A 113,085-nucleotide genomic window follows, 5' to 3' on the forward strand; every position below is an offset into this window, starting at 1 on the left:
CCATCACCGAGACGCTGCCGCGCCACGAGTTCCTGGGCGAGATGATCTCGAACCAGCTGGTCTACTACCCGACCGTGACCCGCGAGCCGTTCCGCAACCGCGGCCGGATCACCGACCTGATGGTCTCGGGCAAGCTGTTCGAGGATATCGGCCTGCCGCCGATGGCGATCGAGAACGACCGCTTCATGCTCTGCGGCAGCCCCGACATGATCCGCGACACCCGCGAGCTCCTGACGTCCCGCGGCTACGAGGAGGGCAACCACGGCGAGGCCGCCCACTACGTCATCGAGAAGGCCTTCGTCGAGAAATAGCGCGCCCGCGCAGGCCGGTTCGGCCTCAGCCCGGTGCGGTCCGGGATTCAGGCCGCGCGGACCCAGACCGCGGTGTCGTGGAAGGCCGCGCCGTCGTTGGGCGCGGCCGGCGCGGACCCGATCAGCGCGTTGATCCCGCTGCCCCCGCCGATGAAGGCCGTGCTCGGCCACAGGCTCTCGACCACGACGACGCCCGGCTGCTGCCCCTCGGCCAGCCGCGCGTGCAGCCGGACCCGGCCGCGGGCGTTGCCGACCTCGACGGCGTCGCCCGTGCCGATCCCGAGCCGGTCGCCGTCAGCGGGGTGGATCAGGCAGGTCGGCCGCCCCTCGCGGCGGAGCGACTCGGGCACGTTGGTGAAGGTCGCATTCAGGAACTGGCGGGCCGGCGGGGCGATCATGCGGAACGGGTGCTCCGCGTCGGCGGGCTCGGCCTCCGGCCAGTGATCCGGCAGGGACGGCATCCCGGCCGCGCGCGGGCCCAGTGACGCCCAGTCGGGCGCGAAGCGGAAGCGCCCGTCGGGATGGCCGAACCCGTTCAGGAAGTGGCTCTCGGCAAAGTCCGGCTGCGCGTCGATCCAGCCCTCCGCCTCCAGCCTGTCGAGGCCGCCCCAGCCGGAGCGCGCCAGGGTCGCGTCGGCGAGGTCCCGGGCGCTCAGGTGGAAGCCCGCGTGGTCCGCGCCGAGCCGGGCGGCGAGCGCCGAAAGGAGCGCGTGGTTCGAGCGGCACGCGCCGGGCGGCTCCAGGATCGTGCGGCCGGCCTGGATGTGGCTGTGGCCGCCGGCCCCGTAGATGTCGTCGTGCTCCAGGAAGGTGGTGGCCGGCAGCACGAGGTCGGCGAGCGCGGCCGTCTCGGTCAGGAACTGCTCGTGCACGGCCACGAACACGTCCGGCCGCGCGAGCCCGGCGCGCACCCGGGCGCTGTCGGGCGCGGAGACCGCGGGATTGGCCGACTGGATCAGCATGGCGCGGACCGGGGGCCCGCCCTGCAGGGCGTCGGGATCGTCGGCGAGCACGGCGCCGATCCGGCTCATGTCGAGCTCGCGCACGCCCGGCGCCCGGGCGTCGAGACCCTCCGTCAGGGTCTTGTCCCAGTTGAAGATCGCGGCGTGCTGCCAGAGGGCGCCGCCGCCCGGGTGCTGCCACGCGCCGGTGACGGTCGGCAGGCAGGTCACCGCGTGCAGGTTCACCGCGCCGTTGCGGCTCCGGGTGAAGCCGAAACCGCAGCGGATGTAGCTGCGCGGCGTGTTGCCGTAGAGGGCCGCGAAGGCCTCGATCGCGGCGGGCTCCAGGCCGGTGATCGCCGCCGCCCATTCGGGCGTGCGCGACGCCAGATGCGCCTCCAGCGCGGCCGTATCCTGCGCGTGCGCGGCGAGATAGGCCCGGTCCGCGTGGCCGTCGCGGAACAGGACGTGGAGCACCGCGCAGGCCAGCGCCCCGTCGGTCCCGGGCCGGGGCGCGAGGTGGAGGTCGGCCGCCGCCGCGGTCCCGGTGCGGTACGGATCGATCACCACCAGCTTGGCGCCGCGCGTCTTGCGGGCGCGGCTGATGTGGGTCATCGCGTTGACCTGCGTGCTGACCGGGTTGCCGCCCCAGACCACGATCAGGTCGGCCAGCGCCATCTCGCGGGGATCCGGCCCGGCGATCCGGCCAACCCCGGCGCTCCAGCCCGCGATCGCCACCGCCGTGCAGATGGTGCGCTTGCGCCGCGAGTAGCCCATCACGTGGGTCAGCCGGTGGATGCCGTCGCGCTGGACGAGGCCCATGGTGCCGCCCGAGTTGTACGGCCAGACCGCCTCCGGCCCCCAACGGTCCGCCGTCTCGGAGAAGGCCGCGGCCAGCCGGTCGAGCGCCGCGTCCCAGGAGATCCGGCGCCACGCCCCGCTGCCTTTCGGGCCGACGCGCTCCATGGGGTGGAGGATCCGGTCCGGATGGTGGACGCGCTCGCCGTAGCGGCTGACCTTCGCGCAGATCACCCCGGCCGTGTAGGGGTTGTCGCCGCCCCGGACCGAGACGACGCGCCCGTCCGCGACTTCCACGTCGAGGCTGCAGGCGGAGGGGCAATCGTGCGGGCAGACGGTCCGGACCAAGCGACGAACTCCCGTGGCGCCAGCAAGGGGAAGCAAGGACCGTGCGGTTCTGGGCCTTCCGCCGGGGGACCGCAAGGCGTGTCGCCGCCGGTCGCTCGGCGCAGGGCGCCCGACATTGCCAACAGGACGGCGATCCCCTGGACCGCCTCGGCCACGGGCGTCGCCGCGGAGGCGACCTCGCCGCCCTCCCCCGCGCAGGGTCTGCGCGCCCGCGGACCGCGCGCTCAGCTCACCGCGTCGAGGGACGTCTGCGCGATGCGGAACGCGAGCTGCTTGAGGGCGACCGCGCACGCGTTGGTGACGTGGAGGCGGGCCAGCTGCTCGGCCTTCGCGGCGTCCCGGGCCCGGAAGGCCGCGACGAGGGCGTCGATCTCGGCGAGGCTGTGCGGCAGCCGCTCGGGATGCATCAGCGATGTCGCGCGCAGCAGGTTGATCCGGGAGTAGAAGCCGCGAAGGGTCTCGCGGACCAGATCGTTCCCGCAATGGCTGAGCATCACGTCGTACAGGACGCCCTTGGCGCGCAGGACGCGGTCCGTGTCGCCGCTGCCGGCAGCCTCGCGCAGATCGCCGGCTGCGCGTCCGAACTCGGCGATCGCCGCGTCCGTGGCCTGGGTGGCGAATTCGTGCGCCGCGTAGCCCTCCAGCACGGCCCGCAGCGCGTAGAGCTGACGCGCCTCCTCCACCGAGATCGAGGCCACGACCGGGCCGCGATGCGGCACCGTGTGGACGAGCTTCTCGGCCTCGAGCCGGCGCAGGGCCTCGCGCACGGAGGCGCGGCTGACGCCGAGCCCCTCGCACAACTCGCGCTCGATCAGCCGCTCGCCGGGGGCGTAGACGCCCGACGTGATCGCCTCGCGGACGGCGTCCTCGACCTTTTGCCGGAGCGTGTCCGGCTGGATGGCCCTGATCTTGTTCATTGCTGGGGATTCGGGGATCATTGGCGAGCCGAAGCGGTGGCATGGCGCAGCCTCGGGTGGCAAGGCGTGCCCCGGCGCGCGTCGGTCAGCCCCGGCCCCGCGCGGCCAGTTCGTCGCGCAGGATCGGCGCGGCCAGTTCCGCGCCGTGCATGCCGATCAGGCTGACAATCTCGAGGACTTCCATCAGCTCCTCCTTGGTCGCCCCGTAACCGAGGGCGTTCTTCATGTGCATCTTCAGGCCCGGCACGTAGAGGTGCGTCGCCGCCGCGTCGAAGGCGCAGTAGACGAACTCCTTCATCTTCGGCGTGAGCACGCCGTGGCGCCAGGGCCAGCCCGAGAAGTCGAGGTAGCCCTCGAACAGGTCGGGATCGAGTTCGAGGAGACCGTCCCAGAACGCGTGCCAGTAGCCCCGGTCGCGGGTGAAGTCGGATTTCAGCTGCTCCTGCCGCGGCGTCAGCGGCGCGGGGCCGCTCCGCTGCCCGGCCTCCTCCAGCACCTCCAGCAGCAGCGGCACGCCGATGTTGCAGGCGTGGATGCCGAGGGTCGCCGTGAGCGCGAGCACCTCCGTGATCTCCTCGGCCGTCGCGCCCGCATCGAGGGCGTTGCGGATCTGGCGGCGCGTCCCGGGCGCGTAGAGGTGGGTCGCGGCCGTCGCGGCCGAGAGCGCGATCAGGGCGCGGTCCTTGGCGCCGAGATGGTTCTTGCGCACGGGGACCATCGCCAGTCGGGCCCAGGCGTCGAGGAAGCCCGGGGCCAGCTCGGCGAGGGCCGCCTGCTCCGCGTCCCAGTAACCGAGCTCGCCCTGCACGGTGTGCCGGAGGCTCTCCGGGCTCGGCGCGGGCCCGGTCATGCCGTGGCTCCGGCGTAATCGGCCTCGACCACCTCGTCCTGCCAGTCGGTCTTGCCGAGCGAGATCGCCGTGTGGAGCAGGTAGCTGTCGGCGGCCGCGCCGTGCCAGTGCCGCTCGTCCGCGGGGATCCAGACGGTGTCGCCCGCGCGGATCGGCTGCGCCTGCTGGCCCGCGACGCAGATCCAGCCCTTGCCGGCGGTGACCTGCAGGATCTGGCCCTGCGCGTGCGCGTGCCAGAAGGTCCGCGCGCCGGGCGTGAAGAAGACGTTGTTGATCATCACGCCGCCCGTCGACGGCATCACCGGATCGGCCCAGACCTGCCCGGTGAAGGTCGGCCCGCGGCTCTCGGACTTCGCGCTGTTCTCGCGGCCGTGGAAGATCTGCATCGTATCCTCTCAGTTCTCGTGTCGGTTGCCGTGGAGCCGGACGCCGCCGGAGACGTCGCCGATGGCGTCGACGACGCGGTTGGAGATGACGTCGCCGTAGCCGAGCGCCGTGGCGAGGCCGAAGCTCGCCATCGGGCCGGACGCGTTGAGGGATGCGACGCCGAGCTCGTGCAGGAGATCGGTGTAGAGCACGACGTCCTTGGTCATCAGCTTGCCGGTCAGGCCGCCTTCCAGGTAGTCGCCGTCGACGATCTTCGGGAAACGGTTCAGCGTCGCGAAGTTGACGCCGCTGGAGGCGTTCAGCACCTCCAGGAGCCGGTGCAGGTCGAGCCCGGCCTTCCGGCCCGCGACCATGACCTCCGCGGTGGCGGCGAGGCTGACCGCGTTCAGGAAGTTGTTGAGCAGCTTGGTCGTGTGGCCGGCCCCCGATCCGCCCATCACGACGACCTTCTGGGCGATCGGCGCGAACACCCAGCCCAGCCGGTCGATGACGGCGGGATCGCCGCCGACCATCAAGGTCAGCGTGCCTTTCTCGGCCGCGGCGGCGCCCCCGGAGATGCCCGCGTCGACGTAGGCGACGCCGCGCTCGGCCAGCGCCGCGGCGATGCGGCGCGTCGAGCTGGCCGAGGCCGTGCTGAGGTCGACGACGATCTGCCCGTCCCGGCAGCCCGCGAGGACCCCGCCCGCGCCGAGCACGACGCGCTCGACCACCTTGCTGTCGGGCAGGGACATCAGGACCACGTCTGTCTCACCGACGACCGCGGCGATCGAGCCCGCGTCCGTCGCGCCCCAGCGCGCGGCGGCCTCCCGGTCGGTGTCGAAGCCGACCACATCGATCCCCGCGCCGGTCAGGCGGCGCGTCATGCGGCCGCCCATGTTGCCGAGCCCGATGAAGCCGATCCGGTTCCCGTTCATGCTGCGTCCTCCGCGCGGCGTCCGGCTCAGTGGCCGGTGCCGAAATCGACGTCCTTGGTCTCCGGCCCGATGAGCGCGCCCACGGTGCCGATCAGGCCGCCGACGATGAGCAGGGCCACGGGCGTCAGCGCGAGCGGCATCAGCGCGCTCAGCCAGTCCATGTAGAAGGCGTAGAAGGACGGGATCACCACCGAGAGGCTGAAGCCGATGCCGAAGCCGGTGGCGCGGACATCCGTGGCGAAGCGCTCGTTGATGTAGGTGACGATGACGCCCCAGGGCGAGGTCACGATCACCGCCAGGAGGCTGACCAGCAGTACGCGGGTGCCGAACGCCATCTCGGGCGTGACGGTCAGCGTGTAGAGGATGTACGCGCCCACCGTCGCGATCAGCGGGCCGACGATCACGAAGAACCGCCGGCGGCCGATGACCTGCCCCAGCAGGCCGGAGCCGATGTAGCTGAAGAACAGGATCGTGTAGCAGATCATCAGCGTCGCGGTCAGCGCGAAGCCGTTGAGGTGCAGGGTCTTCACCAGCAAACCGGTCGGCATGTAGATCGTGATGATGTTCTGCGTCGTCCAGAAGCCGGTCATCAGCAGCAGGACCTGCAGGAGGTCGCGCCCGCCCTTCCCGGAGAACAGGCCCGCCATGGGCGATGCCTCGGCCTGTTCGGCCCCGGCGGCGGCCTCCTTCTTCCAGACCTCCGATTCCGAGACCTTGTGGACGTAGTAGAGGGCGAGCAGGCCGGCGAGCGCCGCGCCGACGATGAAGGGGATGCGCCAGCCCCAGACCGTGTAGGGCGACCCGGGCCCGTCGAGCGGGAACAGGTAGAACATCAGCATCGTGATGAGGTTGATGCTGACGTAGGCGGCCGGGAAGCCCGCGATGATCAGGCCGCCGACGAAGCCGCGCTTGTCCTTCTTGGAATACTCGATGGCGAGCGGCATCGCCCCGGTATAGCCGCCCCCGAGGAAGATGCCGTCGAGGAAGCGCAGCAGCACCAGCAGGATGTACGAGGCGAGGCCGAGCGTCTCGTAGCCGGGCAGCAGGCCGATCAGCAGCGTGATCACCCCGAAGCCCGCCACCGAGTAGATCGAGGCGGCCCGGCGCCCGACCTTGTCGGCGATGAGGCCGAAGATGAGCGCGCCGATCGGGCGGCCGAGCAGGGTTGTGATGAAGACCAGCGAGGCCAGCACCGTCTCCATCTGGGGAGACAGGTTCTTCGGCTGGAACATGAACATCACCGGCGCCAGCGCGACCACCGGCAGGTAGATGTCGAACATGTCGATGTATTCGGAAAAGAACGCGCCGCGGATGGCGCTCTTCCGCTTCTCCTCGATCGACTGGGACGACACCGGGCGAGCGCCCGCCGCGTCCGTTGCCAAGGCTGCCGACGTGACCGTCATGGCGTTTCCCTCCCTGTGATCGTGCCGCGCATGTTTTTGACTGCGTCGGTTCTTGAGGCGCGGGCTCGCGCCCGCGCATCGGTTCGCGGGTCAGCGCCCGCCGGCGTGTTCCTCGTCCCACGCGGCGATCGCCGCGGAGGCGGTCCGGAAGGCCGCCAGGGCCGCCGGGGCGCCGCAATAGACGAGCGCCTGCATCAGCACCGCCTGGATCTCGTCCCGGGTCACGCCGTTGTTGAGCGCGCCTTTGACGTGGACGCCGAGTTCGTGGTGCTGGTTCATCGCGGTCAGCATCGCGATGTTGAGCATGCTGCGGGTCTTGAACGGCAGCGTCTCGTCGCCCCAGACCGCGCCCCAGCAGTACTCGGTCACGAGCCGCTGGACCGGACGGTTGAACGCGTCGGCATTGGCCCAGGACTTCTCGACATGGGCGGCGCCGAGGACGGTCTTGCGGTTCTCGAAACCCTGGCCGAACAGCTCGCTCTCGTCGGACATCTGGTTCTCCTGGTCGGGGCCGAGGCGCGCGGGCGCCGGCCGCATCGCGCGGGACGGTTCAGTCGAGACCGAAGCCGATCATCGCCTTGGTCTCGAGGTATTCCTGAAGACCGGCCTCGCCCCATTCCCGGCCGTTGCCGGACTGGCGGTAGCCGCCGAACGGCGCGTGGACGTCCGGGGGCGGGTAGTTGATGTGGACCTGCCCACCGATGAGCCGCCGCGCCACGGCGCGCGCCCGGTCGCGGTCCCGTCCCTGCACGTAGGCGGCGAGCCCGTAGCGCGAGCCGTTGGCGATCGCGATCGCGTCGTCCTCGCTGTCGTAGGCGAGGATCGACAGGACCGGGCCGAAGATCTCCTCCCGCGCGATGGTCATGTCGGGGGTCACGTCGGCGAAGATTGTCGGGCGGACGTAGAAGCCGCGGTCGAGGTGGTCCGGCCGCTCCGGGCCGCCGGCGACGAGCCGCGCGCCCTCCGCGATGCCGGTGCGGATCAGCCCGACGACGCGCTCGTACTGGGTGCGGTTGACCACCGGGCCGAGATCCGTCTCGGGGTCCGCGGTCGGGCCGAGCCGGAAGCCCGCCGCCGCCTCGGCCGCGATGGCGGCCGCCTCGTCCATCCGGGCCCGGGGCACGAGCATCCGCGTCGGGATCGAGCAGGACTGGCCGGAATTGGTGCAGCAGGCCGCGACGCCGCGCCGGACCGCTTGATCGAAGTCGACATCCTCCAGCAGGATGTTGGCGGACTTGCCGCCGAGTTCCTGCGCGACGCGCTTGATGGTCGGGGCCGCCGCCCGGGCGATCTCGATCCCGGCGCGGGTCGACCCGGTGAACGAGACCATGTCGATCCCCGGATGCGCGGCGATCGCGGCGCCGACGCCGGGGCCGTCCCCGTTCACGAGGTTGAACACGCCCGGCGGCACGCCCGCGTCGTGCAGGACCTGCGCGAACAGCATCGCGCTGACGGCCGAGTACTCGCTGGGCTTCAGCACCATCGTGCAGCCGGCCGCGAGCGCCGGGGCGATCTTCACGACGATCTGGTTGATCGGCCAGTTCCAGGGGGTGATCAGGCCGCAGACGCCGATCGGCTCGCGCCGGATCCGGGTGGTGCCGCGATCCTCCTCGAACGCGAAGCGCTCCATCACCGCGATCAGCGCGTTGAGGTGCGCCGGGCCCCGCGCCGCCTGCCCCTTGCGCGCGAAGCCGATGGGCGAGCCCATCTCCTGCCGGATCGTCTCCGCGAAGATCTCGAACCGCTCTTCGAAGAGCGCGAGGATCCGGCGGAGGAGCGCGACGCGTTCGGCGGGCGCCGTCTCCGAGAAGGCCGGGAAGGCGGCGCGGGCCGCGCGCACGGCCCGGTCGACATCCGCGGCATCGCCGAGCGCGAGGGTGCCGAACGCCGTCTCGGTGGCGGGGTCGATCAGCGGGAACGGCCGGGCCGAAACCGGCTCGACCCAGGAGCCGTCGATGTAGAAGCGGCTGAGATCCGGGAGCGCCATCGTCTCAGGCTCCTTCGGCCAGCAGGCGGTACATCTCGGTGTGGTCGGCTGCGGGCCCGACCTCGGCGGCGATGGCGTGCCAGGCCTCGATGCAGTGCCGGCCGAAGACGAGCGGGTAGTCGACCGATCGGGCCAAGTCCCCGGCGATGCCGAGATCCTTGTCCATCAGCTTCAGCGAGAAGCCCGAGGCGAAGCTGCCGCTGAGCATGAACTGCTTGACCTTGTTCTCGGAGGTGTTGCTGCGCCCGGACGAGGCGTTGAGCACGTCGGTCATGGCCTCCGGCGCGATGCCGAAGCGCTGCGCCACGTGGAGCGCCTCGACGGTGGCGAGCAGGCCCGCGGCGGAGACGAAGTTGTTCAGCGCCTTGGCGGCGTGGCCCGATCCCGCTTGGCCGATATGCAGGACGGATGAGCCCATCGCCTCCAGCACCGGCCGCCAGCGGGCGAGGAGATCCGCCTCGCCGCCGACGAGGATCGCGAGCGTGCCGTCCACGGCCCGCCGCACGCCGCCCGAGACCGGCGCGTCGAGATAGCCGAGCCCCTTCCCGGCGAGCGTCTCGCCGAGGGCGCGGGAGCGCACCGGCTCCGACGAGCTCATGTCGATCACGGTGGCGCCGGCCGGGAGCGCGTCGGCCCAGCCCTCGTCGAGCAGCACCGCCTCGACGATGGCCGAGTTCGGCAGCATCGTGATCAGCAGGTCGAGTTCGGACGCGTTCTCCCGCGTGAGCGTCGCCGCGCCGAGATCCCGGGCGAGCGCGTCGGTCCGGCCGGCATCCGCGTCCAGCAGGCGGAGCGCGTGCCCCGCTCGGGCCAGGCACCGGCTCATGGGATCGCCCATCATGCCGAGGCCGATGACGCCGATGGTTCTCTGTTCCATGCCGTGAATATCCCTCTGGGCGACGGCCGGACTGGCCCGGCGCCGCGTGTCCCCGTCAGCGCAGGGCGGAGAAGTCCGTGGGGGCGAGGAAGGTGTTCTCGATCCGGGCGACGATCGGCCGGTCCTTCTCGGTCTCGGCGCGGGCGGCGATCCAGTCGGGATCGGCCTGGAAGGCGTTCCAGCGCGCCTCGCGCTGGGCCATGTCCTCCCACTTGAGCAGGTAGGTGAGCGCGTGGTTGTCGGGACCGACGAGCGTGGTCCAGAAGCCGACCTGCTCGATGCCGTATTTCTGGAAGAAGCCGAGCGTGGTGGAGCGGAACCGCTCCAGCAGGGCCGGCAATCGGGTCGGGGCGCAGTAGTAAACGCGCATCTCGACGATCATGGAATCCTCCGGTCAGTAGGTCGGTGAAGCGGTCGGAGGCAGGTCGACGCGCGCGATCCAGCCGGCGACATCCGCGGACGCCGGCGGGTAGATCGCGAGAACCTGCGGATCGTGGCCCGGGACGATGTGATCCTCGGACTCGGCCAGATGCCGGACCGTCCGGTAGCCCTCGAACATGTCGCCGACATTGTAGACGATGGGATAGGCGAGCCGGCGACCGATATTGGCGTAGAAGTGCGCGGCGTCGGAGGCCAGTACGACCCAGCCGCGCGCGGTCCGGACTCGGACGATCTGCAGGCCGTCCGAATGGCCGCCGACCCGGTGGAGGGTGATCCCCGGATACAGCGTGTCGGTCGTCTCGCGGAAGCGGACGCGGTCCTCGAACAGGCGGTCCACCATCGCTTTCACGTCCTCGGCGGCGAAGGGGTGGCGGACCTCCGGATGGCACATGCACCGGCCGGTGCAGAACGCCATCTCGCGTTCCTGGACGTGGAAGCGGGCCGTCGGGAACAGGTCGTGGTTGCCGGCGTGGTCGTAATGCAGGTGGGTCAGGACGACGTCCTCAACCCGCAGCGGGTCGACGCCGATCCGCGCCAGGCCCTCCTCGACCGGCCGCACGATGCTACGGCCCCGCTTCGTCGCCATCGCGCGGTCGAAGCCGGTATCGACGACGATCGTCCTGCCACCGCCGACGACGACCCAGACGAAGTAGTCGATCGGCATCGGGCCGTCGTGGATGTCCCCGCCGATGAAGTTCTCGCGGGCCATACGGTGATGATGCGCGTACTTGATCGCGTAGATCTCGTAGATCTCTGCGTCCATGCGGGCGTTTCCTTCGGGCGGCCGGTTGACCCGGCTCATCCTCGCGGATGCCTCTCATCCGCGGGCCGAATGGAGCACATCGTCCGACAATCTGTCAATCTGGCAAAATCTGGTCCGCAACCGCCGGTCAGGCCGGCGCCCTCGGGCGACGCATCGCGAAGCCGAACACCCACAGGGACAGGCCGAGATTGATCGCCGCCACGGCCAGCATCACCTCCAGCAGGGGCAGCAGGCCGAGCCGTTCGGCGACGTAGCCGCAGGCCAGGGGCGTGATCGCCTGGCCGAGGAGCGGGAGGCGGGCGAGCCGGCCCATCGCCGCCGCGTACTGGCCCTGTCCGTAGAGCGCCAGCGGCAGCGTGCCCCGCACGACGGTGCGCATGCCGTTGCCGGCGCCGTAGAGTACCATCGCGAGCCACGCCAGGGACGGGATCGTCGCCAGCAGCAGGAGCCCCAGCCCAACGCTGGCGCTCGACAGGAGCAGGGACCAGGCCGGGTGGGCGCGGCGGCCGAGGGCCAGTTCGACGACGCGCACGCCGACCTGGGCGGGACCGATCAGGCCGGTCAGGGCCACCGCGGCGGTCGCGCCGACGCCCAGCGTCTGCAGCAGGTTGAGCAGTTGCACCGAAGTGGCGGTCATGATCATCGCCGCCATCGTGAAGGTCACGGCGAGCAGGCGCTCCGCCGGCAGGCGCGCCGCTTCGGTCGAGCCGGTCGGCTCGTAGGGCCGGGGCGCCGCGGCGGGCTCGACTGCGCCCCGGCTCCGGGCCGGCAGCGCACAGGCGAAGAGTGGGACCACGAGGGCGACGGACAGGATCGCGTAGGTGAGGCAGGCCCCGCGCCAGCCGACATGATCGACCAGGAACTGCGTGGCGGGCCAGCAGAGCGAGACCGCGAAGCCCGACGAGATCGCGATCTGGGTCATCGCCCCGCGCGCGGCGGCGCCGTAGGCTTGGCCGATCGCCGCGAAGAGCGGGTCGTAGAGCGCGGCCGACATGCCGAGGCCGGCGACCATCCAGGCGAGCAGGAAGACAGGGAGGGACTGCGCGACCGCCATCAGCACGAGGCCCGCCGCGATGATCGTGGCGCCGGCTACGAGGACCGGCCGGCCGCCGTGACGCCGGATCATGCGGCCGACGAACGGCGCCGGCAGGCCCGACACGAAGATCGCGAGCGAGAGCGCGCCCACCACCATCGCCTGCGGCCAACCGGTCTCGGCGACGATCGGGTCCGAGACGACGGCGGTGAGGAAGAACGTGCCGCCCCACAGGACGATCTGCGTGACGCCGAGGGCGACGTTACCGGCGATGGTCGGACGCGGCTGCGTATCGGGCGGCTCGGAGCCGCGCGCGGTTGGGGCGCCGGGCACGATGATGATGTCTCCACGTGGTCGTCTTCGAGGCTGCAGGGCCCCGAGCCTCACTAGCGCGCTACCGGGCCGAGCAGCCCCGCAATCCTCGATCTGCAGCCGTGCGCGGGGTTCGGAGGTGACGGCGGGCTCCACGGCGACCGGCCTCAGGGCCGCGATGGATCCTCCGGCAGGAACCGCGCCACCGCGTCGTGGATCGTCGCGGCGATCTCCGCTTCCCGACGCTCGAATTCGTCGAGCAGGCCGGACACGGCGACCGCCAGCGGGCGGCCCTTGCTGTCGATGCGCCGGGGCAGCGGGACCGCGATCGAGCCGGCGCCCGGCGTGACGAGCCCGCGGGAGAGGAAGTGCCCGTCCCGCCGCAGCCGCGCCAGGTTGGCCAGGACGGCCGCGACCGCGATCGGCGGCTGCTCGGCCGGCGCCTCCGCGTTCGTGCGGCGGACCAGCGGACCGATCTCGGCCTCCGGGCTGTCGGCGAGGAGCGCGGTGCCGGTCGCCGACCAGACGACGAGGCGGCGCGTCCCGGGCGGAACGTGGAAGCGCATGGCGGTGCGCGCCTGCAGGACGTGGACGTACTGCGAGAAGATCGCGTTGCGCGCGGCGAGGATCACCGTCCCGCCCGTGCGCTCCGACAGGTGCTCGAGCATGCGCACGAGGCTGCCGTCGCGCACCGGTCCCTTGTCGAGCCACGCGCCGAGGAGCGCCACCCGGGGCGACGGCAGGAAGCTGCGGCTCGCCGGGTCGTAGTCGAGATAGCCGAGCCGGACGAGGCTCTTCAGGAGCACCGACGTCGAGGATTGCGGGACGCTCAGCCGCTCGGCGATCTCGGAGACCCTGGCTTCCCGCTGGATCTCGTCGAACAGCTCCAGGATCTGAAGCACCCGTCCGGCGGACTTCACCAGGGCCTCATCCGAACCGGCGGGATCGGCCCCCACCGTCAGGTCGGTGGACGCGGTGCCCCGCGGAGCAATGCGCTCAACCATGACGCGACGCGCGAAACGACAGTCCCGGAGGCCGCACAGCTCGAAACGGCCCTGGTCGCCCACGCGCGGATCCGTGGTGATCGCGGCGCATCGCAGGCACGTTCCCTCCTCCGCCGCGCCAACAGCCCGCGCCGCTCGCCGGCACTATAGATCCGGCATGCCCGGCGACTCCCATCATATATGTGATATTCCTCAGCATATGGGCGATGGCGGTTGATGCCGGGTGCGGGCTCTGCCCTACTCGTGTGCGGTGTCGGACTCGTCTGATTGACCGGCACCGGGAGACCGCGCGGCAAGCGCGGCCCTGCTCGGGAGGAATGCCGATGTCGCTCCGCCACGCGGCCGTCGCCGCGCGCCTCCTCGCCGCCGCGCTGATGCTCCCGGCCCTCGGCGGGGCGGCGCGGGCCGAGACGGCCTCTGTCCGCATCGGCCTGCAATACGGCCTCGTCTACCTGCCGGTGATGATCGCGCAGAGCGAGGGGCTGTTCGACAAACGCGCCAAGGCGGCGGGGCTCGACGGATTGTCGGTCACGCTGACCCGCTTCAGCGGCTCGACGGCGATGAACGACGCGCTGCTCTCCGACAGCGTCGAGCTTGGCACCCTCGGCTCAGCCGGTGCCCTGATCGCCTGGGACAAGACCCGCGGGAGCCAGCAGATCAAGAGCCTCACCGCCCTGAGCTCGGTCGTCTACACGCTGTTCACCGGCAAGCCCGGCGTGACCGCACTGAAGGACTTCACCTTCGGCGACAAGATCGCGGTCCCGGCCTTCAACTCGCCTCAGGCGATCCTGCTGCGGGTCGCGGCGGCCCAGCAGCTCGGCGGATCGGCCAAGGCCGACGCGCTGATGGTAAGCCTGCCCCATCCGGACGCCACCGCGGCGATGCGCGCCGGACAGGGCATCGCCGGCTACTTCGCGACGCCGCCCTTCACCCAGGTGCTGCAGGCGGATCCGAAGATCCGGACGGTCATGACCTCGACCGGCCTGATCGGCAGCGGCGACATCACCGCCGCGACCCTGAACGCGAAGCAGGGGTTTGTCGACGCGAACCCGAAGGTCGCGCAGGCGATCCGCGCCGGGATGGAGGATGCGGTGGCGCTGATCCGCAGCGACCCCAAGCGCGCGGCGTCGATCTATCTCGCCTCGGAGCAGGTTCAGATCGACCGCGCGCAAGTTGAGGCGATCCTGACCGACGGTTCCATCGTCTACGACGTGGCCCCGAAGGGAATGGTCGCCCTCGCCAAGGCGATGGCGACGCAGGGCTTCCTGCGGAAGGTGCCGGGCGACTGGCAGGAGATCTTCTTCCCCGGCCTCGAGGGCCGCGACGGCAGCTGAGCGCCGGGGATTCGGCGCCGCCAGCCCGTCCCCCCGCTCAGAGAGCCCCGATGCACAGTTTCCGCTTCCGCGCCGAGCCGCTCCCGCCCGAGGCCGAGGCCGCCCGCGCGTCCGTCCGCGCCTTCCTCGACGCGGAACGGGCGGCCGGGCATTTCGTCCCGCACCGGACCTCGTGGACGACCTTCGACGCCACCTTCAGCCGGCGCGCGGGGGCCGCGGGCCTCATCGGCCTGACGATGCCGGAGGCCTATGGCGGCCACGCCCGCTCCGGCCTCGTCCGCTTCGTCGTCACCGAGGAGATGCTGGCGGCCGGCGCGCCCTGCGGCGCGCACTGGATCGCCGACCGCCAGTCGGGCCCGCAGATCCTGAGGCACGGCACCGAGGCGGCCAAGCGGGCGATCCTGCCGCGGATCTGCCGGGGCGAGTGCGCCTTCGGCATTGGCATGAGCGAGCCGAATTCTGGCTCGGACCTCGCCGCCGTGCGGACCCGGGCGGTGCGCGACGGCGACGATTGGGTGATCAACGGCTCCAAGATCTGGACGACGAACGCCCATCAGGTCGACTACCTGCTGGCCCTGGTTCGGACCGGGGAGCCCGGGCCGGACCGCCACGGCGGGCTGACCCAGTTCATCATCGACATGGCGACCCCCGGCGTGACGGTGCGGCCGATCCTCGACCTATCGGGCCATCACGAGTTCAACGAGGTGTTCTTCACCGATCACCGCGTCCCCGACGCGATGCGGGTCGGCGCGGAGGGCGCGGGCTGGGGCCTCGTCACGGAGGAACTCGCCTTCGAGCGCTCGGGGCCCGACCGGTTCCTGTCGGATTACCGGCTGCTCGTCGAACTCGTCGACCGGATCGGGCCGGAACCGGACCGGTTCCAGGCGGTCGAGACCGGGCGGATGGTGGCGCAGCTCACCGCGCTCCTCGAAATGTCGGCCTCGGTGGCACGCCTCCTCGATCAGGGCGTCGTGCCGGGCGTCGAGGCGGCGCTCGTCAAGGATGTCGGCAACCGCTTCGAGCGCGCGGTGCCGGAGATCGCCCGTCGGCTGGTGCCGGTCGAGCCGAGCCTCACCGCGCAGGGCGACGCCTTCCGCGAGGCGCTGGGCGGCGTGACCCTGCGGGCACCGTCCTTCACGCTGCGCGGCGGCACCCGCGAGGTCCTGCGCGGCGTCATCGCCCGGGGGCTGGGGCTGCGATGAGCCGGATGGACCACGCCGAGGCCGGCGACGCGGTCGACGGGATCGACGGGATCGTCCTCGATCAGGTCGAGCGGCTGCTCGCCCAGCACCTCACGCCGGCGCTGCTGGCCGCCTGCGACGGGGCCGCGGGCGCGGCCGCCTGGCCGGCGGATCTCTGGACGGCGCTCGCCGAGAGCGGCCTGCCGCTGGCGCTGGTGCCCGAGGCGGAGGGCGGGATCGGTCTCGCCGCCACGACCGCGGCCCGACTGATCCGGCGTTGCGGCCGGGCCGCCCTTCCCCTGCCCCTGCCGGAGACCGTCGCGGGCGCGGCGCTCTGGGCTGCCGCGGGGGGACAGGTGGCCGAAGACGCCCTGTCGCTGGTCCCGGGCGGTGGCCCCGTGCGGATCGCGCCGCACGCGGAGGGGTTCGTCCTGGACGGCCGGGTCGCGCAGGTGCCGTGGGGCGGTTCGGTCGCGGCCCTGCTCCTCGACGCCGTCGACGCGGCCGGCATCCCGCACCTCGTGCGGATCGCCGCGCCCGGGACGCTCCGCGACACGCACCACAACCTCGCCGGCGAGCCGCGTGACACCCTCGATCTGACCGGCTGCACCGTCGCGGCCGCCGACGTCCGGGCCGCGCCGGGCTGGGCCGCCGGAGCGGACGCGCCGTCCGTCGAATCCGTCGGCGCCTGGGTCCGGGCGCAGCAGATGGTGGGCGCCCTGGAGACCTGCCTCGGCTCGGCCCTCGATCACGCGCAGGAGCGGCAGCAGTTCGGCCGGCCGCTCGCCAAGTTCCAGGCGATCCAGCACATGCTGGCCGAGGCCGCGGGCCACGTCGCGGCCGCGACCGCGGCCGCCGATCTCGCGGCCGCCTGCTGGGGTGACCCGCGCTTCGTCCTCGCCACCGCCATCGCGAAGGCGCGCTGCGGCGAGGCGACGGGCCACGTCGCGGCGATCGGCCACCAGATCCACGGGGCCATGGGCTTCACCCAGGAGCACCCGCTCCACCGCGCGACGCGGCGGCTCTGGTCCTGGCGCGACGAGTTCGGATCCGACGCCCTCTGGCAGGAGCGGATCGGGCGCGCGGTCTGCGCGGGCGGCGGCGCGGCCCTCTGGCCGATGCTGGTCCGCCTGCGCGGCGGCGCCGGGTGACAGGGGAGACAGGCGTGCCGGATCACTCCGCCGAAACTCACTCCACCGAGACGAACACGGCCGGCCCGCTCGCGGGCGTGCGAGTGGTCGACCTGACCAGCGTGATCATGGGGCCCTCGGCGACGCATATCCTGGCCGATCTCGGGGCCGACGTGATCAAGGTCGAGACGCCGGAGGGCGATTCCTTCCGGCATTACCGGCCGGCCCGGGGCGCCGGGATGGGCGGCAACTTCCTGCACCTCAACCGCAACAAGCGCAGCGTCCGCCTCGACCTGAAGCGGGCGGCGGCGCGGGCCGCCCTCGACCGGCTGATCGCCACGGCCGACGTGTTCGTCCACTCGATGCGGCCCGACGCGATCCTGCGCCTGGGCTACGGCTACGAGCGGGTGCGCACGCTCAAGCCCGACATCGTCTACTGCGGCGCCTACGGGTTCGGGGCCGATGGTCCCTACGCCCACAAGGCGGCCTACGACGACCTGATCCAGGCGGGCTCGGGCCTCGCGGCACTCCAGACCGCCGCCTATGGCCAGCCCGGCTACCTGCCCACGGTGCTGTGCGACAAGATCGCCGGGCAGGCCATCGCCTGCGCGATCCTCGCCGCCCTCTTCGAGCGCCGGGCCGGCGGCGGCGGGCAGGCGGTCGAGGTGCCGATGTTCGAGACCATGGTGGAGTTCAACTTCGTCGAGCACATGGTCGGCTACGCCTTCGAGCCGCCGCTCGGTCCGCCGGGCTTCAACCGGGTCCTGAGCCCGCGGCGCAAGCCCTACCGGACCCGGGACGGCCACGCCTGCATCCTGCCCTATTCCGACCGGAACTGGCGCGACTTCTTCATCCACACCGGCCGGCTCGAGTTCGTGGACGATCCCCGCTTCGCGCCGCTCGCCGTGCGGGTGGAGAACATCGAGATCCTCTACGCCCTGGTCGAGGAGGAGGCGCCGCGCCGGACCACCGCCGAGTGGGTGGCGTTCTGCGACTCGGTGAGCATCCCGTGCATGCCGGTCCTCGGCCTGGAGGACCTGCCGGAGGACGCGCACCTGAAGGCGGTCGGCTTCTTCGGCAGCGCCGAGCACCCGAGCGAGGGGCGCTACCGCACCATGCGCCGGCCGGTCTCGTTCAGCGGCAGCCGCTTCGCGATCCGCCACCACGCCCCGCGGCTCGGCGAGCACACCGCCGAGGTCCTGGCCGAGGCCGGGCTCGAACCGGCCGAGATCGCCGCCCTGATGGACGCGCCGGACAAGCCCGACACCGCGCCCCTGGAGGCCGCCCGATGAGTGCTGAAGCCGAGACACAGGACGCCGGCGAGGACCTGCTGTTCTCCGTCGCCGACGGGGTGGCGACCATCACGCTGAACCGGCCCGAGCGGAAGAACGCCTTCACCTTCCCGATGATCGAGGCCTGGACGGAGGCCCTGCAGCGCTGCCGCACCGACGCGGCGATCCGCGTCGTGGTGGTGACCGGCGCGGGCTCGGCCTTCTGCAGCGGCGGCGACATCGTCGAGATGGGCGAGCGCCTCGACCAGCCGCCGGCACGACGCAAGGAGGAGCTTTACGGGCGGATCCAGCGCATCCCGCTGACGCTGGAGGATCTCGACAAGCCGGTGATCGCCGCCCTGAACGGCGTGGCCACCGGCGCCGGCCTCGACCTCGCCCTGATGTGCGACCTGCGCTTCGCCGCCAGGAGCGCCCGCTTCGCCGAGACCTACGTGAGGGTCGGCCTCGTCCCCGGCGCGGGCGGCGCCCATTTCCTGCCCCGCCTTGTCGGGACCGCGAAGGCGCTGGAGCTGTTCTTCACCGGCGATTTCGTCGATGCCGACGAGGCCCTGCGGATCGGCCTCGTCAACGGCGTCCACGCCGACGCGGACCTGATGCCGGCCGTGGCGGCGCTGGCGCGGAAAATCGCCAAGGCGCCGCCGCTGACGCTGAGCCTGATCAAGCGCGCGGTCTACCAGGGCATGCGCAACGACCTGCGCACCAACCTCGACCTGATCTCCTCCCACTACGCCGTCGTCACCGCGACGCCCGAGCATCGGGAGGCCGTGCAGGCTTTCATCGGGGCGCGCGACAGGACCTGACGCGTCGGGGCCCGGTCCCATTGCCGCCCGCATCAAGAACGAAACGTTTGTGCGGGCGACATCTTCCCCCCGGCGTCGCACTTTCGCGCTTGTCGCCACCGCGCTCACCTGCAAGTCTATACAAAATTCAATCCGCGCAAAGACGCGGGCTCAGGTCTGGGAGGACGTGATGACGGCTCGGATTCTCGGTGCGCTCGTGTGTGCACTCGCCCTAGCGGCCCCGGCCGCGGCGCAGACCCCCATCGTCATCAAGTTCAGCCACGTCACCACCACCGACACGCCCAAGGGCCAGGGCGCCGAGCGGTTCAAGCAGCTCGCCGAGGAGCGCACCAAGGGCGCGGTCAAGGTCGAGATCTACCCCAACAGCACGCTCTACAAGGACAAGGAGGAGGTGGAGATGCTCCAGCTCGGCGCCGTGCAGATGCTGGCGCCGTCCACGAGCAAGTTCGGGCCCCTCGGCGTGAAGGAGTTCGAGGCCTTCGACCTGCCCTACATCTTCCCCAACGAGCAGGTGCTGCGGCGCGTCCAGGACGGGCCGATCGGCCAGGGCCTGTTCAAGAAGCTCGAGACCAAGGGGATCAAGGGCCTCGGCTACTGGGACAACGGCTTCAAGATCCTCACCGCCAACAAGCCGATGCACGCCCCCGAGGACGTGAAGGGCTTGAAGTTCCGGATCCAGTCCTCGAAGGTTCTGGAGGCGCAGTTCAAGCAGCTCGGGGCGCTGCCGCAGGTGCTCGCCTTCTCCGAACTCTACCAGGCGCTGCAGACCGGCGTGGTCGACGGCCAGGAGAACCCGCCGTCGAACGTGACGACCCAGAAGCTCAACGAGGTGCAGAAGCACGCCACGCTGACCTATCACGGCTACATCGGCTACGCGGTCATCGTGAACAAGGGCTTCTGGGACGGGCTGCCGGCCGACATCCGCACCACGCTCGAGGGCGCCATCAAGGACGCGACCGCCTACGAGCACGAGATCGCCGACAAGCAGAACGAGAAGGCGCTCGCCGACATCCGCGCCACCGGCAAGACCGAGGTGTACACGCCGACCGAGGCCGAGAACGCCGCGTGGCGCAAGGCCCTGGCGCCGGTCCAGCGCGAGATGGCCTCCCGCGTCGGCAAGGATCTGGTCGCGGCGCTCAACAAGGAAGCCGAGGCTGCGCCGAACAACTGATCCCGCCGCCGCGTCCGGACCGACCATGTTGCTGAAACTGCTCGATCGGCTCGAAGAGGTGCTGATCGGAACCCTGATGGCGGCCGCGACCGTCATCACCTTCGCCACGGTGGTGCACCGGTTCCTCTCCGGCATCCCGGCGCTGCAGGACTACACCGACCAGATCGACTTCGGCTGGTCGCAGGAACTGTGCATCTATATGTTCATCTGGGTGGCGAAGTTCGGCGCGGCCTACGGCGTGCGCACCGGCATCCACGTCGGCGTCGACGTGCTGGTCAACCGCCTGCCGCCGGGCGCGCGCCGGGTGATGGTCCTGGTCAGCCTCGCGGCGGGCGCGCTGTTCACCGGGATCGTCGGCACGCTCGGCACGAACTTCGTCTGGCGCATCGGCCACACCGACCAGACGACGCCCGACATGGAGATCCCGGTCTGGATCGTCTACCTCGCGATCCCGCTCGGCTCCTACCTGATGTGCTTCCGCTTCCTGCAGGTCGCGTGGAGCTACTGGAAGACCGGGCACCTGCCCGCCCGCGATCACGCCCATGTCGACGGCGTCCCGACCGTCGAGGGTGTCGACCCGATCCAGCTCGGCCGCGAGGGAGGCCCCGCATGAGCGGCCTGATCATCTTCGGGCTGCTCATCGCCCTCATGCTCACCGGCATGCCGATCTCGATCGCGCTCGGCCTGACGGTGCTGACCTTCCTGTTTACCCTCACGCAGGTGCCGATCGAGAGCGTCGCGCTCAAGCTGTTCACCGGGATCGAGAACTTCTCGATCATGGCGATCCCGTTCTTCATCCTCGCCGGTAACTTCCTGGCCCATGGCGGCGTGGCGCGGCGGATGATCGCCTTCACGACCTCCCTCGTCGGGCACTGGCCGGGCGGCCTCGGGCTCGCGGGCGTGGTCGCCTGCGCGCTGTTCGCCGCCGTGTCAGGGTCGAGCGTGGCGACCGTGGTGGCGATCGGCTCGATCATCCTGCCCGCCATGGTGGCGGAGGGCTACCCACGGCGCTTCGGCGCCGGGGTGATCACCACCTCGGGGGCGCTCGGCATCCTCGTGCCGCCCTCGATCATCCTCGTGCTCTACGGGGTGTCGACGAATTCCTCGATCGGCAACCTGTTCCTCGCCGGTGTGATGCCCGGCATCGTCCTGTCGGCCATGCTGGCGAGCGTCACCTTCGTCATCGCCAAGCGCCGCGGATATCCGCGCATGCCGAAGGCGTCCTGGGCCGAGCGCCTGCGCGCCTTCCGCGAGAGCGCCTGGGGCCTGTTCCTCGTGGTGATGGTGATCGGCGGCATCTACGCCGGCATCTTCACCCCGACCGAGGCGGCCGCGACGGCGGCCGTCTACGCCTTCGTCATCGCGGTGTTCGTCTACCGGGACCTGAAGCTGTCGGACGTGCCCCGCGTGCTTCTCGCGTCCGCCAACATGAGCGCGATGCTACTCTACATCATCACCAACGCGGTGCTGTTCTCGTTCCTGATGACGTCGGAGAACATCCCGCAGACGATGGCGGCGTGGCTGATCGCCATGAACTTCAGCCCGCTGGTCTTCCTGCTCGTCGTCAACATCATCCTGCTGATCGCCGGCAACGTGATGGAGCCGTCCTCGATCCTGCTGATCATGGCGCCGATCCTGTTCCCGATCGCGGTCAAGCTCGGGATCGACCCGATCCATTTCGGGATCATCATGGCGGTCAACATGGAGGTCGGCCTGTGCCACCCGCCGGTCGGGCTCAACCTCTACGTGGCGAGCGGGATCGCCCATATGGGCATCTCCGAGCTGACCGTCGCGGTGCTGCCCTGGCTCCTGACGATGCTGGCCTTCCTGGTCTTGGTGACCTACTGGCCCGCCCTGTCCCTGTGGCTCCCGCGGGCGCTCGGGGCGATGTGACGGCCTGACGACCGGCGGAAGGATCCGATCGTCACGCTCGGCGCCGGGACGGCCGCTCCGGGCGCCCGTCCCGATCGCACCGGCACGGGCCGGCAGGAAGCCTGAGCATCCCTGCCGTGCCCGGAAACCGCCGCTCAGGCAGGCTGCGCGACCGCGGTGCTGCTGTGCCGCAGGGTCAGCGACAGGCAGACGATCGCGAGGACGCAGGCGGCCAGCAGGAGAATGAAGCAGCCGTTCCAGCCGTAATGGTCGGTCGTGTAGCCGACCAGCGCGCTCGCCGCGACGGAGCCGCCGAGATACCCGAACAGGCCCGTGAAGCCCGCCGCCGTCCCGGCCGCCTTCTTCGGCACGAGCTCGAGGGCCTGAAGGCCGATCAGCATCACTGGCCCGTAGATCAGGAAGCCGATGCAGATCAGGGCCGCGAGGTCGACGCCCGGATTGCCCTCGGGATTGAGCCAGTAGACCAGTGTGGCCGCCATGACGCCGAACATGAACACCACGCCCGTCGCGCCCCGGTTGCCGCGGAACAGCTTGTCGGACAGCCAGCCGCAGAGAAGGGTACCGGGAATGCCGGCCCACTCGTAGAGGAAGTAGGCCCATGAGGTCTTGTCGACCGAGAAGTGCTTGGCCTCCTTCAGGTAGGTCGGCGCCCAGTCCAGCACGCCGTAGCGGAGCAGGTAGACGAAGACGTTGGCGAAGGCGATGTACCAGAGCATCCGGTTCTTCAGCACGTGCTCGACGAAGATCTCGCGCGTGGAGAACTCGCGCTCGTGGTTCGCGTCGTAGCCGTCCGGATAATCGTCCTTCCAGGCTTCCACGGAGGGCAGCCCGCAGGATTGCGGCGTGTCGCGCATGGTGATGAAGGCGAAGACCGCGACGCCGAGCGCCACGGCGGCGGGCACGTAGAACGCCGCGTGCCAGTCGTTGAACCAGGCCAAGCCGAGCAGGAAGAGCGGGCCGATCAGGCCACCGCCGACATTGTGCGCCACGTTCCAGACCGAGACGACGCCGCCGCGCTCCTTCTGGGACCACCAGTGCACCATCGTGCGGCCGCTCGGCGGCCAGCCCATGCCCTGGAACCAGCCGTTGAGGAACAGCAGCACGAACATGATGCCGACGCTGGAGGTCGCCCAGGGCACGAAGCCGAACAGGAGCATCACCAGCGCCGAAAGCACGAGGCCGATCGGCAGGAAGTAGCGCGGGTTGGAGCGGTCGGAGACCATGCCCATCAGGAACTTGGACAGGCCGTACGCGATCGCGACGGCGGAGAGCGCGGTGCCGAGCTCACCGCGGCTGTAGCCCTGCTCGACGAGGTAGGGCATTGCCAGCGAGAAGTTCTTGCGCAGCAGGTAATAGCCCGCATAGCCGAGAAAGATGCCCGCGAAGATCTGCCAGCGCAGCTTGCGGTAGGTCGGATCGACGCGATCCGTCTGAATGGGTGGCCTGTGGGCCGCGGGAGCGAGAAAGCCGATCATGGCGCGCCTTGGTGCTTGAGACCGCGGATGGACCCGGGCTCATCCCGGGCGCATCTCGGATTGGACGGGGTGCTGAGGTGCAGCGCTCAGCGTCGCGCCGTATCGGCGCGCCGACGCGCGATCCGCGCGTCCGGTCTCGACCTGTGGCGATGGTGGACGGCATGGTCCGGTCGCGGCATCGTTTCCTCCTGTGATGCGGCGCCTCTCCGGCTCGGCCGGGTCGCCGTCTCTCGGTCTCGCAGCGTCCTTGCCGGTCTCAGACGGCGGCGGCCATCGCGCCGTCGGTGCGGCCGGTCATGGCCGCGATCCGCGCTCGGAGCGCCTCGACCTCGTCGGGCGAGAAGGCGAGACCGAGCTTCGACCGGCGCCAGAGAACGTCCTCGGCGGTGCGGGCCCATTCCCGGTCCATCATCCAGCGCAGCTCGCCCTCGTGGAGGCCGTGTCCCAGATCGGGTCCCAGATTCGAGGCGATGCGCAGCGCGTCCGTCCCGTAGGCGGCCACCATGCGCTGGACCGTGGCGGCGCCGAGCCGGGGCGCGGCGCGGGCGAGGCGCGCCTCGAGCTCGGCCACCCCGTCCACCGGGAAGTCGCCGCCCGGCAGTGCGGCGCCTCCGGTCCACGAGCGGCCGCGCGCCCCGAGGCGCTGACCGATCTCCTTCAGGGCATCTTCGGCCAGCTTGCGGTAGGTGGTGATCTTGCCGCCGAAGATGTTCAGCACCGCCGCCTCGCCGGCCGCGCCGTCCGTCTTCAGCACGTAGTCGCGCGTCGCCTCCTGCGCCGCGGAGGCGTGATCGTCGTAGAGGGGGCGCACGCCCGAGAAGGTCCAGACGATGTCGTCCCGGCGAAGCGGCGTCGCGAAGTACTCGCTGGCGGCGCTCAGGAGATACGCGGTCTCCTCCTCGGTGATCGCCGCGTCGGCGGGATCGCCGGAGAAGTCACGGTCCGTCGTGCCCACGAGCGTCGTGTCGTTCGCGTAGGGGATCGCGAAGATGATGCGCCCGTCCGCGTTCTGGAAGATGAAGGCCCGGTCGTGGTCGTAGAGCTTGCGCGTCACGATGTGCGAGCCCTGCACGAGGCGCACGTGCTTGGCCTCGCTCCGGCCGAGCGGGCCCTGGATCACCCGGTCGACCCAGGGGCCGGCCGCGTTGACGAGGAAGCGCGCGGCGATCTCCTCCTCGCGGCCGGTCCGAAGCTCGCGCCGGACGATGCGCCAGAGATCGCCCTCGCGCCGGACCGAGACGACGCGGGTCCCCACCGCGATCTCGGCGCCCCGCGCCTCGGCGTCGCGCGCGTTGAGCACCACCAGGCGCGTGTCGTCGACGCGCGCGTCCGAGTACTCGAAGCCGCGCCGAAACTCGGATTTGAGCGGGGCGCCGATGGGGCCGGAGAGGTCCACGGGGCGCGTGCCGGGCAGGCGCTTGCGGCCGCCGAGATGGTCGTAGAGGAACAGGCCGATCCGCAGCAGCCAGGCTGGACGCAGGCCCGCGTGGAGCGGCAGGACGAAGCGCAGCGGGCGCACGATGTGGGGCGCGATCCCCCAGAGCACCTCGCGCTCGGCCAGCGCCTCCCGCACGAGGCGGAACTCGTAGTGCTCCAGGTAGCGCAGACCGCCGTGGATCAGCTTGGTCGACCATGACGAGGTGCCGCTGCCCAGGTCATTCTGCTCAGTCAGCGACACCGAGTATCCCCGGCCGGCCGCGTCCCGCGCGATGCCGCAGCCGTTGATCCCCCCGCCGATGACGGCCACGTCGAACGTCCGCATGATCCTCCCCCTCTCGTGCCGCGGCGTCGGACGCGCGGCTGCGAAAGCAGAGGAATTGAATACGAAACCAAAGGAAAGTCAATCGAAACCGATACGCTCAGCGACCGGTTTCGACGAGCCGCACTCCGGACGCGCGGCACAGGTCGCGCAGGGTGTCACTGGGGCAGCGATCGGTCACGAAGGTGCCGACCTGGCTGAGCTGGGCGAGCCGGACCGGCGCGCTGCGCGCGAACTTGGTGGAATCGGCGACCAGCACGACGTGGCGCGCGTTGGCGATGATCGCCTGCGCGACCCGGACCTCGCGATAGTCGAAGTCGAGGAGGGTCCCGTCCTCGTCGATCGCCGAGGCCCCGATCACCGCGAAATCGACCTTGAACTGGCGGATGAAATCCACCGCCGCCTCCCCGACGATCCCCCCGTCCGAGCGGCGGATCAGGCCACCCGCCACGATGCACTCGATCTCCGGGCTGGGCCGCAGGGCGAGCGCGACGTTGAGGTTGTTGGTGATCACCATGAGGCCGGAATGGCTCAGCAGCGCCCGGGCAACGGCCTCGGTGGTGGTGCCGATATTGATGAACAGCGAGGAGCGGTCCGGGATCAGGTCGGCGGCCGCGCGCGCGATCGCCGCCTTCTCGGGCGCCGCGATCGCGTTGCGTGCCTCGTAGTCGAGGTTCTCGGCGCCCGCGCCGAGCACCGCCCCGCCGTGGATGCGCGAGAGGAGGCGCGCGTCGCAGAGGTCATTCAGGTCCTTCCGGATGGTCTGCACGCTGACCGCGAACCGGCCGGACAGGGCATCGACCGAGACGCGCCCCTCGGTCCGGGCGACGTCCATGATCGCGTTCTGACGCTCCGAGAGCATGCCTTCAGACCTCCGCGCGGCGAAAACGAAACCGGTTTCGGTGCGAACGCGCGAACGATGCCGAAAAGCGAAGGCGCGCTCTGAACCGGCCTTCACGCCTAGCGGATTCACCTCCGGGAGGAAACGTCCGGACCCCGCGGCCCGGCCCGGCGGATGTTGACGATGCGCGCCCGCGCGTCGACAAGCGCCGCGATGGAACGGTTTCGGTATTCGCATCGATGACGCGCGCGGCCGTCCCGCAGAACTGGTCTCCGGTCGGAGGCGGGGATCTCGGCGACCTGATCCGCGGTCATGACTGGGCGGCGACGCCGCTCGGGGCCATCGCCTCCTGGCCCGCGCCCGTCCGGACCATCGTCCAGACCCTGCTGCTCTCGCCGGTCCCGACGGTGGCGATCTGGGGAAGCGACGGGATCTTGGTCTACAACCGGGGCTACGCGGAGGTCTGCGGCCCGCGCCATCCGGAGGCCCTCGGCGGGCGTCTCCTGGAACTCTGGCCGGAAGCCCGCGCCTTCAACGCGCACGTGATCGCCAGCGGCCTGGCCGGTCGGCCGCTCAGCTTCCGCGCCCAGGAACTGGAGCTCTGGAGACACGGGCGTCCGGAGACGGTCTGGATGGACCTCGACTACACGCCCATCCTGGACGACGACGGGACGCCGATCGGCACGCTCGCCACGGTGCGCGACATCACCGAGCGCGTCCTCAGCGAGCGTCGGATCGCCGAGAACGAGAGCCGCCTCGGCTTCCTCGACCAGCTGGGCCAGGCAACCGCGAACGCCCGCGACGCCGGCACGATCCTGGAGATCACCACGCGCTGCGTCGGCGCGCACCTGAACCTGTCGAATTGCGCCTACGCCGACATGGATCCGGACGGCGACGGCTTCACCATCCGCGGCAACTGGCACGTGCCGACGGCGCCCTCGATCCTCGGGCATTACAGCCTCGCCGATTTCGGCGCCCTGGCCGTCCAGGAACTCAATGCCGGCCGGCCGCTCATCATCAACGACAACGCCGCCGAGCTCGCCCCGCATGAGGCCGAGGCCTTCCGGGCGATCGGGATCGCGGCCACCATTTGCATGCCGCTGGTGAAGGACGGACGGCTCGCCGCCCTGATGGCCGTCCACCACGCGCGGCCTCACCGCTGGTCGCGCGCCGAGCTCGCGCTCATCCGCGAAGCGACCGAGCGCTGCTGGGCGCATATCGAGCGTGTCGGCGCGGAGGCGAGCCTGCGGCTCAGCGAGGCGCGGCTCCGCGCCCTGGTCCACGCGACCTCCGACGTGGTCTACCGCATGAGCCCGGACTGGCAGGAGATGCGCCAGCTCCACGGCCGCGGCTTCCTGTCCGACATGGCGGAGCCGAGCGTGCGCTGGCTCGACCGCTACGTCGATCCGGCCGACAGGCCCGAGGTCATGGCCGCCGTCAACGACGCGGTCAGCCGCAAGGGCCTGTTCGAACTCGAGCACCGGGTCCGGCGCGCCGACGGCGGCGTCGGCTGGACGCTGTCGCGCGCGGTGCCGCTGATCGATCGGCACGGGACCGTCACCGAGTGGTTCGGGATGGCCAGCGACGTCACGTTCCGCCACGAGGCCGACGCGCGGCTCAGGGAGAGCGAGGCCCGCTTCCGCGCCATGGCGGACGACGCGCCGGTGATGACCTGGATCACCGACGAGACCGGGGCGTGCATCTACCTCAACCGGCGCTGGTACGAGTTCACCGGGCAGGCGGAGGCCGAGGCGCTCGGCCTCGGCTGGCTGGACGCGATCCATCCCGCCGACCGCGCCCACTCCGAGCAGGTGTTCCTGGCGGCGAACGCCGACCGAGCGTCGTTCCGCCTCGAATACCGCCTCCGGGACGGGGACGGCCGGTACCGCTGGGCGCTCGACGCCGCGTCGCCGCGGTTCGCCTCCGACGGCGCGTTCCTCGGCTATTTCGGCTCGGTCATCGACATCGACGAGCGCCGCGAGGCCGAGGCGCGGCTGCGCACGCTGACCGACGTCGTGCCGGCCTTCGTCTGGTTCGCCTCGCCGGACGGCCGCCTGCATTACCTGAACGACCGCTGGTGCGCGTATACCGGCCTCGACACGCAGGCGTCGCTGCCCGATGGCTGGATCGAGGCGGTGCATCCGGACGATCGCGCGCGGACGGCGGCGGTCTGGGAGGACGCGCGCGAGCGGGGCGTCACCTACGAGATCGAGGTGCGCTATCGGCGGCACGACGGCGCGTATCGCTGGTACATGGCCCGGGCCGAACCGCTGCGCGATCCCGGGGGGACCATCACCGCCTGGTTCGGGACATCGACCGACATCCACGACCGTAAGCTGGCGGAAGACGGCCTGCGCGAGCTGAACGAGACCCTGGAGAGCCGTGTCGCCGAGCGCACCGGAGAGCTGCTCAAGACCGAGGAGGCGCTGCGCCAATCGCAGAAGATGGAGGCCGTGGGCCAGCTCACCGGCGGCGTGGCGCACGACTTCAACAACCTGCTCACCATCATCCGCTCGTCCGTCGACTTCCTGCGCCGGCCCGAGCTGCCCGAGGCACGCAAGGCCCGCTACCTCGACGCGGTGTCCGACACGGTTGATCGCGCCGCCAAGCTGACCGGCCAGCTTCTCGCCTTCGCCCGCCGCCAGACCCTGGACCCGCAGGTCTTCGACCTCGGCGACCGGTTGCGGGCCGTGGCCGAGCTGCTCGACACGGTGACGGGCGCGCGGATCCGGGTCGTCACCGCGATCCCGGAAGTCTCCTGCGCCGTGCGCGCCGACCTGAGCCAGTTCGAGACGGCGCTGGTGAACATCGCCGTCAACGCGCGCGACGCGATGGACGGCGAGGGCACCCTCACGCTGCGATTGACCTGCACCTGCCCTCTGCCGGCGATCCGCGGGCACGCGGCGAGTGCGCGGCCGTTCGCGGCGATCGCGCTCACCGATACCGGCTCCGGCATCGCCCCGAACGTGCTGGACCGGATCTTCGAGCCGTTCTTCACCACCAAGGAGGTCGGCAAGGGGACGGGCCTGGGCCTGAGCCAGGTATTCGGCTTCGCGAAGCAGTCCGGCGGCGATGTCGCGGTCGAGAGCGTGCTCGGCGCGGGGACGACCTTCACGCTCTACCTGCCCGAAGTCGCGGCCGAGTCCGCGCCGTACGCCGCCGTCGCCCCCGCGGAGCCGGCCTCCCCCATCGGTTCCGGCCAGCGCGTTCTGGTGGTGGAGGACAACGTCGAGGTCGGCACCTTCGCTACGCAGATTCTGGAAGATCTCGGTTACGAGACCATCTGGGCGGCGAATGCCGAGGAAGCCTTGGACCGGCTCGGACCCGAGGGAACGGAGTTCGACGTCGTGTTCTCGGACGTGGTGATGCCGGGGATGGGCGGGCTGGCCCTCGCGCAGGAACTCAGGCGCCGGATGCCGCGGCTTCCGGTGCTCCTGGCCTCAGGCTACAGCCACGTCCTCGCGCAGGACGGCGCGCACGGATTCTCGGTCCTGCACAAACCCTACTCGGCCGAGCAGCTCGGACGCCTGCTCCGGCAAGTCACCGCGCGGAAGCAGGGCGCGACGGCGACGCCGTGAGCTGCTGCGGCGCGCACGCGCCCCCCCGGCTGTTTGCTGATGCAACCGGCGGTGTAAGACGGGCGCCGACGACCCGGACGGATGACGGTGCCGTTCCCCCGCGCGCGACTGACATGACGACGCCTGAACACCCATACGCGCCCGCCATTGGCGACGGCGGCCCCTTCGACGCCGACGGCCTGCGGCTGACGCTCGACGAGGCCGGCATCTGCGGCTGGGCCCTCGACATCCCGACCGGGCGCGTCACGATCCTCCCGTCCTGCATCCGCCTGTTCGGCGTGCCGCCGGACCGTCTCACCACCCTGGACGAGATCCAAGCGCGCGTTCACCCGGACGACCGCGCCGCCCGGGCGGCGGCGATCGGGCGCGCGCTGACGGACGGCGGAAGCTACGAGATCGACTTCCGCGCCGTGCATCCCGATGGACGCGTTCACTGGTTGCGCTCGCGCGGGCGCGTGCAGGCCGATGCCGGCGGCCGGCCGTGCCGGCACCGGGGCGTGGTCTTCAGCATCCACGCGCAGAAGCAGGCCGACGAGGAGTTGCGGGCGCGCGAGGCGCACCTGCGCTCGATCCTCGACACGGTGCCCGATGCGATGATCGTCATCGACGAGCAGGCGCAGATCAAGTCGTTCAGCGCGGCCGCCGTGCGCCAGTTCGGCTACGGCTCGGACGAGATGGTCGGGCGGAACGTCAGCGTGCTGATGCCGGAGCCGTACCGCAGCCAGCACGACGCCTACATGGCCCGCTACCTCCGGACGGGCGAGCGCCGGATCATCGGCATCGGCCGCGTCGTGGTCGGCCAGCGCAAGGACGGCTCCACCTTTCCCATGGAGCTGTCGGTCGGCGAGATGCGCTCGGGCGGCGAGCGCTACTTCACCGGCTTCATCCGCGACCTGACAGAGCGGAACGAGACCGAGACGCGCCTGCAGGAGCTGCAGTCCGAGCTGGTGCACATGTCGCGCTTCACCGCCCTCGGCGAGATGGCCTCGACCCTGGCCCACGAGATCAACCAGCCCCTGACGGCGATCGCGAGCTACCTGAAGGGCTGCCGCCGCCTCCTCGGACGCATGGAGGGTCCCGAGGTGCCCCTGCTCGCCGACGCGGTGAATCAAGCGGCCGACCAGGCCCTGAGAGCCGGGCAGGTGATCCGGCACCTGCGGGATTTCGTGTCGCGCGGCGAGAGCGAGCGCCACATCGAGGGATTGCCGAAGCTGATCGAGGAAGCGAGCGCCCTGGCCCTCGTCGGCGCCAAGGAGAAGGGCGTGCGCGTCCGCTTCGATCTCGACCCGGACGCGCCCCTCGTGATGGCGGTCCGGATCCAGGTGCAGCAGGTCCTGCTCAACCTCATCCGCAACGCGATCGAGGCCATGCAGGACGTCGCCCGGCGCGACCTGACCGTCGCCACGCGGGCGCTGCCCGCCGAGGGTCTGGTCGAGGTGCGCGTGTCGGATACCGGGACCGGCATCGCGCCCGAGATCGCCGAGCAGCTCTTCCAGCCCTTCGTGACGACGAAGGCGAACGGCATGGGCGTCGGCCTGTCGATCTGCCGGACCATCGTCGAGGCCCACGGCGGCAAGATCCAGGCCGGCCCCGGTCCGGACGGCGGGACGACCTTCCGCTTCACCCTGCGCACCTTCGACCGCGAGGAGATGGCTCATGTCGAGTGACGCGCCCGTGCACATCGTGGACGACGATCTCGCGGTGCGTCAGGCGCTGGCCTTCCTGCTGGCGACCGACGGGCTGACCGTCCGCGTCCACGATTCCGCGACCGCCTTCCTGGCGGCGGAGCCCGAGCGCGTCGGCTGCGTCGTCACCGACGTGCGCATGCCCGGCATCGACGGCGTCGAGCTCCTGCACCGCCTCCGTCAGCGGGGTAGCCTGCCGCCGGTCATCGTCATGACGGGCCACGCGGACGTCGCCCTCGCGGTCGCGGCCATGAAGGCCGGCGCGGTCGACTTCATCGAGAAGCCGTTCGACGACGAGGTGCTCCTCGCCAGCATCCGCTCGGCCCTGGCGCGCTCGGACCGGACGGCCAAGCGCGCGTCCGAGCGCGACGCGGTGCGGGCGCGCCTAGCCGAACTGACCGAGCGCGAGCGGCAGGTGCTGGAGGGACTGATCGCCGGCAAGGCCAACAAGGTGATCGGCCTCGATCTCGGCATCAGCCCGCGGACGGTGGAAATCTACCGGGCGAACGTCATGTCCAAGCTCCAGGCCGGCAGCCTCTCCGAACTCGTCCGCATGGCCCTGATCGCGGGGCAGACGGACGGCGACTGAGTGCGGGAGCGGTCCCGCGGGCGGCCGGTCCCTCGGGCGCCCCGGGCGCAGCATCCAAGGGCGGTGGTCCGAGCCGGAATCCGCGTCGACGCCGTCTAGGTCGTGGCCAGCATGCCTTCCCCGAGGAAGGAGCCGGGCCCCGGCACGCCGGGCAGAGCGAAGAAATAGCCGCCGCCGATCGGGCGGATGTACTCTTCGAGCCCCTCGCCGGACAGACGGTTCTGCACGGTGACGAATCCGGCGGCGAGGTCGGCTTGGTAGCAGACGAACAGCAGGCCCATGTCGAGCTGGCCGGCGGCGGTCAGCCCGCGGGAATAGTTGTAGCTGCGGCGCAGGATCAGGCTGCCCTCGGTGCCCGGCAGGCGCGGATTGGCGAGACGGATATGGGCCGCGAGCGAGATCGCCTCGCCGTCCGGGTCGGCGGCGTAGTCGGGGACGTCGCGCTCGTGTCCCTGCCGGAGCGGCGCGCCGCTGCCCTTGTGCCGCCCGATGATGGCCTCCTGCTCGCCGAGCGGCGTGCGGTCCCAGCGCTCGACGAGGGTGCGGATGATCCGCACGACCTGGTAGCTTCCGCCCGTCGTCCAGGCCGGCTCGTCCTGCCCCGCTCCGACCCAGACGTAACGGTCCATCATCCGGAGGTCCCGCACGTCGAGGTTGGCGGTGCCGTCCTTGAAGCCGAGCATGTTGCGCACGGTGTCGGCCCCCATGGTCTTCACCACGTGGGGCGGGAGGAAGCCCTCCATCTTCCAGCGCGGCGTGAGGAGGCCGGGCGTCGCCTTGATGACGTCGCGCAGGGCGTGGATGTTGGTCTCGGCGGTGTTCGAGCAGAATTGGATCAGCAGGTCGCCGTGGCACTGCGCCGGGTCGAGCGCGTCGTTGGGGAAGCGCTCCATCGGCCCGAGATGGCGCGGGCGAGCGCGACCCAGGCCGAACCGGTAATCGAACAGGCTCGCGCCGACCGAGACGGTGGCGGTGAGATTGTCCGGGAGGATGGTCGGCCCGAGGATGCCGGAATTGCGCGGCGGGAGCTGCGGGTGAAGATCGGGCACGGCACCGCCGCGCGTCAGGAAGGCGAGGCGCTCGGTGAGCGTCCGGAACAGGTGGGGCAGCTCGCCGCGCCGCTCGGCCAGCACGTCGAAGGCGACGTACAGGGCGGCGGCCGGCTGCGGTGTGACGATCCCGGCTTGGTGGGGGCCGTAGAAGGGCTGAGAGACGAGCGTCCCCTCGGTGGCGGTGGTCGGCGTCGCGTCCTCGGCTCGGGCGGGCCCGAGGAGCGCGGCCGCGCCGAGGCCGCCGAGAAACCGGCGGCGGGTGGGAACCGGTGAAAGGAAGCGCATCGTCGCTCGGCAAAATCTGGTCGCGCTGCCGCCTTTAGCCACGAAGAGAGGCCACAGCGCGGCACCTCGGCAATGATATCAGTCTAGACCGAGCCGGCCACGCAGCGTCGACAGATCTTCAGCCAGAAGGGTGATGGGCCCCTTCAGGGCGTTGCGGTCCCGGGCGGTGAGGTTGTCGTAGCTCTGGAAGCCGCCGTCCGGACTGCGGTAGCGCGCGAGCAGGTCCTCGACTCGCTTGTAGCTGCGCTCGACCCGGGCCACGAAGTCCCGGTCCGTCAGCAGCGGCCGCAGGAGCGTGAACACCACCTTCGAGCCCTCGATATTGGCCTGGAAGTCCCACAGGTCGGTGCGGCTGTAGCGCTCCTCCTCGCCGCTGATCTTGGTGGCGGCGATCCCCTCGATCAGGGCCGAGGCCGCCCCGACCGCCCGGGCGGGCGGGATGGCGAGCGCCGCGAGTCGGTCGCGCAGGGTCACGGTCTCGGCGGTGAGCCGCTCCGCGACCTCGCCGAGCCCCTCCGTGGTGCCGAGGGTGAACAGCGCCATCTCCAGCCGATGGAAGCCGACGAAGGCGGGATCGCGCTCGCGCAGCTCGAACTCGTCGCTGCGCACGTCGAGACGCTTGATCAGCTCGGGAAACAGGGCCGCCACCGGCTCGATACGCTCGTAGGGCGCGCGCGCCGGGGCGTAGAGCCGGCGCGCCTCCGCGAGCTGCCCGGCCTGGATCGCCGCGACGAAGCGCGCGGTCTCGCGCACGAAGGCGTCGGCCTGGGCCACGACGTAGGTCCTGTAGGCCGCGAGGGCCGCGGCCAGCTCCGGCGGCACCGGCCGGGACGGCCGGGCGGGACGCGGGCTGTCCGGCATGTCGAGGGACCAGCCCGGGCGGGGATCGCCGACGCCGATCAGCGTCGCCAGAGCGAGGGCCGCGATGCGGGATCGGTCCCGGGCGAGGCTTGGAGACGCGGGCATGGGCGGCGGCGCATCGTGACACGGGGCGCGGCCCGAGCTGGCCGCATCGACCGGCTAATCGAGGCCTCACCGGCGGGCAACTGCCGACCGCGGCGGCGGTTCGCGGCGGGCCCTGGTCGACCGGCCTTCCGGCGGCCTCGCGGAGCATGATCGCGGCGCGCTCAGACGAGGAGCGGGATCACGATCGCGAGCAGGACATTCCCGCCGACGAGCAGGATCAGAGGAAGCGTCTCCATACCGGTCAGCCCAGGCAGGATCGGGCGCGGATCCCGGCCATCGCGGGCTTCGCCGGGCAGGCGGGCGCGTCCGCGGCGTAGCTCCGGGTGCCGGCCGGCTGCCCGGTGACGGCCTGCGAGAGCGCCGGCAGGTAGGTCGTGCCGACCATGATGCCGGCCGAGAGCAGGAGGCGGGCGATGACGTCGAGCATGGTGTTTCCCCTCATTCGGCCTTCGAGGACCGTTGTGCGGGGCGGCATCTACGCAAGCGGTGCTGCGGGAATATTGCGTCCCGTGTTGCTTCAGCGCTCTCGGGAAGTCATCGCGCCGATGGCACAATAACGGACTGTGTCGTCGAGGAATCAGCGACGGATCGGGGAGCGGGACGGGTGACGGGGCGCGGGACACGGTGCGCGGCGCGATGATCCGCGGGTTGGGGAGGTCCGGGATCGCGCGCCGCGTCCTCGTGGTCGGCGCGATCCCGATTCTCGTCGCGGCCGCCATCGCGCTGGGCGCCTGGATCCTGCTCTACGAGGCCGAGCGGGCCCGGACCGGCGCCGTGGTGGCGACGGAGACCGCACAGACGCTGACGTCGATGAACCGGGCGCGGGCGGATGCCGTCAGCGGCGGCACCGCGCGGCGGGACGAGGCCGAGCGACGCTTCGACGAGCGGGCCGCCACGGCGGCCGGGCAGCTCGAACGCCTGGAGGGTCTCGCGCGCACGCGCGGCCAGTCGGCTCTCGTGGCAACCGTCACGGGCGATCTGAACTCGCAGGTGACGCGCATGCGCTCGCTCCTGCTCTCCGAGCGGACCGCGAACGCGACGATCGCCGATATGGCCCGGCGGGCGGACGCCCTGGTGGCCCTGACCGACGTCGCGCGCCGGCGCCAGCAGCAGGACAACGCTCAGCTGATCGCCGTCCTGGCCGTCAAGGATGCCGAGCTGGAGCGGAACCAGGGCGTCGTCACGGCTCTCCGGGAGCTCCGGGAGGCGATCAGCACCGCGGAGCTGAACCGGGCGCGCATCGGTCGCCCGGTCTTCCCGATCGAGTTCGATGAGCTCGCCGCCGACCTGCGGCAGCTCGATGCGGTGGGCGACCGGCTGCGCCGCGTCCTGCGGGTCGACGGCGAGGCGGGGGCGGCGGACCGGGCGACAGAGCTCCTGAAGGCGTACCGCGACCGGAGCCGGACCGAGGACGGCCTCAACAGGGTGCTCTCCGAGGGCTTCGAGCTGACCCGCGCGACCCAGGCCGGCCGCGTCCTGGTCGAGTGGTGCGACCAGCTCGTCCAAGTGAACGTCACCCGGCAGAACCGGCTGTACGAGGAGGTCGCGCTCCTGATCCGTCACTCGGTCCTCTCGAACGAGGCCGAGCTCTCCGCCCAGGACATCGCCCTCACGGCCCTGCGCCTGGCCCGGCGGACGGATGCGGCCCTGGCGCGCCGGGATACTGCGGAAGCGTCGCGGGTGCTGGAGGCGGGCGCGGAGCTGTCGGGCACGTCCCGGACGCTGCTCATCCCGGTGAGCATCCGGGACGAGATGGCGGAGGCGATCGACGGGTGGCGCACGCAGCTCGCCGCGACGATCGAGAAGATCGGCGAGCAGAACGAGACCATCGCCGACATGGACAGCCGCGCCGCCACGATGAGCGCCAACGCGCAGACCTTGAGCCGGGCCTTCATCGACGATGCCGACCAGTTCGGCAGCGTGATCCGGCAGTTGCTGGTCGTGGGGGCGGTCGGCGCCCTGTGCCTGGGGATCGGCGCCGCCGCCGCGGTGGCGCGCTCGATCACCCGGCCGCTGCACGCGCTCCAGCACAGCATCGTCACCGCCGCCGCCGCGCCCGCCCCCGAGGATATCGGCCGCGACAGCCACCTGCTCACCCGACGCGACGAACTCGGCGACATCGCCAGGGCGACCAACGCGTTCCTGGAGCAGATCCGCCGCCGCGAGGCGGACCGGCGCAACGCCTCCCAGCGCGCCGACGACGCGCTCACGACCCTGCGGCAGGCCCAGGAGGACCTGATCCGCGCCGAGCGGCTCGCCTCGCTCGGGCAGCTCGTGGCGGGCGTCTCGCACGAGATCAGCACCCCGCTCGGCATCGCCCTGACCACGGCGACACAGGTCCAGTCCGACTCGGCCGCGTTCGCGCGCATGGTCGGGGACAACCAGCTCTCCCGGTCGCGGCTGACCCAGTATGCCGGGCGGATGCGGGAGGGCGCGCAGCTGCTGACCAGCAACCTGATGCGCGCGGCCGATCTCCTCTACAGCTTCAAGCAGGTGGCGGCCGATCAGGCCATCGAGGACCGCCGCCCGCTGAACCTCGCGAAGTGGATCGACGAGCTCCTGAAGAGCCTGCGCGCCCTGGCGCGGCCCGGCCGCCACGTGTTCGAGGTCGACTGCCCGCCCGATCTCGTCGTCGACACCCTGCCGGGGATCCTGGCGCAGGTCGTCTCGAACGCCGTCAAGAACGCGATCGAGCACGGCTTCCAGGATCGGGAGGGCGGCCGCATCACCATCACGGGGATCCGGTCCGGGGACGGCATCGGCCTCTCCATCGCCGATGACGGGCGCGGCATCGACGGGGCCGACCTCGGCCGCGTGTTCGACCCGTTCTTCACGACGGCCCGCGCCCGCGGCGGCACGGGCCTGGGCCTGCACATCGTCCACAACCTCGTGGTTAACCGCCTCCAGGGGCGGGTCGAACTGCAGAGCAGCGCGGGTGCCGGCACGGTGCTGCGGCTGTGGCTACCGGAGCGGCTGGCATGAGCGGCGCGACGCAACCCATCCGGCGCGGCGTCGGCCGCTCGAGGCTGCCGAGCACCGGCCTGCTCATGCCGCTGCTCGTCGGGCTACTCGTCGGGCTGCCCGCCGCGCTGCGCCCGCTGCCCGCCGCGGCCCTCACCGAGATCCAGTTCTGGCACGCCCTGGACGGGCCGAACGGCGAGCTGGTGACCCGCCTCGCCGAGACGTTCAACGCCTCGCAGCCGGACTACCGGGTCGTGCCGGTCTACAAGGGCTCCTACGCCGAGACGATCAGCAGCGGCATCACGGCCTACCGCACCGGCGCGGCGCCGCACCTGCTGCAGGTCTTCGAGGTCGGCAACGGCACCATGGCGGCCGCCGTCGGCGCCGTCAGGTCCGTCGCCACCGTGATGCGGGAGGCCGGGCTCTCGGTGACGCCCGAGGACTTCCTGCCGGTCGTCGCCACCAATTATCGGGATGCCGAGGGCGGGATGCTGTCGCTCCCCTTCAACGTCTCCTCGACGGTGATGTGGATCAACCGCGACCGGTTCCGTCTGGCGGGACTCGACGCCAAGCAGCCCCCGGCGACCTGGCCCGAGGTCTTCGAGGCCGCGCGGCGGCTCAAGGCGGCGGACGGCAAGCGGTGCGCCCTGTCCTCCGCCTGGCCGACCTGGGTGCATCTCGAGCAGCTGTCCGTCTGGCACGACCGGCCGCTCGCGACCCGCTCCAACGGCCTGGACGGCTACGATGCCGAACTCGTCTTCAACGGCCCGCTCCAGGTCCGCCACCTGCAGAACCTCGTCGACCTGAAGCGCGCGGGCGTGTTCGAGTACAACGACCGCGTCAATCGCGGCGAGAGCCGGTTCGTCTCGGGCGACTGCGCGATCTTCCTCACCTCGTCCAGCCTGTACGGCAAGGTCGCCACCGCCGCCCGGTTCGACTGGACGGTCGTGCCCATGCCCTTCTATCCCGACGTCGTGCCGGAGCCGCAGAACGCGATCCTGGGCGGCGGCTCGCTCTACGTGATGCAGGGCAAGACGCCGGACGAGTACCGCGGCGTCGCCCGGTTCCTGGCCTTCCTGATGGACGGGCGGCAGCAGGCCGCGATGTACCGGAACACCGGCTACATCCCCACCACGCGCGCCGCCTACGACGACGCGGTGGCGGAGGGCTTCTTCGAGCGGCACCCGCAGCTCCACGTCGCCGTGCAGGAACTCACCCGGCGGCCGCCGACACGCAACACCGCCGGTCTGCGCCTGGGCAACATGCTGCAGATCCGGGACATCTGGGCCGAGGAGCTGGAGGCGGCGCTCGACGGCGCGAAGGCGCCGCAGCAGGCCCTCGACGACGCCGTGGCGCGGGGCAATCAGGTGCTGCGGGTCTTCCAGCAGCGGACCAAGAAGTGAGCGTGGCCGGTCGGTCGGCCCACCCCGTCATCGCGAGCGCCGCGAAGCGACCCAGGGATGCGCGCCGTTAGTGGACGTGGCGCTGCTGGATTGCTTCGCTCCGCTCGCGAGGACGGCGCTGTCGTTGCCGTCAGCGCGGGTCGCGGAACCGTACCGTCTCGAACAGGTGGCGGCCGAGGGGATCCATCGTCAGGCCGAGCACGTCGTCGCGGAGCGCCAGATGCACCTTGGTGTGGGCCAGGGGCACCCAGGGCATCGCGCGCCGGGCGATGGCCTGAGCCTGCCGGTACAGAGCCTGGCGCGCCTCCCGGTCGCCGGTTCGGCGGGCGGCCTCGACCAGCCGGTCGTAGGCCGGGTCGCACCAGCGGGCGAGGTTGGCGCCGCCGGTCTGGGCGGCCTTGCAGCCGAGCAGGACGTTCAGGAAGTTGTCCGGGTCGCCGTTGTCGCTCGTCCAGCCGTAGAGCATCAGCGTGGGCTCTCCGCCGTACAGGGCGGCGCGGTACGCGTTCCAGGGACGCGTGACCGGGCGCGCACGGATGCCCACCTGCGCGAGGTCGGCCTGGATCATGTCGGCGACGCGCCGGCCGTTCGGGTTGTAGGGTCGGCTGACTGGCGGATACCACAGGTCAACGTCGAAGCCGTCGGCGAGCCCGGCCTCGGCCAGCAGGCGCAGCGCCTCGCCGCGGTCGAAGGGGGTGTCCGGCAGGTCCGCGTCGTGGGCCCAGATCCCGGGCGGCAGCGGCCCCTGCGCCAGGATCCCGGCATCGCCGTAGACGCCCGCCACGATCGCCCGCCGGTCGATGGCGAGGTTGACCGCGCGCCGCACCCGGACGTCGCCGAAGGGCGCGCGGGTCGTGTTGAGGGCGAGATAGGCGACGTTCAGCTCGGCCAGCGCGAGCAGCGTCAGGCCCGGCTCCGCCCGGATCGCGTCGAGGTCGCCGGTCGCCGGGAACGCCATGGCGTGGCACTCGCCGGCCCGCAGCTTGTTCAGCCGGACCGCCGCGTTCGGCGTGATCGCGAAGACGAGACCGTCGGGGCGCTCGCCCGGCTCGTTCCCGTCCGCGGGGCGGCGCCAGTAATCCGGGAAGGCGCGGTAGCGGAGGACCTGATCCGGCCGGTACCTCTCGAAGACGAACGGGCCCGTCCCGACGGGCGCCCGGGCGAGGTCGTCCGACGCGTTGCCGGCCGCGAGGGCGGCCGCGTACTCGGCGGACAGGATGGCGCCGAAGGCCTGCGCGATGTTGGCGAGGAAGGTGGTGTCGGCCTCGCGCAACCGGAAGCGGACGTGGCGCGGATCCTGGGCGTCGACGGTCTCGATCAGGTCGGCGAGGCCGAGATCGTGGAAGTAGGTGAAGCCCTGCGAGGCGCCGTCGGGCCCGGAGCGCCGCTGCCGGGTGAACGAGAACACCACGTCGTCGGCGTTCAGGGCGCGCGTGGGGGTGAAGCGCGCGTTGGCGTGGAAGCGGACGCCGTCCCGCAGAGCGAAGACGTAGGTCCGGCCGTCCTCCGAGATCGTCCAGGATTCGGCGAGGGCCGGGCGGATCGTCGTGGTGCCGGGCACGAATTCCACGAGCGTATTGTAGACCTGCCACGCGGCGTTCATCGTGGTGGTGGTCGTGGCGCGGGCGGGATCGAAGGTTTCCGGGCTGCCTTCCGAGCAGAACACGAAGGTGCGCGCAGATGCCGGGCCGTGCCCCAGGAGCAGGGCCGAGATGAAGCCGGCCGCCAGGGCGCGCTGCCCGGCGCGGTATGCCGCGGCCGGCCTCACGGCGTCCGGATCGCGCCGGTCCGCGGCCGCGCGGCCGCTCCGGCACCCTGGGCGGGAAAGTCGACCTGCACGACGGTCCCCTGGCCGGGCTCGCTGCTGACCGCGATGCGGCCGCCGAGCTTGGCGGTCACGAGATTGTGGACGATATGCATGCCGAGCCCCGTGCTGCCGGCGCTGCGGGCCGTCGTGAAGAACGGGTCGAAGATCCGGTCGAGGTGCTCCGGCGGGATGCCCTGACCGGTGTCGCGGACCTCCATCCGCACGAGGCCGCCCTCCCGTTCCGACACGTGCACGGTGATCCGTCCCGGCTCGCCCGCCCGGAACCCGTGCACGACCGCGTTCGCGATGAGGTTGGTCACGATCTGCGCGAGCACGCCGGGATTGGTGTCGATGACGAGGTCCGCGGGGCAGGCGCGCTCCACCGTATGGCCGCCCTTGCGCAGCATCGGCCTGAGGCTCGCCAGCAGGTCGTCGAGCCAGGTCGCCAGCACGACGCTGCGGCTCTCGTCGCTGACGCGGTCCACCGCGACCTGCTTGAAGCCCTGGACGAGGTCGGCGGCCCGGGTGAGATTCGTGCAGAGCAGGGTGGCGCCCTCCTCGACCCGGTCGACGAAGTGGTTCAGCCGGGACCGCGACAGCGTGCCGGCAGACAGGCCGGTGCGGAAGGCCCGCGCCTCGTCGCTCATGAGCGTCCCGGTGGTGAGCGCGATGCCCAGCGGCGTGTTGATCTCGTGGGCGACCCCGGCCACGAGCTGCCCGAGGGAGGCGAGCTTCTCGGCCCGGACGAGGTTGTCCTGGGTCCGGCGCAGCTCGACCAGGGCGACGTCCGCCTGATCCTTGGCCCGGCGCAGCGCGCCTTCCCGGCGGGTGATCTCGGAGACGAACACCGCGGTGGCGCGGGCGATGTCGCCGAGCTCGTCCCGGCGCGCCGTGCCCCGCACGGCCGCCCCCGCCGGGTTACCGGTCAGCATGACCATGTCGCCCTGGAGGGCGCGCAGCGGCACCAGGATCGAGCGGGCGACGAGGATCACGACCAGGGCGCCGAACAGCAGGAGCCCGGCCGCGCCGGCGAGCAGGATCCGCTGGATGACGATGCCGGACCGGTCGGCGTCCTCCACGAAGGCGTCGTTGAGCGCCTTGGCGCTGTCGATCATCGTCGCGGCGAGCCCGTCCATCGCGACGATCATGGCGTTCTGCTGCCGCAGGCCCCCGATGGTGGTGGTGAGGCGCCCGCGCCACCCGTCGAGGGCCTGGACCATCTCGGCCTGGATCAGCGGCGAGATCGGCAGCGAGGCGGCGCTCCGGGCGAGGCGCTCGCCCTCGTCGCGCATCCGCTCGGCGAGGGCCGCGTCCCGGTGCAGGAGGGCGCCCGCGGTGCGCGGCCCCAGCTTGAGGGTGCCGATCGCGACGTTCTGGGTGGCGCGCTCGATCTCGTTGGCCTCCACGGAATAGGCCAGCAGCTGCGCCACCTCGTCGTGCAGGCTCTCCTGGCCGGACGTCTCGATCTTCAAGGTGCGCTCGATCCAGGCGTCGAGCTTCGCGCGGAGGTCCGGCTTCCACCCCGCCGTCTCGGCGGTGAGCGCGTCGAGGGCCTCCGCGTCGGCGTCCCGGCCGTCGGCCCGCAGCGCCGCCGCGAGGTCGCGGCTGGCGGCGCGGAAGAGGCCCTGCGCGCGCGGGCCGTCGCCCTCCGAGACCGCCGCTCCGGCGGGGCCGGCCGCGGGCGCATCGCTCCGGGCCGCGGCCTGGGCGGCGAGCACGGCGCTCTCCGCGCTCCGGGCTCGCAGGGCGTTGAGGCGGGCGACGAGGCCCCGGGCGACCCGCAGCGCCTCGACCTTCTCGGCCGTCGAGCGCGCGAGGTCGGCGTTCGAGGCCTGCTGCCGCAGGCGCGCCCGGTCGGTGAGGTCGATCAGGGTGTCGGCCCGCTGCGTCATCTCGCGGATCAGGCCGTCATTCTCCCGGGTCCGGCGGACGAAGGCGTCCATCTCGCCCTGGTAGCCGGCCAGCGCCCGCTCTACCGAGGCGGTCCGCGCGCGCTGCTCGTCGATGCGGGCGAAGCCGGCGAGCCGGCCGAGGCCGGCCTCGGCCCGTGCCGTCAGGCTGGCGAAGCGCTCGGCGTAGGCGGGCCGGTCCTGCGCGTCCGCGGCGGCGTACTGGTCGCGGACCAGGCGGGCGGTGGCGATGTCGTGGTACACGTCGGCGGCCAGGACCGCGCCGCGCCGGGCGCGCTCCTCCTGCGCCAGGAGGAGCCAGCCGGCCATGGCGATCGCGCCGGCGGCGAGGATCGGCACGCCACCGACCAGGGCGATCTTGGGTCCAACCCGCATCCGCGTCCCGACATAGGGGTCCGGCAGCAACTTAAGGCCGTGCCGGAGAGCGGTGCAATCGGGCGGCGCTCCGGCGACCGGATCACCCGGTGTCCGCGCGCAGTCTTCGGTCGATGCCGCCCGCCCCGTCATCGCGCGCGCAGCGGAGCGACCCAGAACTGCGCGTCCCCGGCCGATGTGGCGCCGCCGGGTCGCTTCGCTGCGCGCGCAGAGACGGCGTCGAAGCCATCCGCCACGGGCGGTCTCAGCGATGTCGGGATCGGGGCGGCCGCGGGTCCGGGCCGGCCAGCACGGCATCCTGCGCGTCACGCGCGCGATCGCGCGGCGCCGGCACGCCGAACCGCTCGGCGCAGGTCGGCAGGCGCCGCGGAGCGCGTTCTCCGGCGCGCAGCATGCGGCGCAGCGCACCGAGCAGGTCGGGATCTTCGTCGGCACCGTGGTCGTCGCGGAAGTGCGGCATGGCGGTTCGCGCCCCTCACCGACGGCCGGGCGCGGCGTCGACCGCGATGAGCCGGACGCGACGGCCCGCCGGGTCGCCGACCGGGCCGGCGCCCGCGCAGGCGCCGGGCGGGTACGGCCAGGCCGCCCCGCCACAGGCGGCGCCGTCACGGGCCGCCGCGGAGGCTTTTGCGCCCCCGCTGGCCTGCATCGGCACCGTGCTGGCCGCTTGGGTCCAGCCGACGAGCGCCAGGACGCAGAGCGTGCCGAAAGCCGCGGCCGACGAGGTACCGATCACGTGTCGCATGGCCCGTCCTCCGGGCACCTCCGGCCCTCGGTCCTGCCACGCTGATAGGGACGCTCCGTACCGCGGATATTGCTTCCAGCCAGATCTGGAGCGTGAATTGTTGCGTCACCCCATCACGACGCAACATTGATCCGGGTCGCATCAGTCTCCCTCGGGGCGGAATATGTATCCGAGGCCCCGCACGGTGCGGATGTAGCGCGGATTGCCGGGGTCCGGCTCGACCTTCTTGCGGATGCGGTTGATCCGTACGTCGATGGCGCGGTCGAACGCGTCCGGGTCGCGGGCGTCCGCGAGGTCGAGCAGGCGCTCGCGCGAGAGCGCCCGCCGCGGATTGTCGGCGAACGCCTTCAGCAGGTCGAATTCCGAGCGGGTGAGCGCCTGCTCCAGACCGGCATCGTCGCTGAGGCGCAGGGCGTCGAGCTCCAGCCATTTCGTGCCGAACCGGATGCGGCGCCCGCTCACGGGAACCGGGGCCGGCGCGGCGGTCGGCGTCTGCACGCGGCGCAGGACCGAGCGCACGCGGGCGACCAGCTCGCGCAACTCGCAGGGCTTGGGCAAGTAATCGTCGGCCCCGAGCTCCAGCCCGACCACGCGGTCGATCGCGCTCGCCGTGGCGGTGAGCATGATGATCGGGATCGCGGTCCGGGCCTTGAGGTCGCGCACGATGGAGAGCCCGTCCTCCTCGGGCATGTTCAGGTCGAGCACGATCAGGTCCGGGCTGTGGCCGGCGAGGTGCTCCCGCAAGGAGCGCCCGCCGTCGCACAGGACCACCGAGAACCCGTGGAGCTTCAGGTAATCCCCGACCATCTCGCGGGTCGCCGCCTCGTCGTCCACCACGGCGATCGACGGGATCGCCGCACCGCCGCGGGCGGCGCCGGGGGCGGGGCTGTCTGGTATGGTCATCGCAGCGGTGCGCACTTTCCGGGTTCGCTCTTGAACGAATGCAGGAATCGTATCGGCTCACGGTAGCGTGACAAGTTTTCAACACGATTTCTAGCGTAGTCGTCCGATTGCGAGCAGCATTTCAGGTCATAGCCATGGACGATGACACCCTCACGCTGATCCCTGACGACCTCGACGAGGCGCAGCCGACCGCGGGAGCCTGGGTGATCGCCGTGATCGACGACGATCCGGCCGTGCATGACGGCACGCGCTACGCGCTGGCGAGCTACACCCTCGACGGGCGCGGCCTGGAGATTCTCACCGCCCGTTCGGCCGCGGAGGCGCGGGTGCTGCTCGCCGAGCGCCGCGACGTGGCGGTGGTGCTGCTCGACGTGGTGATGGAGACCGACAATGCCGGGCTGGAGCTGGTGGACTACATCCGGCGCGAGCTCCGGCAGGAGACCGTGCGCATCATCCTGAGGACCGGCCAGCCCGGGCAGGCGCCGGAGCGGCGGATCATCGTCGACTACGACATCAACGACTACAAGGCGAAGACCGAGCTGACCGCCGACAAGCTGTTCACCAGCCTCACCGCGGCCCTGCGCGCCCATCAGCAGCTCAAGCGCCTCGACGAGACCCGGCGCGGGCTCGAGATCATCATCGACGCCGCGCCGATGCTCCTCGATCACAAGTCGATGCAGCGCCTGGCGGAGGGTGTCCTCACCCAGGTCGCCTCGCTCCTGAACGTCGCCTGCGCCGGCATCTTGGTCCTGCGCGAGACCGCCGCCCCGCAGGAGCGCTTCTGCGTTCTGGCCGGCTCCGGCTGTTACGGCCACTACGCCGGCCGCGAGCCGTGCTGGCCGCTGGAGGAGCGGGTGCAACCCCTCGTCGAACGCGCCTTCGCCGAGCGCCGGCACAGCTTCGGCGAGCACTGGTCGACCCTGTATCTGCACACGGCGAGCGGCAGCGAGATCGTCGCGCTGATCGAGGCCGACCGCCAGTTGTCCGAGACCGACCGGTCGCTCATCGCCCTGTTCACGAGCCGGCTGTCGATCGCCTTCGACAACGTCATCCTCTACGAGCGGCTGCAGCTGACCAACGCCGACCTCGAGCGGCGGGTCGTCGAGCGGACCGCCGAGCTGATCCGGGCGAATCGCCGGCTGGACCTGCAGCGCTCGGACCTGCGGCGCGCCAACAGCCTGAAGACCGAGATCCTCGGCACGATCGCGCACGATCTGAAGAACCCGCTGGCGGTCATCCTCGGCCGCGCCGAGATGCTGTCCGACCTGATCGACATGCAGGGCGACCGGGAGCAGATGCGGGCGCAGGTGCAGCACGTGCGCACCAGCGCCAAAGGGCTGACGACCATGATCGACAGCCTCATGGCCGACGCGATGAACGACGCCCTCGACATCAGCCTGCGCCGGGAACCGGTCGACCTCGCGGGCCTCGCCCGGGAGGTCTGCGAGGCCGACCGGCCGCTCGCCGACGCGAAGGACCAGACCCTGGTCTGCGAAGGCCCGGACGAGCTGTTCCTCTGCGGCGACGCCGAGCGCCTGCGCGAGGCCCTCGACAACCTCGTCTCGAACGCCATCAAGTACAGCCCGGTGGGCGGGGCGATCACGGTCCGGGTCAGCCGCGAGCCGGGCCCGCGCGGCGCGGAACTGATCTGCGCCGTCGCCGACCACGGGCCCGGCCTCTCGCCGGAGGATTCGGCCCGGGTGTTCGGGCGGTTCCAGCGCCTGTCGGCCAAGCCCACCGGCGGCGAGAACTCGACCGGTCTCGGGCTCTCGATCGTCCGTCGGATCGCCGAGCTTCACGGCGGCCGCGCCACGGCGGACAGCGCCGGTCCGGGGCTGGGGGCGGTCTTCGCGATCCGCTTCCCGGAAGAATCCGTCGGACTGATCTGAGGGATCGCCGGGTCAGTCCGTGCCGCCACGCGAGACGTCGCGCAATCCGGCGGCAGAGGAGCTTGACCGCAACGCCGCTCCGAGGCGGCCGATCACCGGGCGCGACCGCGAGGGGACGGCCGATGGCGACGCGCAGGATGACGAAACCGCGTCCGGATCCGACCGGCTCGTCGCTTGGTCGATGATCGCGGGTCTCGCACCGGCTCTGATCCAGTACGCGCACGGCGTCGCCCTGCCCGCGCGCTTCGTCTGACCGGCAGGACGATCCCGGCTCCGATCGCGTCGCGAAGGACGCGCGATGCCGCCGGGGAGCCGCTCAAGGCCGCGACGGGCGCGCCTCTGCGTCACCGTCCCCCGGTGACCGGGTCCGGAGATAGGCGATGAGATCCCCCCGATCGAGGGGATCGGGAAGGCCGTGGAAGGTCATGCTCGTGCCGGGCGCCAACTTCGCCGGGGCGGCGAGCCAGAGGTCCATCCGCTCCGGTGTCCAGACGCCGCCCAGCGCCCGGAGCGCCCCGGTATAGCCGTAGCGCCGGCTGTTGCTGGCGACCGGCTTGCCGAGCACGCCGTAGAGTTCGGGTCCGTTCCGATCGCCCGCCCCCGGGCTGATCGTGTGGCAGGCGGCGCACTGACCGAACAGCCGCCCGCCGCGCTCCGCGTCGGCCACCCGCATGACGTCGTCGAATGTCGGGGTCTCGCCCAAGGCGCGGCGGCGCTCCCGTCCATCGTCCGAGCAGGCTGATGCGAGCAGTACCAGCGCCAGTGCCGAGACGCGCGAGGGACGACGCGGGATCCGCGGGCGCGTCCGCCTGAGACACTGGAGCATCGCGTTCCCTTCGCGGTCAGAGGGGTCGGACCGGCATGGGTCGGTCGGCCGTTGGGGAGCGCGGCGCGCCGAGCACGATCCGGCCGACGACCGGGGCGGCGCGCGATCGGGCGGCGCAGCTTGGCCGAGCGCGCGAGGCTCGCGCCGCCTCTGCCGGCTCAGACAACGGTGGAGATCGCGCCGGGCGGGTGCGCCAGCAGCGTCGCGAGCAGGCTGAGGCCGTACCGGAGCGTCTCGGCGTCCGGCGCCGCGCCCAGGGAGACGCGGATCGCTTCCGGGGCGGCCCCGACCGCGAAGGCGTCGCTCGGGACGACCGACACGCCGAGCTGGCGCGCGTGGGCGCCGAACTCGCCGCGACGCCAGGGATCGGGCAGCCGGAGCCACAGATGGTGCCCGCACGGATGCGCCCAGACGTCCAGGTCCCGGAGCGTCTCGCGCGCGACCGCCTGCCTGAGCTCGTTCTCCTGCCGGATCGCCGCGACGATGCCGTCGAGTTCGCCCTCGGCGATCCATTGCGAGGCGAGCGCGGCCGTGAGGGGCGAGGCCATCATGTTGATGGCGCGCAGTTCGGCCGCCAGCCGCACCGCCTCGTTCGTCCCCGGGACCGCGACGTAGGCGATGCGCAGGCCGGGACTCGCGCATTTGGACAGCGTCGCGATGTGCCACGTGATGTCGCTCGCCTGGGACGCGATGGGAGCCGGCGCGTCGTGGGGCAAGGCGCCGTACGCGTCGTCCTCGATGATGGCGACGCCGTGCGTGCGGGCGATCTCGGCGATCCGCCGACGCCGGATTGCCGGCAGGGTCGCCGTGGTCGGGTTGTCGAGGGTCGGCACGAGGTACAGGGCCCGCGGCCGATCGGATCGGCACCGCTCGAGCAGGGCGTCCGGGTCGAGCCCCTCCGCGTCGCCGGCTACAGGCAGGAGGCGGACGCCGCGGCGCTCCGCGGCCATGCGCAGCCCGGGATAGGTGAGCGCCGGGACGCAGAGGGTGTCGCCCGGCTTCAGGACGGCAGCGAGCACGGCGGCGAGCACGACCTGGGCACCACCGGCCACGAGGACGCGCTGCATCGGGAGCGCCCCGAGCCGTTGACCGAGCCAGTGGGCCGCCGCCGCCCGGTCGGCGAGGTTCCCGGCACTGTCCTGGTACTGCATCCGGGCCAGGAAGGTGGACGAACCGGCCAACCGCGACAGACCCGCCTCCAGGCGCTCCGCCAGCCGCGCCGCCTCCGGCTGGGGCGGCATGTTCATGCTGAAATCGACGCTGCCGGACGGATCGGGCCTGCGCATCTCCCCGGCCGGCGAACGGGACGCCCGGACGAAGCTGCCCCGGCCCGCGGTCGCGTCGATCAGGCCCGTTCGGCGCGCCTCGTTGAAGGCGCGCGTGACCGTCGTGAGATCGACGTTGAGGTGCTTCGCCAGGGCGCGCTGCGGCGGAAGGCGCGCTCCCGGCGAGAGCCGGCCGGCCCGGATGTCCTCGGCCAACGCCCGGACGATGGCGAGGTACTTGGGCCCCGTGTCGCCGGCGATTGTCGGGCTCCAGGATTCCATCATTGACCCCTGTAATCCCACCACTGTATGCATACATTGAGCGTGCGGCCAGAGCGCTCAGTGTTCCAAACCGGCCGCGATCCGCCAGAAACCTGTCGGATGGCTCAGTCTCAACCGCGATTGTATGGCTTGATATGCCATACAATCGGCAGGCGCAAGGCCGGTCGATCAGGGATCGGCGCCGGCCTGTTGCTCAGGACCGTCGATGATGCAGAGGACCACCGACCAATCGCTCATGTCCGTCGGCCTGCGCTGCCGCTGCCCGCGCTGCGGGACAGGACGCCTGTTCGACGGCTTCATCACCCTGCGGCCGCGCTGCGAGGCGTGCGGGCTGGACTACGGCTTCGCCGATCCGGCGGACGGGCCCGCCTTCTTCATCATGATGACGATGGCGTTCCCCGTCACCGCTTTCGGGATCTGGCTGGAACTCACCTACGATCCGCCGCTCTGGGTCCACGCCGTGGTGACGCTGCCGCTGCTCCTCCTGGCCTGCGTGCCGATCATCCGGCCGCTGAAGGGGCTCTTCATCGCCAGCCAGTACATCAACAAGGCCGAGGAGGGACGCCTCGCGGTCCCGAAGGCGCCGGTCTCCGGTCCGACGTCGCGGGACTGACCGCGTCGCCGGTGCGTGCGCGCCGCCGCGATGGTCAGGCGGCGGTCGCGGCACGTTGACCGGAAGTCGACCGCCGGGCTAGCCTCGCGGAATCAGAGTATTCCGGGAGATCTCGTGGGCAGAATGTTTCGCCTGATCGTCCCGGCGCCGGGGCTGCGCGACGATAGTGGGAAGCGTGCACGGGCAGATTTGGCATCGCGGCGGATGCCGGTGATCGGGACGCGCGGCCGCGCAGGAAAGTCTTCGGTCCGGCCGCGCCTCACGTCACGGGACGGGCTCCGTGAGGCGCCCGCCGCCGGCTCGACGGCGCGGCGCGGGACGGCACCGCGACCGATCGCCCTGTCGCGGCGAGCGGGCCGAACCTGACGGGAGGGGGGTTATCGATACCGCCATCGCACGCCTGGAGCGCGCCATCGGCCGCGCGGCCCGCGGCCTCGTCGGGCGTCGCCACGTGGTGGAGCTGGTGCACCTCGCGCTGGTGGCGCGCGAGCATCTCCTGCTGATCGGACCGCCCGGCACCGGCAAGTCGGCCGCGGTGCGGGCCTGCGCCGCCGGGACCGGGGCGCGCTGCTTCGAGTACCTGATCGGGCGCTTCACGGAACCGGCCGAACTGTTCGGCCCGCTGGACCTCGAAGCCCTGCGCGCGGGCAAGCTGCGGCCGGACATCTCCGGCATGCTGCCGGAGGCCGAGTTCGCCTTCCTCGATGAGGTCTTCCTCGGCTCCACCGCGATCCTGAACGCGCTTCTCGGCGTGCTGAACGAGCGCCGCTACCGCCGGGGGCATTTCGACACCGCCGTCCCGCTGCGCTGCTGCGTCGGCGCCAGCAACGCCCTGCCGGAGGATCCCGGTCTCGCGGCCTTCGCCGACCGCTTCCTCGTCACGGCCTTCGTCGATCCCCTGGCCGACACCGACCTGGAGGCCCTGCTCGCCGGCGACCCGGTCGCGCCCGTCGAACCCGGCGACGGAGAGGCGCCGATGACGCTCGCGGAGATCGACGCCCTCGCCGAGGCCGCCGCGCGGGTCGACCTCGCGCCGGTCCGGCCCGCCTACGCGCAGGTGGTGCGCAAGCTGCGCGCCCGCGGCGTGCGGCTGAGCGACCGGCGCGTGGTGCGGGGCCAGTCGCTCGTCGCGGCGGCGGCGCTCATCGCGGGCCGGACGGCCGCGGAGGAGGCCGACCTGTGGCCGGTGATCCACCTCGTCCAGGACCGGATCGCGCAGGACGAGGCCCGCGACCTGCTGCGCGTCGAGCTCGGCGCCGCGGCGAGCCCCGTCCTGCCCGCGGCCGCCAAGGCGGCGGGCTACGGTCCGGCCGCACGGGCCGCGGACCTCGCCAGGGAAGGGGAGGCTCTGGCCGCCTCCGCCCCGGACGACCGCACCGCCCCCGCCTTCGAGGCCTGGCTGGTCCGCGCCGAATCCTTCCTCGTGCAGATCGACGCCGCCTTCGGGGCGGAGGAGCGCCCGCCGGCCCTCGCCGCGGCGCGGGACGCGCTGCTGACGCGCTGCCGGGCACCGGTCGCGGGCGTGACTCCGGCGTGATCCAGGATCCGGCGCGTCTTCCCCTGCGATTGATGCCGGCGGACGGCGGCTCGCCGGTGGGTCTGCGCCTCACCCGCAGCGACGCGGCCGGTCTCTTGGCGCGGATCGCCCCGCGGATCGGCCGCTACGCCACCCTGCGCCTGGCGCTGGCGGGCGGCGAGGCCGTCCTGTTCGCCCCCGACACGGGCTCGGGCCGGCCGGCGCTGCCCTGGTGCGCGACGCCGCTCGGGTGGCTGGCGGCCGACGGGCCGCTGCTCCTGCCCTTCGGGTGCCGCCTCGCCGTGCCGGCGCCCTGGCGCGCCGAGGTCGCGCGCCGCCTGCTCGACCGGCACGGTCTGGGCGGTCCGGCCCTGCTCGTCCCCGAGGGCGAAACCCTGCGCCTGCTCGACCTCGCCGGTTCGCGCGCCGTGCCGGACATCGATACCGGCCGCCTGGGAGAGGCGGCGTGAGCGCCGCGTCGACCGGTCCGCGGACGACCCTTCCGCCGGCGCTCGCACCGTGGACGGCGCTCTTCTCCGACATGGCGGAACCGGATCTGCGGATCCTCGCGGCGCTGGTCGAGGCGCTGCGGCCCCTCGTCGAGCGGGCCGACGGCGCGGGCGGGCAACCGCAGGGCGAGATCGACGGGCTGGGGGGCCTCGGAACCCGCGGCGGGATCGAGCGCCTCGTCGCCTCGGAGTGGCTCTGGCGCGACCTCGATCCGAACGCCTTCCTGCAGCGCGCGGCCGAGCGCGACCTGCTGACCCTGGAGCCGGTCTACCGTCAGGCGGCGGATGCGGGCGCCGTGCTGGTCGTGGTCGATGCCGGGCCGGAACTCCTCGGCGCCCCCCGCCTCGTGGCCTTCGCGGCGCTGCTCTGCCTGGCCGGCCTCGCCCGGCGGCGCGGCGCGCGCCTGCTCTGGGCCTCGACCGCCACCCCGGAGCGGCGCTGGCTCGGCGCGTTGAAGCGGTCCGACGCCGCGATCCTTCTCCGCGAGAGCGCCGCCACATCCCTCGACGCGGCCGAACTCGAACGGGTCCTGGCCGAGCCGGTCGCGACCCGCGCGGCCGGGCGGCCCGGCGCCAGCCTCTGGCTCATCGGCGGGTCCGACCTGCCCGAAGCGGCGCGACCGTGCCGGCGGATCACCATCGTGGAGCGGCCGCGTCTCGGGCCGGACGGCCTCGCCGTGGCCGCCGACTTCACCGTGCTGGACGCCACCGGCCCTGTCGCCGCCGCGCGCCTCGACCTCCCGCCGGAGCGCGAGACGGTGGCGCTGTTGCGCGACCCGTTCCGGCCCCGTCCGGCTCCCGGACGCCCACCACCCCGGCGGTCCGCGCCCGACCGGAGCGCGGCGCCTCCGGACTGGGCGCCCCGCGGGCTGGCCTTCGCGCCCTGCGGCGAGCACCTCTTGGTGGCGCGGCCCGACGGCATCCTCATCGTCCCCGTCACCGGCACCTCCGGCGCGCTGCGCCTGCCGGTCGCACCCCACGAGCGCCTCGTGGGGCTCGCCGTCGGCCGGTCGCGGATCCGGGCCGCGTGCCTCAACGTCTACGCCGACGACGCGCGCCTGACGCTCCGCAGCTGGACCTTCGACCGCTCGGGCGCCGCTGCGACGCTCGACCGGCGGATCCCGCGGGACCATCCCCTGGTGTGCCGGCGCCTGCCGAAGGCGGTTCTGCCGCCCCTCGGGACGCTGAAACGCCGCAACCGGTCCTGGCTCCTGGCGGCCGACGGCACGGCCTTCCTGGTCTCGGAGACGCGGCTGATCGACTACGCGCCGCTCGCGGGCGAACTTCCCCTCGCGGTCACGCCCGCCGGTCTGCTGATGCGCGATCGCGCGGACGGAGTGATCGCGCGGCGGCCGTCCGACGGGAAGGTCGTGGCGCGGTTCCCCGGCCGGGCCGGATCGCTGCGGCCGGGCGGCGGCCTCACCCTCTGCGCGGTGCGCGGGCAGCCCACCCTGGGGATCGAGCAGGCGGGCGGGCACTGGCACGTGGTGAACGCCGCGGACGGAGCGGTCGCGCACCTCGGGCCGCAGGGCCGGATCATCGGCATCGTGCCCCCGTACGACGGCGTGCGCGCCCAGGCCGTCGGAAGCCTCCTCGCCCTCCATCTCGACCGCGACGAGGCGGGCTCGGTGCGCCTGACGTTCCGGACCCCGGACGGCGCGGCGGCGTGCGATCCCCTGACGCTTCCGGACGCGACCCTCGAGGCGGTGCGCGTCGCCGTCGATGCCGATGCCGTCCCGTGCATCGCGGCCGCGCGGTGCGACGCCGCGGGCTTCGTCGACGCTCTCGCCTTCGGCCAGCTCGACCGCGGATGGTCCCACCTGAGAGATCTCGGCGCGTTCGCGGAAACCGTCCCGTGCCTGGGCGCCTGAGGCCGCCGCCGGTCCCCGATGCCCGGGAGCCGCTCGCGGCCCTGCGCCCGCGCGGCTGGATGCATGCCGGCACGATCCCCCTCGACGGGATCCTGATGGCGCGCGGCTCCGCGGGGCCGGACTGGCGCGCCCGGCTCCTTCCCTGGCTCGAGCACGCCGCGGAGGTGCGATCATGCGGCGATCGCGTGCTCGTGCTGTTCGCCGCGCCCGTCACGCGGGACTGCGCGGCCCTCGGACCGGTCCTGCCGGTCGTGCGCAGTGCCGGGATCCTGACCGCCGTACCCCTCGCCGAGCCGGAGCCGCCCGTCGCCGCGGCCCTGCGGGACCATGTCGTCCACATGACGGGGGGACGCCTCGCCGCCGAGCCGCTGGCGGCCTTCGCCAGTCTCGACATCGCCGGTTGGTGGGATCTCGACGCGATCGCGGTGCATCCGGCCGAACGCCTGCCGGTCCTGCGACCGGCGCCGCCGGCACGCCGCCTCGTCAGCGCCCCCGCCCTCGTCGCCGACGCGGACCCCCTCGCGCCGGTCCGCGACGCCGCGACCCGGCGGCCGCGGCGTCGGACGAAGCACGTCCTCGGCGATCTCGTCACCCGCTTCCGGCGCCTGATCGGCGGCGCGTTGGGGCTCCTCTGGACCGCCTACGTCGTCCTGCTGGCCTCCATCATGGTCGGCGCCATGGTGCTCGGCTTCGCCGAGAACGTCCGGACGACGGCGGAGCAAGGGGCCGCCGCGGCCCACTGGGGCAGCCTCGCGCTGCCGGTGCTGGTCCTTCTCGTCCTCGCGTGGTTCGCGTTCCGGCGCCGCGGAGCGCGGGCCGCGCGTGAGGGCGCCGCGCCCTCGGCCAGCCCGCCCGCCGGAACCGGCAGCGGGCGCACGCCCATCTGGCGCCGGGCGGCGGCGTGGCTCGCGTGGCGCTCGCCCTACGCGGCCCATCTTCGCCGCCTCTATGCCCGGCGGCTCACCGAGGTCGAGCGGCTGTTCGCGGCGGGGCGCGTCGACGAGGCCCTGTACCGGGCGATCGGTCTCGGCGGCGCGGCGCGGCGCGGGAGCGCCTTCGCCGACCTGCCCCTGACCGGGCCCGGGCTGCGCAGGAGCCTCGACTTCGATCTCGGGCCGCAGCGGGCGAGCGGACTGAGCCTCGCGCCCGCGGACGAGATCCGGCTCGCGGCGCTCTACCGCGCGCAGGCCGTGGCGATGGCCGGACGCGGCGACACGGATCGCGCGGCCTTCGTGCTCGACAGCCTGGTCGGGAACCCGCACGAGGCGGTGCGCCTCCTCGCGGAATCCGGGCGCCTGGAGACCGCCGCCCGTCTGGCCGAGGCGCGCCGCCTCCCGCCCGCGACGACCGTCCCGCTCTGGTTCCGGGCGGGACAGACCGAGCGGGCCCTGGCACTCGCCGCCCGCCACGAGGCCCACGCGGAGCTCTGGAAGGAACTCGGGGCCGACGATCCGTTCCGACCGGTCCTGGCCGAGGCCTGGGCCGCGCGCCTCGTCGGGATCGGCGCCCTGGATCGCGCCGCCGCGGTCACCTTCGGCCTGCCGGCTCTGGCCGAGCGGCGACTGGACTGGATCCGGCAAGCCCTCGACGCCGAGACGCCGGTGCCGGCCGCGCCGCTCGCCCGGGCCCTGCGCGCCCTGCCCTGGGAGGGACGGGACGGCGACCGGCTGCACGCCGCCTTCGCGGACCTGGTGAGCGCGACCGGGGCCGAGGCGGCGGCGCGCCGGAGCGCGGTGGCCGCGCTCCTGCTCGACGCGCAGTTCGAGGGCGGTCCGGAGCGGCCGCCGACGCCCGCCTTCGCGCTCCTCTGCCGCGGCCTCGCGCGCCGCCTCGCCGCGGATGACGGTATCCTCGGCCACGATGCGGAGCGCGCCCGGCTCGCCGGGCGCCTCGCGGAAGCCGGTGGACAGGTCGCCCTGCGCCAGCATCTCCGGCAGCTCAGGACGCGCTCCGCACCGGCTGCCTCCCGCGTGACCAGCCCGCTCGTCGTCCCGGACGGCCCGGCGCTCGCCGAGATCGCCGATGCCGCGCTCCTGTCGGGCGGGCGGCTGCTCCTGGGCTACCGTTCCGGTCTCGTGCGCCTCCTCGGCCGCGCCGGCCGCGAGCGCTGGCGGGGACAGGTGGATGGCCTGACGGGCTTCGCGCGTCTCGGCGCGGGCGACCGGGCCCTCGTTCTGCGCGAGACGCTCGAAGGCCCTGACGTCCAGCTCTTCGACGCCGGCACCGGACGGCTCCTGCCGCTCGGTCCCCTGCCGATCACGCACTGGCATGGTCAGGCGGACGAGACCGGCTGGCTCGTCTTCGACGGGGAGGCGCTCGTCCGGCTGGACACCGCCTCGCTCCTCGGTCGCGCGGGCGGCGCGCCCGGCTCCGACGGCGCCCTGGCACACCATTGGCGCCTGCCCATGACCGAACCGGGCCGGCCGCTGCTGCTCGCTGCCTTCGCGGACGCGAGCACCCTGATCTACGCCCGGCACGACGGCCTGATCGAGTGGTGGTGCCTGTCCTCCCGCACCCTTGCGGTGACGTGCCGGTTCTGGACGCCGCCCGATCGCGGCGTCGGCGTGCTCGGCCTGACCGAGGCCGTCGCCTGGTCCCTCGAGGGGACCGGCGCGCATCCGCACCTGCGGGCGCATCCCCACGCTTTCACGACGGCCTCCCGGGAGCAGGAGCGCGCGTTGATCGAGGCCGCCGCGCGCGCGGAGCCCGCGGATCCGCCGCGCCTCGTCGCGGCGGAGAACGGCCGCCTCTGGGCCGCGACCGCCACCGAGGAGGGGACGCTCTGGGCCAGCGTGCCCGGCGCGAACCGGATCCGCGGACCGGCCGTCCTGTGGCAGGGCAGCGGGAGCCTGCGCGCGCGCTTCGCTCCCGAGGGCGACGCCGCGGCCGTCTTCGACGGGCGGGGTCGCCTGATCGTGTTCGAGACCGTCACCGGACAGGTGATCCTGCGCCTGATCTGACCGGCCGGGCGCGCGCACCGCCTTGGGCACGCGACACCATCCGGGCTAGCTTCCCCGTCGGACGACGACGTCGCTGCCCCGGCGACCGGCAGGCTCACCCCGACGATCCCATGCGGCCCCGCACGCCTCCCCTCTCCACGCTCAGGCTCTTCGAAGCGGCCGGCCGCCATCTCAGCTTCGCCCGCGCGGCGTCCGAACTGAACCTGACGCCGAGCGCCGTGAGCCACGGGATCGTCGGCCTCGAGAAGGCGCTGGGCGTCAAGCTGTTCGTCCGGGAGCCGGGCCGGCTGGCGCTGACGCGCGAGGGGGCCGAGTACCTGACCTACGTGTCCGAGGCGCTGTCCCTCATCCTGATCGGCACGCGCCGCCTGCCCACGCCGCGGTCGGGCAGGACCCTGGCCATCAGCTGCGCACCGACCCTGGCGACGCGGTGGCTGCTGCCCCGGCTCCCGACCTTTCGCAGCCGCCACCCGCAGATCGCGATCCGGATCGACACCTCGCATCGGCAGGTCGGCTTCCCGATCGACGGCTTCGACTTCGCCCTCCGTCTCGGCCGGGTTCCGACTCCGCGCCACCGCAGCGTCCGCCTGTTCGAGGATTGGCTGCTCCCCGTCTGCAGCCCGGCCCAGCGCGGGGCCGTCACCGGTCCGGACGGCGCCCTCGACCTTCGGCGCGCGACGACGATCCACGTCACCTCCGCGACCGAGGACTGGCAGGCCTGGAGCGACGCGTCGGGGGCGGCGGAGCTGGCCTCGGCCGACACCCTGCACGTCGACACGTTCGCGATGGCGCTCCAGGCCGCGGCCGCGGGCCTCGGCATCGCCCTCGGCCGGGGGGCGCTCATGGACCGGGAGCTGCGCGAGGGTACGCTCGTCGGGGTCGGCGCCGCCATCCCGGCGGCGACCTCCCACTGGCTCGTGAGCGCCGAGGGCGACGACGACCGGCAGGAGCCCGACCTGTTCCGGACCTGGCTGCTGGCAGAGGCGCGCCGGTTCGCGGCTGAGCAGAAGCGGCGCTTCCCGACCTGCGCCGCCTGAGGGCCCCACGGGACCGGGACGGCGCGCCCCGCCCGTGAGCGCCGTTCACTGCCCGTGGAAATCTTCTCGTTTGTCGCGCCGGCCACCGGCTGCGACCGTCTCCGAAGGCGACAGCCAACGGAGACCGCGATGGCAACGATCGGGCGCGCGCGCGCAGGGCGATGGGGCGGGTTGCCGGTGGTGCCAGTGGCGGTCGCGGCCGGCCTGGTTCTGAGCGGCGCGATGGGCATTCGGCAGACCTTCGGGCTGTTCCTCGGGCCCTTCTCCCTCGAAACCGGCATCCCGGTGGCGACGACCGCCCTCGCCATCGCCCTGCACAACCTCGTCTGGGGCTTCGCGCAGCCCTTCGCGGGCGCAGCGGCGGACCGCTACGGGGCCGCGCCGGTCATCGCCCTCGGCGCACTGGTCTACGCGGGCGGCCTCGTCCTGACGGCGCTCGCGCCGGCGGCGCCGACGCTGCTGCTCGGCCTGGGGCTGCTGGTCGGGATCGGGATCAGCTGTACCAGCTTCGGCGTCGTCCTGACCGCGGTCGGTCGCTCCTCCGCACCGGAGCGTCGCAGCGCGGCTCTGGGCCTCGCGAGCGCCGGCGGCTCGCTCGGCCAGGTGCTGCTCGTCCCGTTCGCGCAGTCCGTGACCGCGGTCGCGGGCGTGAGCGCGGGGCTCCTCGCGCTCGCGGCGATCATCGTCGCGCTCGCGCCGCTCGGTGTCGCGCTCGACCGCGCGCCCCGCGCCGGCGTGCCCGACGGCTCTTCGGCGGCCGGCAGCCTGTCCGAGGCGCTCCTGCGGGCGTGGCGACACCCGGGCTACCGGCTGCTGACGCTCGGCTTCTTCACCTGCGGCTTCCAGCTCGCCTTCATTGCCACGCACCTTCCGGGGTACCTCGCCCTCTGCCACATGCCGGCGGGCCTGGGCGCGACCGCGCTGGCGCTGATCGGCCTGTTTAACATGGCCGGGAGCTGGGGGTGCGGCTGGCTCGGCGGCCGGTACCGGCCGCAGCACGTCCTGGTCTGGCTCTACCTCATCCGCGCCGCCGCGATCGGCACCTTCCTCGTCGCGCCGAAATCCGAGGCTGTCGTCCTCGCATTCGCGGCCGTGATGGGCCTGACCTGGCTGGGCACGGTCCCGCTGACGAGCGGCCTGGTGGCGCGGGTCTTCGGGATCCGTCACCTCGGGACGCTGTTCGGGATCGTCTTCCTCAGCCACCAGATCGGCTCGTTCCTCGGGGCGTGGCTGGGGGGCGTGGTTCTGGAGGTCTCCGGATCCTACGATGGGGTCTGGCTCGCCACGGCCCTCGCGGGCCTGATCGCCGCGCTCCTCCACCTCCCGATCGACGATCGTCCGGTCCCGGCGGCCACCGCCGAGGGGGTCCGATGACGCCCGTCCGCCACGCGCCCGCCGCGACCGCCGGTGTCGACGCGCGACCCGTGGCGATCGCCTGCCGCGACGGCTACCGGCTCCGCGGTCATCTCTGGCGGCCCGAGGCGAACCGGCCACCGGGCCGGGGCACGATCGTCGTCAATCCCGCGACCGGCGTCCGCGCGCGCTACTACCACGCCTACGCGCGGTTCCTGGCCGAGCAGGGCTTCGTCGTGCTCACCTACGATTACCGCGGCATCGGCGAATCGCGGCCCGCGCGCCTGAGGGGATCCGGCATCCGCTGGCGGGACTGGGGCGAGCTCGACTTCGACGCCGCCGTCCGATGGATTCGGCAGCGCGAGGCGGGGCCGCTCACGGTCGTCGGTCACAGCATCGGCGGCTTCCTCCCCGGCTTCGCCGAGGCCGCGGGCGCGGTGGACCGCATCCTCACCGTCGGCGCGCAATTCGCCTATCGCCGCGATTATCGCGCCCGCGAGAGGCTCAGCATGATCGCGAAGTGGCACCTGCTGATGCCGTGCGTGACCGCCGCCGTCGGCTACTTTCCCGGCCGTCGGCTCGGATGGCTCGAGGATCTGCCGGACGGCGTGGCCTACGAGTGGGCATTCCGCGGGCGGCGCATGGAGGCGAGCTACCCGGCCGCCGAGCGCCCGGCCCTCCTCGCCCGCTTCGCCGCCGTCCGCGCCCCGATCCTGGCGGTCGGTACGCCGGACGACCCGTTCGGCACGCCGGCGGCGATCCGCCGGGGCCTCGGCTACTACGTGTCGAGCCCGCGCATCCAGGTACAGCTGACCCCGTCCGCGATCGGCGCGGAGGCGCCCGGCCATTTCGGCCTGTTCCACGCGCGCAGGAGCGGCGGATTCTGGGCCGACACGCTGCGCTGGCTGAGCGACGGGCAGAATCCCTGGCCGGACTCCGTGATCGATCCGAGTCACCCGATCCCCGCCTGACCGCGCGTATCCCGGCGGCCCAATTCCGACGCGATTGAGAGGGCCTAACCCTCCCTGTGTCGCAGCTGCAGCGATCGCGCGATCTCCGAGCGCTTGGCGGCGTAACCCGGAGCCACCATCGGATAGTCGCGCGGCAGCCCGTACTTGGCGCGATACTCTTCCGGTGTCAGCCCGTAAGCCGTCAGGTGGCGCTTGAGCGTCTTGTAGGATCTGCCGTCGATGAAGCTGATCAGGCCCTCGGCCTGGATGGACGCGCGGATCTCCCGCGCGGTGGCGGCCTCGGGCGTCGCGACCGCGCGCGCCGGTCCCGCGCTGATCTGGCTAAGCATTTCGTACGTACTGGCTAAAATCTCACAGAGTTGGACAGGGGATACCGGATTCCGGATCACGTAGGCGCAGACGATCTTGATTGAATTTCTCAAGGACGAGTCAGAAAATTCTCCCGCACCGACACCAACCTCAGGTAGCATACCTGCCATTCTCCCTCTAAACGCACCTCATGAGAGTTGTATATCAATTTTCGCATGTCAATCATTCATCTTGATTGAGCTTCAAAAAAGAACATCGTGACCACTATTCTACTTTTAGAAACAGTGGCTACAAAATTTCTCAACCAGAAAGTGGCTCCATCCTCCCCGCTGATCTGGGTACCGAACAGGTTGCTGGACTGGATCTGCGACACGTCCGTGGCGGCGACTTTGTCGGAAGCGGTCGCGCCGGTCCCGCACGGGACGCCCACGGACGCGGATGGAAGCGCGATCGACGGAGTTCGCGCACGGCGGACGGTCGCCAACCACGCTGGCGCGACCGTTGCACCTCGGGTCCCAGGTCTGCGAAGAGCCCAGCCGGCACGGGACCGGATGCGGGGCGCCGGATCGCGTCGAGAGAGGATCATGACGGATCAATCCGCACGGACACGGGCGACAGAGTCCGGACGCCGTCCATGAAGGCGGGAGACGAGGGCGATCGCGTCGGAGCGATCTGCCAGGCCCTGAGGCGGGCCATCGTGGAACGGGCGCTCGCCCCCGGCGACCGATTGCCGGAGGACGCCCTCGGCGAGCGGTTCGGGGTGAGCCGCACCATCGCCCGGCAGGCCCTGCTGCGGCTGGCCGGGGAAGGCTTGGTCGATCTGCGCCGCAACCGCATCGCCGTCGTAGCGACGCCGAGCTGGGAGGAGGCGCGCGACACCTTCGACGTGCGCCTCGGCCTGGAGCGGCTCGTGGTCCGCCGCCTCGCCGGGCGGCTCAGCGCGGAGCAGCGTCAGGTCCTGCTGGACCAGATCGCGCGCGAGGAGGCCGCACGGGGCGGCCCCGAGGCGCTGTCGATCCGGCTCGCGACGGAGTTTCACCTGATGCTCGCCGAGATGACCGGCAGCGCCGTGCTGATCCGGTACGTCGCGGAACTCGGCTATCGCTGCGCCCTGATCCTGTCCCTCTACAGCCGGCCGCATTCCTCGGACTGCGCCGTGAGCGAACACCGCGACATCGTCGCCGCCCTGGTCTCGGGCGATGCCGAGCGCGCCGCCGCGCTCATGGACCACCACCTCGACGCCGTCGCCGACCGGGCGCGGATCGTGCCCCCGGCCCCACGCGAGCGCGATCTGGCACGCCTGCTGGCGCCCTACGTCGCGGGCGGCGGGGCCTGAGCCCGCCGCGTCAGGCCGTCAGGCCGTGCTTCGTCAGCAGGCGCTCGGCGCTGTCGTTCCAGACCTCCATGCCGACGATCAGCCCGTCGCGCACGGTGAAGCGGTCGACGTAGCGGTTGCCCTCGAAGGGCGTGCCGTCCGGCCACGCGCCGTACAGGGTCCCGAGGCTGTAGACCGTGGTGACGCCGTCGCCCGGCACCACGTCCAGCCGCTCCATCCGCTTCTTCACCCAGGCGTAGCGGCCGGCATTGAAGGCCGTGACCTCGGACGGATGATTGAAGACCCGCGCCCCGGTGAACACGATCCGGGTGCCCGGCGCCATGTAGCGCGCGGCCGTCTCGGGATCGGGCACCATCGAGGCCTCGAGATAGGCGGTCACGTTGGCGGCGTCGCGCGCGGTCGCCGCGCTGTGGGTCACGTCAGTCATGCAGGCCTCCTGTCGGCCCAACGTGCCGCAAAAGGCCGGCCCGTGCATGCAGGAAGTGTATGCACTTTGACGCCAGATTGAGCACAGATTGCCTCCGACGATACAGGCACCGGTCTGTGCAGCGGCCGAAGCGGCCAATTCCTGGTGGCATGGAGGTTGCGCAAAGCAGGCTGCGCCCCGCTCCCGGAGACACGCCATGGCCTCCTTCCTGCCCCCGACCCTGCGCCGCTTCGCGGTGACGACGAGCGCCCTGCTCGGCCTCGCCGTCTCGACCGCGCAGGCGGCCGACACCGTCAAGATCGGCCTCGTGACCGCCCTGAGCGGCCAGTCCGCGAAATCCGGCGAGGCGATCTCCCGCGGGATCGGTCTCGCCATCGACGAGATCAACGCCAAGGGCGGCGTCCTCGGGCGTCCCCTCGAGCTCGTGGCCCGCGACGACGAGGCCAACCCGTCCAAGGGCGTGTTGGCGACCCGCGAGCTGATCCAGCGGGTCGGCGTCGTCGCGGTGGTCGGCGGCCTCGACACGCCGGTCTCGATGGCGATCGTGCCGATCGCCAACCAGATGAAGGTGCCGTTCATCGGCCCCTGGGCGGCCGGCACCGGCATCACCCGCAACGGCGCCGCCGACAACTACGCCTTCCGCGTCTCCGCGGTCGACGCCCTCGTCGACGAGGCGCTGGTCGCCTACGCGGTGAAGACCTACGGGGCGAAGAAGCCCGGCATGATCCTCGTCAACAACGCCTGGGGCGAGTCGAACCAGAAGGGCCTCAAGGACGCCCTGCAGGCGGCCAACCTCCCGGCGGCGGGCATCGAGAAGTACGAGGCCAACGACGTCGACATGGTGCCCCAGTTGTCCCGGCTGAAGGAGGCCGGGGCCGACGCGCTGTTCCTGGTCGGCAATGTCGGCCCCTCGGCCCAGGTGGTGAAGTCGCTGGACCGGATGGGCTGGTCGGTGCCGGTCGTCTCGCACTGGGGCCCGGCGGGCGGCCGCTTCGACGAGCTCGCCGGCCCGAGCGCCGGCAAGGTCCATTTCATCCAGACCTTCACCTTCGCGGGCAACGCGTCGCCGAAGGCGAGCGCGGTGCTCGACGCGCTCAAGGCCAAGTACCCGGCGATCAAGTCGATGGCCGACGTCACCCCCGCCGTCGGCATCGCCAACGCCTACGACGCGACGCACCTGCTGGCGCTCGCCATCCAGACCGCCGGCTCCACCGAGGGCCCGAAGGTCCGCGACGGCTTCTACAAGATCGGCACCTATCCGGGTCTGATCAAAACCTACGCCACGCCCTTCGCGCCCGGCCAGCACGACGCGCTCGGCCCGAACGACTACGTGTTCACCCGCTTCAAGGACGGTGAGATCGTCGCGGTGACCAACTGAGCCCGGCGATGCTGACCTCCATCCTCGTCAGCGGCCTCGGCCTCGGCAGCATGTACGGGCTCGTGGCCCTCGGCTTCCACGTGACCTACGCGGTGTCGGGGACCGTGAACTTCGCGCAGGGCAGCGTCGTCACCCTGGGCGCGGTCCTGGCCTACGCGCTCGGCGTCACCCTCGGCTGGCCGATGCCGGCCGCGATCGTCCTGGCGCTCGCCGGCTGCGCCCTGTTCGGCCTCGTGGTCGAGCGGGCGCTGGTCCGCCCGTTCGTCGCGCGCGGCTCGGACGCGTGGCTGCTCGCGACGGTGGCGGGCGGCATCGTCCTCGACAACACCGTGCTGTTCACCTTCGGCAAGGAGCCGCGCAGCCTGCCCTCGCCGCTGGCCACGAAGCCGGTGGAGATCCTCGGGACCGGCATCTACCCGCTGCAGCTCGTGATCCCGGTGGTCGGGATCGCGCTCGCCTTCGCGATCCGCACGGTGTTCCGGAAGACCGATCTCGGCCGCGTCCTGCTCGCCGTGGCGCAGAACGCCGACGCCGCCCGCCTGATGGGGATCGACGTGCGCCGCACCGTGGCCTGCGCCTTCGCGCTCTCGGCGGTGCTCGCCGGCATCGCGGGCCTGCTGATCGCGCCGCTGTTCTCGGTCTCGGCCGAGCTCGGCACGCTGTTCGGCATCAAGGCCTTCGCCGTGGCGATCCTCGGCGGCATCGGTTCCGCCACCGGGGTGATCCTGGCGGGGCTACTCTACGGCCTCGTCGAGGCCGGCGTCACCGCGACCCTCGGCTCGACCTACACGCAGCTCGTGGTGTTCTCGGTGATCATCCTGGCCCTTACCCTGCGCCCCGACGGCCTGCTCGGCCGCGCCGCGGTCAACAAGGTCTGACGCGATGCCGTACCTGCGCTCAGGCCCGGCAATGCGGCTCGGCATCGCCGGCCTCACCGCCGCCGCGCTCGGCCTCGTCGCGCTGACCGCCGGCTACAGCCACTTCGTGATCGCCCTCGTGGCGCTGACCACGGTCGCGGGGGTCGGCCTCAACGTGCTCCTCGGCCTGACCGGGCTGATCTCCTTCGGCCAGGCCGGCTTCTACGCGATCGGCGCCTACGCGAGCGCGATCCTGACGCTCCACGGCGTCAGCTTCTGGCTGGCGCTCCCGGCGGCGGCCCTGGTCGCGGCGCTCGTCGGCGGCCTCGTGGCGGTGCCGGCGATGCGTGTGAAGGGCCCCTACCTCGCCATGCTGACGATCGCCTTCGGCTTCATCGTCGAGCACGGCCTGATCGAGGGCGGCGAGCTGACCGGCGGCCAGAACGGCCTCGTCGTCACCGACGCGCCGAGCCTCCTCGGCGAGCCGCTCTCGCCGGCCGGCCTCGCGGTGCTGGCGGTGCTCGCCGCCGGGGCGAGCCTCGCCGGGTTCGACGTCCTCGCCCGCAGCCGCCTCGGCCGGGCGATGCGCGCCGTGCGCGACGCCGACGTCGCCGCCGCGGCGCTGGGCTTCGACCCGGTCCGGGTGAAAACACTGGCCTTCGCGATCTCCGCCGCCCTGACCGGCCTCGCGGGCGCGATCCTGCCGCCGCTGATGCTGTTCATCGCGCCGAGCTCGTTCCCGTTCTCGCAGTCGATCCTATTCGTCCTCTCGGTGATCGTCGGCGGCGCCGGAACGGTGCTCGGCCCGCTCCTCGGGGCCCTCGTCACCGTGCTGCTGCCGGAGGCGCTGTCCGGCCTCGCCGAGTACCGCCTGCTGTTCTTCGGCGTCGCGACCCTGGCGGTGCTGTGGCTAGTCCCCTCGGGGCTGGTCGGCAGCCTCGCCCGGTTGCTGCCGCGAGGCCGCGACGAGGCGGCCGCCGTCGAGGGCGGGGAGGTGCCGCTGCCCGGCACGGCGGCGCGCGAGGCCCTCGTCCTCGAGGGCCTCGGCATCCGCTTCGGCGGCATCACGGCGGCGGACGGCGTCGACCTCACGGCGCGGCCGGCGGCGGTCACCAGCGTGATCGGCCCGAACGGGGCCGGCAAGACCACCGTGCTCAACATGGTCTCGGGCTTCTACCGCCCGAGCGCCGGGGCGATCCGGCTGGGCGGGCGCGACCTCGCCGGGCGGCCGGCCCACGTCGTCGCCCGCGCCGGCATCGCGCGCACCTACCAGACCACGCGCCTGTTCGGCTCGCTGCCGGTGGCCGACAACGTCGCCCTCGGCCTCGCGCCGGGCCGGCTGTGGCGCCGCGCGCGGGCGCGGGACCGCGCGACGGCCGCCGCGCTCCTCGCCTTCGTCGGCTACCGGGGCGCCCTCGACCGCCCGGCCGCCGAGCTGCCCCACGTCGACCGGCGGCTCGTGGAGATCGCCCGGGCGCTCGCCGGCAGCCCCGCGGTGCTACTCCTCGACGAGCCCGCCGCCGGCCTGTCGCGGGCCGACACCGACCGGCTGGCCCGGCTGATCCGCCGGATCGCCGACAGCGGCGTCGCGGTGGTGCTGGTCGAGCACGACATGCCGCTGGTGATGGGCATCTCCGACCACATCCTCGTCATGGATGCCGGCCGCCCGATCGCGCGCGGCACGCCCGCTGAGATCCGACGCGACCCGGCGGTGCTGCGCGCGTATCTCGGCGGCGCCGACACCCCGGCCCGGCCGCGGAGCGCGCCGTGGCAGGGGCCGGCGGACGCCGTCCTCTCGGTCCTCGACCTGACCGCCGGCTACGGCGCCGCGCCGGTCCTCGACGGCGTCCATCTCGACGTGCGGCCCGGCGAGACCGTCGCGCTTCTGGGCGCGAACGGGGCCGGCAAGTCCACGGCGATGCGGGCGCTGGCGGGGCTGCTGCGCCCGGTCGCGGGATCGGTCGTGTTCGACGACCGGCGCGTCGACGCGCTGCCCGCCCACCGGATCGCCCGCGGCGGCCTCGTCCTGGTGCCGGAGGGGCGGCAGGTCTTCCCGGAGCTCACCGTCGTCGAGAACATCCGCCTCGGCGCCTTCGGGCGCGGGTCGCCGATCGACCCCGCCGAGGTCGAGCGCCTGCTCGACCGGTTCCCGCGGCTGCGCGACCGGGCGGCGAGCCGGGCGGGCCTGCTCTCCGGCGGCGAGCAGCAGATGCTGGCGATCGCCCGCGGGTTGATGGCGCACCCGCGCATCCTGCTCCTCGACGAGCCGTCGCTCGGCCTCGCCCCGGCGATGATCAACGCCCTCTACGCGACCGTGGCCGAGCTGCGCGACGAGGGCGTCACCATCCTGATCGTGGACCAGATGGCGGCGCTGGCCCTCACGGTCGCCGACCGCGGCTACGTGCTGGAGCAGGGCCGGGTCGTCGCGCGCGGAACCGCCGCGGAGCTGTCGGCGGACAAGGGGCTGGAAGCGGCCTATCTCGGTGCGGCGTAACGGGGGCTCTGATGGACACGAATGCCGGACACGGTCGCTACGGCTACAGCGCCCTCCCCGACCGCCCGGTCTACGACTGGCCGGAGGGCAAGCGGCTGGCCGTCTATGTCGGGCTGAACCTCGAGACCTTCGCGTTCGGCGAGGGCCTGGGCGCCGAGCTGGCGCCCGGCGGCCCGCAGCCGGACGTGCTCAACTACGCGTGGCGCGACTGGGGCAACCGGGTCGGCGCGTGGCGGATCGCCGAGATGCTGGACGCTCTGGCGATGCCGGCGAGCGTGCTCGTCAACAGCAACCTCTACCGGGACTGCCCCGGGCTGATCGAGGCGTTCCGGGCGCGGGGCGACGAGATCGTCGGCCACGGACGCACCAACGCCGAGCGGCAAGGCACCCTCGACGAGGATGCCGAGCGGGCGCTGATCGCCGAGACGACCGCGGTGATCGCCGCGGAGGAGGGCCGCCCCCCCGCCGGGTGGCTCGGGCCGTGGATCTCACAGTCGCGGGTGACGCCGGATCTCCTCGCCGAGGCCGGGTACCGCTACCTGCTCGACTGGGACCACGACGACCAGCCGACCTGGTTCGCGACCCGCGGCGGCGGCCGCATCCTGACGGTGCCCTACCCGCAGGAACTCAACGACATCCCCGCGATCGTCGCCCGCAAGGAGACGGGCCGCCAGTTCGCCGAAGCCATCGTCGACGCCTTCGAAGAAATGCTGGAGCAGTCTCGGGGCACGCCGCTGGTGATGGGCATCGCGCTCCATCCCTACATCGTCGGGCGCCCGCACCGGCTGCGGCCCCTGCGGCAGGCGCTCCGGCACATCGCAGACCGCCGCGACGCCATCTGGCTCACCACCGCCGGGGCGATCGCCGACCACATCGTGGCGCGGGAGGCCGGGCCGCGCTGACGCGGCCCTGACCCCGGCGGGCTCAGAGCACCTGCGACAGGAACCGGCGCGTGCGCTCGTCCTGGGCGGAGGCGAAGAAGGTCGCGGGCGGGCCGTGCTCGACGATGACGCCGCGGTCGGTGAAGTAGATGTGGTCGGCGACGTCGCGGGCGAAGTTCATCTCGTGCGTGACCAGCATGCAGGTCATGCCTTCCTCGGCGAGTTCCCGGATCGTCACCAGCACCTCCTTGACCGTCTCTGGATCGAGGGCGGCGGTGACCTCGTCGAACAGCATCACGTCCGGCCGCATCGCCAGCGAGCGGGCGATGGCCACGCGCTGCTGCTGGCCGCCGGACAACTCGCCCGGATAGGCGTTCTCCTTGCCGGCCAGCCGGACCTTGGCGAGGAGTGCCCGCGCCCGGGCCTCGACCTCGCGCTTCTCCTGCCCGAGGACGTGGATGGGGGCCATCATCACGTTCTGCAGCGCGGTCTTATGCGGGAACAGGTTGTACTGCTGGAACACCATGCCGACTTTGCGGCGCAGCGCCAGCTTGTCGAGCCGCGGATCGGTGACGTCGATCCCCTCGACCTGGATCGAGCCCGCGCTCACCGGCACCAGCGCGTTGACGCAGCGGATCAGCGTCGACTTGCCCGAGCCCGAGGGGCCGATGATGCACACCACCTCGCCCTTGCGGACGTCGAAGCTGATTCCCTTCAGCACCTCGAACGTCCCGAAGGATTTGTGCACGTCGACGACGCGGACGATCGGCTGATCGGGGGTCCAGGTCGGGGACGGGGTAGCGGCCAGGGTCGCGCGCGTCATGGTCTCAGCGGGTCTCGAAGCGGCGTTCCAGGGCGGCGGTGAACCGGTCGATCGGGTAGCAGTAGAGGAAGAAGCAGAGCAGCGCGAAGCCGTAGAGCGGCGCGAACAGCTCGGGGCGGCCGCCCTCGGCGGCGTGCACCTGCGCGGTCAGCGTCAGCATCTCGGTGACGCCGACGATGGAGGCCTGCACGGTGGCCATCGCGATGAGCGAGTAGACGTTCATCCAGGGCGGCAGCATGCGCTTCGCGCACTGGGGCAGGATGATGCGCCACATCGTCTGGCGCCGGGTGAAGGCCAGGGATTCGGCGGCCTCCCACTGGGTGTTGGGCACCGAGCGCACCGCACCGCGGACGATCTCGGCGACGTTGGCCATGACCGGCAGGCTGAAGCCGAAGGTCGCCTTGACCCAGTCGGGCAGCGGCACGCGGACGCCGAACACCGTGACCTGGAACGGGACCAGGAACATCACGAAGAACAGCAGGACCAGCCAGGGCACGTTGCGGAAGACCTGCGTGGCGCACCACGCGAGGCGGGGCAGGACCCGGCCCTCCGCCAGCATGGCCAGACCGAGCCCGATGCCCGCCACCGTGCCGATCGCCATCGCCATCAGCGAGATCGCCACGTTGAAGGCGAAGCCCGTGAGCAGGAGGGGCGCCCACTTGATCACCACCTCCAGCGGCGACAGCGCGGCGGCCCCGCCCTGCGCCCAGGCCGGGACGGCGACGAGGGCGAGCGCGGTGAGCAGCCAGAGATGGGCCGGGCGCAGGCGCGCCGCCGCGCGGTCCCTCGGGAGCGCGAAGGGCAGCAGCACCGGCAGGTCGCCCGGTCGGCCGCCCCGCGGATCGGCAGCTTTCATCGGCCGTATCCCGGGATCCGCAGGGCGCGTTCCCAGCGGTGCATGATCCAGACGAGCACGCCGACGAGGACCGCGTAGGTCGCGAGCAGCACCAGCATCATCTCCAGCACGTTCTGCGATTCGGACCAGATCTGCTTGACCGCGTACAGCGTCTCCGGGACCGCGATGGCGTAGGCCAGCGTGGTGGTCTTGAGGAGGTTGATCAGGTTGTTGTTGAGCGCCGGCAGGCAGACGCGCAGGGCCAGCGGCAGGACGACGTACCGGTAGGCCTTGAAGCGGGTGTAGCCCAGGGCCTCGGCGGCCTCGACCGTGGTCCGCGGCACCGCCTCGATGCCGGAGCGGAAGATCTCCACGTTAAACGCGCCCGCGAACAGCGACAGCGAGATGATCGCCCACTGGACATTGTTGAGGATCGGCGCGCGCAGGCCGTCGGCCGAGCGGATGTCCGGGAGCAGCGTCCCGAGGCCGAAATAGAAGAAGAAGATCTGCACGAGCGGCGGCGTGTTGCGGAAGACCACCACGAAGCCGTTGACCAGCGCCCGCAGGACGCGCGACGGCCCGCTCTGCAGGAGCGCGCCGACGGCGCCGATGACGAGGCTCGCCAGGATCGTGCTGATCCCGAGGAGCAGCGTCATCCGCAGGCCGGCCACGTACCGGTCCCAGTCGTAGGGATCGTAGAAGACCGTAAAGTTGAAGCCCGTGGTCTCGTAGAGCTGCTGGAACCACGCCTGGATCGTGGCGATCATCGCGGGCGAACGCTCGGTGTTGTCGCGCAGAACCGCATCAGTTGGTCGCGTTCTTGTACTTCTCGTGCATCGCCTTCGAGTAAGCGGTCGGCTCGATGCCCCACTTCTTCTCCTCGTTGACGATGAAGCCGGTCTTCATCCAGTCCTTGGTGGCGTCCTCGACCGCGGCCTGGAGCGTGGTGTTGCCCTGCGCCACCGCCATCATCCACGGGGCGTCGAGGATGCCCTTGAGCGGCAGCGCGTAGTTGGCCTTCCAGTCGTCGTCGAGCAGCTTACCCTGCAGCATGCTCTGGTCGTAGACGTAGCCGATGCAGTTGCCCTGCTTGAGCGCGAAGAGCGGCTTCTCGGACCCGTCGAAGGCGACGATCTCCGCCCCGTAGGTCCGCGCGACGTCCTTGTTGTACCAGGCGCCCGAGGTGGCGCAGAGCGGCTTGCCCTTGAGCTGCGCCCAGTCGGTGATGCCGGACGACTTGGGCAGCAGGACGTTCACGAAGTCGGAATAGTAGTTCGGGTCGATCGCCTGCACCACGCGGCGGCGCTCCGGCTTGTCCGAGAGGGTGGCGATCAGCAGATCGACCTTGCCCTGCTGCAGGAACTCGATCCGGTTGGCCGAGACGACCGGCACGAGCTCGAGCTTCACGCCGAGCCGCTTGGCGAGGTCGGCGGCGAGGTCGGGCTCCAGGCCGATGATGGTCCCGCTCGGGTCGCGGAAGCCGAACGGCTTGTAATCCGCCTTCACGCCGACGATCAGCGTTCCGCGCTTCTTGATCGCGTCGACGCCGTCGGCGGCCGTGGCCCGGCCGGGCAGCGCGACGGTCGAGAACGCCACGAGCGCGGCCAGCGCACCGGTGGTCAGAAGGGTGCGGACGGTGAGACGCATCAGATCTTTCCTGCTCGGGTCGACGGATCTTGGCATGGTTTCAAGCAATCCACGAGCCATTGGCCGGCGCATCAACTGAAACGTGCCAGAGCGAAGGGCTTGAGATCGACGGTGCTACCGGTCCCGGCCAGCTCCGCGGCGACGGCCTCGCCGATGCCGGCCGAGTGCTTGAAGCCGTGCCCCGAGCAGGCGGAGACGACCAAGACCCGTTCCATCGCGGGATGCCGGTCGATGATGAAGCCGCGGTCGGGGGTCACCGTGTAGACGCAGGCGGCGGCCTGGACGACCTCCGGGGTCGCGCCGGCCAGCCGGTTCGCGACGCGCAGCCGGTACATGTCGTCGGATTCCGACGGATCGACGCGGCGCTCCACCCCGTCGGCGGTGGTGGTGGTGCTGTACTGCTCCGTCGCGACCTTGATGGACCCGTCGAGCGGCGGGAAGCCGTAGAGGTATTCCGTGTCGCTCGTCCCGTACATCCAGATGAAGACCGGAGCGTGCGGCCCGTAGGCGGCCTCGTCCGCGAGCGCGTACCAGTGCAGCAGTTGGCGACGGACGGTCAGGAGCCGGTCGAACGGGCTCCCGAGCAGGGGGGCCGTCCAGGCGCCCGCGGCCACGACGGCGCGGTCGGCCAGGATGGTCTCCTCCGCCGTCTCGATGCGGACGCCGCTCCCGTCCTGCTGCAGCCCGACCACCGTGCAGTTGGTGCGGATCTCGGCGCCCGCGGCACCCGCGCGGCCGAGCTGCGCCGCGAGGCAGCGCTCCGGGAACACGTAGCCGCCGCCCGGCTCGTAATAGGCCTTCTCGTCGCCCGCGAGGTTCAGGAATTGCGGGAAGCGCCGGGCCACCTCCGCCCCTGTCAGCACCTCGTGGACGATGCCGGCGCCCTCCGCGGCGCTGATGGACCGGCCCACGAAGTCCGGTTTGCCGTGGTGCGAGGAGACGCCGTGGCCCGGGGCCATGACGAGCGCCCCGCAGGCGTTCAGCAGGGTCTCGCCCGTCTCGGCCTCCAGCTCGCGCCAGATGCGGTGCGAGGCGGCGACGAAGGGGACGTAGTCGGCGCCCTCACCGACCGCCTGACGGGTGATCCGCGTCTCGCCGTGGCTCGACCCGAGCGCGTGGGGCGGCGCGAAGCGGTCGAGCCCGATGACCGCGGCGCCCCGCTTCGCCAGCTGGTAGAGCGCGGCGCTGCCCATCGCGCCGAGACCCAGCACGGCGACGTCGTAGCGGCGGCTCACGGCCGACACTCCCGCTCGCTTCCGGGACGGGCCGCCGCGGCGGCGCGGAACGGAGGAAGATCGGCAGGTCGAGGCATCCGGAAGCGATCTCGCGCGGGACGGGGTAACGGCACGCAGCATGATCAATGCCGAGGCGGACGTTTGACTGAAACGGACGGTTTCCTGCACGTTTGAGCCATCAAGGAGCGGAGGGGGCGTCCGAGATGGAGGCGGAGACCGGGGATCGCCCGCAGGAGATCGGCTTCATCCTCGTGCCCGGCTTCGCGCTGCTGTCCTTCGCTTCGGGGTGCGAGCCGTTCCGGGCGGCCAACGAACTCGCCGGGCGGCCGCTCTACCGCCTGCGCTACTTCGGCGAGTCGGAGGGCTCAGTGGCGGCCTCGTCGGGCGCCGAGGTCCCCACCGAGGCGCTGCCGCGCCAGCGCGGCCACCTCCACACCCTCTTCGTCTGCGCGGGCGGCGAGCCGACCGGGTGGGACAGGCCCGAGATCCACGCGACCCTGCGGCGGATGGCCCGACTCGGCGTCCGCCTCGGCGGCATCTCGGGCGGTCCCTACCTGATGGCCGCGGCGGGCCTGCTGGCCGATCGCGCATTCACGCTCCACTGGGAATATGCCGGTGCCACGGTCGAGACCTTCCCGGAGGCGCGCCTGAGCCGGGCGCGCTACGTCGCCGACGGCGATCGCCTGACCTGCGGCGGCGGCGTCGCGCCCCTGGAGATGGCCCACGCCCTGATCGCCGAACGCATGGGCGAGGCCTTCGCCCGGCGCGTCTCCGACTGGTTCCTCCACACCGCCATCGGCGCCGCCGACGACCCGCAGCGGGCCTCCGCGGTCGAGCGCTACGGAATCCACCATCCGGCTCTGCTGGCGGTGCTGGAGACGATGGAGAAGACCGTGGAGGCGCCGCTCGGCCGCCTCGCCATGGCGCGCCTCGCGGCGATCAGCCCGCGCCACCTCGACCGGCTGTTCCTCGACAAGCTCGGGCTCAGCTTCTCGGCCCAGTACAGGGCGATTCGCCTCGCCCACGGACGCCGCCTTCTGCGCCAGAGCCCGCTCAGGATCGGGGAGATCGCGACGGCCTGCGGCTTCACGAGCGCGGCCCATTTCGCCCGCTGCTACCGGTCCCAGTTCGGCTGCAGCCCGTCCGCGGAGCGCGCGTGACGTCCGCCCGGGTCGTCCGAGCGGTCAGTCCCGCGCGTCCGGCAGCGCCTTCGGGTCTGCGGGATCGTCTCGGCGCAGCGCGACGCCGCTGGTGCCCTGGGCCAGCATCGCCCGCAGCAGCGCCTCCATCTGCGCGGCGGCCGCCTCGACCGCCAGGCCGCCCTCCCGGATGTTCGAGATGCAGTTCCGCCGGGAATCGGGCAGCCCCGGCGCCGGGCCGAACGTGACGTAGCAGCCCAGGCTGTCGGAGGCCGACAGGCCCGGCCGCTCCCCGATCAGAACCACGACGCAGCGCGCCCCGAGCCGCGCCCCGATCGGATCGCCGATCGCTACACGTCCCTGGCTCGCGACGACCACCGGCGCGAGGCGCCAGCCGGCCCGCCGCACCCGCGCTGCCAGCGCCGCCGCCGCCGGGACCGCGTTCAGCGCGACCGCCGTCGCCGACAGCCCGTCCGCGATCACGATCGCCACGTCGAAGCCCGGCCCGTGCCCGTCGAGCACCGACCCGGATTCCGGATCGAGGGTGCGGCCCCTGTCCGGCCGGCGCAGGTACTCCGCCCGGTCGGCCACGGCGGAGCGGACCTCCACCGCGTCGAGGCCCTGCGCCCGCAGCCCTTCGCGGATCGCGGCCGCGTCGAGGGGCGTCCACACCGCCTCGCGGGCGCGGGCATGGTCGAGCCCGAAGGCGAGCGCCGCGCCGGTCGGCAGGCCAGCGCCGTGCGCGCCGAGCGCGATGCGCGCCTGGGTCAGCCCGCGCAGGTCGCGCAGGTCGCGCAGCGTCGGGTGGCCCGGACGGGCCGGCTCGCCGCTCACGCCGCCCGCCCGGGCAGGAGCCGGGACGCCTCCGCCAGGGCCGGGGGCAGCGCGCCCGTCGCGCTGGCCAGCCGGCCCTGCCCGTCCGTGATGCCCACGGCCCGCAGCCACGCCTCGAATTCCGGGGCCGGACGGCGACCCAGGGTCTCGCGGGCGTAGACCGCGTCGTGGTGCGACAATGACTGGTAGTTCAGCATCACGTCGTCCGCCCCCGGCACCGTGATGACGAAGTTGACCCCGGCCGCGCACAGCAGGGTCAGGAGCGCGTCCATGTCCTCGCCGTCGGCGTCGGCGTGGTTGGTGTAGCAGACGTCCACGCCCATCGGCAGGCCGAGCAGCTTGCCGCAGAAGTGGTCCTCCAGCCCGGCGCGGATGATCTGCTTGCCGTCGTAGAGGTACTCGGGACCGATGAAGCCCACGACCGTGTTGACCAGCAGCGGGTCGAACTCCCGCGCCACCGCGTAGGCGCGCGCTTCCATGGTCTGCTGGTCGACGCCCCAGTGGGCGTCGGCCGAGAGTGCCGAGCCCTGGCCGGTCTCGAAGTACATGAGCTGCCCGCCCTCCGGGCAACGGCCGAGCGCGCGGGCAGCGTCCGAGGCCTCGCGCAGGACGGCGAGGTCGACGCCGAAGCCGGCATTGGCCTTCTGCGAGCCGGCCACCGACTGGAACACGAGGTCGACGGGCGCGCCGCGGGCCATGGCCTCGATCGCAACGGTGACGTGGCCGAGGCAGCAGTGCTGGGTCGGCACGTCGAGGCGCAGCCGCAGGGTCTCGAGCAGCTCGACGATGCGGATGTAGTCCGGCAGAGAATCGGTGGCCGGATTGACGCCGATGACCGCGTCGCCCGAGCCCATCAGCAGTCCGTCGAGCGCCGAGAGCAGGATGCCCTCGGACGAGTCGGTCGGGTGGTTGGGCTGGTTGCGGGTGGCGAGGCGCCCGGGCAGGCCGATCGTGGAGCGGAAGCGCGTCACCACCGGCCGCTTGGCAGCCACCGCGACGAGGTCCTGCAGGCGGCAGATCTTGGAGACCGCCGCGACCATCTCGGGCGTGAGGCCGGGCGCGAGGGCAGAGAGGGCGTCCGCGTCGGCGGCGGGCGCGAGCAGCCACTCGCGGAAGGCGCCGACCGTCAGGGATGAGACCGGCACGAAGGCCGCCGGGTCGTGCCGGCGGGCGATGAGGTCGGAGACCTCGTCCTGGTCCGAGGGGATCAGCTCCTCGGCCAGGAAGGTCTTGAGCGGCAGGTCGGCGAGGGCGATCTGCGCGGCCAGGCGCTCGACCGGCCCGTCGGCGCAGAGCCCGGCGAGCTGGTCGCCCGAGCGCTCCGGCGTAGCCTTGGCGAGCAGGCTGCGCAGGTCGGGGAAGGTGAAGCGTGTGCCTTCGATCGTCGTCGCGTAGGCCATGCGGGCGCTCCCGGCGCGCTGTCGGACCTCAGGGACCCCGATCCTGCAGGATGTCGGGGCCGCCGGGAAGCGGGGACGGCGCGGGCGCGGCCGGCCCTCAGGCCGGCAGCACGACCACCTTCGTCTTCACCGGCGTGCGCGCGTAGAGGTGGATCATGTCCTGGCTGAGCAGGCCGACGCAACCGCTGGTGATGCCCGTGCCGATCGATTCGGCGTCGCTGCTGGCGTAGATCGTGTAGAGCGTATAGGCGCCGTTCTGGTAGAGGTGCAGCGTGCGCGCGCCGAGCGGGTTATCGAGGCCGCCGGGCATGCCGCGGGCGTATTTCGCGGCCTCGGGCTGGCGCCGGATCATCTCCTTGGGCGGGGTCCAGGTCGCCCACTCGGACTTGCGGCCGACATAGGCGTTCCCGTTCCACAGGAAGCCCTGGCGGCCGACATTGGCGCCGTAGCGGGTGGCGGTGCCGTCACCCTCGATGCGGTAGACGTAGTAGTTGGCGGGATCGACCACGATCGTGCCGGGCGCTTCCGACGAGGCGTACTGGACGGTCCGACGGTAGTATTTCGGGTTGACCTTGCTGACGTCGACCGCCGGGATCGGGAACTTCTCGTTCGGCATCGGCCCGTAGGTCTTCGCCGCTTCGGCCATGAGCAAGGTGTCGGTCGTCCCGCACCCGCCGAGCGAGAGCGCGCCGATCCCGAGGGCCGAGCCGGCCAGGAACGACCGGCGGCTGAGAACTCCCGTCTCGCTTCCGAGGCGCCCGCGCCCGTCGAGCCCGCCGGCCTCGCGATCGTCCGTCATCATCGCCCTGGACTTCCCTGTCCTGCAGCCCGGCGCGACTGCGCGGCGTGCCACCGCCGCGCGAACGGCCAAGCTTGAGAGTGCCGCGTGCCAGCGCGCGTGGCAAGCTTGTCTTTACAGAGTCGAGAGCGGCCGAAATGCGTCGCAAGTGTGGTGAGTCCTCGCGATCTCCGGACTTCGTCGCTGAACGACCGTACTGAACGCGCCGGGTGTGCTTCGGACGTCGCAGGTGTCCCGGTGCGGGGCGAGGCCGGTCGGCGTCAGAACTGCACGCCGCGGGTCAGGCTGCCGTCGACCACGAGGTTGGTGCCGGTGATGAAGCTCGCCGCCGGGCTCGCCAGGAACACGGCCGCGCGGGCCACCTCCTCCGGCCGCGCCATCCGTCCCGTCGGGTTCAGCCGGAGCGCCTCGGCGAACAGCGCGGGGTTGCCGGTCTCGATCTGGTGCCAGACGCCGCCCGCGAAGTAGGTGTTGCCGGGCGAGACCGAGTTGGCCCGGATGTTCCGGGGCGCGAGCTGGAAGGCCAGGCCCTGCGCGTAGTGGATCAGCGCCGCCTTGAAGGCGCCGTAGGGACCCGCCGCGAAGTCGATCTCGCGGCCGGAGATGCTGGAGATGACGACGATCGCGCCGGCCTCGGAGCGCTCGAGGAACGGCATCGCCGCCTCGACCGCCGTGACGGTGCCCATCATGTCGACCGCGAAACCGCTGCGCCACGCCGCCTCGTCGCTGCCGACCGCCAGCGCGCTGACGTTCGGCACCACGATGTCGAGGCCGCCGAGCTCATCGGCGGCCTCGACCACCCAGCCGCGCAGGGCGGCGGAATCGGCGACGTCGACGGCGCGCCCGGTCGCCGCCACGCCCCTGGCGTGGAGGGCCGCCACCTTGCCGGCGACCTCCGCTCCGTTGCGGGCGCAGAGGGCGACCGCCGCCCCCTCGTCGGCCAGCAGGTCGACGATCGCCGCGCCGATGCCCTTGGTGCCGCCGGTCACCAGCGCCCGGCGGCCTCTGAGCCCGAGATCCATGCCGTCCTCCTCCGTCGCCGGTCAGGCGTGGGCGATCGCCTTCGTGATCGAGGCGCCGAGCGTGTATTTCGGATCGACCATGTTGCCGAGCCGCACGCGCCCGCACTGCGTGAGCAGCATGTAGGCGTCGATCTCGTCGAAGCCGAAATCGGCGGCGAGCCAGCGGATCAGCTCCCGGTAGGCGATGCGCGCCGCGTCCTCCATCGGCCGGGACGAGCCGATCGTCATGTAGAAGTCTTCGGTCTCGAGCCGCGGCCAGCGGAAGGTCCAGCCCTTGATCAGGTCGATCTGCACCGTCGTGTGGGTCGGGTGCTCCACCGCGACGCCGCAGAGTTCGCCGTCGCCCTGCGCGGCGTGGCAGTCGCCGAGGTAGAGGAGCGCGCCCTTCGCATTCACCGGCAGGTAGATCACCGCGCCGACGCCCACGTCCGGCAGGTCCATGTTGCCGCCGTAATAGTCCGGCTGCAGCGAGGAGATCGCCTCGATCTCCGGCGAGGTGCCGATCGTGCCGATGAACGGCTGGTAGGGCAACGTGATCCGGTCGTTCCAGCGCACGCCGGTCTCGGCCGTGACCTCGAGCTTGCGCACCCGCTCGGGGAGCGGCGGATTGAGGAGCGCGGTGTCGCCGGTGGCGACGAGGCCGCCGAATTCCGGCATGATCAGCGTCGTGCCGCAGGGCTGCGGGCCGCGCGGCCGGATCGAGCGGATCGCCACCGCGAGGCAGTCGCCCTTCTCGGCGCCGTTGACGTAGATCGGCCCGTTCTGCGGGTTGAGGTAGGGGAAGTTCAGGATCTGCGTCGGGCTGTCGGTCTCGTGGCGGATCTTGCCCTCGAAGGCGTCGTGGGTCTCGACGGTGACGACCGCGCCGGGATCGACGGTCAGCACCGGCTCGGCGAAAGGCCCGTAGACGTAGTGGTAGCGGCCCTGCTCGACCTCGGTGATCGTGTACTCCCGGCCGGGCTTGCCGCCGGCGACGCCCTTGCGGGCCATGATGGACTGGTCGAGCCACTGCATGGTCGTCTCTCCCTTGGTTGTCTGCCGTGTCGTCAGACGGCGAGGTGGCGCCGCACGAGGTCGCGGTCGTCGAGGTCGCGGGCCGTCAGCTCCGCGACGATCCGGCCCTTGTCCATGACGTAGCTGCGCTGGGCCATGGCGCGGATCAGGTCGAGGTTCTGCTCCACGAACACGATCGTCACCCCGGTGCGGTGGTTGAGATCGACCAGGGTGCGGCCGATCTGCTGCACCACCGAGGGCTGGATGCCCTCGGAGGGCTCGTCGAGGAGGATCAGCGCAGGCCCGCCGACGAGGACGCGGCCGATGGCGAGCTGCTGCTGCTGGCCGCCCGAGAGCGTCCCCGCCCGCTGCCCGCGCCGCTCCCGCAGGATCGGGAAAGGCCCGAAGGCGCGCTCGTAATCCGGCCGCTCCCCCTTCGGCAGCAGCGACGCTCCGACCGTCAGATTGTCGACGACGCTCATGCGCGGGAAGACATCGCGGCCTTGCGGCACGTAGCCGATGCCGAGGCGGGCGCGCCGGTGGGCGGCGAGCCCCTCGACCGCCGCACCCCGGAACGCGATGCCGCCCGCGGAGGCGGGCAGGAGCCCGACGAGGCTGCGCATCAGCGTCGACTTGCCGACGCCGTTGCGGCCGATCACCGCCACGATCTCGCCGGGCCGGACCGCGAGGTCGATGCCCTGCAGCACGGGCTTGCCGCCGTAGCCGGCGCGGAGGCCGGTCGTCGCGAGGAGCGCCTCAGGCATCGGCGACGCTCCGCAGCGGCGGCGCGTCCGCTTCCCCGAGGTAGATCGCGGCGACTCGCTCGTCCGCGATGATCGCGTCGGTGGTGCCCTGAGCGAAGATGCGCCCGACATGGAGCACGGTCACCCGCTGGGCGATCTGCCGGACGAAGGCCATGTCGTGCTCGATGGCCAGCACGGCGACGCCATCGCGGTTGAGCGCCTGCACCATCGCGCCGGTGGCGAAGGTCTCGTCCGGCGACATCCCGGCGGTGGGCTCGTCGAGGAGGAGCAGGCGCGGCTTGAGGCTGATCGCCATGCCGATCTCCAGCCACTGCTTCTGCCCGTGGCTGAGGTTGCCGGCGCGGTCGGAGGCCGCCGCGGTGAGATTGAGGAAGGCGAGCAGTCGGCGGATCTCGGCACCGAGCGAGGCGCCCTCGAGGTGGTGCTGCAGGGCTATCTCCAGGTTGTGCGCCACCGACAGGCTCGGGAAGATGCCCGGCACCTGGAACTTGACGCTCATGCCCCGCCGGATCCGCGCGAAGGGCTTGAGCGCGGTGATGTCCTCGCCGGCGTAGAGGATCTGCCCCCGCTCCGGCGTGTAATCGCCGAGCAGCAGGCGGAAGAAGGTGCTCTTGCCGGCGCCGTTCGGCCCGATCAGGCAGTGGATCTCCCCCGCCGCGAGGGCGAAGTTCACGTCGTTGGTGACGTGCAGCCCGCCGAAATGCTTGCTCAGATCGCGGGTCTCGAGCAGCGGATTCATCGGCCCGCCTCCCGGCGGCGGAGGCGCCCGAGCCCGCGCATGGCCGCCACCACGAGGCCGTCGGGCGCCGCCAGCACCACCACGACGAGGAGCAGGCCCATCACCACCAGGGCGTACTGGCTGCCGTAGATCGTCAGCGCCTGGAAGCCGCCGAGGACCACGAGCGTGCCGATGAGCGTGGCCGTCAGGTCGCCGCGGCCGCCGACCGCGACCCAGATCACCGGCAGCGCGGCGGCGGTGAGCCCCATGCTGGAGGGCGTGATGTACTGGCCCCAGGCGGTGTAGAGGGTGCCGCTCAGCCCCGCGAGGGCCGAGCCGATCACGAAGGCGGCGAGCTGGTAGCGCCGCACGTCGTAGCCGAGCATCTCGGCCCGTTCCGGGTTCTCGCGGATCGCCACCAGCACGTTGCCGAACCGGGCGTTCACCAGGATGCGCAGCGCGAGGTAGACGACGATCAGGAGGCCCAGGAGGCCGTAGTAGAGGGCGACGTCGGGAAACAGCACGACGTCGCCGTCGAGCCACGGCACGGTCAGGGGCGGCATGCCGCTCATGCCGTTGTAGCCGTTGAGCCGCGCCGCCCCGATCTTCCATTCCGGGCCGGCGGTCTGCGCCATGAAGCGCTCCAGGGCGAGCGTCACCGACAGGGTGATGATGCCGAGGAAAACCCCGCCGATCCGGCCGAAGAACAGGAAGTAGCCGAGGAGCGCCGCCATCACGGCCGAGAGCGCCACCGCCAGCACCAGGGCCGCGAGGGTGAAGCCGTAGGCCGCGCCGACATTGAGCGTGAGCACGCCGTAGGCGTAGCCGGAGAGGCCGAAGAAGGCGGTCTGGCCGAAGCTGAGCGCGCCGCCGTAGCCCCAGATCAGGCACAGGCCGAGCGCCATGAATACCCAGCAGAAGAAGTAGGCGGTGTTGCCGACCGTGTAGCCGTCCGCGAACCACGGGTAGGCCACGGCAGCCGCCACCGCGAGGGCGAAGGCGGTCCAGAAGGCCGGGCCGCGCCCCAGGGTCTGCGGGCCCTCGAGGCGCCGAAGCAGGGTCATCGCCGGAATCATCGCCATGGCTTCAGGCCCGCTCGCGCAGGATCAGGCCCGAGATGCCCCGCGGGAGCACCCGGATCACCAGGATCACCGCGACGAGGAGGCCGATCTGGCCGAAGAGCTGGCCCTGCCACGTCGTGAGCAGCGCCCGCACCGTGCCCAGCACGAGCGCCGCCGGCGCCGTGCCGAGGAAGATGTCGGCGCCGCCGACCACCACGGTGACGAAGGCCTCCATGATGAAGGTCGTCCCCATGGTCGGCACGATGGTCATGGTCGGCGCGTAGAGCCCGCCCGCGAGGCCCGCCAGCGCCGCGCCGAGGCCGAAGGTCAGGGCGTAGACCGTGCGGGTGTCGACGCCGAGGGCCTCGGCCATGTGCGGCACCTGGATGGTGGCGCGGGCGAGCGTCCCGAAGCGGGTGGCGTTGAAGGCGAGGTAGAGCCCGGCCAGCACCGCCACGGCGGCGACCATCAGCACGACGCGGTAGGTCGAGTAGGAGTAGCCGCCGACCGTGAAGCTGCCGAGCGGCGTGCCGATCCCCGGCATGCTGGAGCCCAGCAGGATCAGCGTGCCCTGCGTCGCCGCGAGGCTGATGCCCCAGGTCGCCACGATCGTGTCGAGGGGCCGCCCGTAGAGGTGGCGGATGACGAGGCGCTCCATCACCATGCCGACGGCCCCGGCGACGAGTGCGCCGGCCAGGATGCCCAGCGGCAGCGGCAGCCCGGCCCGCGTGGACGCCGCCGTGACGTAGGCGCCGCACATGATCAGCTCGCCGTGCGCGAGATTGATCACGCCCATCATGCCGAACACCACCGCGAGGCCGCAGGCGGAGAGGACCAGGAACGAGAACGCGTCGCCGATCTGGTAGAGGAACGTGAAGGCGTGAGTCAGCAGATCCATCCGGAGGCCCGATCGTGATGGCTGTGGGCCGGGGCCTCGGCCCCGGCGATGTCGCGTCGTCTCCGGCCCGGGGCCGCGGCGCGCGGATTCCCGTCCCGGCAGGTCAGGGCTTCGGCGGGTTGCTCGGCGTGTACTGCGCCATCGGATCCTTCTGCGTCAGGTCGCAGCCGGCCTTCCCGAGCCAGTAGGGCTGGATGTTGTCCCAGGTCTTCGGGAAGGAGATCGCGTGCTTCTCGTCGACCTTCGCGAGGTAGATCGTGTGGGACGCGTGCTGGCTCTTCGGGTCGATGCAGACCTTGCCCTCCGGCGCGTCGACGCAGACGTCGCCCGCCGCGATGACCTTGCGCAGGTCGGCGCGCTTGGTCGAGCCGTTCGCCCGCTCGACCATCTGCTTGTAGAGGTAGACCGCGAGGTAGGAGTTCTCGGCCTCCTGGTTCACGTAGGGCTCGTTCGGGAACTTCGCCTTCCACTTGGCCAGGAACGCCTTGCTCGACGGGCTGTCGACCTCCTCGATGTAGTTCGTGGTCACGTACATGTTGGCGAGGCTCGGGGGCTGGAAGCGCTTGTGCTCGTAGCCCTGGCCGATATTGACCGAGGAACCCATCGGCACCTTCAGGTTCGCGGCCGCCGCCTGCTCGTAGTAGGAGGCCTGCGCGGTGCCGACCAGCAACGTCATCAAGATATCGGGCTTTGCCTTCTGGATGTTCTGGATCGTCTGCGAGAATTGCGACACGCCGAGGGGGATAAATTCTTCCCCGACCATCTCGCCGCCGTTCTCCTTGACGATGTTGCGCACCCACTCGGCCGAGATCTGACCGAAATTGTAGTCGGCCGCGATCGTGTAGACCCGCTTGCCGAACTTCTCCATCATCCACGGGATCAGCGTCGAGAACTGCTGCTCCGGCACCGCGCCCGTGACGACCATGTGACCGTCGCAGACGCCGCCCTCGTACTGGTTGTTGTAGAACGCGAAGCCGTCGAGCTGGTCGACGATCGGCCGGTAGGCCTCGCGGGACGCGCTGGAGAAGCCCGCGAAGACGGCGTTGACCTTGTCGCGCTGGAGCACCCGGCGCATAAATTCCTGGTAGCGCGTATTGTCGGACTGCGTGTCGTAGATCACGAGTTCCAGCTTGCGCCCGGCGATGCCGCCCGCGGCGTTGATCTCGTCCGCGGCGAGCTGGATGCCGTGGACCTTGCCGATGGTGGCGACCGCGAAGTCGCCGGACTGGTCCTCGAGGACACCGAGCTTGATCGGGTCGGCGGCGCGCGCCACCGGGGCGGCCAGGGATACGCTCGCGAGCAGGGCGGCCGCGAGGGCGGACAGGCGGGATCCGCGGGGCGTTCTCGTCATCGGGTCGTCCTCGTCTACGGGGTGGAGTGCGTGCTTCAGGATCGGGCCAGCCGCGGCGAGAGGGCCGGCGCGGCGACGGACGGACGGGTGCGGACCAGCGCCTCGCAGTAGGCTTCCAGGGGCTGCCGGGCGCGCATGGCGTCGCGCCGCAGCGTCTCGTAGGCCGCGTCGTCGTCGAGGCCGTGCTCCTGCATCAGCCGGAGGATCGCCTTGACGACGTGGCGCCGGCCGCGCCGCCGCTCCTCGTGGCGGGCAAGCCGTTCTTCGAGGAGACGGCGCCGGTTGTGCTCGTTCACCGCCAGGAACAGGGCGGCGTAGACCGAGGCGCCGTGGATCGGCTTGCGCAGCAGGCCGGTCGCGCCGAGCTGGAGCAGCCCCTTGAGGCGGCTCGGCGCCTCGACGCCCACGAGCCCGACCACCGGGACCGGCGGCAGGTCGGGCACGGCGCTCGCCGCGAGGCCCGGCAGCGGCAGGTCGCCGTCCACGATGACGATGTGGTGCTCGGGGTCGAGGATCTCGAAATCGAGCCACGGCGCCTCGCCGGCCGGGACGACCGAGGCCACGGTGAGCCCGAGCTTCATCAGGGTGCTCGCCAGGACGTCCGTGGCGGTGCTCTGCGGCGCGATCAGCAGGGCCTGCGCGCCGCTGAAATTCTGGATCAGCCGGGGCGTCGTCATGGCACCACCTTCAGGTGCGGGCGCCGGCTCACCGGCACGACGCGCGGATCGCTGCGCACCAGGTAGGGGTCCGGCGCGACCGGCGCCTCGGCCTGCGCCACGATGGTGAAGCGGGCCGCCGCCGTCGAGAGGCCGATCCGAGGGGTCAGGCAGGCGTGGAGGGTCGTCTCGTCGAGGCGCACCGGTCCCTGGGGCGCCTCGAACTCGTCGGCGCAGGCCGCCCGGCGCACCGTCGCGGCATCCTCAGTTCCGGCCCGCGCCAGCGCCCGCGCCAGGAGATGCACCGCGATGTACGAGGATTCCGCATCCGCCGAGGGGGTCGGGCCTGCGGAGAAGCGCGCCGCGTAGGCCGCCATGAAGGCGCGGTTGCGGGGCGTGTCGATCGACGTGAAGTAGACGCTGGAGGACAGGTGGCCGTCGACCGCCTCCGGCCCAATCGCCTCCAGTTCCGGCTCGGCGAGGCTGCAGCTCGCCACCGGCATGGTCCGCGCCTGGTCGATGCCGCGCGCCGCGCAGGCGCTCCGGAAGTCGCGGAAGAACCGGTACGCCGAGATCCCGATCAGCGTGTTGAAGACGAAGTCCGGCTTCGCGGCCAGGATCGCCGCGATCACCTGATCGAAGGCGGTCTCGCCCACCGCGAGGTAGCGCTCGCCCGCGACGTCGCCGCCGGCGATCGCCAGCGTCTCCCGCAGGATCCGGTTGTTCTCCCAGGCCCAGATGTAGTTGGAGCCGACGCAGAAGGCGGTGCGGCCGCCCCGGGCGAGGAGGTGCCGCACCAGCGGGACGATGTGCTGGTTCGGCGCCGCCCCGGTGTAGACCACGTTCGCCGAGGTCTCGAAGCCCTCGTAGTGCGATGGGTACCAGAGCAGGGCGTCCCGCTTCTCGAAGATCGGGATGATCTCCTTGCGGCTCGACGAGGTGTAGCAGCCGACGACGTGGCGGATCCCCGCGTCGAGGAGCCGCTCGGCGCCGGCGACGTAGCCCGGGAGGGCGCCCTGCGGATCGCGGATCACCGGCTCCAGGACGCAGTCGCCCCGCGCGTTCACCTCGTCGACCGCCAGGAGCGCGCCGTTCAGCATCGCCCTCCCGACAAGACCGTAGGGTCCGTCCGCGGAGAACAGGATTCCGATGCGGTGATGGCGGAGGCCCATGCAATCCTTCAGAACGCAAAAAGCCCGCCAGTGCGGAAGCACTGCGGGCGGCATCGCCGTGAAAGATGGTGACGTATTGGCGCGAAACTGGGCAGCTTTGCCCCGCACCTGAAAACTAGGCTCCTCGGTAATGGCCTCGGTGTCAAGTCCCGCGCAGTCTTTTCGGAACCGGCGTCTTGATGATTGCTTCCCGGGTCGCTGATCGGCGTCTACGCCAAGCCCGTCCGCGGCGCCTGTACCCGCGGGGCGAGGCGGATGACGGCCGCGCCAAGCCGCGCGATTATTCCGATTTCCGGAATGATGAACTGCGGAGAACGCCTATTCTGCTCGCCCGAACGCGGCGGCATTCTCCTCACACGGCCCGGGGCGATCCCGGCCCCCGACGGAGATCCACGGCCATGAAGCTCTACCACCATCCCCTCTCGGGCCACGCGCATCGGGCCCGCCTGTTCCTCTCCCTGGTCGAGGCCCCGCACGAGCTGATCGAGGTCGACCTGAAGGCGGGCGGACACAAGACGCCGGCCTTCCTGGCCATGAACCCGTTCGGTCAGGTGCCGGTGCTCGACGACGACGGCGTGATCGTCTCCGATTCCAACGCCATCCTCGTCTACGTGGCGAAGCGGCTCGGCCGGTCCGACTGGCTGCCCGAGGATCCGCGCGCCGCGGCGGCGGTCCAGCGCTGGCTCTCGGTCGCGGCGGGCGAACTCGCCTACGGGCCGGCGGCGGCGCGGCTGATCACGGTGTTCGGCGCCACGTTCAACCCGGAGGAGGTGATCGCCCGGGCGCACACGCTCCTGGGGCGGCTCGAGGCGCATCTCGACGGCCGGGACTGGCTCGCGGCCGAGCGGCCGACCGTCGCGGACGTGGCTGTCTACAGCTACCTCGCCCGCGCCCCGGAGGGGAACGTGGACCTGTCGGGCTACCCGCGGGTCGGGGCCTTCCTGCGCCGGATCGAGGGCCTGCCGGGCTTCGTCCCCTTCGCCCAGACCCCCGCAGGCCTCACGGCCGCGGCGTGACCGGAAGGCCCCGGGCGCACCCGCGCCCGGGGGCGGATACGAGTGGAGGGCGCGGAGATGGCTGACGGTCAGACCCTTGCGACGCTGCCGACATGGCATGCCGGCGAGACGTCCATCCAGGAAACGGTCGGCGCCGCCGACCGAATGGCGGTGATCGGCCAGCGGGTGGTGCGGGACTTCATGCCCGATCAGCACCGCGCCTTCTTCGCGGAGATCCCGTTCATCGTGCTGGGCAGCGTCGACCGGCAGGGCGACGCCTGGGCCACGCTCCTGGCTGGCCGTCCCGGCTTCATCACCTCGCCGACCGCCACGACCCTCGACATCGCCGCGCGGCTGGACCCGGCCGACCCCGCCTCAGAGGGCACGGGCGACGGCGACGCAATCGGCCTCCTCGGGATCGCGCTGGACAGCCGCCGCCGCAACCGCGTCAACGGCCTCGTCCGCTCCACGGCCGGCGGAGTCCTGCACTTCGCCGTCGACCAGAGCTTCGGGAACTGCCCGCAATACATCCAGCTGCGCGACATGAGCTTCGTCGGCGAGCCGGGCGCCCCCGCTCCGGCCCCCGCCGAGGAGAGCGCGGAGCTCGACCCGGAAGCCCGCGGCCTGATCGCGGCGGCGGACACGTTCTTCGTGGCCTCCTACGCCGACCGGGAGGGCCGGCGGCAGGTCGACGTCTCGCATCGCGGCGGCAAGGCGGGGTTCGTCCGCATCGCCGCGGACGGCACGCTGACCATCCCCGACTTCGCCGGCAACCTGTTCTTCGCCACGCTCGGGAACATCTTCCTGAACAGCAGGGCCGGCCTGGTCTTCCCCGATTTCGAGACGGGCGATCTCCTGCAGTTGACCGGCGACGCCGCGGTGATCCTGGACTCGCCCGAGATCGCGGCCTTCCAGGGCGCCGAGCGGCTCTGGAGCTTCCGGCCGCGCCGGGTGATCCGCCGACGCGGTGCCCTGCCGCTGCGCTGGTCGTTCCGGCCGGACGGCTGGTCGCCGAACGCGCTGATGACCGGCGACTGGGCAGAGGCCGCCGATCGCGTCCGGGCGGCCGAGCGCGCGACGCAGTGGCGGCCGTTCCGGGTAGCCGAGATCGTCGACGAGAGCCGCACGATCCTGTCCTTCCACCTGACCCCGGACGACGGGGCCGGGCGGCTCCCGCACCGCGCGGGCCAGCACCTGCCGATCCGCGTGACACTGCCAGGGGCCGACGCGCCGGTCATCCGGACCTACACGCTGTCGGTCGCGCCCTCGGACCCGACCTACCGGATCAGCGTGAAGCGCGACGGCACCGTCTCGCAGCACCTCCACGACCGAGTTCGGGTCGGCGACATCGTCGAGGCGCGCGCGCCCGGCGGCGGCTTCACCCTCGACGCGAGCGCGGCGCGCCCGGCCGTGCTGCTCGCCGGCGGCGTCGGGATCACGCCGCTCCTCGCGATGCTCCGGCATGTTGTCTACGAGGGCATGCGCACCCGCAAGATCCGGCAGACCACGCTCGTCTACGCCGCCCGCACCCGCGCCGAGCGCGCCTTCGACCGGGAGCTGTCCGAACTCGCCGCGGCGGCGCAGGGCGCCGTGCGGATCGTGCGCGTCCTGAGCGATGTCTCCGATGCCGCGGCTGGCGTCGATTACGAGGCCGCGGGCCGGATCGACATGGCCCTGCTCACGCGGTTCCTGGCCTTCGCGGATTACGATTTCTACCTGTGCGGCCCGTCGGCCTTCACCCAGGCGCTCTATGATGGCCTGCGCGGCTACAACGTGGCGGACGACCGGATTCACGCGGAGGCGTTCGGTCCCTCGGGGCTCATCCGCGACACCGGAACGGCGGCGGCCGTGCCTCCGCGGCCACCGGCCTCCACGGAGACGGTGCCGGTCGCCTTCCTCGACACCGGCAAGGAAGCGCGCTGGACGCCGGATTCGGGCAGCCTCCTCGACCTCGCAGAGGCGCGGGGTCTCGCACCGGAGTTCAGCTGTCGCGAGGGCAGCTGCGGGACCTGCCGCACCAAGCTGCTCGCCGGCGCGGTGACCTATCTGAGGGAACCGAGCGCACCGGTGGCTGAGGACGAGGTGCTGATCTGCTCCGCGGTGCCCGCGGAGGGCACGGACCGGGTGCAGCTGGCGCTCTGACGCGCGCGCCGTGTTCCGCCCCGCGGGACCGGCGCCGGCGGATCATCCTGCGCCGCTACCGGAACCGGGCTGAACCTTCCCCGAGGACAAGGAGCCCGTCCTGTCCCGTCCGCCGCCGCCGCCCCTCGACGCGCAGAGCACGATCACGAAGGTCCGCCTCGCCGACGACGGGCTGATGCGCTATCGGCACAGCAGCATCAACGCGTTGCCGATCGCGGAATCGGACCGCGAGTTTCACTGGCCCCTCGGGCGCCGGCCGGACGACCATCCGGGCCTGAGCCATTTCGGCTTCTGACCGTTCGGCCGGGACGCCGACGCGGCGGGCCGGATCGGGCGTGAGCGTCGCGACCCGGCCGCGAGAACCCGGAGCGAGGCTATGGATCGGTGGCAGGCCATGCGCATCTTCGCGAAGGTCGCCGAGACGGCGAGCTTCGCGCAGACCGCCCGCCTCCTGCACATGAGCCCGCCGGCCGTGACGCGCGCCGTGGCGGCACTCGAGGAGACCATCGGCGCCCGCCTCCTGATCCGGACGACCCGCTCCGTGAAGCTCACGGAAGCCGGCAGCCGGTACTACGAGGATTGCCGGCGGATCCTGGCCGACATCTTCGAGGCGGAATCGGCGGCGGCCGGCTCCAACGCGACGCCGTCGGGCACGCTCGCGGTGACGGCCTCGGTCCTGTTCGGACGGATGCACGTGCTCCCGATCGTCACCGACTACCTCGACACCTACCCGACCATGGTGGCGCGGACCCTCTTCGTCGACCGGCCGGTCAGCATGGTGGAGGAGGGAATCGACGTGGCGATCCGCATCGGCCACCTGACCGATTCTGGGTTCACGGCCGCTCGGGTCGGGTCGGTGCGCCACGTCATCTGCGGCGCCCCGGACTACTTCGCGCGGCACGGCGTGCCGGCGACCCCGGCGGATCTCAAGCGCCACCGGATCGCCATCTCCACCGGGGCCTTCGCGTCGCCGGAGTGGCGGTTCGGCCGGAACGAGCGGGTGGTCGTCCGCCCCACTCTGGAGGGCAACACCAACGAGGTCTCGATCGGCGCCGCACGGTCGGGCTGGGGGCTAGCGCGTGTCCTGAACTACCAGATCGGCCCGGACCTGCGGGACGGCCACCTGCAGATCGTGCTCGCCGATTACGAGGAAGCGCCGCTGCCCGTCCACGTCCTGTACCCGGAAGGCCGGCACGCGCCCGCGAAGGTGCGGACGTTCGTCGACCTGGCCGTGGCGCGGCTGCGCGCCAACCGGACGCTGAACTGAGAGCAGCCCGGATCGACGACGGTCGCATTGGTCGCAGCCGCGGCCGGGGAAAGGATGGCTCAGTCTTAGGTTAGTTTTTTAGGATCTTCCGCATCTTCTGCGGGCAATGGGGGCCCATACGTGACGAGACCCGAGCGCGCGACCGTGGGCAACCGCCCCTCAGCGGCCATTCGCCTGGATGTCGACGCGGTGGCGCTCTGAGAGGAGTCAGGCGCATGGATCAGTGGACCCGCCTGGATCCCGTCTACGATTCCGAGGCGGCCGCGCGCGCGATTGCCGCGTCAGCGCCCGCGCGCGCCGACGCCCAGGATCACGACGACGGCTTCCCACTGGATGACATCGCCGATCTCGCCCGCCTGGGGCTGCTCGCCGCGCCCGTACCGGTGGATCACGGCGGCGCGGGCCTCGGGACGGAGCCGGGCGCCGGTGCCCTGGCGGAGGTTCTGCGGCTGGTCGGCTACGGAAGCCTCGCTCTCGGCCGGCTCTACGAGGGTCACGTCAACGCCCTCCAGCTCGTCGCCCGGTACGGCTCACCCGCCCAGCGCGTCCGCCTGTTCGCCGACGCGCGCGCCGGCCATCTGTTCGGTGTCTGGAACACCGAGCCGGGGGAAGGTGGCCTCACGATCGAGGCCTCGGACGTCGACGGCCATCTCCGCGGCGTGAAGACCTTCGCGTCGGGCGCCGGCTTCGTCACCCGCGCCCTCGTCACCGCCCGGCATCCGGGACAGGCCGGCACGGCGATGATGGTGGTGCCGCTCGACGCCGGCACGCGGTCCGATCTCTCGGCGTGGCGGGCGCAGGGCATGCGCGCCTCGGCGACCGGCACGATCGACTTCACCGGCCTCGCCTTCGCGGCCGACGATATCCTCGGCCAGCCCGACGATTACTTCCGGCAGCCGGCCTTCTCGGGCGGCGCGTGGCGCTTCGCGGCGGTGCAGCTCGGCGGCATCGAGGCCGTGTTCGATGCCTGGCGCGGCCATCTGCGCCGCCTCGGCCGGGGGAGCGATCCGCACCAGCTGGCGCGCCTCGGCGAGGGCGCCATCGCGGTCGAAGGCGCGCGCCTCTGGGTCGAGCGCGGGGCGCAGGTCGCGTCGGACGCGGCAATGCCGCCGGAGCGCGTCGTCGCCTACATCAACCTGGTCCGCCTCGCGGTCGAGCGCGCCGGCCTCGACATCCTCCAGCTGGCCCAGCGCTCGGTCGGCCTCCAGGGCTTCCTGCGCGGCCATCCGCTGGAGCGGCTGTCGCGCGATCTCGCCACCTACCTGCGCCAGCCCGGACCGGATCACGCGCTCACCAGCGCGGCCTCCGAGATCCTGCGCGGGGACGGCCTGGCCGGTGACCTCTGGACCGAGAACGCCGCGTGACGGGGCTGAGCGGCCACGCCACCGCATCGCGGACCGTCTGGCTGGACACGCCGGAGCGGTACGGTCGCGTCAGCCGCGGCTTCCACTGGGTGATGGCGGCCCTGTTCGCCTGGCAATTCACCGGGGCGCTGCTCTACGTCACGATCGGCGATGCGGCGCTCACCCGCATCGTCGGCGGCAGCCACTTCACCCTCGGCTTCACCCTGTTCGTGCTCGTGCTCCTGCGCGGGGTGTGGGGCCTCGCGAACCTTCACCGGCGCCCCGCCCATCCGGGCGCGCCGGGGCGCGCGGTCGCGGCCGGTCACGGCCTGATCTATCTCCTGATGGTCCTGGTCCCGAGCCTCGCGCTGCTGCGCCAGTACGGATCGGGCAAGCCCTTCGCGCCCTACGGCATCCCGGTGATGCCGGCGCGCGAGACGAAGATCGAGTGGATGATGCTGCCCGCCGACCTGTTCCACTACTGGCTGGGCTTCACGCTCCTCGTCGTCGTGCTCGGCCACGCCGCGATGGCGTTCCTGCACCGCAGGCTCTGGAACGAGACCGTCCTGACCCGCATGACCTGACCGGCGGCGGGCCCGCGGGACGCGATCCTCAGACCGTCGCCTCCGCCGCGGCGGACGCGCGGTCGGGCAGCGGCGCGTCCAGCGTGAAGACCACGCCGCGGGGGCGGTACTCGATCTCGGCCGAGCCGCCCATCTCGGCGGCCAGCGCCCGCTCGATGAGGCGCGTGCCGAACCCGCCGCGGGCCGGTGCCGTCACCGCGGGTCCGCCGACCTCCTCCCAGCGGAACCAGAGACGGGCCGGCGTCGCCCCGTCGACCACGTCCCAGTTCAGGACCACTCGCCCCCGGTCGTTCGACAGAGCGCCGTACTTCACGGCGTTGGTCGCCAGTTCGTGCAGCGCCATCGTGAAGGCGAGCGTCAGGCGCGGCGTCAGCCACACCTCCGGTCCGTTGATCAGGAAGCGCTGTCCCGCCCCGCCCCGGAACGCCTGGAGGGTGCCCTCCACGATGACGTCGAGCGTGGCCCCGATCCAGCTCTGTCGGGTCAGGACGTCGTGGGCCGCCGAGAGCGAGTGCAGCCGCGCGTCGAGGGTCCTGTGCGCCTCCTCCAGGGAGGCGGCGTTGCGCAGAGTCTGGTGCGCGATCGACTGCATGGTCGCCATCGAGTTCTTCACCCGGTGGTTCAGCTCGTCGGCCAGGAGGGCGCGGTGCTCCTCCGCGCGCTTGCGCTCGGTCACGTCGATGGAGACGCCGGCCATGCTCAGCGGCTGCCCGACCGAGTCGTAGAAGGTCTGACCCCGGATCTGCAGCCAGCGCAGTTCGCCGCCGGGCGTACGCGCCCGGTACTCGATGTCGTAGTCGCTGTGCTCGCGGATCGAGGTCTGCACCGCCGCCTGCATGCGCGGCCGGTCCTCGGGCTCGATCGCGGCGATCAGGTCCTCGTAGCTGAACGCCTCGCCCGGCACCCGCCCGAAGTTCTCCTTGCAGGTCTCGGAGGCCACAAGCCGCATGTCGGCGAGATCGAGGGTCCACGAGCCGAAACGTCCGGCCTTCAGGATGAATCGCAGCCGCTCCTCGCTGCGGGTGAGGTCGCTGGTGCGGCGCTCGATCTCCTGCTCGAGCGCCTCCCGGTCACGCTGCATCCGCGCGAGCTTCTCCCGCTCCAGCGTCACGTCGAACTGCGACGCGAAGAAGTAGGTGAGCTCCCCGGCGCGATCGAAGACCGGCGAGATCAGCAGCCGGTTCCAGAAGAGCTCGCCGTTCTTCTTGTGGTTCAGGAGCTCGATCTCGATCGGCACGCGGCGGGCGATCGCCGCCCTGATCTTCGCGATGTCGGCCTTGCTGGTCTCAGGCCCCTGAAGGAACCGGCAGTTCCGGCCGATGATCTCGTCGTGGCCGTACCCGGTCAGCTTGGAGAAGGCGGCGTTGACGAAGACGATGGGGTTGTCCGGCTGATGAGGATCGGTGATCAGCATCGGCATCCGCGTCGCCCGGACGGCGGAGACGAAGGGGTCGGTGCTCGCGTCGGTGCGGGCGAATTCCGCCTCGAAACGCGTGCGTTCCTGCTGATCCGTCAATGCCCGGTCGCCCCTGTCACGACTCGCCGATGGCGGCCTTCGGCCCTCGTGGCGTGGCTGTACCACAGCGGGAATCGCTTGTGCGCAATCATGATGCGGTCCGAGACGCCGCAGGGGGTCGCGACGCCTCGCCCGATCGGACCCGGGAAGAGGCCCGCCGCTACACCGCGGCCCGACCGGGGCCGAACCCGGCCGGCGGGCGCGAGCCGAGATGGTCCCGCAGCGTCCGGCCCTCGTACTCGGTGCGGAACAGGCCGCGCCGCCGCAGCTCCGGCAGGACCAGCGCGATGAAGTCGTCGAGGCCGCCGGGCAGCGTCGGCGGCATGATGTTGAAGCCGTCCGCCCCGCCGGCCCGGAACCGCGCCTCCATCTCGTCAACGATCTGGGCCGGCGTACCGACGATCTGCGAGTGGCCGCGCGCGCCGGCGATGCGCAGGTAGAGCTGGCGCAGGGTCAGGCCCTCGCGGCGGGCGAGGTCGAACATGAGCTGCTGGCGGGACTTGATGCCTTCGGTCTCGGGCAACTCCGGCACCGGCCCCTCGGGATCGTAGCCCGACAGATCGTGGCCGCCGATCATACGACCGAGCAGCGCCAGCCCGACCACCGGGTCGATCAGGTCCTGCAGCGCCTCGAACTTCGCCCGCGCCTCGGCCTCGCTGCGCCCGACGACGGGGAACAGGCCGGGCATGATCTTCAGATCATCCGGCGCACGACCGAAGCCGGGCATGCGTCCCTTGAGATCGCCGTAGAACTCGACCGCCTCGTCCAGCGTCTGGTTCGCGGTGAAGACGATCTCGGCGGTCCGCGCCGCGAGGTCCTTGCCGGGCCCGGAAGCGCCGGCCTGCACCAGCACGGGCTGGCCCTGCGGCGTCCGCGAGATGTTGAGCGGACCGCGGACCTCGAAATGCTTGCCCCGGTGATCCAGCGGGCGGAAGCCGTCCGGCTTCGAGAACTGGCCGCTCGCGCGGTCGATGATCACGGCGCCGTCGTCCCAGGTGTTCCAGAGGCCGAGGACCACGTCCGCGAATTCCTCGGCGCGCTCGTAGCGGTCGGCGTGACGGCCGATCCGGTCGCCGCCGAAATTCGCCGCCTCCGCGTCGGTCGCGGAGGTCACGAGGTTCCAGCCGGCGCGCCCGCCGCTGAGATGGTCGAGGGAGGCGAACCGGCGCGCGACGTTGAAGGGCTCGTTGAAGCTGGTGGAGGTGGTGGCGACGAGACCGATCCGGCTCGTCACCGCCGCGAGGGCCGACAGCAGCGTCAGCGGCTCGAAATGGGTCGAGCGCGCGGTGCGCTCGCTCGACCGCAGGTCGAGGTCGCGGATCCCGCTCCCGTCCTCCAGGAAGATGAGGTCGAACTTCGCGGCCTCGGCGCGCTGCGCCCAGCCGACATAGCGCTCCAGGACGAGCCCGCCGTCGGCCTCGCTGGAGGGATGGCGCCAGCCCGCGACGTGGTGGCCGGTCGCGTAGAAGAACGCGCCGAGGCGCAGGGTACCCTGTCTCATCGAACCGACCGTCATAGTGCCTGCTCCGCTCCGTGCCTTCCGCGCGGGCCGGTGTCCAGCCGAACCGTGCGCACGGGCGGACCCCGCGTCGCGCACGGCTCATCCGCCGCACCGGAACTCCGGCCGGGCGGCCGGAGCCTCAGCGCGGGACTGCGGCGTCCGGCGCGTTGTCGGCGGGGAGGTCGCGCAGGTCGGACGAGGCGTAACGCCCGTGCCGGGCCGCCAGCGAGCCCCTTGCCTCCTGCATCGGCATGAAGGCCGCGAATCCGACCGGCTCGGCCACGTCGTGGTAGATCGCCTCCATGCCGCCGCGCATGTGGTAGGTCTCGTGCCAGATGCCGACGCCGCGGGTGTCGCGCAGGAAATCCCGCCACCAGATCCGGTGCGGCTCGGACTTGGACCACGCGACCATGCTGTCCATGTCCCGCCAATACCAGCGCATGCCGACATGGAGCGGGCGCAGGCTGAAGATGATGTTGTTCTCGTAGTGCAGGAGGCCCTCTGGCCGCGCCGCGCCGACCCTGTCGATCCGCGGCCCGAAGCCGAGCAGCGTCTTCACGCCGGCCAGGGTGCGGACCTTCATTCCGAGATAGATCACGACGAGGTCCGGGTAGCCCGAGAAGTCCGGGACCGCGTGTCGCCGGTTCGCGCCCATGTTCGCGCCCTGATTCGCCGGCCGGTCCTGGTGGGCCTTCAGCGTCGAGAATAGGCGACGACGCGGTCGGCGAGCAATATTCGTGGACCGCGTTGCTTACGACCTGCGAAGTCCGGCAGTATCGGACGAACTCGGTCGCCCTCCGTCACGGCCGCCGCGCGGCAGGCGTGATCCGGGCGGACGCTCCCGCGCGCGCCGCCGCGGAGATCCTCGAGGTTCGTGCCGACCGCTTCGGAGATCTCCGCTCCGTCGCCGGATCGTTCGGGATCGTGCGCGGCTCAGCGCGTGCGCTCCCCGCAATCCGGGCCATTCTGCCGGGAGCGCGGCCAAGCGCGGGTGCGGATGTACTGTTCGACCACGAGAGCACCTCCTCCAAGAACAACCACAGCGAGAATGGCTTCGCGGAAAGTGCCAGGATCGATCATCGTCTCGACTCCCTGAAGTGAATCGCCCCTGCCGGGGCCTGAGAGCTCTTCAACTCTGCTCTCCCTCGTCAATCCCTGACCGCTTCCCGGGTTGCGCTGCCCAGCTAACAATTGCCCTTCGACGACAAGAACATTCTGTAAGACCGAGGATCGTGAGAGCGGCGCGTCGGCGCCGAGCGCGCGGCCGGACAATGGGCCCGTCCACCGCGTGCACCGGCCGACTGGCATCGTGTCGACGGCGCAAGGCCTTCGACATTTCGCGCGACGCGCCCGTGTCGGATGCTAGGATCCGACGATGCAGCAGCAGATCTCGGTCATCACGCTCGGCGTCTCATCGCTCAGCCGGTCGCGCGCCTTCTACGGCGACGGCTTCGGCTGGGCTCCCGTGTTCGAGAACGACGAGATCGTCTTCTACCAGATGAACGGGTTCATGCTCGGAACCTGGCAGAACCCCAACCTCGACCAGGACATGCGGCGCGCGAGCGAACCGAGCCCGAGCGCGTTCTGCCTCGCCCACAATGTCCCGAACCGCGGCGACGTCGCGCCCACCATCGCGCGGCTCGTCGCGGCGGGCGGGACGCTCCTGCGCGCGGCCGACGAACCGCCCCACGGCGGATTCCGCGGATATCTGAGCGATCCGGACGGACATGCCTGGGAGATCGCCTGGAACCCGGCCTGGCGGATCGATGAACGCGGTCGGGTGACGTTCGGACTCTGAGCGGGCGCGGAGGCCGCCGAGGAGATCGGCCGTGCCGGGAAGGCCGCGCCTCAGAGGTGGGTGAGCCGCAGGCGCCACCCGGACGAATCCGCGACGATGGCCGGGTCGAGGGCCGGATCGGGCGGCCGCGCCGCGGCCGGAGCGGCCGTCGGAGGCTCCGCCACGGCGATGTCGGCGGACGGGGCGCGGCCGGAGACGCAGCCGCAGAGGGGCAGCGCCAGGGCGAGTGCCGCGACGGCGACAGACCGGATCGGTACGGTCCACCCGCGGATCGGCGAGCCGGCCTCGACCGCGCGGGAGACCGCGGCGCTCCGTCCTCGGCGCGGAGCGCGTCCGGAAACGGGTCCCGGCGGACGGCCTGGAGCAGCGCCGCGGTGGGGCCGGGTGCCCGACGCGGACATGGTCCGGCCCCGGCACTCGGCCTCAGGCGCCCGCCGGCCCGCGGCTCACGTGGCCGCCCAGAAGGAGCGCCTTGGCGGCCGCGTCGATCCGGCCGAGCCACTTCTCCGCGGTCTCCGCGCGCAGGTCGGCGACGCGGACCTGCTCCTCGGCGGCCCGGACCCAGGCTTCGGCCTCCGCGCGGATCGTCCGGACGCGCGCCTCGGCCTCCGCGCGGATGTCCTGTACCTGGGCGTCCGCCTCGGCCTGGACGCGCTGCAGCCGGATATCGGCGCGGGCCTCGACCTCGCGGACGCGCATCTCGGACAGTTGCAGGCGGTGCCGGGTCTCCGCCAGCGCGCGCTGCGCGGCGGCCAGGGCGGCCTCGTGCGACATGCTCTGCTCCTGCAGGCGCTGCTTCTGCGCTTCGGCACGGCCGGCCATGCCGGTGATGATGTCGAGCGTGCTCATCCAGTCCGACACCGCCTCGGACTCGCAGGGGACCGGCGCGGGGCCCGCGTCGTTGACCGCGGGTTCCGGCAGGATCGGCGGGTGCGCGACGGGCTCGATGCGCGGCGCGGACAGCGCGGCCGGCCCCTCGACCGTGTCGAAGGACGGCTTGAGCTTCAGGATCTCGGCGGACGGTCCCTCGACGAAGCGGTCCAGGCTGTCGGCGACCTGCGAGAGGATGTGGGACCACGTGGCTGTGGGGGCCGCGACCATGATGGCTCTACCCTGGCGGGATTTTGGCAATAGCTAATACAATCTCCAGTATGGTTAATAGGTGGTTAATCGGCGGCGCGGCGGCGCGAATCCCGGACAGTTCGTGGCGGCCCGATCAGTCTCGGCAGGCCCGGACGGGAAGGCTCGACAATCTTCCGCCGGTTCGGTTCCAGTTTCCGAGGCGCTTCGAGCGGTTTCGGCAGGATATCGACCGCCGACGACCGGACTCCCGGACCGGCCGCGCTCGGGCCGGCGTCATCGCGCGGCCTGCGTCGCGGGCGCGGCCTGGATGATCGGCGCGGCCGCGGCCAGGATGGACGCGGCGTCGCGGTCGAGGGGCGGATAGATGCGCGTGCCGTTGATGATCCGCTTCGTCGCCTTCGCGGCGGCGCCCGACGAGACCAGCGTGCCGCGATCCCAGCCGGCGGTGTAGACCGCCCCCCAGGCGCCCAGATCCAGCACGGTGACGTAGTCGGGCGCGGCGAAGCGCAGCCGCCGCTCCGGCCGGCCGGCGAGATCGCAGACCGCGTTGAAACCCGCGAACCGACCCATCGGCCGGGCGTGCTGGCACGACATCACCGTGCGATGACCGGCATCGTCCGCCGCAGCCGAGGCGATGTCGCCGGCCGCGTAGACGCCAGCGAGCCCCTGGACGGCCAGGAAGGCGTCGACGGGCAGGCGCCCGAGCGGGTCGAGGGGGAGGCCGAGCGTGCCGCCCAGCGGGCTCGCCCGCATGCCGGTGGCGCAGACACTCGTCCACGCCGGCAGGCGCGTCCCGTCCGCCAGCGTCACCCCGGCGCGATCGACGGCACCGACCCGCGCACCGCCGATGCAGGTCACGCCGGCATCGCGCAAGGCCTCGCGGATCCCCGGCAGGGCCGCCGCGCCCATGGCGCTCCCGACCTCGCGCGCGTGGTCGATCAGGATGGTCCGCACCGGACCCGTGGCCCCGGCCCGGTCCCTGGCAGCGGCGAGCCGGGCGGGAAGCTCGCAGGCGAGTTCCAGTCCCACCAGGCCGCCGCCGATGACGACGGCGGTCCAGCGGCCGGCCTCATCCGGCCCGCCCGCGTCACCGAGACGATCGAGATGCGCCGCGAGGGCCTGGGCCCCCGCGAAGGTGTCGACATCGAAGGCGCCCGCGATTCCCGGGATCTCGGGGCGCCACAGCAGGCTTCCGGCGGCGAGGATGAGGCGGTCGTACGCCAGCGTCTCGACGACGCCCGACGACGCGGCGGACGACACCGCGGACGACACCGCGGACTCGACCGTGACCGTGCGCGCCGCGGGGTCGATGTCGATCGCGCGCGCCTCGCGGCGTTCCACGCCGATCGGCCCGAGAACGTCGTCGAGGGGCACGCGCAGGGCGCCGAGATCGGTCTCGTAGCAGCGGACCCGGATGACGTGGAACAGGTCCGGCGCGATCACCGTGACCGCGACGCGGTCGCCGAGGCCGAACTCGGTCCGGGCGCGCGCCGCGGCGGCGGCGGCCCACAGACCGGCGAAGCCGCCGCCGATCACGACGATTCTCGAGACCATGGCAGAGTTCCCCCCATGCCGGAGACATCGAACTCTGCACGTCGCTCGGCGATGCGGCAACGGTTACAGTCCTGGCGCGGGCGCGGATCGCTTCCGACAGTCGAGCGCCGGCGGTTCAGCCGTCGTGGCAGCCGCCACCCTGGCGCGCCTTCGGGCGCCGGAAGGACCCGTCAGCCCGCAGCCGCGGTCTCACGTGAGTGCGGGCCGCGCGGCTCCAGCGTGGCCGCGGCGCGGCCCGGGAGGACAGACGCCGCTCCTCGCGCGCGCGGACGCGTAATTTCTTCTCGTCCTGGGTCGGCCGACCGAAAATTCTTGCTTCGACGCCGCGAAGTAGAGAAAGCCCTTTTGTTGACTCCGCGACCGGCCGACAGGATCTTGTATTCACAGTTACGCCGAGGGCCGCGCAGGTACGATGAAGACGCAGGGGCGGACCGGGCGTGATCCCGCAGCCGGGGGATGTGTCGGCGCGGATCGCGCGATCGGGGCGGTCCCGGGTCTCGGACGCGCCGGATGCGCCCGGCCGATCGTCTCGCCGACGGCGCCGCGTCCCTGAACCCAGCCGCCCGGACGAGACCGCTCGGGACCGCGCCGCGGCGCGGATCCCCTGCCCCGCGCCGGCCCCGCACCCCGCCCTCCGTTTCGCCACGACATCAGGCCCGACCATGCGCTCCACCCGCCGATCCCTCCTGGCCGCCGGCCTCGCCCTGGCCTGCCTCGGCGCGCTCGCGCCGCGCGAGGCCCGCGCCGACGACCCGAAGGAGATCCGCCTGGACTGGGCGACCTACAACCCGGTCGGCCTGCTTCTGAAGGAGAAGGGCTTCCTGGAGGAGGCGCTGGCGCCGCGCGGCATCAAGGTCCGCTGGGTCCAGTCGCTCGGCTCCAACAAGGCCCTCGAGTTCCTGAACGCCGGCGCCATCGATTTCGGGTCGGCGGCCGGCGCGGCGGCCCTCGTGGCGCGCATCAACGGCAACCCGATCAAGGCGATCTACGCCTACTCGCGCCCCGAATGGACGGCGCTCGTGACCCGCAAGGACAGCGGCATCACCAAGCCCGCCGACCTGAAGGGCAAGCGCGTCGCCGTCACCCGGGGCACCGATCCGCACATCTTCCTGATCCGCGCGCTCCAGGGCGCCGGCCTCACCGAGCGCGACGCCAAGCTCGTGCTGCTGCAGCACGCGGACGGGCGGACCGCCCTCGACCGCGGTGACGTCGATGCCTGGGCCGGCCTCGACCCGATGATGGCGGCGGCCGAGATCGAGAACGGCGACGTGCTGGTCTACCGCGACGCCGCGGCGAACACCTGGGGCCTGCTCGATGTCCGGGAGGACTTCGCCACCGCCCATCCCGACCTCGTCCGGACGGTGATCGCGGCCTACGAGCGGGCGCGCGCCTACGCGCTGGCCAACCCGCAGGCGCTCGCGGCGGCCCTCGTGGCGGCCACCAAGCTGCCCGAGCCGGTGATCGCCCGGCAGCTCGAGCGGACCGACCTCTCCCAGCCGGCGATCGGCCCGGCCCAGGCGCAGTCGATCAAGGCGGCCAGCACCGCCCTGCAGCAGGCCGGGATCATCCCGGCGGGCACCGACGTGTCCGCCGCCGTCGACGGGCTGCTCGACACGCGCTTCAATCCCGTCGCCGGACAGTGAGCGGCCGCGTGCCGCTGCTGCGGCGGGGCGGTCGCGCCGGCCTGGGTCTGCTGCTGCCGCTCGTCCTGGCGATCGGCTGGGAGATCGCGGTCGCGAGCGGCGCGGCGTCGGGGCGGCTGCTCCCGCCGCCGAGCCGGATCGCCGCGACCCTCTGGGCCCTGGCCGTCTCGGGCGATCTCTGGATGCATGTCGAGGCGACCCTCGTGCGGGTCGGCCTCGGCTTCCTCTGCGGCGCGGCGGCCGGGATCCTGGCCGGCGCCCTCGTCGCCACGGTCCCGCCGCTGCGCTGGCTCCTCGACCCGAGCCTGCAGGCGCTGCGGGCCGTCCCGTCGCTCGCCTGGGTGCCGCTCTTCATCCTTTGGTTCGGCATCCTGGAGACGCCGAAGGTCCTCTTGATCGCCGTGGGGGTGTTCTTCCCGGTCTATGTCGGCGTCTCGGGTGCGATCGCCTCGGTCGACCGCAAGCTGGTCGAGGTCGGCCGGATCTTCCGCCTGTCCCGCCTCGCTCTCGCCCGCCGGATCCTGCTGCCGGCCGTGCTGCCGGCGACCCTGGTGGGCCTGCGCACGGGGCTCGGCCTCGGCTTCCTGTTCGTCGTGGCGGCGGAGCTGATGGGCGCCTCGGAGGGGCTCGGCTACCTGCTGGTGGACGGGCAGCAGTTCAGCAAGCCCGATCAGATCGTGGCGGCGATCATCGCCTTCGCCCTCGTCGGCAAGGCGGCCGACATGGCCCTGGTCACGCTGACAGCCCCCCTGACCCGGTGGCAGGATACCGTGCGGGACAGCCTGTGACCGCGTCTCCGGTGCGGACGCGCGCCGCGGACCGGAAGGCCGCCCCGCGCCGCGATCCCCACGCCACGCCCGCCGAGAGACGCCCGTGCTGACCGTCGACGACCTCTCCAAGACCTACGCGGACGGTACGCAGGCGCTCGCGGGCATCGACCTGTCGGTCGAGCAGGGCGAGATCGTTGCGCTGATCGGCGGCTCGGGCTGCGGGAAGACGACCCTGCTCCGGCTGATCGCGGGGCTCGACCACGCGAGCGCGGGCGCCGTCGCGGTCGACGGCGAGACGATCCGCGCGCCCCATCCGAGCGTGGGCGTCGTCTTCCAGGAGCCGCGCCTGCTGCCCTGGCTCGACGTGGCCGGCAATGTCGGCTTCGGCCTCGCCGACCTGCCCCGGTCCGAGCGCCGCGCCCGCGTCGCCCACGCCCTGGAGCGCGTCGGGCTCGCCGAGCACGGCGGTCGCTGGCCGCGGGAGCTGTCCGGCGGGCAGCAGCAGCGCGTGGCGATCGCACGCGCCTTCGTGGCGCGGCCGCGGGTGCTGCTCCTCGACGAGCCGTTCTCGGCCCTCGACGCCTTCACCCGCAAGGGGCTGCACGACCAGCTCCTCGGTCTCTGGGCCGAGTCGAAGCCGACGATCCTGATCGTCACGCACGATGTCGGGGAGGCCGTCACCCTGGCCGACCGGGTGGTGGTGATGCGCCCGCGGCCCGGGCGCCTCGACGAGACCGTCCCGGTCGCGCTCGCCCGGCCGCGCGAACCGGTGGCGGCGACCTACGAGGAGGCCGTGCGCCGCGTGCTCGCCGCCCTCGACCACTCCCTGCGCCCGGCGACGAGCAGCCGGCCGCCCGCGCCCGAGACCCGCGCGAGCTGGTGGTAGGGCCGCCGGCGATCCGCGACCTCAGGACTCGACCGCGGTCAGTTCGAGATCCGCGGGGTCCGCGCGCCGGAACCGGGCGTAGCGCAGCGCCATCACCGGCAGGATCAGGAGGTTCAGCACCGTCGAGGTGATCAGGCCGCCGAGGATCACGAGGGCCATCGGGCCCTCGATCTCGCGGCCGGGTTCCCCGGCACCGAGCGCCAGCGGCAGCAGGCCGAGGCCCGTCACCAGGGACGTCATCAGGATCGGCACCATCCGGTCCGCGGCGCCCGCCGCCGCCGTGGCGGCGTCCCAGGCGCGTCCGTCCCGGGTGACCATCTGCTCGTAATGGGCGATCAGCATCACGCTGTTGCGCAGCGAGATGCCCGACAGGGTCACGAAGCCGACGATCGAGCCCAGCGACAGCACACCGCCGGTGAGCGCCACGGCCGCGACGCCGCCCACGAAGGCGAAGGGCAGGTTGACGAGGACGAGGAGCAGGTTCGCCGCCGAGCCGGTGACGATCGCCAGCAGGACCACGATGCCGAAGCCGGCCATCCCGGCATGGACCAGCAGGTCGCGGCGGGCGGCCGCCTGCGCCTCGGCGGCCCCCGAGAAGGTCACGTAGACCCCCTCCGGCAGCCGCACCTCGCGGGCGATCTTGCGCTTGGCCGCCGCCACGAAGCCCGCGACGTCGCGGTCGGCGACGTTGGCGGTCACCGCCTGCACCCGCTGCGCGCCGAGATGCTGGACCTGGTAGCGGCCGGCGCTCTCGTAGACGTCGGCGACCTGCGACAGCCGGACGTAGCGCCCGCCGGGAGTCCGCAGGGGCAGGTCGCCCACCGCGCTGAGGCGGTCCCGCACGCGGGCGTCGAGGATCACCAGCACGTTGAACACGGCGTTGCCGCGGTAGGTCTGGCCGACCGTGTCGCCCTGGTAGGCGGTGCGCACGGCCTCCAGCACCTCCACGGGGTCGAGCCCCCAGTGCCGCAGGTCCACCGGGCGCAGCGCCACCGTGACCTGCGGCAGCCCGGCCGGCGAGGCCTGCTGGACGTCCCGGGCGCCCTTCACCTCCAAGAGTTCCTGCGCCACCGAGCGGGCGGCCGCCTCGATCCGGTCGAGGTCGCTGCCGACGACGTTGACCACGACCGGCGCGGTGAAGCCCGAGACCGTCTCCTCGATGCGCTCGGTGAGGAACGTCTTGAGCGAGAAGGCGGCCCCCGGGAAGCCGGCGATCAGCTGCCGGATGGCGCCCTCGACCCGGCGCTGGGCGGCGCCGTCGAGCCCGGGCTCGAGGTCGATGTGGATCTCGCTGTAGTGCGGCCCGGCGGTGTCCTCGGCGGCCTCGGCCCGGCCGATCTGCGCCGCCACGGCGCGCACCCCGGGGATCTCCTTCAGGTCGCCGGTGATCAGCGTCCCGAGCCGCTCCGATTCCTGCAGCGCGGTGCCGGGGATGGCGACCATGTGCAGGATCATGTGCCCCTCCTTCAGGTCGGGGAGGAACACCGCGCCGAGGGTCGGCAGGACGGCGGCGCCCGCGAGGGTGACCAGCAGGGCGCCCGCCATGGCGACCCGCGGCACCCGACCGATCCCGGCGAGCAGCCGCAGGTAGGCGGCGCGGCTCCAGCGCACCACGGGCGGATCGGGCGGCGCGGCGCCGGAGTCGCGCCCCATCCGGCCCCCGAGGAGCAGGAGCGCCAGGGCCGGCGTGACCGTGAGCGCCACGAGGAGCGAGGCGACGACGGCCGCGATGTAGGCGAGCGCCAGCGGCCCGAACAGGCGGCCGGCGACGCCGGTCAGCGCCAGGACCGGCAGGAACATCAGGATCACCGCGAGGGTCGCGTAGGCGACCGAGGTCCGCACCTCCAGCATCGCGGCGAGCACCACGCGCGGCAGGCCGCGGCGTCCGCCCCGCGACTCCCGCAGCCGGCGCGCGACGTTCTCGACGCCGATCACCGCGTCGTCGACGACCTCGCCGATAGCGAGGGCGAGGCCGCCGAGGGTCATCGTGTTGAGGCTCTCGCCCCAGGCCTGGAGGGCGAGGGCGGCGGCGATCAGCGACAGCGGGATCGCCGTGGCGCTGATCAGGGCCGCCCGCCAGTCCGCGAGGAAGACGAGGAGCACGACCACCACCAGCACGCCGCCGAGCGCCAGCGCCTCGATCACGTTGCCGGTGGCCACGTCCACGAAGTTCGCCGGCCGGAACAGGTCGGCCCGCAGGGTCACGCCGTCGCGCTTCAGGACCGGGCGCAGCTCGTCGAGGGCCGCCTCCAGGCGGGCGGTCACGGCGCGGGTGTCGACGCCCACCTGCGCGCCGATCATCAGCAGCACGCTGGGCCTGCCGTCCACGAGGGCCGCGCTGATCGCCGGCTCGGGCGCGGCCGTGACGGTCGCCACGTCGGAGAGCACCACGCTCGCCCCGCCGTCGTTGTGGAGCACGATCTGCCCGAGCGCCTCCGGGGTGAGCGACTGCCCCTCGGTCCGGAGCAGGACGCGCTGGTTCGGCGTGTCGACGAAGCCCGCCCCGCGCACGCCGGTCCCCTTCCGGGCGGCCGTGAGGACGTCGTTGAGGCCGATCTGGAAGCGGATCAGGTCGTCGGGGCGGACCTGGATCTGCAGGGCGCGCACGCCGCCGCCGTAGATCGAGACCTGGGCGATGCCGGGCACCGCCTGGAGCCGCCGCCGCACGGTCCACTCCGCGACCTGGCGCAGGTCCATGGCGTCGCGGGTCTCGGAGGTGAGACCCACGAGGAGCACGGTCAGCGTCGAGGAGGTCAGCGGGGTCATGGCGGGCGCCGCCACGCCGGCCGGCATGCGGCCGGCGAGCGCCGCCAGGCGCTCGTTGACCCGCTGGCGGATGCGGTCGACGTCGCTGCCGGACCGGAACGCGGCGGTGATCACCGACAGGCCCTGGATCGAGGTGGAGCGCAGGGTCTCCAGGCCCGGCAGGCCGCCGACCGACACCTCCACGGGCTGCGTGACCAGCACCTCGACCTGCTCCGAATCGAGGCCCGGCGCCTCAGTCTGGATGGTCACGGTCGGCGGCGCGAATTCCGGGAACACGTCGTAGCGCGCCCCCGAGAGGGCGTAGAGCCCGAAGACGAGGACGGCGCAGGCGAGCGCCAGGACCACCCTGGGCAGCCGGACGGCGAAACCGACGAGGGCCGCCTGCGGACCGCCGCGACCGGCGGCAGCGGGCGGCTCAGTCATCGTCGTCGCCCACGACGCGGATGCGGCTCTTCATCTCCTCGGACAGGAGCGCCTGCGCCCCCCGCAGCACGATCTCGCTGCCGTCCGCCAGATCCTCGACCACGAAGGCGTCGGCCGACATCGGCGCGTCCGGCCGCACCGGGTGACGCACGAAGGCGCCGTCGCCGGTCCCGCGATACACCCAGGTGCCACCCTCGCCGTGGACGACGGCGTCCTCCGGCACGAGGACGCCCTTCACCGCGCGCGGCGCCGGCAGGAACGCCATCGTGCTGGTCCCGGGCAGGAGACCGCTGTCGCCGGAGACGAGATAGAAGAAGCTCTGCCCCTGGATCCGCGGATCGGTCCGCGTCGCCGGCGAGACCAGCCGGAGAGCGACCCGCTCGCTCTGCGGCGGCACCTCGGCGAAAGCGGCCTTGGGCGCCTCCGGCAGGGTCTCCCCCGGCGGCAACGTCACCTGCATGAGGAAATCGGCCCGCTCGATCAGGCGCGTCACCAGCGGCGACCGCTCGATGATCGCCTTTCCGAGCACCGGCCCCCATTCCTGGCGCGCCGTCGCCGCGAAGGTGCGCAACTGCGATTCCGCCACCGTGACCGACGCCTGATCGGTCAGGAGCGTGCCCTCGGCGGTCTCGATCTGCGCCACCGCCACCACGCCGGCGCCGAGGGTCCGCGCCCGGCGGGCGGCGCTGGCCGAGACTTCGACCCGGGCGCGCGCCGTCTGGAGCGCCGCCACGGCGCCGGCGTAGCTGTTGGTCAGCTCGGTGATGCGGGCGAGGTCGAGGACGCTGCCGTAGGCGGTCAATTCCTGGCGGTGCAGGACGGCGGGACGCGCCTCGGCGACGAGACCGATCCGGGCGCGCTCGGCCGGCGTCAGCCGGACCAGGGTCCGGCCGTCCTCGATGGCGGTGCGCGGCGCGGGAAGCTGCGCCGCCGCCGACAGGTTCTCTCGCCGCTCGGGGATCAGCGCCGCGACGCGCGCCCGGACCTCGGCGACGATCGGGCCGGCATCGGCCCGGAGGCGCTCGCCCGTCGGCGTGACCGCGAGACCGGCCGCCGCGAGCAGGACCCCTCCGATGAGCAGCAGCGCCCGGCGACCACGCACGTCGCTCTCCTCCCCTGGACCGATTGCCGAATCTACCCGGTTTCGGTACCAAATACACCCGAACTCGGCCAGCTCAAACTGTCACGCTCGGTTCCGGTCGTGGGTCGGGCCTCGCGGGTGCTCGGGAACGCGAAAGCCCGCCTCGACGGTGCGAGGCGGGCTTCCGGTCTTCTGGGATTAGGTCGGTTCGGATCAGCAATCGTTGCCGGAGACCGGGGCGGTCTGCCGATCGGCGGCGGCCTTGTTCATGGCGCCGACCGTGCCCGGCGACGCGGGCTGGTTGCCGCCGGCCAGGTTCGCGGCGGCCGGATCGGTCGAGTTCGACTTGGAGCCGGCATCCGTCTGCGCCTGACGGTCGGCGGTCTGGTTGGCGCCCACGTTGTTCATGGCACCGACCGTGCCGGGCGACGCGGGCTGGTTGCCGCCAGCGAGATTCTTGCTCGACTTGTCGACGTCGGAGCTCTTGGGATTGGATGCCTGCTGATCGGGGCTGTTCGACTTCGTGGTTCCGGTGTTGCACGGGGCCGCGAGGGCGGGCCCGGCAGCGAGGGCCAGAAGCGCAACCGCGCCGGCCAGGTGAGAGACCTTCATCAAACGCTCCTCCAGGATTTATCGATCTCCCAAGTGCCTAATCGTCCCGTGAGTTCCGTCGCGACTGCCCAGATCTTCGACTGAGAGCGGCCCGCACACCGGATTTCGGTGCCTTCGACGCGGATAAATGTATGAATTCAGACATTGGCGCCGAAGATACCGGGCCGCTCACGTCGCGGCGGCCGATCTTCGGTGCGGCATCTTATCCCACGGGGCCCGGCCGAGCTGTTTGATCCGGCCCAGCGGGACCGCGCATCGATCCGGTCGTCCCCGAGCGCCGCGCCGCCGCTACCTCGTTTGGTCGAGTTCTTGAGTCCGGGTGCCCGGGATAGCGTCGACTCGCGAGGGGGCGTGTCCGCGGCAGCCTCGAGCGGTGTCAGGCCGCGGGGCGGATGGGACACCGCCTCACCCGGGGCGTCTGAGATCGAGCGATGGCGTTTCCACGACACTTGACGGGCCTCGGACACGGTCCTGCCGGCGGCCTCGCTTGGTCGCCGAGCGGGCCGTACGGAACGGATCACCGCTGGGCCCATTCGGGCGCACCGGGCGATGGCGGGGCCGAGGCCATGCCGCGGCTCGGCGTGGCCGCCGCCGCGTGGATCGTCCTGTTCCTCTTCGCCCCGGTGGTCGGCGAGCAGATCAAGCTGCCGGGCGTCGACAAGGCGATCTGGATCGGCAGCGACCTGATCGCTTTCGCGTTCCTGGTCATGCGCCGCGACCTCGCCGCCACCCTGTTCGGCAGCCGTCTGCTGCTGCTCAGCTGGCCGCTGCTGGCGATCGCGTCCGCCCTGTGGTCCCTCACGCCCGGCCTCTCGGCCTATCACGGGCTCCAGCTGCTCGCGACGATCGTGGCCGGCATCACCCTGCGGACGACGATGGGCCTGTCCCGCCTCGTCAGGATCGTCTTCCTGGGCCTCCTGGCGGGACAGCTCCTGTCGGCCTTTCTCACGGTGGCGGCGCCCGCCCTGACGCGCGGGACGGACGGCAACTGGGCCGGGATCTACTCGCACAAGAACGTCCTCGGATCCCTGTCGAGCCTCCAGATCCTCTGCGCGGCCTGCCTGTTCCTGCAGGGCTGGAACCGTCTCCTGACCGCGTTCGGATTCTGCCTGGCCCTGGCGCTCCTCGTGTCGACGCACTCGGCCACGGCCCTGGTGGCGGCCGCCGCGGGGCTGTTGCCGCTCGCCGCGATCTTCGCGTGGCGCCAGGGCAAGCACGTGACGGGCTTCTGTCTCGGCATCGCCATCGCCCTGGCGGGCGTCGGGATCCTCGTCGTCGCCGCGCGGGGCGCCGACATCTCGGCGAGCGTGCTGTCGGATCTCGGCAAGGACACCACGCTGACCGGCCGCACCATCCTCTGGCAGTTCGGCCTCGACCAGTTCTGGCGGGAGCCGCTCATCGGCATCGGCTACAAGGCCTACTGGGAGAGCCCGCTCACCACGGCCGCCTACCTGCACTTCGTCACGAAGCAGAAGCTGTGGTTCTTCCACAACAACTTCATCGACACGGCCGTGGCGTTCGGGATCGTCGGCCTGGTCCTCTTCACGGCCGCGCTGCTCGACACCGCGCGCCGGGTGATCGCCCATTTCGCGCGCTCCTCCGGCTACGTCGAGGCGTGGCCGATCCTGTTCATGAGCCAGCTCTTCGTCCTGGTCTGTTTCGAGTGCCCGCTCTTCGTCAATCACGGTCTCCACCAGCTCCTGCTGGCGGCGATCCTGCCGGTGGTGCGGTCGCCGACCGTCGACGGGAGCGACCCGGCCGCCCGCGATTGAGCTCGCAGGCCCGAGCGCCGTCCGGACCCCGGCGCAGATCCGGACGGCCGGAGCCGGAGGACGCGGTCGGGAAGGATCACGGCCGCCGAACGCGGCCGGCCCGACGGGCCCCATCAGAGGTGACTACGATGTACTGCTTCGGGATCTCCCTGCCCCGGTTCCGCGAACGGCACGCCTACCTATCCCGGCACCTCGCCGAGGTGTGGGGGCCGCGCTGCGAGATCACCGGCTATGAAGGCCCGGTCCCGGATCCGAACGCCCCGTTCCAACCCGACCTGACGGCCGGTCAGATAGGGTGCGCGCTGTCCCACATGAGCGCCTACGAGCGGATGATCGCGCTCGACCTGCCGCACGCGCTCATCGTCGAGGATGACGTCGTTCTGCCGCCGCAGATCCATCAGATCGTGGCCGGCATCGAGGCCGCCTTGCGGCCGGGCGACGTCGTCCTGCTCTTCAATTGGGCCGAGACGGTCGGGCCGTTCAGCTCGGTCGACACCGTCACCATCGGCGAATACCGGTTGTGCCTGCCCATGGACATGAGCAGCCTCGGCACGGCCGCAGCCTACGTGATCACCCGGTCGGCGGCCGAGGGGATCCTGCGGGCCAACCGCCCGGTCGCGGTGACGTCGGACAACTGGGCCTACTTCTTCGAGCGCGGCGCCCTGACATGCGGTCGCGCGCTCGTCCCGAACGCCGTCTCGCGGAAACCTTTCGAATCGACCATCTTCACGTCCCGCTCCAGGATCGCGGCCTTCCTGAAAGGCAACCCGATCCTCAAGCCCCTCTTCGCCGCGCGCCGCCGGGTCCTGGCGGAGCGGGTCGCCGCCAAGCTGACGTTCGTCGACGAGACCTCACCGCTGGCGGGACAGGCGCCGCGCTGACGCCCGTCCCACCGCGCGCAGCGGCGGGTAGAGCGCGGGGGCCGGGACGGTCGGGGTAGCCGAAAGGCGTAGGGGCGATCGCCCTCTTTGCAGCCTCTCACACCCCCGTGAAGTGCCAAGCTCTCCGGCGAGGCAGGAACCCGGGGCGGCAGGACAGGTCCGCGGCGGGTCCTCCTCGAGACGCCCGCATGACGGCGAACCCGTTCGGCCGCTGGCCGCCCCGTCGTCGCGGGCCCTTGAGGATGAGAGGTCGTCGCTGCGCGCAGCGGCGGTCGCACCAGCGCGGCGGAAGACAGACGATGAGCAGCACGCTCCCGATCACCGGCCCGGACAAGGCCCTCGACACCGCCCTGCGACGCCTCGTCCGACCGGTGGCGGAGCGGGCGCGCTACTACCTGATCCTGCTCGCGCAGATCGGCGCCCTGCTGGTCCTGCTGAAGATCTCGCACGGCGTCACGGCGATCAACAACTACTACGGCGTGGTGCTGCCCGTGGCGCTGGCCCTCGCGATGACGCGGGTGCGCTTCGCCGCCGCCGATCTCGCGTCGGTCCGGCTGCTGCAGATGATCGGCGTGATCGCGGGCGGCTACGCGCTGATCCACTACCCGCTCTTCCCCGTCATTCTGCCCGGGGCGAAGGCGACCGTCGCCGTCACGGCCATCGCGGTGCTGTGGGTCGCGGCCGTGGCCGGCGGCGTGCTCTGCCTGCGCTGGCCCTCGCTCGCCCTGATCAGCGCCACCTACCTGGTCTGGAGCAAGCAGGCGGTCATCCGGGTGACCGGCCTCTGGCACGGGCACATCATCGATGTGGTGCCGCTCGCGGAGGTGAGCTTCTGCCTCGTCGCGGGCCTGCTGATCGCCCACGGGACGGCGCGTCTGCGCGACTGGCGCGGGCTCGGCGCCGCGGCGCGGTCGGACGTCGCGTCGGCCAGCGCGATGTTCTCGAAGGTGCTGATCGCGGCGGCGATCAGCATCCACCTCGGCAACTACTATTCGTCATTCCTGGCCAAGGTCACGCTCGACGACGGGCCGTTCTCCTGGCTGCTCAACAACGACCCCGGCAAGATCTTCATCGTCGGCCTCGACAACAACCACGTCCCCTACGCCGGCTGGCCCGTGCTGGTGGAGGCGATGCGCACGATCCTGAGCCATTCGAGCGCGCTGACCAACACGCTCATCCTGGTCGGCCAGGGCATCGCCCTGGTGGGGATCCTCATGCCGCGCCGCTGGCTGCTGCTGCTGCTCCTCGGCTTCGACGTGATGCACCTGTCGATCATCGTGCTCATGGGCGCCAACTTCGCCCCCTGGATCATGCTGAACCTCGCCATCGCGGCCGTCGTCGTGAGCCGGCACTACGAGCGGCCCCCGGTCTCGGTCGGGATCCTGTCGGTGCTGTTCATCCTGACCGGCAACACGTTCATGACCCAGGCCTGGCTCGGCTGGTACGACACCCTGGCCAACAACAAGATGTACTTCGAGGCGGTCGACCGGACCGGCCAGCGGCACTACGTGCCGACCAACTTCTTCACCTTCTACTCCTACCCGTTCGCCCACATGGCCTACGGCGCGCCCGACGCGGCGAACGCCTTCGCCCTCGACAACCCGAACGGCGGCACGCAGGTCTTCCGCAAGGTCACGGCCTCGACGACCTGCGACGTTCCCGTCCTGACCGCACCGGACGGCCTGGGTCAGGAATACTCGAAGTCGGAGATCGACGGGCCGGCGCTGGACGCCTACGTCCGGGGCTACCACCGCCTCGTCAGCGCGATCCGCGACAGGACGGGCCTGTTCCCCTACGCGGTCTATCCGCACCACTTCTTCGTCCCGCTCCAGTACGCCGCCGGCTTCGACACCCTCGCCATGGCCGACATCGTCGCCTACGTGTACCGGCGCGAATCCGTCTGCTTCAGCCTGCAGGACGGCGTCCCCGTCCGCCGCGTGGTGTCCGAAGCCGAGCACAGGATCGACCTGACGCCATGACTGCCCCCTCGACCGAGGCCGCCCTGACGGTGGTCTACGACGGCGAATGCCCGTTCTGCTCCAACTACGTGCACCTCATGGCCCTGCGCCGGTCGGTCGGCACCGTCGCCCTGGTGGACGCCCGGAGCGGGGGTCCCCTGGTCGACGAGATCGCGCGGCGCGGGTACGACCTCGACGAGGGCATGGTCGTCCGGCACGGCCCGGACCTCTATTACGGCGCGGACGCCCTCGTCCTGCTGTCGCGCCTCAGCGACGACCGGGGCGTGGCGAGCCGGCTCCTGGCGCGGCTGCTGCGCAGCCCCGGACGCGCGCGGCTTCTCTACCCGGCGATGAAGCTCGGGCGGCGCGTCACGCTCCGGATGCTCGGCCGGACGCGCCTCGCGCGGCCCGGCGGCGCGCCGGCCCGCTGAGCGGGCCGCGCTCCCGCGCCTCCCGCCGGCCCGGAGCGCCCTAGGCCCGGGCGGGCGCGCGCGTCAGCAGCGTCCGCGCGCTGTGCCAGGCGAAGGCCAGGACGCCGCTCAGATTGGCGGTCACGATGGCGCGCCACGTCAGGCCGAGCTGCGCGTCGAAGCACGGGCCCCCGACCAGTTCGCGGGCGGCGTTGCGGGCGGACCAGTACAGGTGCTTGATCAGCCACGGGCTGCGGCCGATGTGCTTGGCGTAGAGCGCGCCGTTGCCGAATTGGTAGTTCCAGTGCAGCCGGTCGATCGTGCGCGGGTCCCGGCGCCCGTGGAAGTGCTTGACGCTCATGTCGGGCACGTACTCGACCGCCACGCCGGCCGCCCAGCCGCGGTAGATGAAGTCCGTGTCCTCCGCCGCGCGGAACGTCGCCCCGGGGCCGAACGCTGCGTCGAACCCGCCGATCCGCTCGATGACGGCCCGGCTGCAGGTCATGTTGCAGCCGTGGACGAAGCCGCCGGGATGGGCCGGGTACGTCAGCCGGCTGGCCAGGGCCTCGGTCTTCGTGGTGAAGTCGATGTCCTGCGTCGATCCCAGCTCGACACGGCCACCGCGGATGACGCTTTCCGTGTCGCCGGCATAGTGCGCGATCAGATCCCGCAGATACTGGTCCGACACGACGCAATCGTCGTCGATGAACGCGATGATGTCTCCGGACGCGCGCGCGATCGCGGCGTTCCGAGACCCGGCGACACCTGGGCGCGCCTGCGTGAGGAGCAGAACGTCGCGTCGATCGATCGAGATTGACGCGGACCAGCGCTTCAACGCCGCGTCCGTGCCGTCTTCGGAGCCGTTATCGACGACGATGATCTCGGCCTCAGCTTCGGGCGCGGCCACGATCGCGCGGACCACTGAGTCGAGCGTCTGCAGAAGGGACGCTACACGGTTGCGAGTACATACGATGAAGCTGATTTTCATTTGGCATTATTCCATAAATACTGCCAGAATTGCGACCTTCTAAAACGAGTCACAGACAATGTATAGTAATATTATTGCACTTCCTCGATCCGTGCGCCGTAGGAGTGGCTACGCCTTTTGGATGCGGAACCGAATGTCATGCAGTTGTGGCGGCGCAATATCCGGCGTCCCCGACGCAAAGCGACGGCCACTTGGATCCTCTGCCGCTTTATAGAAAAGTCCAGATCCGCGCCGGCATCGGACGATGATCTCTCGTATTCGATCCCACCGGTCCGTAAAACCAGGAAAATCTTGCGGAGATTTACTGTTCCATCGGCGATAACGCGGAATAGGGCAAGCGCGCGCCGTGACGGAATGCGATCCGCCGGGCCTTTCGACCGGGACTCCAAGTCGTTCCGCGAGGTCTTCGGCCGAAACATCGGATCATCCCGGCCGTGCCGCGCGCCGCTTGCACATTCGTATATCTTCGTTCGGCCTCGGCATACGGTGCTGCCAGCGTGAACGGGGCTCGAAGTGCGTTCGGCAATATGAATATATTACGTGCCGGTTCGTGACGCGGGCAGATCACGG

At 71.9% G+C, this 113,085-nt stretch carries 98 protein-coding genes and 2 pseudogenes; 46 read left to right on the forward strand and 54 right to left on the reverse strand.

Translation table 11 applies throughout. The features are described 5' to 3' along the window. Nucleotides 1–311 (forward strand): annotated as a pseudogene (locus tag BM314_RS10660) (ferredoxin--NADP reductase); the annotation flags it as partial. 47 nt (nt 312–358) lie between these two features. Here the strand turns inward: BM314_RS10660 and BM314_RS10665 are convergent. From BM314_RS10665 to BM314_RS10690, 6 genes are all read right to left on the reverse strand, one after another. Next, nucleotides 359–2,398 carry a molybdopterin-containing oxidoreductase family protein gene (locus tag BM314_RS10665; RefSeq protein WP_091978107.1) on the reverse strand — a complete coding sequence of 680 codons (2,040 nt, stop codon included), beginning with the start codon at nt 2,396–2,398 and terminating at the stop codon, nt 359–361. A 224-nt stretch (nt 2,399–2,622) separates the two neighbouring features. After that, nucleotides 2,623–3,315 (reverse strand): GntR family transcriptional regulator, encoded by a 693-nt coding sequence (locus BM314_RS10670; RefSeq protein ID WP_042672622.1) that lies wholly within the window; start codon nt 3,313–3,315, stop codon nt 2,623–2,625. Nucleotides 3,316–3,400: 85 nt separating this feature from the next. Beyond that, nucleotides 3,401–4,165, reverse strand: coding sequence for a carboxymuconolactone decarboxylase family protein (locus BM314_RS10675; RefSeq protein WP_091978108.1), 765 nt, complete (start codon nt 4,163–4,165; stop codon nt 3,401–3,403). Continuing rightward, nucleotides 4,162–4,551, reverse strand: coding sequence for a cupin domain-containing protein (locus BM314_RS10680; protein WP_020093166.1), 390 nt, complete (start codon nt 4,549–4,551; stop codon nt 4,162–4,164). The genes BM314_RS10675 and BM314_RS10680 overlap by 4 nt, the downstream gene beginning before the upstream one ends. Before the next feature lie 9 nt (nt 4,552–4,560). After that, nucleotides 4,561–5,466, reverse strand: a complete 906-nt coding sequence (locus BM314_RS10685; RefSeq protein WP_091978109.1) for an NAD(P)-dependent oxidoreductase — start codon at nt 5,464–5,466, stop codon at nt 4,561–4,563. A 26-nt stretch (nt 5,467–5,492) separates the two neighbouring features. Further along, the gene (locus BM314_RS10690) at nt 5,493–6,746 is read right to left on the reverse strand and encodes an MFS transporter (protein WP_244539913.1); all 1,254 of its coding nucleotides are present in this window, start codon (nt 6,744–6,746) and stop codon (nt 5,493–5,495) included. Between BM314_RS10690 and BM314_RS30970 the strand changes: the two genes are divergently transcribed. Further along, nucleotides 6,745–6,888, forward strand: a complete 144-nt coding sequence (locus BM314_RS30970; RefSeq protein WP_244539914.1) for a hypothetical protein — start codon at nt 6,745–6,747, stop codon at nt 6,886–6,888. The two genes, BM314_RS10690 and BM314_RS30970, sit on opposite strands and share 2 nt — an antisense overlap. 71 nt (nt 6,889–6,959) lie before the next feature. Here BM314_RS30970 and BM314_RS10695 read toward each other — a convergent pair whose 3' ends face one another. The 7 genes from BM314_RS10695 to BM314_RS10725 all read right to left on the reverse strand — a co-directional run bounded on the left by BM314_RS10695 (nt 6,960) and on the right by BM314_RS10725 (nt 13,286). Further along, complete coding sequence (locus BM314_RS10695) at nt 6,960–7,361, reverse strand: carboxymuconolactone decarboxylase family protein (protein ID WP_091978224.1); 402 nt, start codon at nt 7,359–7,361, stop codon at nt 6,960–6,962. Between the two features lie 58 nt (nt 7,362–7,419). Further along, complete coding sequence (locus tag BM314_RS10700; protein ID WP_091978111.1) at nt 7,420–8,856, reverse strand: aldehyde dehydrogenase family protein; 1,437 nt, start codon at nt 8,854–8,856, stop codon at nt 7,420–7,422. A 4-nt stretch (nt 8,857–8,860) separates the two neighbouring features. Beyond that, nucleotides 8,861–9,733, reverse strand: a complete 873-nt coding sequence (locus tag BM314_RS10705) for an NAD(P)-dependent oxidoreductase (protein ID WP_091978112.1) — start codon at nt 9,731–9,733, stop codon at nt 8,861–8,863. Between the two features lie 55 nt (nt 9,734–9,788). Beyond that, nucleotides 9,789–10,115 (reverse strand): NIPSNAP family protein, encoded by a 327-nt coding sequence (locus BM314_RS10710; RefSeq protein ID WP_020093160.1) that lies wholly within the window; start codon nt 10,113–10,115, stop codon nt 9,789–9,791. Nucleotides 10,116–10,127: 12 nt separating this feature from the next. Next, on the reverse strand, nt 10,128–10,937 hold the full coding sequence (locus tag BM314_RS10715) for an N-acyl homoserine lactonase family protein (RefSeq protein ID WP_020093159.1): 810 nt from the start codon (nt 10,935–10,937) through the stop codon (nt 10,128–10,130). 127 nt (nt 10,938–11,064) lie between these two features. Then, the gene (locus BM314_RS10720; RefSeq protein ID WP_091978113.1) at nt 11,065–12,303 is read right to left on the reverse strand and encodes an MFS transporter; all 1,239 of its coding nucleotides are present in this window, start codon (nt 12,301–12,303) and stop codon (nt 11,065–11,067) included. 146 nt (nt 12,304–12,449) lie between these two features. Then, entirely contained in the window at nt 12,450–13,286 is an 837-nt protein-coding gene (locus BM314_RS10725; protein ID WP_091978225.1) for an IclR family transcriptional regulator, read from the reverse strand. A gap of 323 nt (nt 13,287–13,609) precedes the next feature. Here BM314_RS10725 and BM314_RS10730 point away from each other — a divergent pair, with 323 nt between their 5' ends. The 8 genes from BM314_RS10730 (at nt 13,610) to BM314_RS10765 (ending at nt 22,087) form a co-directional block, all read left to right on the forward strand. After that, the gene (locus tag BM314_RS10730; protein ID WP_244526951.1) at nt 13,610–14,620 is read left to right on the forward strand and encodes an ABC transporter substrate-binding protein; all 1,011 of its coding nucleotides are present in this window, start codon (nt 13,610–13,612) and stop codon (nt 14,618–14,620) included. 50 nt (nt 14,621–14,670) lie between these two features. Then, nucleotides 14,671–15,822 carry an acyl-CoA dehydrogenase family protein gene (locus BM314_RS10735; RefSeq protein ID WP_091978114.1) on the forward strand — a complete coding sequence of 384 codons (1,152 nt, stop codon included), beginning with the start codon at nt 14,671–14,673 and terminating at the stop codon, nt 15,820–15,822. A gap of 5 nt (nt 15,823–15,827) precedes the next feature. Next, nucleotides 15,828–16,952 (forward strand): acyl-CoA dehydrogenase family protein, encoded by a 1,125-nt coding sequence (locus BM314_RS10740; RefSeq protein ID WP_091978115.1) that lies wholly within the window; start codon nt 15,828–15,830, stop codon nt 16,950–16,952. Between the two features lie 14 nt (nt 16,953–16,966). Continuing rightward, on the forward strand, nt 16,967–18,223 hold the full coding sequence (locus BM314_RS10745) for a CaiB/BaiF CoA transferase family protein (protein WP_091978116.1): 1,257 nt from the start codon (nt 16,967–16,969) through the stop codon (nt 18,221–18,223). After that, nucleotides 18,220–19,023: an enoyl-CoA hydratase/isomerase family protein gene (locus BM314_RS10750; RefSeq protein WP_091978117.1), complete on the forward strand. Its 804-nt coding sequence runs from the start codon at nt 18,220–18,222 to the stop codon at nt 19,021–19,023. The genes BM314_RS10745 and BM314_RS10750 overlap by 4 nt, the downstream gene beginning before the upstream one ends. Before the next feature lie 169 nt (nt 19,024–19,192). Further along, nucleotides 19,193–20,194, forward strand: coding sequence for a TRAP transporter substrate-binding protein (locus tag BM314_RS10755; RefSeq protein ID WP_091978118.1), 1,002 nt, complete (start codon nt 19,193–19,195; stop codon nt 20,192–20,194). Nucleotides 20,195–20,219: 25 nt separating this feature from the next. Further along, nucleotides 20,220–20,807, forward strand: a complete 588-nt coding sequence (locus BM314_RS10760) for a TRAP transporter small permease (protein ID WP_091978119.1) — start codon at nt 20,220–20,222, stop codon at nt 20,805–20,807. Then, complete coding sequence (locus tag BM314_RS10765; RefSeq protein WP_056533341.1) at nt 20,804–22,087, forward strand: TRAP transporter large permease; 1,284 nt, start codon at nt 20,804–20,806, stop codon at nt 22,085–22,087. Before BM314_RS10760 ends, BM314_RS10765 begins: the two co-directional genes overlap by 4 nt. Before the next feature lie 134 nt (nt 22,088–22,221). On the opposite strand, the gene glpT is transcribed toward BM314_RS10765, so the two are convergent. The 3 genes from glpT to BM314_RS10780 all read right to left on the reverse strand — a co-directional run bounded on the left by glpT (nt 22,222) and on the right by BM314_RS10780 (nt 26,183). Beyond that, nucleotides 22,222–23,562, reverse strand: a complete 1,341-nt coding sequence (gene glpT, locus BM314_RS10770; protein WP_091978120.1) for a glycerol-3-phosphate transporter — start codon at nt 23,560–23,562, stop codon at nt 22,222–22,224. Between the two features lie 256 nt (nt 23,563–23,818). Beyond that, on the reverse strand, nt 23,819–25,324 hold the full coding sequence (gene glpD, locus BM314_RS10775; protein ID WP_091978121.1) for a glycerol-3-phosphate dehydrogenase: 1,506 nt from the start codon (nt 25,322–25,324) through the stop codon (nt 23,819–23,821). 97 nt (nt 25,325–25,421) lie between these two features. After that, nucleotides 25,422–26,183 carry a DeoR/GlpR family DNA-binding transcription regulator gene (locus BM314_RS10780; protein WP_091978122.1) on the reverse strand — a complete coding sequence of 254 codons (762 nt, stop codon included), beginning with the start codon at nt 26,181–26,183 and terminating at the stop codon, nt 25,422–25,424. Between the two features lie 218 nt (nt 26,184–26,401). On the opposite strand from BM314_RS10780, the gene BM314_RS10785 reads away from it, so the two are divergent. From BM314_RS10785 to fixJ, 3 genes are all read left to right on the forward strand, one after another. Next, on the forward strand, nt 26,402–29,740 hold the full coding sequence (locus BM314_RS10785; protein WP_091978123.1) for a PAS domain S-box protein: 3,339 nt from the start codon (nt 26,402–26,404) through the stop codon (nt 29,738–29,740). A 113-nt stretch (nt 29,741–29,853) separates the two neighbouring features. Then, entirely contained in the window at nt 29,854–31,407 is a 1,554-nt protein-coding gene (locus BM314_RS10790) for a PAS domain S-box protein (RefSeq protein WP_091978124.1), read from the forward strand. After that, nucleotides 31,397–32,014, forward strand: coding sequence for a response regulator FixJ (fixJ, locus tag BM314_RS10795; RefSeq protein ID WP_091978125.1), 618 nt, complete (start codon nt 31,397–31,399; stop codon nt 32,012–32,014). Before BM314_RS10790 ends, fixJ begins: the two co-directional genes overlap by 11 nt. 95 nt (nt 32,015–32,109) lie before the next feature. Here fixJ and efeB read toward each other — a convergent pair whose 3' ends face one another. The 3 genes from efeB to BM314_RS10810 all read right to left on the reverse strand — a co-directional run bounded on the left by efeB (nt 32,110) and on the right by BM314_RS10810 (nt 34,744). Continuing rightward, nucleotides 32,110–33,351, reverse strand: a complete 1,242-nt coding sequence (gene efeB / locus BM314_RS10800) for an iron uptake transporter deferrochelatase/peroxidase subunit (RefSeq protein WP_091978126.1) — start codon at nt 33,349–33,351, stop codon at nt 32,110–32,112. Between the two features lie 78 nt (nt 33,352–33,429). Beyond that, a complete protein-coding gene (gene efeO / locus BM314_RS10805; RefSeq protein ID WP_020093141.1) occupies nt 33,430–34,317 on the reverse strand; it encodes an iron uptake system protein EfeO in 888 nt (295 codons plus the stop codon). Between the two features lie 241 nt (nt 34,318–34,558). Continuing rightward, nucleotides 34,559–34,744, reverse strand: a complete 186-nt coding sequence (locus tag BM314_RS10810) for a hypothetical protein (protein WP_056533322.1) — start codon at nt 34,742–34,744, stop codon at nt 34,559–34,561. A gap of 209 nt (nt 34,745–34,953) precedes the next feature. Between BM314_RS10810 and BM314_RS10815 the strand changes: the two genes are divergently transcribed. Beyond that, complete coding sequence (locus BM314_RS10815) at nt 34,954–37,299, forward strand: sensor histidine kinase (protein ID WP_091978226.1); 2,346 nt, start codon at nt 34,954–34,956, stop codon at nt 37,297–37,299. Continuing rightward, complete coding sequence (gene ugpB, locus BM314_RS10820; RefSeq protein ID WP_091978127.1) at nt 37,296–38,681, forward strand: sn-glycerol-3-phosphate ABC transporter substrate-binding protein UgpB; 1,386 nt, start codon at nt 37,296–37,298, stop codon at nt 38,679–38,681. Before BM314_RS10815 ends, ugpB begins: the two co-directional genes overlap by 4 nt. A gap of 130 nt (nt 38,682–38,811) precedes the next feature. Here the strand turns inward: ugpB and BM314_RS10825 are convergent, their stop codons facing one another. The 5 genes from BM314_RS10825 to BM314_RS10845 form a co-directional block, all read right to left on the reverse strand. Further along, the gene (locus BM314_RS10825) at nt 38,812–40,449 is read right to left on the reverse strand and encodes an ABC transporter substrate-binding protein (protein ID WP_091978128.1); all 1,638 of its coding nucleotides are present in this window, start codon (nt 40,447–40,449) and stop codon (nt 38,812–38,814) included. After that, a complete protein-coding gene (locus tag BM314_RS10830) occupies nt 40,446–42,773 on the reverse strand; it encodes a sensor histidine kinase (RefSeq protein WP_091978129.1) in 2,328 nt (775 codons plus the stop codon). Before BM314_RS10830 ends, BM314_RS10825 begins: the two co-directional genes overlap by 4 nt. Before the next feature lie 244 nt (nt 42,774–43,017). Next, nucleotides 43,018–43,233 carry a hypothetical protein gene (locus BM314_RS10835; protein ID WP_091978130.1) on the reverse strand — a complete coding sequence of 72 codons (216 nt, stop codon included), beginning with the start codon at nt 43,231–43,233 and terminating at the stop codon, nt 43,018–43,020. 15 nt (nt 43,234–43,248) lie between these two features. Further along, the gene (locus tag BM314_RS10840; protein ID WP_020093134.1) at nt 43,249–43,518 is read right to left on the reverse strand and encodes a hypothetical protein; all 270 of its coding nucleotides are present in this window, start codon (nt 43,516–43,518) and stop codon (nt 43,249–43,251) included. Nucleotides 43,519–43,659: 141 nt separating this feature from the next. Then, on the reverse strand, nt 43,660–44,421 hold the full coding sequence (locus BM314_RS10845) for a response regulator (protein WP_056533312.1): 762 nt from the start codon (nt 44,419–44,421) through the stop codon (nt 43,660–43,662). Nucleotides 44,422–44,555: 134 nt separating this feature from the next. On the opposite strand from BM314_RS10845, the gene BM314_RS10850 reads away from it, so the two are divergent. Together BM314_RS10850 and BM314_RS30560 are read left to right on the forward strand one after the other, a co-directional pair. Next, nucleotides 44,556–46,310, forward strand: coding sequence for an ATP-binding response regulator (locus BM314_RS10850; protein WP_091978131.1), 1,755 nt, complete (start codon nt 44,556–44,558; stop codon nt 46,308–46,310). 19 nt (nt 46,311–46,329) lie between these two features. Then, complete coding sequence (locus BM314_RS30560; RefSeq protein WP_091978132.1) at nt 46,330–46,563, forward strand: hypothetical protein; 234 nt, start codon at nt 46,330–46,332, stop codon at nt 46,561–46,563. A gap of 63 nt (nt 46,564–46,626) precedes the next feature. Here BM314_RS30560 and BM314_RS10860 read toward each other — a convergent pair whose 3' ends face one another. Both BM314_RS10860 and BM314_RS10865 read right to left on the reverse strand, forming a co-directional pair. After that, nucleotides 46,627–47,013 (reverse strand): c-type cytochrome, encoded by a 387-nt coding sequence (locus BM314_RS10860; protein WP_348272734.1) that lies wholly within the window; start codon nt 47,011–47,013, stop codon nt 46,627–46,629. Nucleotides 47,014–47,294: 281 nt separating this feature from the next. Continuing rightward, nucleotides 47,295–48,686: an aminotransferase-like domain-containing protein gene (locus BM314_RS10865; protein WP_091978134.1), complete on the reverse strand. Its 1,392-nt coding sequence runs from the start codon at nt 48,684–48,686 to the stop codon at nt 47,295–47,297. A gap of 205 nt (nt 48,687–48,891) precedes the next feature. On the opposite strand from BM314_RS10865, the gene BM314_RS10870 reads away from it, so the two are divergent. The 8 genes from BM314_RS10870 to BM314_RS10910 all read left to right on the forward strand — a co-directional run bounded on the left by BM314_RS10870 (nt 48,892) and on the right by BM314_RS10910 (nt 59,513). Beyond that, the gene (locus BM314_RS10870; protein ID WP_085986796.1) at nt 48,892–49,296 is read left to right on the forward strand and encodes a DUF983 domain-containing protein; all 405 of its coding nucleotides are present in this window, start codon (nt 48,892–48,894) and stop codon (nt 49,294–49,296) included. A gap of 280 nt (nt 49,297–49,576) precedes the next feature. Continuing rightward, nucleotides 49,577–50,833, forward strand: coding sequence for an AAA family ATPase (locus BM314_RS10880; protein WP_280142547.1), 1,257 nt, complete (start codon nt 49,577–49,579; stop codon nt 50,831–50,833). Further along, nucleotides 50,830–51,282 (forward strand): hypothetical protein, encoded by a 453-nt coding sequence (locus BM314_RS10885; protein ID WP_139215632.1) that lies wholly within the window; start codon nt 50,830–50,832, stop codon nt 51,280–51,282. Before BM314_RS10880 ends, BM314_RS10885 begins: the two co-directional genes overlap by 4 nt. Then, nucleotides 51,279–53,192, forward strand: coding sequence for a hypothetical protein (locus tag BM314_RS10890; RefSeq protein WP_091978138.1), 1,914 nt, complete (start codon nt 51,279–51,281; stop codon nt 53,190–53,192). The genes BM314_RS10885 and BM314_RS10890 overlap by 4 nt, the downstream gene beginning before the upstream one ends. After that, on the forward strand, nt 53,177–56,152 hold the full coding sequence (locus BM314_RS10895; RefSeq protein ID WP_091978139.1) for a hypothetical protein: 2,976 nt from the start codon (nt 53,177–53,179) through the stop codon (nt 56,150–56,152). Before BM314_RS10890 ends, BM314_RS10895 begins: the two co-directional genes overlap by 16 nt. Nucleotides 56,153–56,262: 110 nt before the next feature. Beyond that, nucleotides 56,263–57,189: a LysR substrate-binding domain-containing protein gene (locus BM314_RS10900; RefSeq protein WP_091978140.1), complete on the forward strand. Its 927-nt coding sequence runs from the start codon at nt 56,263–56,265 to the stop codon at nt 57,187–57,189. Nucleotides 57,190–57,318: 129 nt separating this feature from the next. Beyond that, on the forward strand, nt 57,319–58,563 hold the full coding sequence (locus tag BM314_RS10905; RefSeq protein ID WP_091978141.1) for an MFS transporter: 1,245 nt from the start codon (nt 57,319–57,321) through the stop codon (nt 58,561–58,563). Next, on the forward strand, nt 58,560–59,513 hold the full coding sequence (locus BM314_RS10910) for an alpha/beta hydrolase family protein (RefSeq protein ID WP_091978142.1): 954 nt from the start codon (nt 58,560–58,562) through the stop codon (nt 59,511–59,513). Before BM314_RS10905 ends, BM314_RS10910 begins: the two co-directional genes overlap by 4 nt. 44 nt (nt 59,514–59,557) lie before the next feature. Here the strand turns inward: BM314_RS10910 and BM314_RS10915 are convergent, their stop codons facing one another. Beyond that, entirely contained in the window at nt 59,558–59,983 is a 426-nt protein-coding gene (locus tag BM314_RS10915; protein ID WP_042674787.1) for a Ros/MucR family transcriptional regulator, read from the reverse strand. Between the two features lie 473 nt (nt 59,984–60,456). Between BM314_RS10915 and BM314_RS10920 the strand changes: the two genes are divergently transcribed. Further along, nucleotides 60,457–61,158 (forward strand): GntR family transcriptional regulator, encoded by a 702-nt coding sequence (locus tag BM314_RS10920; protein ID WP_020093119.1) that lies wholly within the window; start codon nt 60,457–60,459, stop codon nt 61,156–61,158. A gap of 10 nt (nt 61,159–61,168) precedes the next feature. On the opposite strand, the gene BM314_RS10925 is transcribed toward BM314_RS10920, so the two are convergent. Then, on the reverse strand, nt 61,169–61,585 hold the full coding sequence (locus BM314_RS10925; protein WP_043389197.1) for a nuclear transport factor 2 family protein: 417 nt from the start codon (nt 61,583–61,585) through the stop codon (nt 61,169–61,171). A gap of 196 nt (nt 61,586–61,781) precedes the next feature. On the opposite strand from BM314_RS10925, the gene BM314_RS10930 reads away from it, so the two are divergent. Genes BM314_RS10930 through BM314_RS10945 form a run of 4 tightly spaced genes read left to right on the forward strand, consistent with a single transcriptional unit; the run spans nt 61,782 to nt 67,216 of the window. Continuing rightward, nucleotides 61,782–62,963: an ABC transporter substrate-binding protein gene (locus tag BM314_RS10930; RefSeq protein ID WP_091978143.1), complete on the forward strand. Its 1,182-nt coding sequence runs from the start codon at nt 61,782–61,784 to the stop codon at nt 62,961–62,963. 8 nt (nt 62,964–62,971) lie between these two features. After that, the gene (locus BM314_RS10935; protein ID WP_020093116.1) at nt 62,972–63,841 is read left to right on the forward strand and encodes a branched-chain amino acid ABC transporter permease; all 870 of its coding nucleotides are present in this window, start codon (nt 62,972–62,974) and stop codon (nt 63,839–63,841) included. A gap of 4 nt (nt 63,842–63,845) precedes the next feature. Further along, nucleotides 63,846–66,314, forward strand: a complete 2,469-nt coding sequence (locus tag BM314_RS10940; RefSeq protein ID WP_091978144.1) for a branched-chain amino acid ABC transporter ATP-binding protein/permease — start codon at nt 63,846–63,848, stop codon at nt 66,312–66,314. 11 nt (nt 66,315–66,325) lie between these two features. Further along, nucleotides 66,326–67,216 carry a polysaccharide deacetylase family protein gene (locus BM314_RS10945; RefSeq protein ID WP_091978145.1) on the forward strand — a complete coding sequence of 297 codons (891 nt, stop codon included), beginning with the start codon at nt 66,326–66,328 and terminating at the stop codon, nt 67,214–67,216. Nucleotides 67,217–67,238: 22 nt separating this feature from the next. Here BM314_RS10945 and BM314_RS10950 read toward each other — a convergent pair whose 3' ends face one another. The 5 genes from BM314_RS10950 to solA all read right to left on the reverse strand — a co-directional run bounded on the left by BM314_RS10950 (nt 67,239) and on the right by solA (nt 71,735). Beyond that, on the reverse strand, nt 67,239–68,018 hold the full coding sequence (locus BM314_RS10950) for an amino acid ABC transporter ATP-binding protein (RefSeq protein ID WP_091978146.1): 780 nt from the start codon (nt 68,016–68,018) through the stop codon (nt 67,239–67,241). Between the two features lie 4 nt (nt 68,019–68,022). Beyond that, entirely contained in the window at nt 68,023–68,874 is an 852-nt protein-coding gene (locus tag BM314_RS10955; protein ID WP_020093112.1) for an amino acid ABC transporter permease, read from the reverse strand. Beyond that, complete coding sequence (locus tag BM314_RS10960) at nt 68,871–69,620, reverse strand: amino acid ABC transporter permease (protein ID WP_012320251.1); 750 nt, start codon at nt 69,618–69,620, stop codon at nt 68,871–68,873. Before BM314_RS10960 ends, BM314_RS10955 begins: the two co-directional genes overlap by 4 nt. Nucleotides 69,621–69,657: 37 nt before the next feature. Further along, nucleotides 69,658–70,500 carry a transporter substrate-binding domain-containing protein gene (locus tag BM314_RS10965; protein ID WP_091978147.1) on the reverse strand — a complete coding sequence of 281 codons (843 nt, stop codon included), beginning with the start codon at nt 70,498–70,500 and terminating at the stop codon, nt 69,658–69,660. 71 nt (nt 70,501–70,571) lie between these two features. Continuing rightward, nucleotides 70,572–71,735 (reverse strand): N-methyl-L-tryptophan oxidase, encoded by a 1,164-nt coding sequence (solA, locus tag BM314_RS10970; RefSeq protein ID WP_091978227.1) that lies wholly within the window; start codon nt 71,733–71,735, stop codon nt 70,572–70,574. A gap of 203 nt (nt 71,736–71,938) precedes the next feature. Here solA and BM314_RS10975 point away from each other — a divergent pair, with 203 nt between their 5' ends. Next, nucleotides 71,939–72,895, forward strand: a complete 957-nt coding sequence (locus tag BM314_RS10975; protein ID WP_091978148.1) for a GlxA family transcriptional regulator — start codon at nt 71,939–71,941, stop codon at nt 72,893–72,895. 24 nt (nt 72,896–72,919) lie between these two features. On the opposite strand, the gene eutC is transcribed toward BM314_RS10975, so the two are convergent. The 12 genes from eutC to BM314_RS11035 all read right to left on the reverse strand — a co-directional run bounded on the left by eutC (nt 72,920) and on the right by BM314_RS11035 (nt 84,542). Then, a complete protein-coding gene (gene eutC / locus BM314_RS10980; RefSeq protein WP_091978149.1) occupies nt 72,920–73,708 on the reverse strand; it encodes an ethanolamine ammonia-lyase subunit EutC in 789 nt (262 codons plus the stop codon). Beyond that, nucleotides 73,705–75,108 carry an ethanolamine ammonia-lyase subunit EutB gene (locus BM314_RS10985; RefSeq protein WP_091978150.1) on the reverse strand — a complete coding sequence of 468 codons (1,404 nt, stop codon included), beginning with the start codon at nt 75,106–75,108 and terminating at the stop codon, nt 73,705–73,707. Before BM314_RS10985 ends, eutC begins: the two co-directional genes overlap by 4 nt. A gap of 97 nt (nt 75,109–75,205) precedes the next feature. Continuing rightward, nucleotides 75,206–75,910: a L,D-transpeptidase gene (locus BM314_RS10990; protein ID WP_091978151.1), complete on the reverse strand. Its 705-nt coding sequence runs from the start codon at nt 75,908–75,910 to the stop codon at nt 75,206–75,208. Nucleotides 75,911–76,167: 257 nt separating this feature from the next. Beyond that, entirely contained in the window at nt 76,168–76,929 is a 762-nt protein-coding gene (locus BM314_RS10995; protein WP_091978152.1) for an SDR family NAD(P)-dependent oxidoreductase, read from the reverse strand. Nucleotides 76,930–76,950: 21 nt separating this feature from the next. Further along, the gene (locus BM314_RS11000) at nt 76,951–77,943 is read right to left on the reverse strand and encodes an acetamidase/formamidase family protein (RefSeq protein ID WP_020093103.1); all 993 of its coding nucleotides are present in this window, start codon (nt 77,941–77,943) and stop codon (nt 76,951–76,953) included. Nucleotides 77,944–77,975: 32 nt separating this feature from the next. Continuing rightward, complete coding sequence (locus tag BM314_RS11005; RefSeq protein WP_091978153.1) at nt 77,976–78,686, reverse strand: ABC transporter ATP-binding protein; 711 nt, start codon at nt 78,684–78,686, stop codon at nt 77,976–77,978. Next, nucleotides 78,679–79,425 carry an ABC transporter ATP-binding protein gene (locus BM314_RS11010; protein WP_091978154.1) on the reverse strand — a complete coding sequence of 249 codons (747 nt, stop codon included), beginning with the start codon at nt 79,423–79,425 and terminating at the stop codon, nt 78,679–78,681. The genes BM314_RS11005 and BM314_RS11010 overlap by 8 nt, the downstream gene beginning before the upstream one ends. Further along, nucleotides 79,422–80,480, reverse strand: coding sequence for a branched-chain amino acid ABC transporter permease (locus BM314_RS11015; RefSeq protein WP_091978228.1), 1,059 nt, complete (start codon nt 80,478–80,480; stop codon nt 79,422–79,424). The genes BM314_RS11010 and BM314_RS11015 overlap by 4 nt, the downstream gene beginning before the upstream one ends. A 10-nt stretch (nt 80,481–80,490) precedes the next feature. Beyond that, a complete protein-coding gene (locus tag BM314_RS11020) occupies nt 80,491–81,363 on the reverse strand; it encodes an ABC transporter permease subunit (RefSeq protein ID WP_020093099.1) in 873 nt (290 codons plus the stop codon). Nucleotides 81,364–81,466: 103 nt separating this feature from the next. Beyond that, a complete protein-coding gene (locus tag BM314_RS11025) occupies nt 81,467–82,714 on the reverse strand; it encodes an urea ABC transporter substrate-binding protein (RefSeq protein ID WP_056533269.1) in 1,248 nt (415 codons plus the stop codon). A 35-nt stretch (nt 82,715–82,749) separates the two neighbouring features. Next, complete coding sequence (locus BM314_RS11030) at nt 82,750–83,391, reverse strand: ANTAR domain-containing response regulator (protein ID WP_091978155.1); 642 nt, start codon at nt 83,389–83,391, stop codon at nt 82,750–82,752. Continuing rightward, nucleotides 83,388–84,542: a transporter substrate-binding domain-containing protein gene (locus tag BM314_RS11035; protein ID WP_091978156.1), complete on the reverse strand. Its 1,155-nt coding sequence runs from the start codon at nt 84,540–84,542 to the stop codon at nt 83,388–83,390. The genes BM314_RS11030 and BM314_RS11035 overlap by 4 nt, the downstream gene beginning before the upstream one ends. Nucleotides 84,543–84,940: 398 nt before the next feature. Between BM314_RS11035 and BM314_RS11040 the strand changes: the two genes are divergently transcribed. The 6 genes and pseudogenes from BM314_RS11040 (at nt 84,941) to BM314_RS11060 (ending at nt 90,873) form a co-directional block, all read left to right on the forward strand. After that, nucleotides 84,941–85,558: a glutathione S-transferase family protein gene (locus BM314_RS11040; protein WP_056533263.1), complete on the forward strand. Its 618-nt coding sequence runs from the start codon at nt 84,941–84,943 to the stop codon at nt 85,556–85,558. Nucleotides 85,559–85,615: 57 nt separating this feature from the next. Then, a complete protein-coding gene (locus BM314_RS11045; protein WP_091978229.1) occupies nt 85,616–87,679 on the forward strand; it encodes a 2Fe-2S iron-sulfur cluster-binding protein in 2,064 nt (687 codons plus the stop codon). A 160-nt stretch (nt 87,680–87,839) separates the two neighbouring features. Continuing rightward, nucleotides 87,840–87,974, forward strand: a pseudogene (locus BM314_RS29960) (DUF1348 domain-containing protein); the annotation flags it as partial. Between the two features lie 81 nt (nt 87,975–88,055). After that, on the forward strand, nt 88,056–88,946 hold the full coding sequence (locus BM314_RS11050) for a LysR family transcriptional regulator (RefSeq protein WP_091978157.1): 891 nt from the start codon (nt 88,056–88,058) through the stop codon (nt 88,944–88,946). Between the two features lie 215 nt (nt 88,947–89,161). After that, nucleotides 89,162–90,310, forward strand: a complete 1,149-nt coding sequence (locus BM314_RS11055; RefSeq protein WP_091978158.1) for an acyl-CoA dehydrogenase family protein — start codon at nt 89,162–89,164, stop codon at nt 90,308–90,310. Beyond that, nucleotides 90,307–90,873: a cytochrome b gene (locus BM314_RS11060; RefSeq protein WP_091978159.1), complete on the forward strand. Its 567-nt coding sequence runs from the start codon at nt 90,307–90,309 to the stop codon at nt 90,871–90,873. The genes BM314_RS11055 and BM314_RS11060 overlap by 4 nt, the downstream gene beginning before the upstream one ends. Nucleotides 90,874–90,901: 28 nt before the next feature. Here BM314_RS11060 and BM314_RS11065 read toward each other — a convergent pair whose 3' ends face one another. The 3 genes from BM314_RS11065 to BM314_RS11075 all read right to left on the reverse strand — a co-directional run bounded on the left by BM314_RS11065 (nt 90,902) and on the right by BM314_RS11075 (nt 94,545). Beyond that, nucleotides 90,902–92,389, reverse strand: coding sequence for an HWE histidine kinase domain-containing protein (locus tag BM314_RS11065; RefSeq protein ID WP_091978160.1), 1,488 nt, complete (start codon nt 92,387–92,389; stop codon nt 90,902–90,904). A gap of 160 nt (nt 92,390–92,549) precedes the next feature. After that, a complete protein-coding gene (locus tag BM314_RS11070; RefSeq protein WP_091978230.1) occupies nt 92,550–93,890 on the reverse strand; it encodes an LLM class flavin-dependent oxidoreductase in 1,341 nt (446 codons plus the stop codon). Nucleotides 93,891–94,029: 139 nt separating this feature from the next. Beyond that, the gene (locus tag BM314_RS11075) at nt 94,030–94,545 is read right to left on the reverse strand and encodes a DUF4188 domain-containing protein (protein WP_020093087.1); all 516 of its coding nucleotides are present in this window, start codon (nt 94,543–94,545) and stop codon (nt 94,030–94,032) included. 167 nt (nt 94,546–94,712) lie between these two features. On the opposite strand from BM314_RS11075, the gene BM314_RS11080 reads away from it, so the two are divergent. Beyond that, nucleotides 94,713–94,991, forward strand: coding sequence for a hypothetical protein (locus BM314_RS11080; protein WP_139237822.1), 279 nt, complete (start codon nt 94,713–94,715; stop codon nt 94,989–94,991). Between the two features lie 274 nt (nt 94,992–95,265). Beyond that, complete coding sequence (locus tag BM314_RS11085) at nt 95,266–95,688, forward strand: VOC family protein (protein WP_091978162.1); 423 nt, start codon at nt 95,266–95,268, stop codon at nt 95,686–95,688. Between the two features lie 423 nt (nt 95,689–96,111). Here BM314_RS11085 and BM314_RS11090 read toward each other — a convergent pair whose 3' ends face one another. Further along, nucleotides 96,112–96,789: a hypothetical protein gene (locus BM314_RS11090; protein WP_056533247.1), complete on the reverse strand. Its 678-nt coding sequence runs from the start codon at nt 96,787–96,789 to the stop codon at nt 96,112–96,114. Between the two features lie 255 nt (nt 96,790–97,044). Then, nucleotides 97,045–98,325 carry an NAD(P)/FAD-dependent oxidoreductase gene (locus BM314_RS11095; RefSeq protein WP_091978163.1) on the reverse strand — a complete coding sequence of 427 codons (1,281 nt, stop codon included), beginning with the start codon at nt 98,323–98,325 and terminating at the stop codon, nt 97,045–97,047. Nucleotides 98,326–98,987: 662 nt separating this feature from the next. Between BM314_RS11095 and BM314_RS11100 the strand changes: the two genes are divergently transcribed. The 3 genes from BM314_RS11100 (at nt 98,988) to BM314_RS11110 (ending at nt 101,624) form a co-directional block, all read left to right on the forward strand. Further along, nucleotides 98,988–99,968: an aliphatic sulfonate ABC transporter substrate-binding protein gene (locus tag BM314_RS11100; protein WP_091978164.1), complete on the forward strand. Its 981-nt coding sequence runs from the start codon at nt 98,988–98,990 to the stop codon at nt 99,966–99,968. An 8-nt stretch (nt 99,969–99,976) separates the two neighbouring features. Then, complete coding sequence (locus tag BM314_RS11105) at nt 99,977–100,756, forward strand: ABC transporter permease (protein ID WP_244435397.1); 780 nt, start codon at nt 99,977–99,979, stop codon at nt 100,754–100,756. An 85-nt stretch (nt 100,757–100,841) separates the two neighbouring features. After that, nucleotides 100,842–101,624 (forward strand): ABC transporter ATP-binding protein, encoded by a 783-nt coding sequence (locus tag BM314_RS11110; RefSeq protein ID WP_091927143.1) that lies wholly within the window; start codon nt 100,842–100,844, stop codon nt 101,622–101,624. A 21-nt stretch (nt 101,625–101,645) separates the two neighbouring features. On the opposite strand, the gene BM314_RS11115 is transcribed toward BM314_RS11110, so the two are convergent. The 3 genes from BM314_RS11115 to BM314_RS11125 form a co-directional block, all read right to left on the reverse strand. Continuing rightward, on the reverse strand, nt 101,646–104,813 hold the full coding sequence (locus BM314_RS11115) for an efflux RND transporter permease subunit (protein ID WP_091978165.1): 3,168 nt from the start codon (nt 104,811–104,813) through the stop codon (nt 101,646–101,648). Continuing rightward, on the reverse strand, nt 104,806–105,915 hold the full coding sequence (locus BM314_RS11120) for an RND family efflux transporter (protein ID WP_042672442.1): 1,110 nt from the start codon (nt 105,913–105,915) through the stop codon (nt 104,806–104,808). The genes BM314_RS11115 and BM314_RS11120 overlap by 8 nt, the downstream gene beginning before the upstream one ends. Before the next feature lie 192 nt (nt 105,916–106,107). After that, nucleotides 106,108–106,506, reverse strand: a complete 399-nt coding sequence (locus tag BM314_RS11125; protein WP_020093077.1) for a hypothetical protein — start codon at nt 106,504–106,506, stop codon at nt 106,108–106,110. A 566-nt stretch (nt 106,507–107,072) separates the two neighbouring features. Here BM314_RS11125 and BM314_RS11130 point away from each other — a divergent pair. The 4 genes from BM314_RS11130 (at nt 107,073) to BM314_RS11145 (ending at nt 111,548) form a co-directional block, all read left to right on the forward strand. After that, nucleotides 107,073–108,278, forward strand: a complete 1,206-nt coding sequence (locus BM314_RS11130; protein WP_020093076.1) for an O-antigen ligase family protein — start codon at nt 107,073–107,075, stop codon at nt 108,276–108,278. Between the two features lie 128 nt (nt 108,279–108,406). Beyond that, nucleotides 108,407–109,159 (forward strand): glycosyltransferase family 25 protein, encoded by a 753-nt coding sequence (locus tag BM314_RS11135; protein WP_020093075.1) that lies wholly within the window; start codon nt 108,407–108,409, stop codon nt 109,157–109,159. A 299-nt stretch (nt 109,160–109,458) separates the two neighbouring features. Continuing rightward, nucleotides 109,459–111,138: a hypothetical protein gene (locus BM314_RS11140; RefSeq protein WP_091978166.1), complete on the forward strand. Its 1,680-nt coding sequence runs from the start codon at nt 109,459–109,461 to the stop codon at nt 111,136–111,138. After that, nucleotides 111,135–111,548: a DCC1-like thiol-disulfide oxidoreductase family protein gene (locus tag BM314_RS11145; RefSeq protein WP_091978167.1), complete on the forward strand. Its 414-nt coding sequence runs from the start codon at nt 111,135–111,137 to the stop codon at nt 111,546–111,548. Before BM314_RS11140 ends, BM314_RS11145 begins: the two co-directional genes overlap by 4 nt. A gap of 40 nt (nt 111,549–111,588) precedes the next feature. Here the strand turns inward: BM314_RS11145 and BM314_RS11150 are convergent, their stop codons facing one another. After that, nucleotides 111,589–112,515, reverse strand: a complete 927-nt coding sequence (locus tag BM314_RS11150; protein ID WP_091978168.1) for a glycosyltransferase family 2 protein — start codon at nt 112,513–112,515, stop codon at nt 111,589–111,591. Nucleotides 112,516–113,085: the final 570 nt, after the last annotated feature.

This window comes from Methylobacterium sp. 13MFTsu3.1M2 (genome assembly GCF_900112625.1).
GTDB lineage: Bacteria > Pseudomonadota > Alphaproteobacteria > Rhizobiales > Beijerinckiaceae > Methylobacterium.

What these genes read in the sequence shown, in the direction of transcription:
- BM314_RS10830 (WP_091978129.1), bottom strand. Translation starts at nt 42,773, where the DNA reads ATGCGGGTTGGACCCAAGATCGCCCTGGTCGGTGGCGTGCCGATCCTC.
- BM314_RS11010 (WP_091978154.1), bottom strand. Translation starts at nt 79,425, where the DNA reads ATGAATCCGCTGCTCGAGACCCGCGATCTGAGCAAGCATTTCGGCGGG.
- BM314_RS11045 (WP_091978229.1), top strand. Translation starts at nt 85,616, where the DNA reads ATGGCTGACGGTCAGACCCTTGCGACGCTGCCGACATGGCATGCCGGC.
- BM314_RS10965 (WP_091978147.1), bottom strand. Translation starts at nt 70,500, where the DNA reads ATGCGTCTCACCGTCCGCACCCTTCTGACCACCGGTGCGCTGGCCGCG.
- fixJ (WP_091978125.1), top strand. Translation starts at nt 31,397, where the DNA reads ATGTCGAGTGACGCGCCCGTGCACATCGTGGACGACGATCTCGCGGTG.
- BM314_RS10905 (WP_091978141.1), top strand. Translation starts at nt 57,319, where the DNA reads ATGGCAACGATCGGGCGCGCGCGCGCAGGGCGATGGGGCGGGTTGCCG.
- BM314_RS10730 (WP_244526951.1), top strand. Translation starts at nt 13,610, where the DNA reads ATGTCGCTCCGCCACGCGGCCGTCGCCGCGCGCCTCCTCGCCGCCGCG.
- BM314_RS10705 (WP_091978112.1), bottom strand. Translation starts at nt 9,733, where the DNA reads ATGGAACAGAGAACCATCGGCGTCATCGGCCTCGGCATGATGGGCGAT.
- BM314_RS10870 (WP_085986796.1), top strand. Translation starts at nt 48,892, where the DNA reads ATGCAGAGGACCACCGACCAATCGCTCATGTCCGTCGGCCTGCGCTGC.
- BM314_RS10865 (WP_091978134.1), bottom strand. Translation starts at nt 48,686, where the DNA reads ATGATGGAATCCTGGAGCCCGACAATCGCCGGCGACACGGGGCCCAAG.
- BM314_RS10700 (WP_091978111.1), bottom strand. Translation starts at nt 8,856, where the DNA reads ATGGCGCTCCCGGATCTCAGCCGCTTCTACATCGACGGCTCCTGGGTC.
- BM314_RS30970 (WP_244539914.1), top strand. Translation starts at nt 6,745, where the DNA reads ATGTCGATGTATTCGGAAAAGAACGCGCCGCGGATGGCGCTCTTCCGC.
- BM314_RS11000 (WP_020093103.1), bottom strand. Translation starts at nt 77,943, where the DNA reads ATGCAGTGGCTCGACCAGTCCATCATGGCCCGCAAGGGCGTCGCCGGC.
- BM314_RS11020 (WP_020093099.1), bottom strand. Translation starts at nt 81,363, where the DNA reads ATGGATCTGCTGACTCACGCCTTCACGTTCCTCTACCAGATCGGCGAC.
- BM314_RS11030 (WP_091978155.1), bottom strand. Translation starts at nt 83,391, where the DNA reads ATGACGACGCCCCGGCTGATCCAGAATTTCAGCGGCGCGCAGGCCCTG.
- BM314_RS10930 (WP_091978143.1), top strand. Translation starts at nt 61,782, where the DNA reads ATGGCCTCCTTCCTGCCCCCGACCCTGCGCCGCTTCGCGGTGACGACG.
- efeO (WP_020093141.1), bottom strand. Translation starts at nt 34,317, where the DNA reads ATGCCCGCGTCTCCAAGCCTCGCCCGGGACCGATCCCGCATCGCGGCC.
- BM314_RS11115 (WP_091978165.1), bottom strand. Translation starts at nt 104,813, where the DNA reads ATGACTGAGCCGCCCGCTGCCGCCGGTCGCGGCGGTCCGCAGGCGGCC.
- BM314_RS10920 (WP_020093119.1), top strand. Translation starts at nt 60,457, where the DNA reads ATGAAGGCGGGAGACGAGGGCGATCGCGTCGGAGCGATCTGCCAGGCC.
- BM314_RS11095 (WP_091978163.1), bottom strand. Translation starts at nt 98,325, where the DNA reads ATGGTCTCGAGAATCGTCGTGATCGGCGGCGGCTTCGCCGGTCTGTGG.
- BM314_RS11135 (WP_020093075.1), top strand. Translation starts at nt 108,407, where the DNA reads ATGTACTGCTTCGGGATCTCCCTGCCCCGGTTCCGCGAACGGCACGCC.
- BM314_RS10845 (WP_056533312.1), bottom strand. Translation starts at nt 44,421, where the DNA reads ATGACCATACCAGACAGCCCCGCCCCCGGCGCCGCCCGCGGCGGTGCG.
- BM314_RS10995 (WP_091978152.1), bottom strand. Translation starts at nt 76,929, where the DNA reads ATGGATCTCGGGCTCAGAGGCCGCCGGGCGCTGGTGACCGGCGGCACC.
- ugpB (WP_091978127.1), top strand. Translation starts at nt 37,296, where the DNA reads ATGAGCGGCGCGACGCAACCCATCCGGCGCGGCGTCGGCCGCTCGAGG.
- BM314_RS11145 (WP_091978167.1), top strand. Translation starts at nt 111,135, where the DNA reads ATGACTGCCCCCTCGACCGAGGCCGCCCTGACGGTGGTCTACGACGGC.
- BM314_RS11050 (WP_091978157.1), top strand. Translation starts at nt 88,056, where the DNA reads ATGGATCGGTGGCAGGCCATGCGCATCTTCGCGAAGGTCGCCGAGACG.
- BM314_RS10725 (WP_091978225.1), bottom strand. Translation starts at nt 13,286, where the DNA reads ATGGTTGAGCGCATTGCTCCGCGGGGCACCGCGTCCACCGACCTGACG.
- BM314_RS10735 (WP_091978114.1), top strand. Translation starts at nt 14,671, where the DNA reads ATGCACAGTTTCCGCTTCCGCGCCGAGCCGCTCCCGCCCGAGGCCGAG.
- BM314_RS10695 (WP_091978224.1), bottom strand. Translation starts at nt 7,361, where the DNA reads ATGTCCGACGAGAGCGAGCTGTTCGGCCAGGGTTTCGAGAACCGCAAG.
- BM314_RS10790 (WP_091978124.1), top strand. Translation starts at nt 29,854, where the DNA reads ATGACGACGCCTGAACACCCATACGCGCCCGCCATTGGCGACGGCGGC.
- BM314_RS10985 (WP_091978150.1), bottom strand. Translation starts at nt 75,108, where the DNA reads ATGGCCTACGCGACGACGATCGAAGGCACACGCTTCACCTTCCCCGAC.
- BM314_RS11150 (WP_091978168.1), bottom strand. Translation starts at nt 112,515, where the DNA reads ATGAAAATCAGCTTCATCGTATGTACTCGCAACCGTGTAGCGTCCCTT.
- BM314_RS10815 (WP_091978226.1), top strand. Translation starts at nt 34,954, where the DNA reads ATGATCCGCGGGTTGGGGAGGTCCGGGATCGCGCGCCGCGTCCTCGTG.
- BM314_RS10755 (WP_091978118.1), top strand. Translation starts at nt 19,193, where the DNA reads ATGACGGCTCGGATTCTCGGTGCGCTCGTGTGTGCACTCGCCCTAGCG.
- BM314_RS10785 (WP_091978123.1), top strand. Translation starts at nt 26,402, where the DNA reads ATGACGCGCGCGGCCGTCCCGCAGAACTGGTCTCCGGTCGGAGGCGGG.
- BM314_RS11005 (WP_091978153.1), bottom strand. Translation starts at nt 78,686, where the DNA reads ATGCCTGAGGCGCTCCTCGCGACGACCGGCCTCCGCGCCGGCTACGGC.
- BM314_RS11130 (WP_020093076.1), top strand. Translation starts at nt 107,073, where the DNA reads ATGCCGCGGCTCGGCGTGGCCGCCGCCGCGTGGATCGTCCTGTTCCTC.
- BM314_RS11075 (WP_020093087.1), bottom strand. Translation starts at nt 94,545, where the DNA reads ATGGGCGCGAACCGGCGACACGCGGTCCCGGACTTCTCGGGCTACCCG.
- BM314_RS10715 (WP_020093159.1), bottom strand. Translation starts at nt 10,937, where the DNA reads ATGGACGCAGAGATCTACGAGATCTACGCGATCAAGTACGCGCATCAT.
- BM314_RS11040 (WP_056533263.1), top strand. Translation starts at nt 84,941, where the DNA reads ATGAAGCTCTACCACCATCCCCTCTCGGGCCACGCGCATCGGGCCCGC.
- BM314_RS10835 (WP_091978130.1), bottom strand. Translation starts at nt 43,233, where the DNA reads ATGCCGCACTTCCGCGACGACCACGGTGCCGACGAAGATCCCGACCTG.
- BM314_RS10940 (WP_091978144.1), top strand. Translation starts at nt 63,846, where the DNA reads ATGCCGTACCTGCGCTCAGGCCCGGCAATGCGGCTCGGCATCGCCGGC.
- BM314_RS10910 (WP_091978142.1), top strand. Translation starts at nt 58,560, where the DNA reads ATGACGCCCGTCCGCCACGCGCCCGCCGCGACCGCCGGTGTCGACGCG.
- BM314_RS10915 (WP_042674787.1), bottom strand. Translation starts at nt 59,983, where the DNA reads ATGCTACCTGAGGTTGGTGTCGGTGCGGGAGAATTTTCTGACTCGTCC.
- BM314_RS10960 (WP_012320251.1), bottom strand. Translation starts at nt 69,620, where the DNA reads ATGATCGCCACGATCCAGGCGTGGTTCCAGCAGCTCTACGAGACCACG.
- BM314_RS10710 (WP_020093160.1), bottom strand. Translation starts at nt 10,115, where the DNA reads ATGATCGTCGAGATGCGCGTTTACTACTGCGCCCCGACCCGATTGCCG.
- BM314_RS11100 (WP_091978164.1), top strand. Translation starts at nt 98,988, where the DNA reads ATGCGCTCCACCCGCCGATCCCTCCTGGCCGCCGGCCTCGCCCTGGCC.
- BM314_RS10900 (WP_091978140.1), top strand. Translation starts at nt 56,263, where the DNA reads ATGCGGCCCCGCACGCCTCCCCTCTCCACGCTCAGGCTCTTCGAAGCG.
- BM314_RS10950 (WP_091978146.1), bottom strand. Translation starts at nt 68,018, where the DNA reads ATGACGCGCGCGACCCTGGCCGCTACCCCGTCCCCGACCTGGACCCCC.
- BM314_RS10780 (WP_091978122.1), bottom strand. Translation starts at nt 26,183, where the DNA reads ATGCTCTCGGAGCGTCAGAACGCGATCATGGACGTCGCCCGGACCGAG.
- BM314_RS10675 (WP_091978108.1), bottom strand. Translation starts at nt 4,165, where the DNA reads ATGACCGGGCCCGCGCCGAGCCCGGAGAGCCTCCGGCACACCGTGCAG.
- BM314_RS11035 (WP_091978156.1), bottom strand. Translation starts at nt 84,542, where the DNA reads ATGGGCCTCCGCCATCACCGCATCGGAATCCTGTTCTCCGCGGACGGA.
- BM314_RS10935 (WP_020093116.1), top strand. Translation starts at nt 62,972, where the DNA reads ATGCTGACCTCCATCCTCGTCAGCGGCCTCGGCCTCGGCAGCATGTAC.
- BM314_RS11090 (WP_056533247.1), bottom strand. Translation starts at nt 96,789, where the DNA reads ATGGTCGCGGCCCCCACAGCCACGTGGTCCCACATCCTCTCGCAGGTC.
- BM314_RS10765 (WP_056533341.1), top strand. Translation starts at nt 20,804, where the DNA reads ATGAGCGGCCTGATCATCTTCGGGCTGCTCATCGCCCTCATGCTCACC.
- efeB (WP_091978126.1), bottom strand. Translation starts at nt 33,351, where the DNA reads ATGCGCTTCCTTTCACCGGTTCCCACCCGCCGCCGGTTTCTCGGCGGC.
- BM314_RS10810 (WP_056533322.1), bottom strand. Translation starts at nt 34,744, where the DNA reads ATGCTCGACGTCATCGCCCGCCTCCTGCTCTCGGCCGGCATCATGGTC.
- BM314_RS10750 (WP_091978117.1), top strand. Translation starts at nt 18,220, where the DNA reads ATGAGTGCTGAAGCCGAGACACAGGACGCCGGCGAGGACCTGCTGTTC.
- BM314_RS10740 (WP_091978115.1), top strand. Translation starts at nt 15,828, where the DNA reads ATGGACCACGCCGAGGCCGGCGACGCGGTCGACGGGATCGACGGGATC.
- BM314_RS10760 (WP_091978119.1), top strand. Translation starts at nt 20,220, where the DNA reads ATGTTGCTGAAACTGCTCGATCGGCTCGAAGAGGTGCTGATCGGAACC.
- BM314_RS10670 (WP_042672622.1), bottom strand. Translation starts at nt 3,315, where the DNA reads ATGAACAAGATCAGGGCCATCCAGCCGGACACGCTCCGGCAAAAGGTC.
- BM314_RS11015 (WP_091978228.1), bottom strand. Translation starts at nt 80,480, where the DNA reads ATGATTCCGGCGATGACCCTGCTTCGGCGCCTCGAGGGCCCGCAGACC.
- BM314_RS10840 (WP_020093134.1), bottom strand. Translation starts at nt 43,518, where the DNA reads ATGCGACACGTGATCGGTACCTCGTCGGCCGCGGCTTTCGGCACGCTC.
- BM314_RS10690 (WP_244539913.1), bottom strand. Translation starts at nt 6,746, where the DNA reads ATGTTCGACATCTACCTGCCGGTGGTCGCGCTGGCGCCGGTGATGTTC.
- glpT (WP_091978120.1), bottom strand. Translation starts at nt 23,562, where the DNA reads ATGATCGGCTTTCTCGCTCCCGCGGCCCACAGGCCACCCATTCAGACG.
- BM314_RS11125 (WP_020093077.1), bottom strand. Translation starts at nt 106,506, where the DNA reads ATGAAGGTCTCTCACCTGGCCGGCGCGGTTGCGCTTCTGGCCCTCGCT.
- BM314_RS10925 (WP_043389197.1), bottom strand. Translation starts at nt 61,585, where the DNA reads ATGACTGACGTGACCCACAGCGCGGCGACCGCGCGCGACGCCGCCAAC.
- glpD (WP_091978121.1), bottom strand. Translation starts at nt 25,324, where the DNA reads ATGCGGACGTTCGACGTGGCCGTCATCGGCGGGGGGATCAACGGCTGC.
- BM314_RS10975 (WP_091978148.1), top strand. Translation starts at nt 71,939, where the DNA reads ATGGAGGCGGAGACCGGGGATCGCCCGCAGGAGATCGGCTTCATCCTC.
- BM314_RS10680 (WP_020093166.1), bottom strand. Translation starts at nt 4,551, where the DNA reads ATGCAGATCTTCCACGGCCGCGAGAACAGCGCGAAGTCCGAGAGCCGC.
- BM314_RS11140 (WP_091978166.1), top strand. Translation starts at nt 109,459, where the DNA reads ATGAGCAGCACGCTCCCGATCACCGGCCCGGACAAGGCCCTCGACACC.
- BM314_RS10955 (WP_020093112.1), bottom strand. Translation starts at nt 68,874, where the DNA reads ATGAAAGCTGCCGATCCGCGGGGCGGCCGACCGGGCGACCTGCCGGTG.
- BM314_RS11025 (WP_056533269.1), bottom strand. Translation starts at nt 82,714, where the DNA reads ATGACGAGAACGCCCCGCGGATCCCGCCTGTCCGCCCTCGCGGCCGCC.
- BM314_RS11055 (WP_091978158.1), top strand. Translation starts at nt 89,162, where the DNA reads ATGGATCAGTGGACCCGCCTGGATCCCGTCTACGATTCCGAGGCGGCC.
- BM314_RS11085 (WP_091978162.1), top strand. Translation starts at nt 95,266, where the DNA reads ATGCAGCAGCAGATCTCGGTCATCACGCTCGGCGTCTCATCGCTCAGC.
- BM314_RS10990 (WP_091978151.1), bottom strand. Translation starts at nt 75,910, where the DNA reads ATGATGACGGACGATCGCGAGGCCGGCGGGCTCGACGGGCGCGGGCGC.
- BM314_RS11070 (WP_091978230.1), bottom strand. Translation starts at nt 93,890, where the DNA reads ATGAGACAGGGTACCCTGCGCCTCGGCGCGTTCTTCTACGCGACCGGC.
- BM314_RS10685 (WP_091978109.1), bottom strand. Translation starts at nt 5,466, where the DNA reads ATGAACGGGAACCGGATCGGCTTCATCGGGCTCGGCAACATGGGCGGC.
- BM314_RS10850 (WP_091978131.1), top strand. Translation starts at nt 44,556, where the DNA reads ATGGACGATGACACCCTCACGCTGATCCCTGACGACCTCGACGAGGCG.
- BM314_RS10945 (WP_091978145.1), top strand. Translation starts at nt 66,326, where the DNA reads ATGGACACGAATGCCGGACACGGTCGCTACGGCTACAGCGCCCTCCCC.